The organism is Pantoea sp., assembly GCF_032114055.1.
GTDB lineage: Bacteria > Pseudomonadota > Gammaproteobacteria > Enterobacterales > Enterobacteriaceae > Pantoea.
The window spans coordinates 286687-402029 of sequence record NZ_DAMCTB010000002.1 but is presented as its reverse complement, the minus strand read 5'-3'; the positions used below and the strand labels follow the sequence as shown (position 1 = coordinate 402029).

At 58.0% G+C, this 115343-nt stretch carries 97 protein-coding genes, 2 tRNA genes, 1 riboswitch and 1 other annotated feature (2 of these 101 only partly in view); of the genes, 40 read left to right on the top strand and 59 right to left on the bottom strand.

What is annotated here, in order from left to right:
* The 17 genes from ftsA to ilvI form a co-directional block, all read right to left on the bottom strand.
* Window positions 1-723, bottom strand: the 5' portion of a protein-coding gene (gene ftsA / locus RT657_RS05995) for a cell division protein FtsA (protein ID WP_313653081.1). The gene continues 534 nt to the left of window position 1, outside the view; the window shows 723 of its 1257 coding nt (coding positions 1-723); its start codon is at window positions 721-723; the stop codon falls past the left edge of the window.
* Window positions 720-1559: a cell division protein FtsQ gene (ftsQ, locus tag RT657_RS05990; protein WP_111139410.1), complete on the bottom strand. Its 840-nt coding sequence runs from the start codon at window positions 1557-1559 to the stop codon at window positions 720-722. Before ftsQ ends, ftsA begins: the two co-directional genes overlap by 4 nt.
* A gap of 1 nt (window position 1560) precedes the next feature.
* Window positions 1561-2481, bottom strand: coding sequence for a D-alanine--D-alanine ligase (locus tag RT657_RS05985; RefSeq protein WP_313653080.1), 921 nt, complete (start codon window positions 2479-2481; stop codon window positions 1561-1563).
* Entirely contained in the window at window positions 2474-3949 is a 1476-nt protein-coding gene (murC, locus tag RT657_RS05980) for a UDP-N-acetylmuramate--L-alanine ligase (protein WP_313653078.1), read from the bottom strand. The genes RT657_RS05985 and murC overlap by 8 nt, the downstream gene beginning before the upstream one ends.
* Window positions 3950-4019: 70 nt before the next feature.
* Entirely contained in the window at window positions 4020-5078 is a 1059-nt protein-coding gene (gene murG / locus RT657_RS05975) for an undecaprenyldiphospho-muramoylpentapeptide beta-N-acetylglucosaminyltransferase (protein WP_313653077.1), read from the bottom strand.
* Complete coding sequence (gene ftsW / locus RT657_RS05970; RefSeq protein WP_313653075.1) at window positions 5075-6289, bottom strand: cell division protein FtsW; 1215 nt, start codon at window positions 6287-6289, stop codon at window positions 5075-5077. The genes murG and ftsW overlap by 4 nt, the downstream gene beginning before the upstream one ends.
* Window positions 6289-7605 carry a UDP-N-acetylmuramoyl-L-alanine--D-glutamate ligase gene (murD, locus tag RT657_RS05965; RefSeq protein WP_313653074.1) on the bottom strand — a complete coding sequence of 439 codons (1317 nt, stop codon included), beginning with the start codon at window positions 7603-7605 and terminating at the stop codon, window positions 6289-6291. The genes ftsW and murD overlap by 1 nt, the downstream gene beginning before the upstream one ends.
* Before the next feature lie 2 nt (window positions 7606-7607).
* Window positions 7608-8690, bottom strand: coding sequence for a phospho-N-acetylmuramoyl-pentapeptide-transferase (gene mraY, locus RT657_RS05960; protein WP_313653072.1), 1083 nt, complete (start codon window positions 8688-8690; stop codon window positions 7608-7610).
* Window positions 8684-10042, bottom strand: a complete 1359-nt coding sequence (gene murF / locus RT657_RS05955; RefSeq protein WP_313653071.1) for a UDP-N-acetylmuramoyl-tripeptide--D-alanyl-D-alanine ligase — start codon at window positions 10040-10042, stop codon at window positions 8684-8686. Before murF ends, mraY begins: the two co-directional genes overlap by 7 nt.
* A complete protein-coding gene (murE, locus tag RT657_RS05950; protein ID WP_313653069.1) occupies window positions 10039-11526 on the bottom strand; it encodes a UDP-N-acetylmuramoyl-L-alanyl-D-glutamate--2,6-diaminopimelate ligase in 1488 nt (495 codons plus the stop codon). The genes murF and murE overlap by 4 nt, the downstream gene beginning before the upstream one ends.
* Window positions 11513-13279, bottom strand: coding sequence for a peptidoglycan glycosyltransferase FtsI (locus RT657_RS05945; protein ID WP_313653068.1), 1767 nt, complete (start codon window positions 13277-13279; stop codon window positions 11513-11515). The genes murE and RT657_RS05945 overlap by 14 nt, the downstream gene beginning before the upstream one ends.
* Before the next feature lie 16 nt (window positions 13280-13295).
* Window positions 13296-13616: a cell division protein FtsL gene (ftsL, locus tag RT657_RS05940; protein WP_003854764.1), complete on the bottom strand. Its 321-nt coding sequence runs from the start codon at window positions 13614-13616 to the stop codon at window positions 13296-13298.
* Window positions 13613-14554, bottom strand: a complete 942-nt coding sequence (gene rsmH / locus RT657_RS05935) for a 16S rRNA (cytosine(1402)-N(4))-methyltransferase RsmH (RefSeq protein ID WP_313653067.1) — start codon at window positions 14552-14554, stop codon at window positions 13613-13615. The genes ftsL and rsmH overlap by 4 nt, the downstream gene beginning before the upstream one ends.
* 2 nt (window positions 14555-14556) lie before the next feature.
* Window positions 14557-15015 carry a division/cell wall cluster transcriptional repressor MraZ gene (gene mraZ / locus RT657_RS05930; RefSeq protein WP_111139399.1) on the bottom strand — a complete coding sequence of 153 codons (459 nt, stop codon included), beginning with the start codon at window positions 15013-15015 and terminating at the stop codon, window positions 14557-14559.
* Between the two features lie 489 nt (window positions 15016-15504).
* Entirely contained in the window at window positions 15505-16515 is a 1011-nt protein-coding gene (cra, locus tag RT657_RS05925; protein WP_313653066.1) for a catabolite repressor/activator, read from the bottom strand.
* A 194-nt stretch (window positions 16516-16709) separates the two neighbouring features.
* Window positions 16710-17201 carry an acetolactate synthase small subunit gene (ilvN, locus tag RT657_RS05920; protein WP_009092152.1) on the bottom strand — a complete coding sequence of 164 codons (492 nt, stop codon included), beginning with the start codon at window positions 17199-17201 and terminating at the stop codon, window positions 16710-16712.
* 2 nt (window positions 17202-17203) lie between these two features.
* Window positions 17204-18928 carry an acetolactate synthase 3 large subunit gene (gene ilvI / locus RT657_RS05915; protein ID WP_313653065.1) on the bottom strand — a complete coding sequence of 575 codons (1725 nt, stop codon included), beginning with the start codon at window positions 18926-18928 and terminating at the stop codon, window positions 17204-17206.
* Between the two features lie 728 nt (window positions 18929-19656).
* Here ilvI and leuL point away from each other — a divergent pair.
* The 5 genes from leuL (at window position 19657) to leuD (ending at window position 24506) form a co-directional block, all read left to right on the top strand.
* Window positions 19657-19740: a leu operon leader peptide gene (leuL, locus tag RT657_RS19575; protein WP_409520978.1), complete on the top strand. Its 84-nt coding sequence runs from the start codon at window positions 19657-19659 to the stop codon at window positions 19738-19740.
* An 89-nt stretch (window positions 19741-19829) separates the two neighbouring features.
* Window positions 19830-21392, top strand: a complete 1563-nt coding sequence (leuA, locus tag RT657_RS05910; RefSeq protein WP_313653064.1) for a 2-isopropylmalate synthase — start codon at window positions 19830-19832, stop codon at window positions 21390-21392.
* 2 nt (window positions 21393-21394) lie between these two features.
* Entirely contained in the window at window positions 21395-22486 is a 1092-nt protein-coding gene (gene leuB, locus RT657_RS05905) for a 3-isopropylmalate dehydrogenase (RefSeq protein ID WP_313653063.1), read from the top strand.
* Window positions 22487-22490: 4 nt separating this feature from the next.
* Window positions 22491-23897 (top strand): 3-isopropylmalate dehydratase large subunit, encoded by a 1407-nt coding sequence (gene leuC, locus RT657_RS05900; RefSeq protein WP_313653062.1) that lies wholly within the window; start codon window positions 22491-22493, stop codon window positions 23895-23897.
* A 3-nt stretch (window positions 23898-23900) separates the two neighbouring features.
* Window positions 23901-24506 carry a 3-isopropylmalate dehydratase small subunit gene (leuD, locus tag RT657_RS05895; RefSeq protein ID WP_313653061.1) on the top strand — a complete coding sequence of 202 codons (606 nt, stop codon included), beginning with the start codon at window positions 23901-23903 and terminating at the stop codon, window positions 24504-24506.
* Between the two features lie 347 nt (window positions 24507-24853).
* Here leuD and RT657_RS05890 read toward each other — a convergent pair whose 3' ends face one another.
* On the bottom strand, window positions 24854-26032 hold the full coding sequence (locus RT657_RS05890; protein ID WP_313653060.1) for an MFS transporter: 1179 nt from the start codon (window positions 26030-26032) through the stop codon (window positions 24854-24856).
* A gap of 252 nt (window positions 26033-26284) precedes the next feature.
* Here RT657_RS05890 and sgrR point away from each other — a divergent pair, with 252 nt between their 5' ends.
* The 4 genes from sgrR to thiQ all read left to right on the top strand — a co-directional run bounded on the left by sgrR (window position 26285) and on the right by thiQ (window position 31394).
* Window positions 26285-27952, top strand: a complete 1668-nt coding sequence (gene sgrR, locus RT657_RS05885; protein WP_313653059.1) for an HTH-type transcriptional regulator SgrR — start codon at window positions 26285-26287, stop codon at window positions 27950-27952.
* A gap of 35 nt (window positions 27953-27987) precedes the next feature.
* A riboswitch (TPP riboswitch) is annotated at window positions 27988-28090 on the top strand.
* Between the two features lie 46 nt (window positions 28091-28136).
* Complete coding sequence (gene thiB / locus RT657_RS05880) at window positions 28137-29123, top strand: thiamine ABC transporter substrate binding subunit (protein ID WP_313653058.1); 987 nt, start codon at window positions 28137-28139, stop codon at window positions 29121-29123.
* On the top strand, window positions 29099-30709 hold the full coding sequence (gene thiP / locus RT657_RS05875; RefSeq protein WP_313653057.1) for a thiamine/thiamine pyrophosphate ABC transporter permease ThiP: 1611 nt from the start codon (window positions 29099-29101) through the stop codon (window positions 30707-30709). The genes thiB and thiP overlap by 25 nt, the downstream gene beginning before the upstream one ends.
* Window positions 30693-31394: a thiamine ABC transporter ATP-binding protein ThiQ gene (gene thiQ, locus RT657_RS05870; protein ID WP_313653056.1), complete on the top strand. Its 702-nt coding sequence runs from the start codon at window positions 30693-30695 to the stop codon at window positions 31392-31394. Before thiP ends, thiQ begins: the two co-directional genes overlap by 17 nt.
* Window positions 31395-31399: 5 nt before the next feature.
* Here thiQ and RT657_RS05865 read toward each other — a convergent pair whose 3' ends face one another.
* Entirely contained in the window at window positions 31400-32164 is a 765-nt protein-coding gene (locus RT657_RS05865) for a DedA family protein (protein WP_313653055.1), read from the bottom strand.
* Between the two features lie 175 nt (window positions 32165-32339).
* Here RT657_RS05865 and polB point away from each other — a divergent pair, with 175 nt between their 5' ends.
* The 3 genes from polB to rluA all read left to right on the top strand — a co-directional run bounded on the left by polB (window position 32340) and on the right by rluA (window position 38447).
* A complete protein-coding gene (gene polB / locus RT657_RS05860) occupies window positions 32340-34694 on the top strand; it encodes a DNA polymerase II (protein WP_409520977.1) in 2355 nt (784 codons plus the stop codon).
* A 153-nt stretch (window positions 34695-34847) separates the two neighbouring features.
* The gene (gene rapA / locus RT657_RS05855; protein WP_313653054.1) at window positions 34848-37754 is read left to right on the top strand and encodes an RNA polymerase-associated protein RapA; all 2907 of its coding nucleotides are present in this window, start codon (window positions 34848-34850) and stop codon (window positions 37752-37754) included.
* A gap of 39 nt (window positions 37755-37793) precedes the next feature.
* Window positions 37794-38447, top strand: a complete 654-nt coding sequence (gene rluA, locus RT657_RS05850) for a bifunctional tRNA pseudouridine(32) synthase/23S rRNA pseudouridine(746) synthase RluA (protein WP_313653053.1) — start codon at window positions 37794-37796, stop codon at window positions 38445-38447.
* A gap of 64 nt (window positions 38448-38511) precedes the next feature.
* Here rluA and djlA read toward each other — a convergent pair whose 3' ends face one another.
* Window positions 38512-39321 carry a co-chaperone DjlA gene (gene djlA, locus RT657_RS05845; protein WP_313653051.1) on the bottom strand — a complete coding sequence of 270 codons (810 nt, stop codon included), beginning with the start codon at window positions 39319-39321 and terminating at the stop codon, window positions 38512-38514.
* A gap of 182 nt (window positions 39322-39503) precedes the next feature.
* On the opposite strand from djlA, the gene lptD reads away from it, so the two are divergent.
* The 6 genes from lptD to apaH are packed head-to-tail and all read left to right on the top strand — an operon-like array spanning window position 39504 to window position 46305.
* Complete coding sequence (gene lptD / locus RT657_RS05840; protein WP_313653050.1) at window positions 39504-41870, top strand: LPS assembly protein LptD; 2367 nt, start codon at window positions 39504-39506, stop codon at window positions 41868-41870.
* A 54-nt stretch (window positions 41871-41924) separates the two neighbouring features.
* A complete protein-coding gene (gene surA, locus RT657_RS05835) occupies window positions 41925-43220 on the top strand; it encodes a peptidylprolyl isomerase SurA (RefSeq protein WP_313653048.1) in 1296 nt (431 codons plus the stop codon).
* Window positions 43210-44199: a 4-hydroxythreonine-4-phosphate dehydrogenase PdxA gene (gene pdxA / locus RT657_RS05830; protein WP_313653047.1), complete on the top strand. Its 990-nt coding sequence runs from the start codon at window positions 43210-43212 to the stop codon at window positions 44197-44199. The genes surA and pdxA overlap by 11 nt, the downstream gene beginning before the upstream one ends.
* Window positions 44192-45013, top strand: coding sequence for a 16S rRNA (adenine(1518)-N(6)/adenine(1519)-N(6))-dimethyltransferase RsmA (gene rsmA, locus RT657_RS05825; RefSeq protein WP_111139379.1), 822 nt, complete (start codon window positions 44192-44194; stop codon window positions 45011-45013). The genes pdxA and rsmA overlap by 8 nt, the downstream gene beginning before the upstream one ends.
* Before the next feature lie 3 nt (window positions 45014-45016).
* Window positions 45017-45394 carry a Co2+/Mg2+ efflux protein ApaG gene (apaG, locus tag RT657_RS05820; protein WP_313653046.1) on the top strand — a complete coding sequence of 126 codons (378 nt, stop codon included), beginning with the start codon at window positions 45017-45019 and terminating at the stop codon, window positions 45392-45394.
* 53 nt (window positions 45395-45447) lie between these two features.
* Complete coding sequence (apaH, locus tag RT657_RS05815) at window positions 45448-46305, top strand: bis(5'-nucleosyl)-tetraphosphatase (symmetrical) ApaH (protein ID WP_313653045.1); 858 nt, start codon at window positions 45448-45450, stop codon at window positions 46303-46305.
* Window positions 46306-46338: 33 nt separating this feature from the next.
* On the opposite strand, the gene RT657_RS05810 is transcribed toward apaH, so the two are convergent.
* From RT657_RS05810 to ribF, 11 genes are all read right to left on the bottom strand, one after another.
* Window positions 46339-48222 carry a PhoX family phosphatase gene (locus RT657_RS05810; RefSeq protein ID WP_313653044.1) on the bottom strand — a complete coding sequence of 628 codons (1884 nt, stop codon included), beginning with the start codon at window positions 48220-48222 and terminating at the stop codon, window positions 46339-46341.
* 90 nt (window positions 48223-48312) lie between these two features.
* Window positions 48313-48795, bottom strand: a complete 483-nt coding sequence (gene folA, locus RT657_RS05805; RefSeq protein WP_313653043.1) for a type 3 dihydrofolate reductase — start codon at window positions 48793-48795, stop codon at window positions 48313-48315.
* Window positions 48796-49029: 234 nt separating this feature from the next.
* Window positions 49030-50163 carry a porin gene (locus RT657_RS05800; RefSeq protein WP_409520976.1) on the bottom strand — a complete coding sequence of 378 codons (1134 nt, stop codon included), beginning with the start codon at window positions 50161-50163 and terminating at the stop codon, window positions 49030-49032.
* 249 nt (window positions 50164-50412) lie between these two features.
* Entirely contained in the window at window positions 50413-53640 is a 3228-nt protein-coding gene (carB, locus tag RT657_RS05795; RefSeq protein WP_313653041.1) for a carbamoyl-phosphate synthase large subunit, read from the bottom strand.
* Window positions 53641-53654: 14 nt separating this feature from the next.
* Window positions 53655-54803, bottom strand: a complete 1149-nt coding sequence (carA, locus tag RT657_RS05790) for a glutamine-hydrolyzing carbamoyl-phosphate synthase small subunit (protein WP_313653039.1) — start codon at window positions 54801-54803, stop codon at window positions 53655-53657.
* A 468-nt stretch (window positions 54804-55271) separates the two neighbouring features.
* Window positions 55272-56084: a 4-hydroxy-tetrahydrodipicolinate reductase gene (gene dapB, locus RT657_RS05785; protein WP_313653038.1), complete on the bottom strand. Its 813-nt coding sequence runs from the start codon at window positions 56082-56084 to the stop codon at window positions 55272-55274.
* A gap of 221 nt (window positions 56085-56305) precedes the next feature.
* The gene (gene ispH, locus RT657_RS05780; protein WP_313653037.1) at window positions 56306-57259 is read right to left on the bottom strand and encodes a 4-hydroxy-3-methylbut-2-enyl diphosphate reductase; all 954 of its coding nucleotides are present in this window, start codon (window positions 57257-57259) and stop codon (window positions 56306-56308) included.
* A complete protein-coding gene (fkpB, locus tag RT657_RS05775; protein WP_313653036.1) occupies window positions 57240-57710 on the bottom strand; it encodes an FKBP-type peptidyl-prolyl cis-trans isomerase in 471 nt (156 codons plus the stop codon). The genes ispH and fkpB overlap by 20 nt, the downstream gene beginning before the upstream one ends.
* 3 nt (window positions 57711-57713) lie before the next feature.
* Window positions 57714-58220: a signal peptidase II gene (gene lspA, locus RT657_RS05770; protein ID WP_111139369.1), complete on the bottom strand. Its 507-nt coding sequence runs from the start codon at window positions 58218-58220 to the stop codon at window positions 57714-57716.
* Complete coding sequence (gene ileS / locus RT657_RS05765) at window positions 58220-61036, bottom strand: isoleucine--tRNA ligase (protein WP_313653034.1); 2817 nt, start codon at window positions 61034-61036, stop codon at window positions 58220-58222. Before ileS ends, lspA begins: the two co-directional genes overlap by 1 nt.
* Before the next feature lie 29 nt (window positions 61037-61065).
* Entirely contained in the window at window positions 61066-61995 is a 930-nt protein-coding gene (gene ribF / locus RT657_RS05760; RefSeq protein WP_313653032.1) for a bifunctional riboflavin kinase/FAD synthetase, read from the bottom strand.
* A gap of 306 nt (window positions 61996-62301) precedes the next feature.
* Between ribF and rpsT the strand changes: the two genes are divergently transcribed.
* The gene (rpsT, locus tag RT657_RS05755) at window positions 62302-62565 is read left to right on the top strand and encodes a 30S ribosomal protein S20 (protein ID WP_006117633.1); all 264 of its coding nucleotides are present in this window, start codon (window positions 62302-62304) and stop codon (window positions 62563-62565) included.
* Between the two features lie 37 nt (window positions 62566-62602).
* Here the strand turns inward: rpsT and nhaR are convergent, their stop codons facing one another.
* The 7 genes from nhaR to tal form a co-directional block, all read right to left on the bottom strand.
* Window positions 62603-63511 (bottom strand): transcriptional activator NhaR, encoded by a 909-nt coding sequence (gene nhaR, locus RT657_RS05750; protein WP_313653030.1) that lies wholly within the window; start codon window positions 63509-63511, stop codon window positions 62603-62605.
* Between the two features lie 30 nt (window positions 63512-63541).
* Window positions 63542-64720 (bottom strand): Na+/H+ antiporter NhaA, encoded by a 1179-nt coding sequence (nhaA, locus tag RT657_RS05745; RefSeq protein WP_313653029.1) that lies wholly within the window; start codon window positions 64718-64720, stop codon window positions 63542-63544.
* Between the two features lie 205 nt (window positions 64721-64925).
* A complete protein-coding gene (gene dnaJ / locus RT657_RS05740; protein ID WP_313653028.1) occupies window positions 64926-66068 on the bottom strand; it encodes a molecular chaperone DnaJ in 1143 nt (380 codons plus the stop codon).
* Between the two features lie 104 nt (window positions 66069-66172).
* On the bottom strand, window positions 66173-68083 hold the full coding sequence (dnaK, locus tag RT657_RS05735; protein WP_313653027.1) for a molecular chaperone DnaK: 1911 nt from the start codon (window positions 68081-68083) through the stop codon (window positions 66173-66175).
* A gap of 319 nt (window positions 68084-68402) precedes the next feature.
* Window positions 68403-69713 (bottom strand): MFS transporter, encoded by a 1311-nt coding sequence (locus RT657_RS05730; protein ID WP_313653026.1) that lies wholly within the window; start codon window positions 69711-69713, stop codon window positions 68403-68405.
* 106 nt (window positions 69714-69819) lie between these two features.
* A complete protein-coding gene (gene mog, locus RT657_RS05725; RefSeq protein WP_313653025.1) occupies window positions 69820-70407 on the bottom strand; it encodes a molybdopterin adenylyltransferase in 588 nt (195 codons plus the stop codon).
* Window positions 70408-70531: 124 nt separating this feature from the next.
* On the bottom strand, window positions 70532-71485 hold the full coding sequence (gene tal / locus RT657_RS05720; RefSeq protein WP_313653024.1) for a transaldolase: 954 nt from the start codon (window positions 71483-71485) through the stop codon (window positions 70532-70534).
* 209 nt (window positions 71486-71694) lie between these two features.
* On the opposite strand from tal, the gene yaaA reads away from it, so the two are divergent.
* Window positions 71695-72468 carry a peroxide stress protein YaaA gene (gene yaaA / locus RT657_RS05715; RefSeq protein ID WP_313653023.1) on the top strand — a complete coding sequence of 258 codons (774 nt, stop codon included), beginning with the start codon at window positions 71695-71697 and terminating at the stop codon, window positions 72466-72468.
* Window positions 72469-72514: 46 nt separating this feature from the next.
* On the opposite strand, the gene thrC is transcribed toward yaaA, so the two are convergent.
* The 5 genes from thrC to RT657_RS05690 form a co-directional block, all read right to left on the bottom strand.
* Window positions 72515-73798: a threonine synthase gene (gene thrC / locus RT657_RS05710; RefSeq protein ID WP_313653022.1), complete on the bottom strand. Its 1284-nt coding sequence runs from the start codon at window positions 73796-73798 to the stop codon at window positions 72515-72517.
* A 3-nt stretch (window positions 73799-73801) separates the two neighbouring features.
* The gene (thrB, locus tag RT657_RS05705; protein WP_313653021.1) at window positions 73802-74731 is read right to left on the bottom strand and encodes a homoserine kinase; all 930 of its coding nucleotides are present in this window, start codon (window positions 74729-74731) and stop codon (window positions 73802-73804) included.
* Between the two features lie 2 nt (window positions 74732-74733).
* The gene (gene thrA / locus RT657_RS05700; RefSeq protein ID WP_313653020.1) at window positions 74734-77196 is read right to left on the bottom strand and encodes a bifunctional aspartate kinase/homoserine dehydrogenase I; all 2463 of its coding nucleotides are present in this window, start codon (window positions 77194-77196) and stop codon (window positions 74734-74736) included.
* 26 nt (window positions 77197-77222) lie between these two features.
* Window positions 77223-77341 (bottom strand) — a sequence feature (Thr leader region).
* A complete protein-coding gene (gene thrL / locus RT657_RS05695; protein WP_090964490.1) occupies window positions 77280-77348 on the bottom strand; it encodes a thr operon leader peptide in 69 nt (22 codons plus the stop codon). It overlaps the preceding feature by 62 nt.
* A gap of 186 nt (window positions 77349-77534) precedes the next feature.
* Window positions 77535-78239, bottom strand: coding sequence for a tRNA/rRNA methyltransferase (locus RT657_RS05690; RefSeq protein ID WP_313653019.1), 705 nt, complete (start codon window positions 78237-78239; stop codon window positions 77535-77537).
* A 610-nt stretch (window positions 78240-78849) separates the two neighbouring features.
* Here RT657_RS05690 and arcA point away from each other — a divergent pair.
* Window positions 78850-79566 (top strand): two-component system response regulator ArcA, encoded by a 717-nt coding sequence (gene arcA / locus RT657_RS05685; protein ID WP_111141369.1) that lies wholly within the window; start codon window positions 78850-78852, stop codon window positions 79564-79566.
* A gap of 68 nt (window positions 79567-79634) precedes the next feature.
* Here arcA and creA read toward each other — a convergent pair whose 3' ends face one another.
* Window positions 79635-80108, bottom strand: a complete 474-nt coding sequence (gene creA / locus RT657_RS05680; protein WP_288473698.1) for a protein CreA — start codon at window positions 80106-80108, stop codon at window positions 79635-79637.
* Between the two features lie 190 nt (window positions 80109-80298).
* Between creA and robA the strand changes: the two genes are divergently transcribed.
* Window positions 80299-81180 carry an MDR efflux pump AcrAB transcriptional activator RobA gene (gene robA / locus RT657_RS05675; protein ID WP_313653018.1) on the top strand — a complete coding sequence of 294 codons (882 nt, stop codon included), beginning with the start codon at window positions 80299-80301 and terminating at the stop codon, window positions 81178-81180.
* A 38-nt stretch (window positions 81181-81218) separates the two neighbouring features.
* Here robA and gpmB read toward each other — a convergent pair whose 3' ends face one another.
* A complete protein-coding gene (gene gpmB, locus RT657_RS05670; RefSeq protein WP_313653017.1) occupies window positions 81219-81866 on the bottom strand; it encodes a 2,3-diphosphoglycerate-dependent phosphoglycerate mutase GpmB in 648 nt (215 codons plus the stop codon).
* Window positions 81867-82067: 201 nt separating this feature from the next.
* Here gpmB and yjjX point away from each other — a divergent pair, with 201 nt between their 5' ends.
* On the top strand, window positions 82068-82586 hold the full coding sequence (yjjX, locus tag RT657_RS05665; protein ID WP_313653016.1) for an inosine/xanthosine triphosphatase: 519 nt from the start codon (window positions 82068-82070) through the stop codon (window positions 82584-82586).
* Here yjjX and trpR read toward each other — a convergent pair whose 3' ends face one another.
* Together trpR and sltY are read right to left on the bottom strand one after the other, a co-directional pair.
* Window positions 82587-82907 carry a trp operon repressor gene (trpR, locus tag RT657_RS05660; protein WP_313653014.1) on the bottom strand — a complete coding sequence of 107 codons (321 nt, stop codon included), beginning with the start codon at window positions 82905-82907 and terminating at the stop codon, window positions 82587-82589.
* A gap of 45 nt (window positions 82908-82952) precedes the next feature.
* Entirely contained in the window at window positions 82953-84872 is a 1920-nt protein-coding gene (gene sltY, locus RT657_RS05655; protein WP_313653012.1) for a murein transglycosylase, read from the bottom strand.
* Window positions 84873-85141: 269 nt separating this feature from the next.
* On the opposite strand from sltY, the gene atzF reads away from it, so the two are divergent.
* From atzF to urtE, 8 genes are all read left to right on the top strand, one after another.
* Complete coding sequence (atzF, locus tag RT657_RS05650) at window positions 85142-86929, top strand: allophanate hydrolase (protein WP_313653011.1); 1788 nt, start codon at window positions 85142-85144, stop codon at window positions 86927-86929.
* Between the two features lie 2 nt (window positions 86930-86931).
* The gene (uca, locus tag RT657_RS05645; RefSeq protein WP_313653010.1) at window positions 86932-90561 is read left to right on the top strand and encodes an urea carboxylase; all 3630 of its coding nucleotides are present in this window, start codon (window positions 86932-86934) and stop codon (window positions 90559-90561) included.
* The gene (locus tag RT657_RS05640; RefSeq protein WP_313653009.1) at window positions 90558-91253 is read left to right on the top strand and encodes a GntR family transcriptional regulator; all 696 of its coding nucleotides are present in this window, start codon (window positions 90558-90560) and stop codon (window positions 91251-91253) included. The genes uca and RT657_RS05640 overlap by 4 nt, the downstream gene beginning before the upstream one ends.
* A gap of 27 nt (window positions 91254-91280) precedes the next feature.
* Window positions 91281-92549: an urea ABC transporter substrate-binding protein gene (gene urtA, locus RT657_RS05635; RefSeq protein WP_313653211.1), complete on the top strand. Its 1269-nt coding sequence runs from the start codon at window positions 91281-91283 to the stop codon at window positions 92547-92549.
* Window positions 92550-92626: 77 nt separating this feature from the next.
* Window positions 92627-94192: an urea ABC transporter permease subunit UrtB gene (gene urtB / locus RT657_RS05630; RefSeq protein WP_313653008.1), complete on the top strand. Its 1566-nt coding sequence runs from the start codon at window positions 92627-92629 to the stop codon at window positions 94190-94192.
* Entirely contained in the window at window positions 94192-95265 is a 1074-nt protein-coding gene (gene urtC, locus RT657_RS05625) for an urea ABC transporter permease subunit UrtC (protein ID WP_313653007.1), read from the top strand. The genes urtB and urtC overlap by 1 nt, the downstream gene beginning before the upstream one ends.
* Window positions 95262-96053, top strand: a complete 792-nt coding sequence (gene urtD, locus RT657_RS05620; protein ID WP_313653005.1) for an urea ABC transporter ATP-binding protein UrtD — start codon at window positions 95262-95264, stop codon at window positions 96051-96053. Before urtC ends, urtD begins: the two co-directional genes overlap by 4 nt.
* Window position 96054: 1 nt before the next feature.
* Window positions 96055-96753, top strand: a complete 699-nt coding sequence (urtE, locus tag RT657_RS05615; RefSeq protein ID WP_313653003.1) for an urea ABC transporter ATP-binding subunit UrtE — start codon at window positions 96055-96057, stop codon at window positions 96751-96753.
* Between the two features lie 7 nt (window positions 96754-96760).
* On the opposite strand, the gene RT657_RS05610 is transcribed toward urtE, so the two are convergent.
* From RT657_RS05610 to rbsK, 3 genes are read right to left on the bottom strand one after another with little or no spacing between them, the layout of a single operon-like run.
* Window positions 96761-97774: an aldose 1-epimerase family protein gene (locus RT657_RS05610; protein WP_313653002.1), complete on the bottom strand. Its 1014-nt coding sequence runs from the start codon at window positions 97772-97774 to the stop codon at window positions 96761-96763.
* Window positions 97771-99096 (bottom strand): L-fucose:H+ symporter permease, encoded by a 1326-nt coding sequence (gene fucP, locus RT657_RS05605; protein WP_313653000.1) that lies wholly within the window; start codon window positions 99094-99096, stop codon window positions 97771-97773. The genes RT657_RS05610 and fucP overlap by 4 nt, the downstream gene beginning before the upstream one ends.
* A 9-nt stretch (window positions 99097-99105) precedes the next feature.
* On the bottom strand, window positions 99106-100023 hold the full coding sequence (gene rbsK / locus RT657_RS05600) for a ribokinase (protein WP_313652999.1): 918 nt from the start codon (window positions 100021-100023) through the stop codon (window positions 99106-99108).
* Between the two features lie 392 nt (window positions 100024-100415).
* Here rbsK and deoR point away from each other — a divergent pair, with 392 nt between their 5' ends.
* Window positions 100416-101180 (top strand): DNA-binding transcriptional repressor DeoR, encoded by a 765-nt coding sequence (gene deoR / locus RT657_RS05595; protein ID WP_313653210.1) that lies wholly within the window; start codon window positions 100416-100418, stop codon window positions 101178-101180.
* 177 nt (window positions 101181-101357) lie between these two features.
* Window positions 101358-103025 carry an energy-dependent translational throttle protein EttA gene (gene ettA, locus RT657_RS05590; protein WP_313652998.1) on the top strand — a complete coding sequence of 556 codons (1668 nt, stop codon included), beginning with the start codon at window positions 101358-101360 and terminating at the stop codon, window positions 103023-103025.
* 31 nt (window positions 103026-103056) lie between these two features.
* On the opposite strand, the gene RT657_RS05585 is transcribed toward ettA, so the two are convergent.
* Together RT657_RS05585 and RT657_RS05580 are read right to left on the bottom strand one after the other, a co-directional pair.
* Window positions 103057-103254 (bottom strand): DUF943 family protein, encoded by a 198-nt coding sequence (locus RT657_RS05585; RefSeq protein WP_313653208.1) that lies wholly within the window; start codon window positions 103252-103254, stop codon window positions 103057-103059.
* Window positions 103255-103556: 302 nt separating this feature from the next.
* Window positions 103557-104453 carry a LysR family transcriptional regulator gene (locus tag RT657_RS05580; RefSeq protein ID WP_313652997.1) on the bottom strand — a complete coding sequence of 299 codons (897 nt, stop codon included), beginning with the start codon at window positions 104451-104453 and terminating at the stop codon, window positions 103557-103559.
* Window positions 104454-104655: 202 nt separating this feature from the next.
* Between RT657_RS05580 and RT657_RS05575 the strand changes: the two genes are divergently transcribed.
* The gene (locus tag RT657_RS05575) at window positions 104656-105657 is read left to right on the top strand and encodes a zinc-binding alcohol dehydrogenase family protein (protein WP_313652996.1); all 1002 of its coding nucleotides are present in this window, start codon (window positions 104656-104658) and stop codon (window positions 105655-105657) included.
* 45 nt (window positions 105658-105702) lie between these two features.
* On the opposite strand, the gene nadR is transcribed toward RT657_RS05575, so the two are convergent.
* The 3 genes from nadR to serB form a co-directional block, all read right to left on the bottom strand.
* Window positions 105703-106944 (bottom strand): multifunctional transcriptional regulator/nicotinamide-nucleotide adenylyltransferase/ribosylnicotinamide kinase NadR, encoded by a 1242-nt coding sequence (nadR, locus tag RT657_RS05570; protein WP_313652995.1) that lies wholly within the window; start codon window positions 106942-106944, stop codon window positions 105703-105705.
* A gap of 75 nt (window positions 106945-107019) precedes the next feature.
* A complete protein-coding gene (gene radA / locus RT657_RS05565; protein ID WP_313652994.1) occupies window positions 107020-108402 on the bottom strand; it encodes a DNA repair protein RadA in 1383 nt (460 codons plus the stop codon).
* Between the two features lie 13 nt (window positions 108403-108415).
* A complete protein-coding gene (serB, locus tag RT657_RS05560) occupies window positions 108416-109393 on the bottom strand; it encodes a phosphoserine phosphatase (protein WP_313652992.1) in 978 nt (325 codons plus the stop codon).
* 107 nt (window positions 109394-109500) lie between these two features.
* On the opposite strand from serB, the gene RT657_RS05555 reads away from it, so the two are divergent.
* The gene (locus tag RT657_RS05555; protein WP_313652991.1) at window positions 109501-110151 is read left to right on the top strand and encodes a YtjB family periplasmic protein; all 651 of its coding nucleotides are present in this window, start codon (window positions 109501-109503) and stop codon (window positions 110149-110151) included.
* A gap of 79 nt (window positions 110152-110230) precedes the next feature.
* Here the strand turns inward: RT657_RS05555 and yjjG are convergent, their stop codons facing one another.
* Genes yjjG through RT657_RS05540 form a run of 3 tightly spaced genes read right to left on the bottom strand, consistent with a single transcriptional unit; the run spans window position 110231 to window position 111752 of the window.
* The gene (yjjG, locus tag RT657_RS05550; protein WP_313652990.1) at window positions 110231-110911 is read right to left on the bottom strand and encodes a pyrimidine 5'-nucleotidase; all 681 of its coding nucleotides are present in this window, start codon (window positions 110909-110911) and stop codon (window positions 110231-110233) included.
* An 18-nt stretch (window positions 110912-110929) separates the two neighbouring features.
* Window positions 110930-111370 (bottom strand): ribosomal protein S18-alanine N-acetyltransferase, encoded by a 441-nt coding sequence (gene rimI / locus RT657_RS05545; protein WP_313652989.1) that lies wholly within the window; start codon window positions 111368-111370, stop codon window positions 110930-110932.
* Entirely contained in the window at window positions 111342-111752 is a 411-nt protein-coding gene (locus RT657_RS05540) for a DNA polymerase III subunit psi (RefSeq protein WP_313652988.1), read from the bottom strand. The genes rimI and RT657_RS05540 overlap by 29 nt, the downstream gene beginning before the upstream one ends.
* Before the next feature lie 106 nt (window positions 111753-111858).
* Here RT657_RS05540 and rsmC point away from each other — a divergent pair, with 106 nt between their 5' ends.
* The 3 genes from rsmC to RT657_RS05525 all read left to right on the top strand — a co-directional run bounded on the left by rsmC (window position 111859) and on the right by RT657_RS05525 (window position 113245).
* Window positions 111859-112890, top strand: a complete 1032-nt coding sequence (rsmC, locus tag RT657_RS05535; protein WP_313652987.1) for a 16S rRNA (guanine(1207)-N(2))-methyltransferase RsmC — start codon at window positions 111859-111861, stop codon at window positions 112888-112890.
* A 151-nt stretch (window positions 112891-113041) separates the two neighbouring features.
* Window positions 113042-113128 (top strand) — tRNA-Leu (locus RT657_RS05530).
* A gap of 30 nt (window positions 113129-113158) precedes the next feature.
* Window positions 113159-113245: transfer RNA gene (locus RT657_RS05525), tRNA-Leu, on the top strand.
* A 122-nt stretch (window positions 113246-113367) separates the two neighbouring features.
* Here RT657_RS05525 and RT657_RS05520 read toward each other — a convergent pair.
* Window positions 113368-113652, bottom strand: coding sequence for a DUF1435 domain-containing protein (locus RT657_RS05520; RefSeq protein WP_313652986.1), 285 nt, complete (start codon window positions 113650-113652; stop codon window positions 113368-113370).
* A gap of 220 nt (window positions 113653-113872) precedes the next feature.
* On the opposite strand from RT657_RS05520, the gene RT657_RS05515 reads away from it, so the two are divergent.
* Together RT657_RS05515 and fhuF are read left to right on the top strand one after the other, a co-directional pair.
* Window positions 113873-114970, top strand: coding sequence for a diguanylate cyclase (locus RT657_RS05515; RefSeq protein ID WP_313652985.1), 1098 nt, complete (start codon window positions 113873-113875; stop codon window positions 114968-114970).
* Window positions 114971-115152: 182 nt separating this feature from the next.
* On the top strand, window positions 115153-115343 hold the beginning of the coding sequence (gene fhuF, locus RT657_RS05510) for a siderophore-iron reductase FhuF (RefSeq protein ID WP_313652983.1). Its footprint extends 604 nt past the window's final position; the window shows 191 of its 795 coding nt (coding positions 1-191); it begins with the start codon at window positions 115153-115155; its stop codon lies off the right edge, out of view.

Sequence of the window (115343 nt, the reverse complement as noted above, 5' to 3'; positions counted from 1 at the left end):
GCTGGTCACAACGTTACCTGCATAAGGAATCACCTTAGTGTGCCGCAAAGCGCCGCCGGTATATACGGCAATGTCCATTGTACCGCCACCAATGTCGACAACACACACGCCCAGCTCACGTTCATCTTCAGTCAGTACGGCAAAACTGGAGGCGAGACCGGCAAAAATCAGCTGGTCCACTTTCAGTCCGCACCGCTCAACGGCTTTGACGATGTTTTTTGCCATGTCGTTGTGACAGGTGATCAGATGCACTTTCGCCTGCATACGTACACCGGACAGACCCACCGGGTTTTTGATCCCTTCCTGGTAGTCGATGGCGTACTCCTGAGGGATGACGTGCAGGATGCGATGCTCGTCACGCACACGAACCGACTTCGCGGTATGTACGACGTTCTCCACATCATCCTGAGTCACTTCCTCTTCGGAAATCGGAACCATCCCGATTTCGTTCTGACAACTGATATGTTTGCCCGATAAAGCAAGGTAGACGGAGGAGATCTGGCAGTCTGCCATCAGCTCAGCCTGGTCGATGGCGCGCTGAACGCATTTCACCACCGACTCAAGGTCATTTACGCCACCTTTATCCATACCGCGGGACGGGCAGCTGCCCACCCCAATAATGTTGACCATACCATCGGGCAGAATTTCCCCAACCAGGGCGGCAACCTTCGCAGTGCCGATTTCGAGTCCAACTACCAGTTTTCTGTCCGTTGCCTTGATCATTGTTGTTTAGCCTGTGCCTGGTTCTGTTGCTGATTACTGTCCTGTGGCTCCATCACGACCGGTGTCCAGCCCACAGAAGCACCCGAGTCGTATCGCAAATCCACGTAGCTGATACGTTTGCTCTCGTTCTGCCCCTGCTGCTGCAGCACCGGATAGAGCTCAATAAAGCGATTCAGTCGTTTCATCGTGTCGCTGCGTCCCAGCTCGATGCGGATATCATCGCTGGTGACCAGTTGCCATGAACGCCTGGCCGTCATCGACGCCACCTTCAGCGTAAACTTCCGGGCTTTCAGCACATCATCCATACTGTGATAGCCCGCCAGGACCTCTTTCTCGCTCCCTTCCGGCCCATACAACATCGGCAGTACCTCTTTGCCGACATGACTGGCGGGTACGCTGAAGGAGACCCCTTCGGCATCCACCATGTGCAAATCGTTCCAGCGCGCCACTGGCGTGTACTCGACCAGATGGATTTTCAGCTCATCCGGCCACTGCTTACGTACGCTGACCTGCTTAATCCAGGGCAGCCGCTCAATCTGCTGCTGCAGGATGTCCACGTTCTGAGACATAAAGGTGCCGGGCGGGCCCAGCGATAAAATGGCCTGGCGAATATCATCGTGCGTGGTGTAGTGCGTCTGCCCTGTCACCACCAGCTTTGACAGTGGCAGTCGGGACGCATCGTTCATCCACTTCAGCACCGCCAGTCCGCCAGCCACCATAATCCCGATAACGGTCAGCAGAAAAATAATGCCGAACAGTCGGGCTCCGTTACTGCGGCCAGTGCGAATACGCTCCTGCGGTTCACGGTTTCGAACTCTCATCGCCGCCTGTGACATATCAGTCGGCCAGCTCCAGAATGTGGGCAACCAGCTGCGGGAAAGGCATGCCCGCCTGTTTTGCCGCCATCGGCACCAGGCTGTGACTGGTCATGCCCGGCGAGGTATTTGCCTCCAGAAGCTGGAAGTTCCCTGCCCCATCGGTCATCACATCTATCCGTCCCCAGCCGCTGCATCCCAGCGCACGCCAGGCAGCCAGCACCAGCTGCTGTAATTCCGCCTCACGCTCAGCGCTTAACTCCGCCGGGCAGAGATACTGAGTATCGTCAGAAATGTATTTTGCTTCATAATCATAGAACTCGCTGGCGCTCTTTATTTCGATGGCTGGCAGGATGCGATCGCCCACAATCGCCACGGTATACTCCGCGCCGCGGAGAAACGCCTCGACCAGCACATCGTCGTCGTGCTTAAACGCCAGTTCCAGCGCAGCAGGCAGGGCGCTCAGATCGTTGACCCGGCTGATGCCCACGCTGGACCCTTCGCAGGCAGGCTTCACAAACAGCGGCAAGCCCAGCGCCGCAATCTCCACGTGACACGCGGCATCCAGCCCGGCATCACGCTGCTGACGCGTCAGCCAGACAAAGCGGCCTGAAGGTAAGCCACGCCCCTGCCACAGCAGTTTGGTGCGCAACTTGTCCATGGTCACCGCCGAGGCCATCACGCCGCTGCCGGTGTAAGGCAGTTGCAGAAACTCCAGCACGGCCTGCAGCGTGCCATCTTCTCCGCCCCGGCCATGCAGCGCGATAAAGACTTTGGTGAAGCCCTGCTCTTTCAGCGTCAGCACAGAGACGTCACGGGTGTCGATGCCATGAGCATCAATGCCCATTTCCCGCAAGCCGGCGACGACGGCCTGGCCTGAATTCAGCGAAACCTCGCGCTCTGCCGAGGTGCCGCCCATTAATACGGCAACTTTATCAGCCATGACGATCCTCCGCTGCAGGCGCCGGCTGGAGTTTACTCTCCGCCAGCTTGCGCGCCACTTTGCCGACGTTTCCGGCACCCTGAACCAGAATCAGGTCGTTACCTGACAGCAGCGGCGCCAGCATCTCCGGCAGAGCGTCATGTTCCGGGACCAGGATCGGATCGACCTTGCCACGATTACGAATCGCACGGCACAGTGAACGGCTGTCAGCGCCTGGAATGGCGGTTTCACCGGCAGAGTAAACATCCAGCATCAGCAGCACATCCACATGCGACAGCACGTTGGCAAAATCGTCGAACAGGTCGCGGGTCCGGCTGTAGCGGTGCGGCTGAAACACCATCACCAGCTTCCTGTCCGGCCAGCCTGCGCGCGCGGCTTTGATCGTCGCATCCACTTCGGTGGGATGGTGACCGTAATCATCCACCAGCATCGCGCTGCCTGGCTGACCATTGACCGGCCCGGTCGGGAACTCGCCCAGCAGATCAAAGCGACGACCGGTGCCCTGGAAACTTTCCAGCGCGGCCAGGATCGCATTATCTTCAATGCCCTCTTCGCTGGCGACAGCGACGGCGGCCGCCGCGTTCAGGGCGTTGTGACGGCCTGGCGCGTTCAGCGTAATCTTCAGCGGCGCTTTATCCTGACGGATCAGGGTGAAATGGCCCTGCGCGCCCTGCTGCTCGTAGTTCTCAATACGCAGATCCGCATCGTCGCTGAAACCGTACGTGGTGATGTGGCGCCCCACGCGCGGGATCAGGTCACGGATCACTGCATCATCCACGCACATCACTGCGCGACCGTAAAACGGCAGGTTGTGCAGGAAGTTAATAAACGTCTGCTTCAGGTTCTCGAAGTCGCCCTGATAGGTGTCCATGTGGTCCGCTTCGATATTGGTCACAATCGCCACCATCGGCTGCAGATGCAGGAACGACGCATCGCTCTCATCCGCTTCGGCAATCAGATAGCGGCTGTTACCCAGGCGGGCATGGGTGCCTGCGGCTTTCACCAGGCCGCCGTTAACGAAGGTCGGATCGAGGCCCGCTTCCGCATAAATACTGGACACCATCGCCGTGGTAGTGGTTTTGCCATGCGTGCCGGCAACGGCGATGCCGTGACGGAAGCGCATCAGCTCAGCCAGCATCTCCGCGCGGCGGATCACCGGGATACGCTGTTCGCGAGCCGCCACCAGCTCAGGGTTGTCCTGCGAAACGGCGCTGGAAACCACGACCACGCTGGCATCAGTGACGTTCTCAGGGCGATGGTTAAAATAAATGGTGGCACCCAGTCCGGTCAGATGCTGTGTCACCGGGTTAGGGGCCAGATCTGAACCGCTGATGTGGTAGCCTTCATTTGCTAACACTTCGGCAATACCGCCCATGCCCGCACCACCGATGCCGACAAAGTGAATGTGCCGGACGCGACGCATCTCGGGCACAATAGAACGCAGTTTTGCCAATTGTTGTGTATTCATCGCTCTCAATTACCTGCTCTTTCAGTTTGTACCCGCTCCGGGTACAGGTCAGACGCGCTGACCGGAATGATTACTTTGCGGCGCGAGCCACTTCCTGAGCGACACGTTCGGTCGCATCGGGGATCGCCACGTGACGGGCCTGTTCAGCCATCGTCAGCAGTGTTGCGCGATCCCAGTGGCGGAGCTGATCCGCGACGGCCTCCGCAGTAAATTGCGGCTGCTCAAAAATTCTGGCGGCGCCCGCTTTCTCCAGCGGCAGCGCATTCCAGTACTGCTGGCGATCTTTATGCTGAAACGGCACAAAAATCGCCGGTAAACCTGCGGCAGCGACCTCGCTCACGGTTAACGCACCCGAGCGACACACCACCAGGTCCGCCCAGTCATAGGCGGCCGCCATATCGTCAATAAACTCGGTCACCCGGTGCTGGGTCTGGCCGGCCTGCTGATAGGCTTTCTCCGTTTCGGGCAGCGCCCCTTTACCGGTCTGATGCCACAGGGTGATCTCATTACCCACCCGCGCCGCCACCTGCGGCAGGGTCTGGTTCAGTATCCGTGCGCCCTGACTGCCGCCAATCACCAGCACCCGCACGGGGCCATGACGATTGGCCATCCGCTGTGCAGGCAACGGCAGCGCCAGCACATCGGTACGCACCGGGTTCCCTACCACGTCAGCGGCGGGGAATGCGCCCGGGAAGGCCTGCAGCACTTTGGTGGCGATTTTCGACAGCCACTTGTTGGTCAGTCCGGCGATGCCATTCTGCTCATGCAGCACCACCGGAATTCCGCAACTCCAGGCCGCCAGACCGCCAGGGCCGGAAACGTAGCCGCCCATGCCCAGTACGACATCCGGCTGCCAGGCTTTCATGATGCGACGCGCCTGACGCCATGCGTTGAAAATGCGCAGCGGTGCCTGCAGGAGAGCTTTCAGGCCTTTGCCGCGCAATCCGCTGATGCGGATAAAGTCGATGTCGATGCCATGCTTCGGCACCAGATCGGCTTCCATACGGTCAGCCGTACCCAGCCAGCGAACCTCCCAGCCCTGCTCCATCAGATGATGGGCGACAGCCAGACCGGGAAAGACATGCCCACCGGTTCCGCCTGCCATCACCATCAATCGCTTACCGCTCATCGACCACCTCGGGTAAACGCCTGCGCTTTCGCCAGGCGCGTTTCATAATCTATGCGTAATAAAAAGACGATGGCCGTCGACATGATGATCAGACTCGACCCACCGTAACTGATCAGCGGTAACGTCAGACCTTTGGTCGGCAACATGCCCGCGGCAGCCCCGACGTTAACCAGCGCCTGGAAGCTGAACCAGACACCGATCGAACAGGCCAGAAAACCAGAGAAACGCTGATCCAGCTCCAGCGCACGGCGACCAATCGACATCGCACGAAAAGCGACGAAGAATACCATTAAAAGTGCCAATACCACACCGACGTAGCCGAGTTCTTCCCCGATGATGGCGAAAATAAAGTCGGTATGCGCTTCCGGCAGATATTCCAGCTTCTGGACGGAGTTACCCAGTCCCTGGCCCCAGAACTCTCCGCGACCAAATGCCATCAGCGACTGCGTCAGCTGATAGCCGCTGCCAAAAGGATCTTCCCACGGATTCCAGAATGAGGTCACACGGCGCATACGGTAAGGTTCTGCGATGATCAGCAGGATCACCGCAAAAATACCGGATCCGATGATGGCCATGAACTGCCACAGTTTGGCGCCCGCCAGAAACAGCATCGCCAGCGTCGTCACAAACAGCACGACGACCGTACCGAGGTCGGGCTGCGCCAGCAGTAAGACCGCCAGCACCACCATCACGCCCATCGGCTTACAGAAGCCCCAGAAGTTGTTTCGCACCTCTTCCACTTTGCGAACCAGGTAGCTGGCGAGATAGCAGAACAGAGAGAGTTTCGACAACTCGGCAGGCTGAATACGCAGCGGCCCCAGCGCAATCCAGCGCGAGGCCCCGTTAACGGAGCTACCGACCACCAGAACAATCAGCAGCATCGCCACCGTCACCATCAGCATCACATTGCTATAGCGTTGCCAGAAATCCATCGGCACCCGCAGCGTTACCAGCGCCATCCCAAAGGCCAGCGCGATATAGAACGCATCACGCTTGGCAAAATAGAACAGGTCATCATTCAGACGCTGACCGACCGGCATAGAGGCCGATGTCACCATCACAAAACCGATCACCGCCAGGCCCAGCGTCAGCCATAACAGCGTGCGGTCATAGAGCACCAGCGACGTGTCATCGCTCTCGCGTGCGCCCATAACCCAGTCTTTCAGTCGTCCGGCAAAGAATTGCGCCACTCCGGCACCGGGAATACGCATCAGCTCAGCTCCTTCGCCAGTTGCGCGAACTGCTCGCCGCGCTGCTCAAAGTTACGGAACTGGTCGAGGCTGGCGCAGGCAGGTGACAGCAGTACCATATCGCCGGCGCTGACCTGCGGCGCAATCTGCTCCATTGCCTGACGCAGCGTCTCCGTGCGCACGGCAATCTCCGGACGCAGTGCCGCCAGCGCATCCCCATCGCGACCAAAGCAGTAGAGGCGGATATGGTCGCCCTGCAGCCAGGGAATCAGTGGTGAGAAGTCGGCAGACTTTCCATCCCCGCCCATCAGCAGCCACAAGGTTCCCTCCACCTGCAGACCATTCAGTGCCGCTTCGGTACTGCCGACGTTGGTGGCTTTGGAGTCATTAACCCAGCGCACGCCCTGATGTTCATGGACCAGCTGGAAACGGTGCGCCAGGCCGCTGAACTGCGTCAGGGCAGCCAGACTGGAAGCACGAGGCAGCCCGACCGCATCGGCCAGCGCCAGCGCGGCCAGCGCATTCGCATAGTTGTGCTGCCCCACCATCTTCATTTCAGCTGTGTTCAGCACTTTCTCACCCTTTACCCGCAGCCAGATACTGCCCTGCTGCTTGTTGAGGTGATAGTCGCCGACATCGATACCAAAACTGATGCAGCGCTTATCTGCGCCACGCACCGGCATCGTCAGCGCATCATCAGCGTTTACGACACAGGTCCGGGCGTTCTCGTAGATCCGCAGCTTGGCCGCGCGATACTGCTGCATCCCCAGCGGATAACGATCCATGTGATCTTCGCTGACATTCAGCACGGTGGCTGCCGCCGCGTTAAGACTGTAGGTGGTTTCCAGCTGGAAGCTGGAGAGCTCCAGCACATAGAGCTGTGCGGGAGACTGCAGCAGACTCAGCGCGGGCAGGCCAATGTTGCCACCGACGCCCACCTGCCAGCCTGCCGCTTTTGCCATCTCACCAACCAGCGTGGTGACAGTGCTTTTGCCGTTGGAGCCGGTAATAGCGACGATCGGCGCCTGCGCCTCGCGGCAGAACAGCTCGATGTCGCCAACGATTTCGATACCGGCCTCGACCGCTTCGCTGAGAATCGGGTGCGCCAGCGCGATGCCCGGGCTGGCCACAATCAGGTCAGCGGCCAGCAGCCAGTCGGCGTTGATTCCGCCCAGATGACGTTCAACCTGCCCGGGCAGTTTATCCAGCCCCGGCGGCGAGACACGGGTATCCATCACGCGAGGCGTTACGCCCTGCGTCAAAAAGAAATCAACACAGGAGAGCCCGGTCAGGCCCAGCCCGATGATGACGACTTTTCTACCCCGATAGTCAGCCATGATTAACGCACCTTCAGCGTGGCCAGGCCAATCAGCACCAGCATTAGCGAAATAATCCAGAAGCGCACAATCACGCGCGGTTCCGGCCAGCCTTTGAGTTCATAGTGGTGATGGATCGGCGCCATGCGGAAAATACGCTGGCCGCGTAATTTGAACGATCCCACCTGCAGGATCACCGACAGCGTTTCAACCACAAACACGCCGCCCATAATCACCAGCAAAAATTCCTGACGCAGCAGCACGGCGATGGTGCCCAGTGCGCCGCCCAGCGCCAGCGAGCCCACATCACCCATAAAGACCTGAGCCGGATAGGTGTTAAACCACAGGAAGCCCAGCCCTGCCCCGACGATGGCGGTGCAGACGATCACCAGCTCACCTGCGTGACGCAGATAAGGGATGTGCAGGTACTCCGCAAACTTGACGTTACCGGTGGCCCAGGCCACCAGCGCAAAGCCTGCTGCGACAAACACGGTTGGCATGATAGCCAGACCATCCAGGCCATCGGTCAGGTTGACCGCGTTACCCGTGCCGACAATCACAAAGTAGGCCAGCAGCACATAAAACAGACCCAGCTGCGGCATGATGTCTTTGAAGAAAGGCACCACCAGCTGGGTCGCAGGCGTATCTTTGCCTGCCGCATAGAGTCCGAAGGCTACGCCCAGCGAAATCACCGACATCCAGAAATATTTCCAGCGCGCAATCAGCCCCCTGGTGTCTTTGCGCACCACTTTGCGGTAGTCATCAACAAAGCCGATGATGCCGAAGCCGATCAGCACGAACAGGACACACCAGACGTACGGATTCGAGGGATAGGCCCACATCAGCACGGAGACGGTAATGGAGGTCAGGATCATAATGCCGCCCATGGTCGGCGTGCCGCGCTTGCTGAAGTGCGACTCCGGGCCGTCATTACGGACGACCTGGCCAATCTGTAATTTCTGCAGCCAGGCGATCAGGCGCGGCCCCATCCAGAGCGAGAGAAATAATGCGGTCAGCAGGCTGACAATGGCGCGAAACGTCAGATACGAAAAGACGTTAAAGCCGGAATAAAAAGCGACCAGATGCTCGGCCAGCCAAACTAACATGTTCCTTTCTCCTTTAAGCTCTGTACTACCTGCTCCATGGCGGCACTACGTGAACCTTTTATCAAGACAGTAATTTCTGAGTGTTCGGACAACAACTGACGCAAACGTTCAGTCAGCGCCGTCTTATCGCTGAAATGTTCGCCAACTCCGCTGCTTTCGCTGATGAAATGGCTGAATTTGCCGGTAGTCAGCACACGATCGATACCAGCTTCACGCGCCGCATCCCCGACTTCGCGATGACATTTTTCTGTTTCGTCACCCAGTTCCGCCATGTCACCTGCGACCAGCACCCGATAGCCGGGCATCTCTGAGAGCACCTGCGCGGCAGCGGTCATCGACCCGACGTTGGCGTTGTAGCTGTCATCCAGCAGCAGCTGGTTCGCAGAGAGACGAACCGGGAACAGGCGGCCCGGCATCGACTGCAGGTTTCTGAGTCCCTGCTGAACAGCGCTGAGCGGAGCATCTACTGACAGCGCCAGCGCCGCCGCCGCCAGGGCGTTAGCGATGTTGTGACGTCCTGGCAGAGGCAGCACAATGTCGACCGTGCCGCGCGGCGTCTTCATCACGAAATGGGTGCCATCCTGCGCGATGCGGATGTCATGGGCAGAAAAATCACATTCTGCCGCCTGCGGCGAGAAGCGCCACACCGTTTTATCCTGCAATGTGTGCTGCCAGTTGGGCCAGTCGTTGCTCCCGGCGTTCAGGATCGCAATTCCCCGCGCCGGTAAGCCCTGGAAAATCTCCCCTTTGGCTTTGGCGACACCTTGCAGTGAACCAAAGCCTTCCAGATGGGCGGCGGCCAGGTTATTCACCAGCGCGCTTTCCGGCTTCACCAGATCGGTGGTGTAGGCGATTTCGCCCTGATGATTGGCACCCAGTTCGATCACCGCATACTGATGCGCTGCGGTCAGCCGCAGCAGTGTCATCGGCACGCCATAATCGTTGTTCAGGTTACCCGCCGTGTAGAGCGTTTCACCACACTGACGCAGAATAGCGGCTGTCATCTCTTTAACTGAGGTCTTGCCGGAGGAGCCGGTCAGCGCCACCACACGCGCGGTGGACCGCTGACGAACCCACGCGCCCAGTCTGCCAAAGGCAATACGGGTATCCGCCACCACCACCTGTGGCACAGCCACAGGTAAATGCTTACTCACCAGCAAAGCCTCTGCACCACTGGCAATCGCGTCAGCGGCAAAGTCATGAGCATCAAAACGTTCGCCGACCAGTGCGACAAACAGGCTGCCTGCGGTCACGCGGCGGGTGTCGGTGGTCACATCGTTCAGCGTCAGATCGCTGCCGTGCAGCGTGCCGCCGGTGATCTGCGCCAGCGTCTGTAATGAAACCGGGATCATGCTGCGCCTCCCAGCAGTGCCGCCACGGTGGCACGATCGGAGTAGTCGAGACGGCGATTGCCGATGATCTGATAATCTTCATGGCCTTTGCCGGCCACCAGCACGATATCATCGGGCTGCGCCTGCATAACGGTGTTCGTCACCGCCTGCGCGCGGCCCGCGACCACGCGGGCACGCCCCGGGTCCAGCAGGCCGGTCAGAATGTCGTTCACAATCGCCTGTGGATCTTCGCTACGCGGGTTGTCATCCGTAATGACCACGACATCCGCATACTGCTCTGCGATCGCGCCCATCAGCGGACGTTTACCTTTATCACGATCGCCGCCACAGCCAAACAGGCACCAGAGCCTGCCTTTGCAGTGCAGGCGGGCCGCTTCCAGCGCCTTTTCCAGCGCATCTGGTGTATGGGCATAGTCCACTACCACCGTGGGTTTTCCTGCGGCGCTGAAGACTTCCATGCGCCCGTTGACCGGCTGCAGCTGTGGCGCCACGCTGACCAGCGTGGCCAGCGGATAACCCAGCGACAGCAGCGTTGCCAGCGCCAGCATCAGGTTGCTGACGTTGAAGGCGCCCAGCAGCGGGCTGACGATCTCGCCATTGCCCCAGCTGGAGCTGAAACGGATGTGCGCACCGTTATCGTGATAAGTCACTGCCTCGGCTTTCAGCCAGCGGCCATGACAGCCCGGCTGAAGGTTGTCTTCCAGGGTGACGGCTACGGCATCGGGTAAACGCGCCAGCCAGCGGCGGCCAACCTCATCATCCGCGTTCAGGATCGCCTGGCCGACGTGGTGTTCAGAAAACAACAACCATTTGGCTGACTCGTAACCCTGCATATCGCCGTGATAATCGAGATGATCGCGGCTGAGATTGGTAAAGACCGCAGCGGCAAACGGCAGTGCCGCCACGCGATGCTGTACCAGACCGTGCGACGAGACTTCCATCGCAGTCAGGGTCGCCCCTTTTGCGGCCAGATCGTGCAGCAGATGCTGAACATCAACCGCCGAACCCGTGGTGTTTTCCGTCGCCGATAAGTGACCGACCAGTCCATTGCCGACGGTGCCCATGACCGCGCTGGTTTCACCCAGCAGCGCCGCCCACTGCGCCAGCAGCTGTGTAGTCGTGGTTTTACCGTTAGTGCCGGTGACGCCAATCAGCGTCTGCTTTTCGCCCGGCTGCTGATAAAAACGGCCTGCCAGCGCCGACAGGCGCTGAGGCAGCTGCGTCAGATAGATAACGGGCACACCGTGTATTTCGCGGATTTCGCCATCAGCCGCTTCGCCCTCGGCTTCCGCTACCACTGCCGACACGCCCTGCGCAATCGCTTGTGGAATAAAACGGCGTCCGTCGACCTGGTGGCCTGCAACAGCGACAAACAGATCGCCAGAAGCCGCCAGGCGGCTGTCCAGGGTCATGTCGCGCAAAGGGCGCGCCGGCGCGCCTGGCACCCAGGGGCCGAGTACGTCGCGCAGGTTACGATCTGTCACTTGTTTCCTCACTTCTGTTAGTCACCAGCTCGTTCTTATCATTCGTCGGTAACGCATCCGGCTCGATGTTCATGGTGCGCAGTACGCCGCCCATGATGGCACCAAACACCGGTGCGGAAACCGCACCACCGTAATACTTGCCGGCCTGGGGATCGTTGATCACCACCACCAGCGCAAATCGGGGACGACTGGCAGGCGCTACGCCTGCGGTATAAGCAATATATTTGTTAACATAGCGTCCATCCGGACCGACCTTTTTCGCCGTACCGGTTTTTATCGCAATCCGGTAGCCTTTAATGGCCGCTTTAACGCCACCGCCACCGGGCAGCGCCACGCTTTCCATCATGTGCATCACGGTCTTCACCAGTGATTCATCGAAAACGCGCTGACCTGCGACGGGGGGATCAACTTTGGTGATCGACAGCGGACGGTTGATGCCATAGCTGCCAATCGTTGCGTAGACTCGCGCTAACTGTAACGGCGTTACCATTAGCCCATAGCCGAAAGAGAAGGTGGCCCTCTCTATGTCAGACCACCGTTGTTTTTTAGGGTATAAGCCACTGCTTTCCCCGACCAGCCCCAAATTGGTCGGTTTGCCCAGCCCAAAACGCGCGTAAGTTTCTACCAGCGCTGAGGAGGGCATCGCTAACGCCAGACGTGAAACACCGACGTTACTCGACTTCTGTAAAACCCCTGTCAGGGTCAGTTCGTTGTAGCGTGCGACGTCCTTGATCTCATGACCATTGACGCGGTACGGCACGGTATTCAGGACGCTGTTCTCTTTGACCACGCCGCGCTGCAATGCCGTCATCACCACCATCGGCTTCACGGTCGAGCCAGGTTCAAAAATGTCGGTGATCGCGCGGTTGCGCATCAGATCTTTTGAGGTGTTGCTGAGGTTATTCGGGTTGTAGGCAGGGCTATTGGCCATCGCCAGCACTTCACCCGTGTTCACATCCACCAGCACCGCCGTTCCCGACTCCGCTTTGTTGAAGGCCACGGCATTGTTCAGCTCACGGTAGACCAGCGCCTGGAGGCGCTCATCGATACTGAGCGTGAGGTTGTGGGCCGCCCGGCTGTCCACGGAAGAGATATCTTCGATAACCCGGCCATAGCGATCTTTACGTACCGTTCTTTCGCCCGGCGCGCCAGTCAGCCACTTGTCAAAGCTCTTTTCGATGCCTTCAATGCCCTGGCCGTCGATATTGGTAAAGCCAATCAGATGGGAGGTCACCTGGCCGGCAGGATAGTAGCGGCGCGACTCTTCACGCAGATGAATACCCGGCAACTTGAGCTTTTTGACGTAGTCGCCGATGGCCGGATTGACCTGGCGCGCCAGATAGACAAAGCGGCCTTTGGGATTCGCATTGACGCGGGCCGCCAGTTGATCGAGCGGAATCGAGAGCGCATCGGACAGTGCCTTCCAGCGGCTGTCCAGCGTCACACCGCCCCCGGCGTGTAGCTCTTTGGGATCCGCCCAGATCGCATTCACCGGCACACTCACCGCCAGCGGACGCCCGGCGCGATCGCTGATCATCCCGCGTGAGGTCGGCACGGCCTGAACGCGCAGCGAACGCAAATCGCCCTCTTTAACCAGCTTGCCCGGATTGATGACCTGCAGCCAGGCCACCCGCGACAGCAGGCCGCCCAGCGCCAGCAGAATACAGCCGCACAGCAACGCAAAACGCCAGCTAACAAAGCTGGCCTTATCTTCCGGTTTCTTTAACTTCAGCGTTCTGCCTGTACTGCTCATTCGCTATCTGAAATCCTTATTTCTGCACCACGATATTTTCTTGTGAAGGATCAACGTGCTGCAGTTGCAGCTTCTCGGTGGCAATGCGTTCAACACGACTGTGATCGCCTAGCGCATTCTCTTCCAGAATCAGGTTGCGCCACTCAATGTCCAGTGCGTCACGTTCCAGCACCAGTTGCTCACGCTGCGCAGTGAGCAGACGTGTTTTGTGGGTGGTGGTCACCACCAGCACAGCCGACACCACTACTGCGATTAGCAACAGCACCGGAATCTTGCCCTTTCGCAGCAGATCCCCGCCAATCACGGCAGGCAGACTGTGACGCTCGTTACCGATCATGCGTCGGTTTTCTCCGCGATACGTAATACCGAGCTACGGGCGCGTGGGTTTTCGGCCACTTCCGCATCACCCGGCGACATCTTGCCCAGCAGTTTCAGTTCGCGGCCGCCCAGGGCGCGCAGCTGATGTTCGGTCATCGGCAATCCGGCAGGCACCTGTGGCCCGCGACTCTGGTCGCGCATAAAGCGTTTAACCAGCCGATCTTCCAGCGAATGGAAGCTGATGACAGAGAGACGGCCCTGGGGAGCCAGTACCTCAACCGCACCTTTGAGGGCGATATCAATCTCTTCCAGTTCGCTGTTTATCCAGATACGAATGGCCTGGAAACTGCGCGTGGCCGGGTGCTTAAACTTATCTTTCACCGGTGTGGCAACGGCAATGACTTCAGCCAGTTCGCGGGTGCGGGTCATCGGCTGTTCACGATTGCGTTCAACAATGGCCCGGGCGATGCGCTTAGCAAATCGCTCTTCACCGTAGGTCTTCAGGACGAAAGCAATGTCAGCCTCTTCCGCATTCAGCAACCACTCTGCAGCGGAGTGGCCGCGCGTTGGGTCCATGCGCATATCCAGCGGTCCGTCGCGCATAAACGAAAAGCCGCGCTCCGCGTCATCCAGCTGCGGCGATGAGACGCCCAGATCCAGCAGGATGCCGTCAATTTTTCCAGCCAGATCACGTTCAGCAACATACTCTGCGAGGGCGGAAAAAGGACCATGAATAATGGAAAAGCGCGGGTCAGTGATGTCGGCGGCGGCAGCAATTGCCTGCGGATCCCGATCGATAGCGATCAGTCTGCCCTTCTCTCCCAGTTGGGAAAGAATCAGGCGTGAATGACCACCGCGACCAAAGGTGCCGTCAATGTAAATACCGTCTTCCCTGATATTGAGGCCGTTAACCGCCTCATCCAACAGTACGGTGGTATGTTTGAAATTTTCCTGCATAGCTATAGCGACAAGTCCTGCAACCGCTCAGATAAAGGCTCCTGAGCCGACTGTTCTGCGTCAATATCGTCCCTGACTTGTTGATACCAGGTCTGTTCATCCCACAGCTCAAACTTGTTGAACTGTCCAACCAGCATCACTTCTTTGGTTAATTTTGCATGCTGCCGAAGCGTATTCGCCAACAGCAGGCGGCCCGCGCTGTCCATCTGACATTCACTGGCATGGCCCAGCAGCAAACGCTGCACACGACGCTCAAGTGGATTCATACTGGAAAGGCGTGCCAGCTTTTTTTCAATGATTTCCCATTCGGGCAGGGTATAAAGCAACAGGCATGGCTGGTGAAGGTCGATGGTACAGACCATCTGCCCCTGAGATTCCCCGATCAGCAAATCGCGATAGCGCGTGGGTACGGCAAGCCGCCCTTTGCTGTCGAGATTGACTAACGTTGCTCCGCGGAACATGCCAGTCTCTCCTCCTGGTCACCCGTTTACACCACTTTATCCCACTTTTTACCACGAAACGAGTTTAAGGATCCGGGGAAATCATTGTCAAGCCGGAGCGGTAGCTGAATATCACTCTTTACAGAGCGCAAAATTAATCTCTGGCGACGATATAATCGAATGAAAAAGAAAAGTAAAAAAATAAGCTAATGAATAATTGAATAAAAAAAATGCCCCGTAAAAAAACGCTTAAAAATGAAACAATGTGACCGACTTAATATTTATCACGGCCTGGCAGAGAGCAGCGGCATTTTAGGGGATTTCCGAAAGGAAGTCTGGTGGCTTCAGGTTCTGTGGGGATGAGAAGTGTGCAGAAGTTGTAAGCAAATAATAAAATCTGCTCTTTCTGCTTTGTCAGATTTGATGAGAAGAATTTACGCTTTTTTACGTCGACCTGTTTATTTAATCAGTTAAATAAAACGGGCGGGTAGGCTAATACCCGCCAGACATTCATTTCACTCTTCGGCTTAATTGTCCGCGACGGTATAAATTACGGCGAATGCGGGTTAAACCTGGTTTGGGTTTTCTGGGCTCATCCAGCGACGCTAAAACTAATTCCAGCACGCGCTCTGCCACATCCCGATGTCGCTGCCCGACAGCCAGCACCGGACACTCAAGAAAATCGAGCAGTTCGTGGTCACCAAACGTAGCAATGGCCAGTTCGGTTGGCAGACGCCCGTCTCGTTTCAGCGTCACATCCATCACCCCCTGCAGCAAACCAAAGGAGGTGGTAAACAGCGCCTCCGGCATCGGGTGGTCTTCAAGATAACGTTCGAACAGCGCCGCAGCGGCTGTCCGCTCGAAACTGTTGCAGTAGATGTAGTCGATGGGACGGGGATCGTCTTTCCAGGCGTCGCGAAAGCCCATTTCACGCAGGAAACTTACGGACAGCTCAGGTAATGCCCCCAGGAAGAGCACATTTTTAACATCCAGCTGACGCAATTCAGCCGCCAGCGTCTGTGCATCGTCCTGATCGGCACCGACGACGCTGGTAAAGTGTTCACGATCCAGCGCCCGGTCTAAGGCGATGATCGGCAGCGAATGGTTAATCCAGCGCTGATAAAAGGGATGCTCTGGCGGTAACGAGGTTGAGACGATAATCGCATCGACCTGCCGCTGTAGCAGATGCTCAATGCAGCGCATCTCGTTATCGGGCTGATCTTCCGAGCAGGCGATCAGCAACTGGTAGCCCCGCTGACGCGCCTGGCGCTCCAGATAGTTCGCAATACGGGTATAGCTGGTGTTTTCCAGATCGGGAATCACTAATCCAATCGACCGCGTGCGCCCGGCGCGCAATCCGGCGGCCACCGCATTGGGGTGATAATTGTGCTCACGTACCACCGCCATCACTTTCTCAACAGTTTTATCGCTGACGCGATACTGCCGCGCTTTACCATTGATCACATAACTGGCCGTAGTGCGCGATACGCCTGCTAAACGCGCGATTTCATCCAGCTTCACGATAATCCCACCCTCAACTCCGCGTTGCGGCAAAATAGCCGCAGTTACGCTATGGATAACCTATGACTCTCATCTAACAGCAGAAAAGTGCGCGGAGCAACCGCTTTTCTGATTGTAATCCGCCTGGCGCATAAAAAATAAAAAAACCCGGCATTTCGCCGGGTTAGGTCAGGATTGATGATGACGCTGCGTGATTAACGCATAATGCGGTCGCCGCGGGAAACCCCTACTATTCCGGAGCGTGCCACCTCAACAATTTCGGCGACTTCACGCACGGAGTTCAGGAAGGCGTCCAGTTTGTCGCTGGTGCCTGCCAGCTGAACCGTGTACAGCGTCGGCGTCACGTCGATAATCTGACCGCGGAAGATCTCAGCATTGCGCTTTACCTCCTCCCGGCCATAACCGCTGGCCTGAATCTTCACCAGCATGATTTCGCGCTCAACGTAGGCGCCCTGCCCCAGTTCAGTAACGCGCAGGACATCGACCAGCTTGTGCAGCTGCTTCTCGATCTGCTCCAGCACCTTCTGGTCGCCGACAGTCTGAATTGTCATCCGCGACAGAGTCGGATCGTCAGTTGGTGCCACGGTCAGGCTTTCGATATTGTAGCCGCGCTGCGAAAACAGGCCGACGACACGGGATAATGCGCCGGATTCATTCTCCAGCAGAACTGATAAAATACGACGCATAATTATGTCCTCTCCGTTTTGCTTAACCACATCTCATCCATGCTGCCACCGCGAATCTGCATCGGGTAGACGTGCTCGCTACCATCAACGGTGATATCCACAAAGACCAGACGCCCCTTCGCCAGGGTCTCCAGCGCCAGCGTCAGCTTCTCTTCCAGCTCCGCCGGATGTTCGATGGCGATGCCAACGTGACCGTAGGCTTCTGCCAGGCGGACGAAATCAGGCAGCGACTCCATATAAGACTGGGAGTGACGTCCCGAGTAGATCATATCCTGCCACTGCTTCACCATGCCCAGCACCCGGTTATTCAGGTTCAGGACCAGCACTGGCAGATCGTACTGCAGCGCGGTCGACAGCTCCTGAATATTCATCTGGATACTGCCGTCGCCTGTTACGCAGATGACCGTCTCTTCCGGCAGCGCCATCTTCACGCCAAGGGCGGCAGGCAGGCCGAAGCCCATCGTGCCGAGACCGCCGGAGTTGATCCAGCGACGCGGCTTATCGAAAGGATAATAGAGCGCAGCAAACATCTGGTGCTGACCAACATCCGACGTCACATAGGCGTCGCCTCGGGTCAGACGGCTGATGGTTTCGATCACGGCCTGCGGTTTGATTTTGTCGCTGGTGCGATCAAACTCCAGGCAGTGACGGCTGCGCCAGCCTTCAATCGCCTGCCACCAGTCGTGCAGACTCTCGCTGCCCGTTGGGCTGTCGCTCTGCGCCTGTAACTCCAGCATCTGCTGCAGCACCTGTTTCGCATCGCCGACAATCGGAATATCGGCCGCCACCGTCTTGGAGATAGAGGTCGGGTCAATGTCGATGTGCATTATCGTCGCGTTGGGGCAATATTTCGCCAGATTGTTGGTGGTGCGGTCATCGAAGCGAACGCCAACGCCAAAAATCAGATCGGCATTGTGCATCGTCATATTGGCTTCGTAGGTGCCGTGCATGCCCAGCATGCCAACGCACTGACGGTGGGTGCCCGGAAACGCGCCCAGCCCCATCAGCGAGGTTGTGACCGGCACATTCAGGCTTTCAGCCAGCTGCAGCAGCTCCGCTTCACAGCCTGCGGTGATGGCGCCTCCACCGGCATAAATCACCGGCTTCTTCGCGGCCAGCAGGGTGGTCAGGGCGCGTTTGATCTGCCCTTTATGCCCCTGGATGGTCGGGTTGTAAGAGCGCATGCTGACCGTTTCCGGCCAGTGATAAGGCAGCTTATTGGCCGGGTTCAGAATATCTTTTGGCAGGTCGATGACCACAGGGCCAGGGCGTCCGCTGGCAGCCAGCCAGAACGCCTTTTTCAGCACGCCGGGGATCTCTTCGGTGCTTTTTACCAGGAAGCTGTGCTTCACCACCGGGCGGGAGATGCCGACCATGTCGCACTCCTGAAAGGCGTCATAGCCAATCAGTGACGAAGGAACCTGGCCCGACAGAATAACCAGCGGGATCGAGTCCATGTAAGCGGTGGCAATACCGGTAATCGCATTGGTGGCGCCGGGGCCGGATGTGACCAGTACCACTCCAACCTCGCCGGTTGCGCGCGCAAGGCCATCCGCCATGTGCACCGCACCCTGCTCGTGACGCACCAGAATGTGATCGATACCGCCGACGGTTTGCAGCGCATCATAGATATCCAGCACTGCGCCACCGGGATAACCGAATACCTGCTTAACGCCCTGATCGATTAACGAACGGACGACCATTTCGGCTCCTGACAACATCTCCATCTTCTGCCTCCAGGCTGCAGAACCTGACGCTGCTGATATGCCCGCCGGGCATATCGCACCGCGCCGGTGCCTGCTTTGCCAATCTAAAACGTATGTTTATTCACGACAGCGACCCAGCGGTCGCGGTCCGGTTACAGAGAAATCTGCTGCGTTCATTGTTCTGAGAGTAGGTCGATTACCATAACCGCACTTAACCGGGCAGGCAAACCACAAACCGGCGTAAATTAAAAGGCGGGGGTGTAAAGGCTCTGCCCGAAAAGAATTGGCTGCGCGGATTAAACTAATTTCGCCGCAGAACCGCAGCGGAAAATGCTGAATAAGAAATTATTTTCAGCGTGATATAAGAAATAACAAAAACTTATTACGCCGGTCTCCAGTCCACAATCGCCTGACACTTTTCTTTTCTGGCGTAATTAACCACTAAATCAGTCAGTCACATGCGATTATGCTAATAAAGGGGTGATAAATCCTGTGCGCAGCAGGAGCCCGTCATGATAAAAAACAATACATTTCAAACAGATAAATTCATAAAGGAGATAAATAAGTTGGCCACGACGAGGCAGTGACCACTGTTGCTGTTATCGCGTTGTTTAATCCGCTGCCTGGCCGTTAAATAACAGAATATCTTCCTTCAGCGCCATAGAGAATAACCCTGCATTGATGGTTGACATCCCCCGGTGATTCCAGTACCAATATGTGCAGCACAAAATTTTATAAGGTTTGAATCCATGTTTCTTTTTGCTCGCCTTCTCGGTCTACTACTAAACGCACACAGCTTGCGCGGTAGACTTGTGGGCGGAATCAAACACTGATTCAAACCTGCTGAAAGTTAAAAACCCGCGCCTGTCGCGGGTTTTTTTATGCTCGTTGCCAGGCCAGAAAACGCATAAGGATGATTACGATGAGTCAGCAAGTCATTATTTTCGATACCACTCTGCGCGACGGTGAGCAGGCCTTACAGGCCAGCCTGAGTGTGAAAGAAAAATTGCAGATCGCGTTAGCGCTGGAGCGCATGGGCGTGGATGTAATGGAAGTGGGTTTCCCGGTTTCCTCACCTGGCGACTTTGAGTCCGTACAGACCATTGCACGCACCATTAAAAACAGCCGAGTCTGCGGTCTGGCACGCTGCGTGGAGAAAGATATTGATGCCGCGTACGAGTCGCTGCGCGTGGCCGAAGCGTTCCGCATTCATACCTTTATCGCTACCTCACCGATGCACATCGCGACCAAACTGCGCAGCACCCTGCCTGACGTGATTGAGCGCGCGGTGCATATGGTAAAGCGTGCGCGTAACTACACCAGCGATGTAGAGTTCTCCTGCGAAGATGGCGGCCGTACCCCAATTGATGACCTGTGCCGGATGGTCGAAGCCACGATTAATGCCGGTGCCACCACCATCAATATCCCTGACACCGTCGGCTACACTCTGCCGGGCGAATATGCCCATATCATCAGTGAACTGATGAACCGCGTGCCAAACATCGACAAAGCGATCATCTCTGTGCATACCCATGACGATCTGGGTATGGCGACCGGCAACGCCCTGGCAGCGGTTCAGGCTGGCGCACGTCAGGTTGAGGGAACGATGAACGGCCTGGGCGAACGTGCCGGTAACTGTGCGCTGGAAGAGGTGATTATGGCGATTAAAACCCGCCAGCAGATCATGAACGTCCACACCAATATCCATCATCAGGAAATCTATCGCACCAGCCAGATGGTCAGCCAGATCTGCAACATGCCGATCCCGGCCAATAAAGCGGTAGTCGGTTCCAACGCCTTTGCTCACTCCTCCGGCATCCATCAGGATGGCGTGCTGAAGAACCGCGAAAACTACGAGATCCTGACGCCGGAGTCGATCGGCTTACACAAAATTCAGCTGAACCTGACGTCTCGTTCCGGTCGTGCGGCGGTAAAACATCGTATGGAAGAGATGGGCTATGCCGAGCAGGATTACAACCTGGATACCCTGTATGACGCCTTCCTGAAGCTGGCCGACAAAAAAGGTCAGGTCTTCGACTACGACCTGGAGGCGCTGGCTTTTATCAACAAACAGAACGAAGAGCCGGAGCATTTTCAGCTGCACGAATTCAACGTCCAGACTGGCTCCGGCATTACCGCCACCGCCTCCGTCAATCTGGGCTGCGGTGATGAGGCCAAAGCCGATGCGGCAACCGGTAACGGTCCGGTGGATGCGGTCTATCAGGCGATTAACCGGATTACGCAGTTTGACGCCGAGCTGGTTGACTACAAACTGACCGCTAAAGGCCATGGCGAAAACGCGCTGGGCCAGGTCGATATCGTGGTCGCCTATAACGGCCGCAAGTTCCACGGCGTCGGTCTGGCGACGGATATCGTCGAGTCCTCCGCCAAAGCGATGGTCAACGCCCTGAACAACATCTGGCGTGCGCGTCAGGTTGAACAAGAATTGCAGCGCAAATTTAAAGATCAGAAGGAAACCGTATAACCATGTCCAGCTCCTCTCATATCGCAGTTTTACCCGGTGACGGCATCGGCCCGGAAGTGATGGCACAGGCGATGAAAGTGCTGGAGGCGATCCGTCAGCGCTTTGATATGCAGATCACCACTCAGGAATATGCGGTCGGCGGCATCGCTATCGACCAGTATGGCGAACCCCTGCCACCAGCAACCGTGGCTGGCTGCGAACAGGCCGACGCGATCCTGTTCGGTTCCGTTGGTGGCCCGAAATGGGAACACCTGCCACCGGCTTCACAGCCCGAGCGCGGCGCCCTGCTGCCGCTGCGTAAGCACTTTAAGCTGTTCAGTAACCTGCGTCCGGCGGCGCTTTACAGCGGACTGGAGGCATTTTGCCCGCTGCGCAGCGACATCGCCGCCAAAGGCTTCGATATTCTGTGCGTACGTGAACTGACGGGCGGCATCTACTTCGGTCAGCCGAAAGGACGCGAAGGCAGCGGCCCGGAAGAGCGTGCTTTCGATACTGAGGTTTATCACCGGTTTGAGATCGAGCGCATTGCCCGCATCGCCTTCGAATCAGCACGCAAGCGTCGCAACAAGGTCACGTCAGTTGATAAAGCAAACGTGCTGCAGACCTCGGTCATGTGGCGCGAGATCGTCAACGAGGTAGCTAAAGATTACCCGGACGTGCAGCTTAGCCACATCTATATCGACAACGCCACCATGCAGTTGATCAAGGATCCTTCCCAGTTTGATGTGCTGCTCTGCTCCAACCTGTTTGGTGACATCCTCTCTGACGAATGCGCCATGATCACCGGCTCGATGGGGATGCTGCCCTCGGCCAGCCTGAACGAAGCGGGCTTCGGCCTGTTTGAACCGGCGGGAGGTTCCGCGCCGGATATCGCAGGACAGAATATTGCTAACCCGGTCGCTCAGATCCTGTCGCTGTCGCTGCTGCTGCGTTACAGCCTGAATGCCGATGCGGCTGCCGACAGTATCGAACGCGCCATCAGCCGTGCGCTGGAACAGGGCTACCGCACCAAAGATTTAGCCGGTGATGGCCCAGCGGTCAGCACAGATGAGATGGGCAGCATCATTGCCCGCTTTATCGCCGAGGAAAAATAAAACAATGAAAACCTTATACCAGAAGTTATTTGATGCACATGTCGTTCACGAAGCGCCGGATGAAACGCCGTTACTCTATATCGATCGCCACCTGATCCATGAAGTGACTTCGCCGCAGGCTTTCGATGGATTGCGCGCACATGGGCGTAAAGTCCGTCAGCCGGGCAAAACCTTTGCCACTATGGATCACAACGTCTCGACGCAGACTAAAGATATCAATGCCTCCGGCGAGATGGCGCGTATTCAGATGCAGGAGCTGATGAAGAACTGCGCGGAGTTTGGCGTCCAGCTGTATGACCTGAACCACCCTTTCCAGGGCATCGTCCACGTTATCGGCCCTGAGCAGGGCATGACGCTGCCCGGCATGACCATCGTCTGCGGCGACTCGCACACCGCGACGCACGGCGCCTTTGGCTCGCTGGCTTTTGGTATCGGCACCTCTGAAGTCGAGCATGTGTTTGCCACTCAGACCCTGAAGCAGGGTCGGGCTAAAACCATGAAGATCGAAGTGCTGGGCCAGGCCTCCACCGGCATTACCGCAAAAGATATCGTGCTGGCGATCATCGGCAAAACCGGCAGTGCCGGCGGCACCGGCTATGTCGTTGAATTCTGTGGCCCGGCGATCCAGGCGCTGAGCATGGAAGGCCGTATGACACTGTGCAACATGGCGATTGAAATGGGCGCGAAAGCGGGCCTGGTTGCACCGGATGAGACGACCTTCAGCTACCTGAAAGGTCGCCAGTTCTCGCCGCAGGGTGAGAAATGGGAACAGGCCGTGGAATACTGGCGCACCCTGAAGTCTGACGAGGGCGCGCAGTATGATGCGGTAGTCACGCTGCAGGCGGAAGAGATTGCGCCGCAGGTGACCTGGGGCACCAACCCGGGCCAGGTGATCGCGGTGGATCAGCTGATCCCGAATCCGGCCTCGTTTGCCGATCCGGTTGAGCGCGCCTCTGCAGAAAAAGCGCTGGCCTATATGAACCTGCAGCCGGGCATCCGACTGACCGACGTCGCCATCGATAAAGTGTTCATCGGCTCCTGCACCAACTCCCGTATTGAAGATCTGCGCGCAGCGGCGGCGATTGCCAAAGGCCGCAAGGTCGCGCCGGGTGTGATTGCGATGGTGGTACCAGGTTCCGGTCCGGTGAAGGCGCAGGCTGAAGCGGAAGGTCTGGATAAAATCTTCCTGGAAGCGGGCTTTGAATGGCGTCTGCCAGGCTGTTCAATGTGTCTGGCGATGAACAACGACCGTCTGAATCCGGGCGAACGTTGTGCATCCACCAGCAACCGTAATTTTGAAGGCCGCCAGGGCCGTGGTGGCCGGACGCACCTGGTCAGCCCGGCGATGGCCGCGGCAGCTGCCGTGACCGGCCACTTTGCCGACATTCGTGAACTGACGACAGGAGCTTAAGTCATGGCGAAAAAATTTACTCAGCACACCGGCATTGTCGCGCCGCTGGATGCCGCGAACGTGGATACCGACGCAATCATCCCTAAACAGTTTTTGCAGAAGGTCACCCGTACCGGCTTTGGCCAGCACCTGTTCCATGACTGGCGTTTTGAAGATGACGCCGGCACAGTACCCACGCCCGGCTTCGTACTGAACAAGCCTGAATTCAAAGGCACCAGCATCCTGCTGGCGCGCGAGAACTTTGGCTGCGGATCCTCACGCGAGCATGCTCCCTGGGCACTGACCGATTTCGGTTTTCACGTCGTCATCGCGCCGAGCTTTGCGGATATTTTTTACGGCAACAGCTTCAACAACCAGCTGCTGCCGGTAAAATTAAGCGAAGAGCAGGTGGATGAGCTGTTCAGACTGGTTGCGGCTCAGCCAGGCATCCGCTTCACCGTTGATCTGGAAGCGCAGACGGTTACCGCAGGCGATAACGTTTATCCGTTTGAGCTGGACAGCTTCCGCCGCCACTGCATGATTAACGGCCTCGACAGCATCGGCCTGACGCTGCAGCATGAAGCGTCTATTTCGCAGTATGAGCAGAATCAGCCCGCTTTCCTGCGCTGATTGCGTCAGAACAGGGCGGCATCCCGTCGCCTGAGGTTGCTGGCAACCCCGGTTCTGGCCCGCGATGAGATCGGGCCTGCGAAGGCAACACGGTCAGATCGGAAAGTTGCTTAAACCTTCCCTGGCCGCTCGGCCCGCGCGATTACGCACCTCATCCCTGAGGTGCGCCCGTTACCGGGCCAACGCTCTGCGTTGTTCAAAAACGCTCCCGGCGTTTTTGTCCATGGCGCGGGACGATTTCCTCCTCTGCCCGTATTTCTTTCGTGTAAAGCGTGTTGTTGCGGTCAGACTCACGCGAATCAGAGTTTGTCAGAAATCCAGGAGCGACATCCTGTCGCCCTTCTTCTTTATACGTCGCGCACCCGCGCCGACATCACCAGCGCCACCACCGCCAGCCCGAACGCCAGCCAGTAAACCGCCTCATGGCCCAGCCGCTCGCTGAGCGTGCCCTGAATGACGCCCGCCAGGATCATGCCGGTCGAGATTGAGTTGGTGAACAGTGTGGTCGCAGCGCCAGGCCGCCCCGGCATCAGATCCTGGAACCATAACATCCCGATACCCGCAATAATCCCGACAAACACGGCGTTAAACAGCTGCAGCACCATCAGCGATGCACGGGAGTTAAACAGCACCAGCCCCAGATAAAACAGCACGCCTGCCGCTACCGCGATGAGCATTAACCGCCGCTTACCGATACGCCGCGCGTAATGTCCCGCCAGCAGCATGACCGGGATCTCCAGCCCGGCCGCCGTACCCATCAGCAGACCGGCCAGCTTCTCCGGCAGGCCCAGCGTGGTGCTGATATAGAGCGGCATATCGATGATATACATGGTGTTGCAGGTCCACATGACCACCGAGGCGATGAACAGCAGGCGCACGTCCCGGTCGCGCCAGCCGCTGACTGGCAGCCCGCCGCTCTGCATCAGCGGCTGGCTGCGCGGCACCGACGGCAGGGTAAACCAGACCAGCAGGATGCAGAGCAGAAACAGCGCGGCCGCCACGATAAATAGCGTGACAAAACCGTAGTTCAGCGCGAGGGCAAAGGAGAGCGGCGGGCCGATCACCCACGCCAGCGAGAGCTGCGCGCGCATTACCGAACTGAACATCACCGCTTCGCGCGCTGACTGGTCGGCATACTCCCGCGCCAGCGCAAACAACTGAGGCATAGAGACACTGGCCAGCGCCGACAGCAGTACGCCAAGGGTGAGCAGCGTCAGATAGTGTCGGGTAAAGGCGAACAGCAGCGCATTGGCCAGCGCCATCAGGCAGCAGAAGAGAATAATATGACGACGGTCGCCTACGCTGTCAGAGCGCTTTGCCACCAGCATACTCACCACGATCCCGGCCACCGCATTGATAGTAAAAAACAGGCCAACCCAGAAGGGCCGCGCCTGCACCTCACGCGTCAGAAACAGGCTGAGGGTCGGCGCCTGCAATGCACCGGCCACGCCCAGCATAAAAGAGGCGACCATAAAGGCGAGATAAACCGGATTGATGCGGCGCTGCCGCGTTAACAGCGATTTCATAGCGAAATCCCTTTCAGGACAAACAGGGGAAAAAAGAAGGGTAGACGATACCGCGCAACATGAAAAAAGCCAGCAGAGATCCTCTGCTGGCGGTGAAAATGCACCCTACTCAGAAAAGCACGTCGCTAAAGCGCGGCGTGAGGGTCGAACGCCATTCCCTGCGGAATGCCTCCCGCTCTTCCCATTGCACAAAGTCTGCTCTTAAAATAGGGCAGGAAAAACAGAGCGCTTTTCAGCAGGAGTTCCTCTTTTATGTCCTCATCACGACTGAAGCAGCAGTTCATCCGCCTGTGGCAGAGCTGTCAGGGGCAGACGCAGGCGATCACCCTCAGCGAACTGGCCGATCGGCTGCACTGCTCACGCCGCCACATGCGCAACCTGCTCAACCGGATGCAGGCCGCGGGCTGGCTGATCTGGCAGGCTGAGGCCGGACGTGGCAAGCGTTCACAGCTCACCTTCTGCTACACCGGACTGGCTTTACAGCAGCAGCGCGCCGAGGACCTGCTGGATCAGGATCGCATCGATCAGCTGGTTCAGCTGGTCGGGGACAAAAATCAGGTGCGCCAGATGATCGGTGCGCATCTGGGCCGCAGTTTCCGCCAGGGCAAACATATCCTGCGGGTGCTCTACTATCGTCCGCTGCTCAATCTGCTGCCCGGCTCACCGCTGCGACGCTCGGAAACCCATATTGCCCGCCAGATCTTCAACGGTCTGACGCGGATAAATGAGGAAAACGGGGAAGCCGAACCGGACATTGCGCATCACTGGCAGCAGACCTCCCCGCTTCACTGGCGCTTCTTTCTGCGTCCGGCCATTCGTTTCCATCACGGCAGAGAGCTGGAAATGGAGGACGTGCTAGCCACGCTGGCACGCCAGCGGCCTCACCCGCTCTTCGCCCACATTGCAGAGATTGCCTCGCCTGCCCCCTGGACGCTCGATATCCACTTAAGCCAGCCCGACGCGTGGCTGCCCTGGCTGCTGGGCAGCGTGAGCGCGATGATCCTGCCACGCGAATGGCCCACCCTGCCCGATTTTGCCCGCCAGCCGGTGGGCACCGGCCCCTACCGGGTGATCCGCAATCAGGCGAGCCAGCTGAAGATTGAAGCCTTTGATGACTACTTTGGTTTTCGCGCTCTGATCGACGATGTCTCTATCTGGGTGCTGCCCGACATCAGCGATGAGCTGGTCTATGCCGGTGTCCGTCTGCAGGGCGAGAGCGAGAGCAGCGATGAAGTTCAGGAGGAGAGCCGTCTGGAGGAGGGATGCTACTACCTGCTGTTCGACCAGCGTTCCGCACAGGGGCGCAACGCGGCGATCCGGCGCTGGGTGAGCTATCTGTTTAACCCCATCGCCCTGCTTAACCACGCAGGCGTCGGATATCAGCGTTACTGGTTCCCGGCCTATGGCCTGCTGCCGCGCTGGCACCACCGCCGCGACCTGACGCCGGTCGAAAAGCCGCCAGGCCTGACCCACCTGACGCTGACCTGGTACAGCCAGCACGTTGAGCATGAGGGTATCGCCAATGCCCTGCGGCCGCTGCTGGCTCAGCATGGCGTGACGCTGGTGACCCGCGAGATCGACTACGAAAGCTGGTATCAGGGCGAGGCGGAAAGTGACCTCTGGCTCGGCAGTGTGAATTTCACCCTGCCACTGAACTGGTCGCTGTTTGCACAGCTCTATGAGATCCCGCTGCTGCACCACTGTCTGCCCGTCGACTGGCACGGGGAAGCCGCGCGCTGGCGCGAGAACACGCTGCCGCTGGCCGAATGGAGCAAACAGTTAGTTGAAGAGGCAGGCCTGCATCCGCTGTTCCACCACTGGCTGCTGCTCGAAGGTCAGCGCAGTATGCGCGGCGTCCGGATGAATACGCTGGGCTGGTTCGATTTTAAATCAGCCTGGTTCGCGCCACCGGCGCTGTAATGCTTTCGCCACGCCGCTGAAATGACTAGAATGTGGCGTTCTCAACGGGGTGCCGCCTGCCACCAGCAAGCAGCTGAGAGAGACCCGTCGAACCTGATTCGGTTAATACCGACGTAGGGATTTGAGAGGCCTCCATACTCAGATCCTTTGCGACTCATCCCCTATCCTCCTGAAGGAGCGCAAAGTGTTAAACAAAGTTCTGCCGGTCCTGCTGTTACTCTCCGCCCCCGTTCTGGCGGCTAAGCCGGTGCTCACGGTCTATACCTACGACTCCTTTTCTGCTGACTGGGGCCCCGGCCCGGCGGTAAAAAAAGCCTTTGAAGCCCGGTGCAACTGCGCGCTGAAATTTGTCACGCTGGAAGATGGCGTCTCGCTGCTGAACCGCGTGCGAATGGAAGGCAAAAACAGCAAGGCGGATGTGGTGCTGGGGCTGGATAACAACCTGGTGCAGGCGGCGCAGAAAACCGGCCTGTTCGCCAGAAGTCAGGTCGACACCACACAATTAACCCTGCCTGGCGGCTGGCATGACACGACCTTTATCCCCTTTGACTATGGCTACTTCGCTTTCGTCTATGACAAGACCCGGCTGAAAAATCCGCCGAAAAGCCTGAAAGAGCTGGTCGACAGCCCGCAGAAATGGCGGGTGATCTATGAAGATCCCCGCACCAGCACCCCCGGTTTAGGGCTGCTGCTCTGGATGCAGAAAGTCTATGGTGATCAGGCACCGCAGGCGTGGCAGAAGCTGGCGCAGAAAACCGTGACGGTGACTAAAGGCTGGAGTGAAGCCTATGGCCTGTTTCTCAAGGGGGAAAGCGATCTGGTACTGAGCTACACCACATCACCGGCTTACCACATTATCGAAGAGAAGAAAGAGAACTATGCGGCCGCCCCGTTTGCCGAAGGGCACTATCTGCAGGTCGAGGTTGCCGCACAGTTAGCCAGCAGCAAGCAGCCCGAACTGGCGCAGCAGTTCATGAAATTTATGGTTTCTTCCGACTTCCAGCGCACCATTCCGACCGGCAACTGGATGTACCCGGTGATCGCCACCCCGCTGCCCGCCGGTTTTAACGCCCTGACGGTGCCTGCCACCGCACTGCAGTTCTCGCCGGAAGAGGTCGCCAGCCAGCGCGCCGGCTGGATTAGCCAGTGGCAACGCGCAGTCAGTCGCTGATGCCACGCTGGCTGCTGCCCGGATCGTTCGCCACGCTGCTGTTAACCCTGGTGGCGTTTCTGGCCTTCGGCGCACTCTGGCACGCCGCACCGGAAACCGACCTGCGCAGCGTGCTGCAGGATGATTACCTGCGCCATGTCATCGCGTTCTCATTCGGTCAGGCACTGCTCTCCGCGCTGCTGTCGCTGCTGCCCGCCCTGCCGCTGGCGCGGGCGCTCTATCGCCGCCGCTTTCCGGGCCGTCCGCTGCTGCTGCGCCTGTGCGCCATGACCCTGGTGCTGCCGGTGCTGGTGGCGATATTTGGCCTGCTGACGGTTTACGGGCGCACCGGCTGGCTGGCCCAGCTCTGCCAGTGGGCCGGGATCGGCTATCACTTCTCACCTTATGGGCTGTCGGGCATTCTGCTGGCGCACGTCTTCTTTAACCTGCCGCTGGCGACGCGTCTGCTGCTGCAGGCGCTGGAGCAGATCCCGGCAGAGCAGCGTCAGCTGGCGGCCCAGCTCGACCTGCGCGGCTGGCATCACTTTCGTCTGCTGGAGTGGCCGTGGCTGCGGCGCCAGCTGCTGCCAGCCGGGGCGCTGATCTTTATGCTCTGTTTTGCCAGTTTTGCCACCGTACTGTCGCTGGGTGGCGGTCCGCAGGCGACCACCATCGAACTGGCGATTTTCCAGGCACTGAGTTATGACTACGATCCTGGCCGCGCCGCCCTGCTGGCGATGATCCAGCTCGGCTGCTGTCTGATGCTGGTGCTGCTCAGTCAGCGCTTCACCAAAGCGATCCCTGCCGGAAGCAGCCAGCTCAGCGGCTGGCGCGATCCGCAGGATTCGCGCGCGGCACAGCTGATCGATGCGCTGCTGATCCTGCTGGCGCTGCTCCTGCTGCTGCCCCCGCTGGCTGCGGTGATCGTCGAGGGTCTGCACGGCGGCCTGCGGGGTGCGCTGGCGCAGCCTGCCCTCTGGCAGGCGACCTTCACCTCGCTGCGAATCGCCACGGGCGCGGGGCTGCTCTGTGTGGTGCTGACCATGATGCTGCTGTGGAGCAGCCGCGAGCTGCGGCTGCGTCAGCGCCCAATGGCCGCACAGCTGATCGACACCAGCGGCATGCTGATCCTGGCGATGCCCGGCATCGTCCTCGCCACCGGCTTTTTCCTGCTGTTCAACGCCACAACTGGCCTGCCCGACTCGGCAGAGGGGCTGGTGATCTTTACCAATGCGCTGATCGCCATTCCCTATGCCATGAAAGTGCTGGAAAACCCGATGCGGGATGTGGCGGAGCGCTATGGCAGACTCTGCGATTCCCTGGCTATCCGCGGCTGGAACCGGCTGCGGCTGATTGAACTGCGGGCGCTGAAGCGTCCGCTTGCGCAGGCGCTGGCTTTTGCCTGCGTCCTGTCGGTGGGCGATTTTGGCGTGGTCGCGCTGTTTGGCAGTGCCGACTTCCGCACGCTGCCGTTCTACCTTTATCAGCAGATAGGCGCCTATCGCGGCGCGGATGGTGCAGTCACCGCCCTGCTGCTGCTGCTGCTCTGCCTGTTGCTGTTCACGCTAATGGAAAAATTGCCAGGTCGCCATGCTGACACTCGATAATCTTACCTACCTTTATCAGCATCTGCCGATGCGCTTCAGCCTTCATGCCGCACGCGGCGAGCGCATTGCCATTCTCGGGCCCAGCGGCGCGGGTAAAAGTACCCTGTTGAGCCTGATCGCCGGCTTCCTGCCGGTGAACCAGGGCTCCCTGGTCATCGCAGGCCAGGATCATACGCACAGCGTCCCGGCCAGACGACCGGTGTCGATGCTGTTTCAGGAAAATAACCTCTTTCCGCACCTCAGCGTGGAACAGAATATGGGGCTGGGGCTGCATCCGGGATTAAAGCTTACGGCACAGCAGCGTCAGGAACTGGTCACGCTGGCTGCGCAGGTGGGCCTGAGCGATCTGCTGACGCGTCTGCCGGGTGAGCTGTCGGGCGGACAGCGACAGCGCGTCGCACTGGCTCGCTGCCTGCTGCGGGATCGGCCGGTGCTGCTGCTGGATGAGCCTTTCTCTGCGCTGGATCCGGCATTGCGCGGAGAGATGCTGCAGCTGGTGCGTTCAGTGTGCGACGCGCGCGGGATCACCCTGCTGATGGTGTCGCACAGTCTGGAAGATGCAGAGCAGATTGCGGCGCGCAGCGTGGTGATTGTGGATGGCCGGGTTTACTGGGATGGCGAAACCCGACAGTTGCTGTCGGGCGAGACGCGGGAAGCCGATGTCCTCGGTATCCCGCGTCGTTAAGCAGGTCAGGCGATAAAGACCTGCCACAGCAGGTGGCGGAAAATCGGCATCATTGGATGGAACTGAATGCCGATGAACGCTGCAACAGCGACCACCAGCCCCAGCGGGCCTGCCCAGCGCAGACGCTCCGGCGGCAGCCAGGCCGTCGCCCAGTCGCGATTTTTGCCGCTGCGCCACCAGCGCCAGCATAGCCAGCCGCCGAGCCAGATCAGCAGTGCCGCCCCCAGCAGCAGCCACTTGAAGCTGCCGCCCTGCGCGGCCTTTGGCACATCAATTGCCACGCCCGCCAGAATGCCGGGCAGCAGATAGAGCGGCGGCCAGAGGATGCAGCCGATGATGTTCGGCGGCAGGAACTTACGTACCGGCAGCTCCAGCATGCCGGCTGCCAGCGGGATCAGCGGTCGCGTCGGCCCCACAAAGCGCCCGACCAGAATGGTAAACATGCTGTGCTGATGCAGAGCATGCTCCGTTTTATCCAGCAGCCCCCTGTACTTCTGCAGATATTTCCAGCGATGCAGCGGGCCCTGAAATTTCCAGCCGATACCGTAGGAAACCCAGTCACCAATCAGGCAGCCTGCAAAGCCCGCAGCCCAGGCCGGATAGAGGCCAAGCTCGCCGCTGCCGACCAGCGCGCCCAGGCTGGCCATCATCACCGTGCCTGGCAGCAACAGCCCGACCAGCGCCAGCGACTCCAGAAACGTCACCAGCGCCACGGCAAACAGCGCCCATTCCAGGGACTGCGTAATGAGTTGTTGGATCCAGGCTTCCATAATCATCCTTAGTAAAAGCAGAAGGCTGGATTGTCCTGAGCCAGCCACACAGCGTCAAGGCAAGAATTGTAGGGCAATGTTGACAAAAGCCAGCCGCGGGAACTGTATAAATATCCATGGTATACTTAACGGGTTTTCTCATCCCTGAAATGCTGAGTCCGGAGAACTGCTGATGATGCCCCGCGCAGGTTTTGTGCTCACCCGCCACTGGCGCGACAGCCCGCATGGCACGGAAATTGTCCTCTGGCTCGCCACCGATGCGGGCCCGCAGCGCGTGGTGCTGCCGGTGCAGGAGTCCGTGGCCTTTATTCCTGAGGCGTTTCAGGCGCAGGTCCGCGCGTTACTCCAGGATGAACGTCAGTTTCGGATTCAGTCGCTGGCGCTGAAAGATTTCCGCCGCCGCCCGGTTTTCGGCCTCTACTGTCCGCAGAACCGGCAGCTTCAGCGCATCGAAAAACAGCTGCGCGAACAGGGTATTCCGGTCTATGAGGCAGACATCCGCCCGCCGGATCGCTATCTGATGGAACGTTTCATCACCGCACCCGTCTGGTTTGATGGCGAGCAGCAGGGTGACAGCGTGGTAAATGCGCGGCTCAAGCCACATCCCGACTATCGCCCGCCGCTGAAATGGGTGTCGCTGGATATCGAAACCACCCAGCACGGCGAGCTGTACTGCATCGGGCTGGAAGGCTGTGGTCAGCGTCAGGTCTTTATGCTCGGCCCGGCCAACGGCGACGCCAGCGCCATCGATTTCGACCTGATCTATCTCGACAGCCGTCCTCAGCTGATTGAGGCGCTGAACCAGTGGTTTGCAGAGCACGATCCGGATGTCCTGATTGGCTGGAACGTGGTGCAGTTTGACCTGCGCGTGCTGCAGAAACATGCCGATCGCTACGGCATTCCGCTGCGTCTGGGGCGCCAGCAGGCCGTGCTGGAGTGGCGTGAGCATGGCTTTAAGCCGGGTGTTTTCTTCGCCCAGGCCAGCGGTCGCCTGATTATCGACGGCATTGAGGCTCTTAAATCAGCGTTCTGGGATTTTCCCTCATTCAGCCTGGAGTCGGTGTCACAGCAGCTGCTGGGTGAAGGGAAAGCGATCGATAATCCCTGGCATCGCATGGAGGAGATTAACTGGCGCTTTGCCAACGATAAACCGGCCCTGGCGCGTTATAACCTGAAAGATTGCGAGCTGGTTACGCGCATCTTTCACAAAACGGCAATTATGCCGTTCCTGCTGGAGCGCGCGGCGGTCAACGGCCTGGCGGTGGACCGCCACGGCGGATCGGTAGCGGCCTTCAGTCATCTCTATATTCCCCGCATGCACCGCGCCGGGTTTGTCGCGCCCAACAGGGGAGAGGTTGCGCCGGAAGCGAGTCCGGGCGGATATGTAATGGATTCGCGCCCGGGCCTGTATGACTCGGTGCTGGTGCTGGACTATAAGAGCCTCTATCCCTCTATTATCCGCACCTTCCTGATCGACCCGGTCGGGCTGGTGGAAGGCCTGGCCCATCCCGATGATGCCGATTCAGTGGCGGGATTCCGTGAAGCGCGCTTCTCGCGGCAGACCCACTGCCTGCCGGCGATGGTTGAGCAGATCTGGCTGGGCCGTGAAGCGGCGAAAAAGCAGAACAACCAGCCGCTGTCGCAGGCGCTGAAAATCATCATGAACGCCTTTTACGGCGTGCTGGGCACCAGCGCCTGTCGCTTCTTCGATCCGCGCCTCGCCTCCTCAATTACGCTGCGCGGTCACGCCATCATGCAGCAGACCCGCGCGCTGATTGAGGCGGAAGGCTACGATGTCATCTACGGTGACACTGACTCCACCTTTGTCTGGCTGAAGTCGGCTCACGGCGAAGCAGCCGCAGCGGCGATTGGGCAGCAGCTGGTGCAGAAAGTGAACGCCTGGTGGCGCGACCATCTGCAGCAGACCCTGGGGCTGACCAGCGCGCTGGAGCTGGAGTATGAAAGCCACTTCTGCCGCTTTCTGATGCCGACGATTCGGGGGGCCGAACAGGGCAGCAAAAAACGCTACGCGGGCCTGATCCGTGACGCAGGCGGTGAGCGCATGATTTTCAAGGGGCTGGAGTCAGTGCGGACCGACTGGACGCCGCTGGCCAAAACCTTTCAGCAGCAGCTCTATCACCGCATCTTCCACCGGGAACCCTGGCAGGATTACATCCGGGAAACCGTAGCGCAGCTGCTGGCGGGAGAACTCGACGATCAGCTGATCTATAAAAAACGTCTGCGGCGTCCGCTAAAAGAGTATGAACGAAACGTGCCGCCTCACGTCCGCGCAGCGCGGCTGGCCGACGAGCAGAATCGCAAATTAAACCGCCCGCTACAGTATCAGAACGGTGGCCGGATCCGTTACGTCATGGCGACGGCCGGGCCCGAGCCACTGGAGGCGCGCAGCACACCACTGGACTATGATCACTACGTAACCCGGCAACTTCAGCCCGTGGCTGAGGGGATCCTGCCCTTTGTTGACGGAGACTTTGCTACACTGATTACCGGGCAGCTGGGTCTTTTTTGACAGGTGACGAACGCCCTGCCATCCAGTACCATAGCGCCCTTCCTGAAACTCACCGCTCTTAAGTACGCTCCAGACCCCGCTGTCTGGCGGTAACGCTATTGTCTGAGTTTTGGGAAACACCTCTAAAAACGTTAAAATTCGAGCAAAAAATATATGGTTTTTACATTAGGTCAGCGCTGGATTAGTGATACGGAAAGTGAACTGGGACTGGGCACCGTGGTGGCGATTGATACCCGCATGATCACCCTGCTGTTCCCGGCCACGGGGGAAAACCGCCTCTACGCCCGCAACGATTCGCCAGTTACCCGCGTCATCTTTAACCCGGGTGACACCATCACCAGCCACGAAGGCTGGCAGATGCGCGTCGATGATGTCCGCAACGAAAATGACCTGATGACCTACATCGGTACCCGTCTGGATACCGAAGAGAGCAACGTGATGCTGCGCGAAGTGATGCTCGACAGCAAGCTGGTGTTCAGCAAACCCCAGGATCGCCTGTTTGCCGGCCAGCTCGACCGGATGGATCGCTTTGCCCTGCGCTTCCGCGCCCGTAAATATCAGAGTGAGCAGTACCGCCTGCCGATCAGCGGCTTACGCGGTATGCGCACCAACCTGATCCCTCACCAGCTGCATATTGCTCATGATGTGGGCCGCCGCCATGCGCCGCGCGTGCTGCTGGCCGATGAAGTGGGTCTGGGAAAAACCATTGAAGCCGGCATGATCATCCAGCAGCAGTTACTGGCTGGCCGGGCCGAGCGTGTCCTGATTGTGGTGCCTGAAACGCTGCAGCACCAGTGGCTGGTCGAGATGCTGCGTCGCTTCAACCTGCGCTTTGCGCTGTTTGATGATGACCGCTACACCGAAGCGCAGCACGACAGCGATAACCCGTTTGAAACCGAGCAGCTGATTATCTGCTCGCTCGACTTTGTGCGCCGTAACCGTCAGCGTCTTGAGAAACTGGCTGATGCCGAATGGGATCTGCTGGTGGTCGATGAAGCGCACCATCTCGCCTGGTCAGCAGGCGAGCCGAGCCGTGAATATCAGGTCATCGAACAGCTGGCAGAGAAAATCGCCGGCGTTCTCCTGCTCACCGCGACGCCGGAGCAGCTGGGTATGGAGAGTCACTTCGCCCGTCTGCGTCTGCTTGACCCGGATCGCTTCCACGATTTTGACGCCTTCGTTGAAGAGCAGCAGCATTTCCGCCCGATTGCCGACGCCGTGACGGCGCTGCTGGCAGACAAAGCGATCTCTCAGGAGGAGATGAACCGGATTAACGACCTGGTCGGCGAACAGGATATCGAGCCGCTGCTGCAGGTCGCTAACAGCGATCGCGATGGCAAACAGGAAGCGCGCCAGGAGCTTATCTCGATGCTGATGGATCGTCATGGCACCAGCCGCGTTCTGTTCCGTAACACCCGAAACGGGGTTAAAGGCTTCCCGAAACGCGAGCTGCACCAGATCCGTCTGCCCCTGCCCGCGCAGTATCAGACCGCGATTAAAGTTTCCGGCATCATGGGCGCGCGCAAAAGCGCCGAAGAGCGGGCGCGTGACCTGCTCTACCCGGAACAGATTTATCAGGAATTTGAAGGCGACAGCGGCACCTGGTGGAACTTCGATCCGCGCGTCGAGTGGCTGATGGGCTATCTCACCAGCAACCGCAAAGAGAAAGTGCTGGTGATCTGCGCCAAAGCCGCCACGGCACTGCAGCTGGAGCAGGTACTGCGCGAACGTGAAGGCATCCGGGCCGCCGTATTCCACGAAGGTCTGTCGATCATTGAACGTGACCGTGCTGCTGCCTGGTTCGCCTCTGAAGAGAATGGCGCGCAGGTGCTGTTGTGCTCCGAGATCGGCTCTGAAGGGCGCAACTTCCAGTTCGCCAGCCGTCTGGTGATGTTTGACCTGCCGTTCAACCCCGACCTGCTGGAGCAGCGTATCGGCCGTCTGGATCGTATCGGTCAGGCGCACGATATTCAGATTCTGGTGCCGTGGCTGGAGCAGACCGCTCAGGCGGTGCTGCTGCGCTGGTATCACGAAGGGCTGGATGCGTTTGAGCATACCTGCCCGACCGGCCGCACCATTTATGACAGCGTCCATTCGCAACTGATCGGTTATCTTGCCGCGCCGGAAAACAGCGAAGGCTTTGATACGTTTATCAGCGAATGTCGCAAACAGCATGACGCGCTGAAAGCACAGCTGGAACAGGGCCGCGATCGTCTGCTGGAGCTGAACTCCAACGGCGGTGAAGCCGCGCAGCTGCTGGCAAATGCCATCAGCGAGCAGGATAACGACACCGCACTGGTCAACTTCGCACTGAACCTGTTTGATATCGTCGGTATTAATCAGGAAGATCGCAGCGATAACCTGATCGTCCTGACGCCCTCTGACCACATGCTGGTACCGGATTTCCCTGGTCTTCCGGAAGATGGCTGCACCATCACCTTTAATCGCGATCAGGCACTGTCACGCGAGGATACTCAGTTCATTACCTGGGAACATCCGCTGATCCGCAACGGTCTGGATCTGATTCTGTCGGGGGATACCGGCAGCAGCGCACTGTCGCTGCTGAAGAACAAGGCGCTGCCGGTGGGTACGCTGCTGGTCGAACTGATCTATGTCGTGGAGGCGCAGGCGCCGAAGCACCTGCAACTGACGCGTTTCCTGCCACCGACGCCAATCCGTCTGCTGATGGATACCAAAGGCACAAACCTGGCGGGCAAAGTCGAGTTCGAGAGCTTCAACCGTCAGCTCAACGCGGTTAACCGTCATACCGCCAGCAAACTGGTCAATGCGGTACAGCAGGATGTGCATGCGATTCTGACTCAGGGTGAAGCGTGCGTCGTCAGCGAAGCCCGTGCATTGATTGACGCGGCCCGTGCTGAAGCGAACGAGAAGCTGGGTGCAGAACTCTCGCGTCTTAACGCGCTGAAAGCCGTCAACCCGAACATCCGTGAAGATGAGATCGAGGCGCTGGAAAGCAACCGCGAACAGGTGATGGAAAGTCTCGATCAGGCTAACTGGCGTCTCGATGCGCTGCGCCTGATTGTCGTGACTCACCAGTAAGCTCAGGGGCCGTCTGGCCCCTCTTTTTTGGAAAGCCCCATGGAACCTTACAATCCGCCGCGTGAACCCTGGCTGCACATTCTTTATCAGGATGCGCATATCATGGTCGTTAATAAACCCAGCGGCCTGCTCTCGGTACCCGGCCGGTTACCTGAAAACAAAGACAGCGTGATGACGCGGATTCAGCGTGATTTCCCGCAGGCGGAGTCGGTTCATCGGCTGGATATGGCGACCAGCGGCGTGCTGGTCGTCGCGCTGACCAAAGATGCCGAGCGTGAACTGAAACGCCAGTTCCGCGAACGTGAGCCCGCTAAAACCTATGTGGCCTGCATCTGGGGACATCCGGAAAAGGAAGAGGGTGTGGTTGATCTGCCGCTGATCTGCGACTGGCCGAACCGTCCGAAGCAGATGGTCTGTTTTGAGAACGGTAAAGCTGCGCAGACGGAGTATCAGGTGCTGGAATACCGTGACGATAACAGCGCGCGGGTGGCGCTGAAGCCGATTACCGGCCGCTCACACCAGCTGCGGGTCCACATGCTGGCGCTGGGTCATCCGATTCTGGGTGATAACTTCTATGCCCATCCGGACGCCAGAGCAATGGCCTCGCGCCTGCTGCTGCATGCAGAGTCGCTGACCATCACGCATCCGGTGTTTGGTAATGCGATGACGTTCCGTCAGCCCGCCGACTTCTGAGAAGCCCATCCTGCCAGCGCCTGCATAGCCTCCTCTGTAACAGAAGAGGTCATGCAGCCGGAAATTACTTGAAGCCTTTCTCTTTACGAATCAGATCGTACGCCGCCTGAATCTCCTGCGCTTTCTGCTTCGCCATCTCCATCATCTCAGGCGGCAGGCCTTTCGCTACCAGCTTGTCAGGATGATGCTCACTCATCAGCTTACGATAGGCGCGCTTAATCGTGGTGGCGTCATCACCCGGCTTCACGCCCAGCACGCTGCAGGCGTCGTCCAGCGTCGGTCCGCGTTGCGCCTGCTGGAAACCGCCCGACCCGTGCTGGCCGCCGCCAAACTGCTGACCGCCCTCCATCATGCGCAGAAACTGATCGAACTGCACGCGTGAGATACCCAGCTCCTCGGCGATCACATAAAGCACCTGGCGTTCGTTGGGGTGCAGCGACCCGTCGGCAAAAGCGGCCTGAATCTGAATCTCCAGAAACATCCGGATCAGATCGAAGCGGCCAAAGCAGGCGCTGCGCAGTTCACGCAGTTTACTGCGTAACGGGTAATCCGCCTGTTTGCCTTCGCGGAAGGCGCGCTGGGCAGCCGTGCGCGATTCACCGTGCAGCTGCATCCGCTCCATTAACAGCGACGCAATCTGAATATCGGCTTCGGTAACGCGCCCTTTTGACTTGGTCAGATGGCCCATCACCTGAAAGGTGGTGCTGAAAAACAGCGTCTGCCGGGTCTGATTGTTTGAGAAGTAAGCCCTGCCTTGCGCACCGCGTACTTTGTCAATCAGATGGCCAATGATCAAACCGATCACAATACCCCAAAAGCCTGCGCCGGAAAGTAATCCCACTGCCAGACCCACAACTTTTCCCCAGTAGCGCATAAACTCCTCAATTCGCCATGCTTGCGGCTGAAAATTGCATTATCATACCTGTCATTTACCTCAGCGCCTAACAGCAACGCTGACAGACCAGGATTAACACTGGCGCAACGCCGGGCAGTAAGTTAGTCTCTGACCCGATTGTCGGCATGATGCCAGTTTTCATGGAATTCTCGATACCGCGTATGAAAAAACATATACCTACCCTGCTGGCCACACTGATCGGCGCAGCCATTAGCCAGCAAGCCTTTGCCGACGATTTGATGTCGCAGTGTATGTTAGGCGTGCCGAGTTACAACCGCCCGCTGGTCAATGGCGATGCGAATCAGCTGCCTGTTACCATCAATTCTGACGCCGCCAAAGGGAACTATCCCGACGATGCGGTGTTTACCGGCAACGTAAATATTGAGCAGGGTAACAGCCGCATGCAGGCCGATGAAGTTCAGCTTCATCAGCGTCAGCAGAATGACCAGACAGCCCCGGTTCGCACCGTCGATGCGCTGGGTAATGTGCACTACGATGACAACCAGGTCATCCTGAAAGGTCCGAAAGCCTGGTCAAACCTCAACACCAAAGATACCAACGTCTGGAACGGTCAGTATCAGATGGTGGATCGTCAGGGACGCGGCACGGCCGATCAGATGAAGCTGCGCGGCGACAACCGCTACACCATCCTGGAAAACGGCACCTTTACCTCCTGTCTGCCGGGCTCAAACAGCTGGAGTGTGGTGGGATCTGAAGTGATTCAGGATCGCGAGGAAGAAGTAGCTGAGATCTGGAATGCCCGCTTTAAGATCGGTTCCGTGCCGGTGTTTTACAGCCCCTATCTGCAGTTACCGATTGGCGATCGTCGTCGCTCCGGCTTTCTGATTCCGAATGCAAAATATGGCAGCAACAATGGCTTTGAGTTCATGCTGCCCTATTACTGGAACATCGCGCCGCAGGCCGATGCCACCATTACGCCGCACTACATCAGCAAGCGCGGCATGAAGTTTGAGAATGAATTCCGTTATCTGACTGAACTGGGCGCAGGTCTGATGGAGTTCGACTACCTGGGCTCAGACAAGCAGTACGACAAAGACAAAGCGTTGCGCGGCATCGCCGAAGATGACAGTTCTGATCGCTGGTTATTCTACTGGCGTCATGCCGGCGTCTATGACAAAAACTGGCGTTTCAATGCGGACTACACCAAGGTCAGCGATAGCTACTACTTCAACGATCTCGACTCGAAGTACTACAGCTCGACCGATAACTACGCCACGCAAAAATTCAGTATTGGTTATGCAGATACTAACTGGGACGCCACGCTTTCCACCAAAGATTTCCAGGTATTTGGTAACACCAGTAATAGCAACGTCTACCGCGCCATGCCGCAGCTGGACGTCAATCTCTATCAGAATGACATCGGTCCGTTTGATGGCCGGATCTATGCGCAGGCGGTAAAATTTACCAACGTCAGCGATCGCTATCCTGAAGCGACCCGTTTACATATTGAGCCGACCCTGAATCTGCCGCTGTCAAACGGCTGGGCCAGCCTGGATACGGAAGCAAAATTACTGGCGACGCACTATCAGCAGGATGATGTTGAGTATTACAACAACAACATCGACACCGATCGCAACAACCAGCTTAAAGAGTCCGTTAACCGTACGCTGCCGCAGTTTAAGGTCGATGGCCGGATGGTCTTTGACCGTGAGATGAACTCGGCGGTGGGTTATACCCAGACGCTGGAGCCACGGGTGCAGTACCTCTATATCCCGTATCGCAATCAGAGCAACATCTATCCGTACGACTCCACGCTGCTGCAAACTGACTACACCGGCCTGTTCCGCGATCGTACTTACAGCGGCCTGGATCGCATTGCTTCTGCGAATGAAGTGGCGACCGGCGTCACCTCCCGTATTTATGATACCGATCTGGTTGAACGTTTTAACGTTTCTGTGGGTCAAATCTACTCGTTTACCCCTTCTCGTACTGGTGTGAATCAAACCAGCAAAGAAGATGATACCGGCAGCCTGATCTGGGCTGGCGATACATACTGGAAAATCAGCGATCGCTGGGGCGTCCGGGGTGGTCTGCAGTATGACACCAAACTCGACAACGTCTCTCAGGGCAATACCGTCCTGGAATACCGTCGCGATGCCGACCGCATGGTGCAGCTGAACTACCGTTACAGCAGCCCGGAATATGTCGCGGCTGCGCTGAACGATAGCAACCTGGTTAACAACCGTGTCTACAAAAACGGAATTTCACAGGTGGGCACCACGGCCAGCTGGCCGATTGCCGATGCATGGTCTGTGGTAGGCGCTTACTACTACGATACCCGGAACACGCGTCCGGCATCGCAGCTGGTTGGCCTGCAATACAGCTCATGCTGTTATGCGATCCGGGTCGGTTACGAACGCAAAATTAACGGTTGGGAAAACAACGACAGTAAATATGACAACCAAATCTCATTCAACATTGAGCTGCGTGGTCTGAGTCCTAACTACGGCTTAGGTACCAACGATATGCTGCGTCAGGGCATTATCCCTTACCAGCCCGCTTTCTGATGTTGTGATGTTTGACAGGCAATCCCGCAGTGCGGAACCAACAATGGATAAAGTATGAAGAACTGGAGAATGCTGATTCTTGGTGTGGCACTGAGTGCCAACACCGCGTTCGCGGCACCACAAGTCGTTGATAAAGTTGCTGCCGTAGTCAATAACGGCGTGGTTCTTGAGAGTGACGTGGACGGCATGATGAGCACGGTTAAATCTCAGGCCCGGCAGGCAAATCAGCAGCTGCCCGATGATAAAACGTTGCGCCATCAGATTCTGGAACGTCAGATCATGGACAACATCATCCTGCAGATGGGCGAGAAAGCGGGCGTTCAGATCAGCGACGAGCAGCTGGACCAGGCTATTCAGAACATTGCAGCCCAGAACCGTATGAGCCTCGATCAGCTGCGCAGCCGTCTGGCTTATGACGGCATGAACTACAGCGTCTATCGTGCGCAGATCCGCAAAGAGATGACGATTGCCGAAGTCCGCAACAACGAAGTGCGTCGCCGCGTCACCATTCTGCCGCAGGAAGTGGATACGCTGGCTGCTCAGATTGGCTCTCAGAACAGCCAGGGCACCGAGCTGAACGTCAGCCATATTCTGCTGCCGCTGCCGGAAAACCCAACGCAACAGCAGGTTGATGAGCAGGAAACGCTGGCGAAACAGCTGGTTGGCGAACTGAAAAATGGCGCTGACTTTGGCAAGATGGCTGTCACCTACTCTGCCGACTCCCAGGCGCTGAAAGGCGGCAACATGGGCTGGGGCAAAATTGAAGAGTTGCCGACCCTGTTTGCTCAGGCGCTGGCAACGGCTAAAAAAGGCGATATTGTCGGGCCGATCCGTTCCGGTGTGGGTTTTCACATCCTGAAAGTGAACGACCTGCGTGGCGAGAGCAAAAATGTCTCCGTTACCGAAGTGCATTCACGTCATATCCTGCTGAAGCCATCCCCGATCCTCACTGACAGCCAGGCGCGCGCGCAGCTGGAGCAGATCGCTGCCGACATCCGCAGCGGAAAAACCACCTTTGCCGCCGCGGCCAAACAGTACTCTGACGATCCGGGCTCAGCAAACCAGGGCGGCGATCTCGGCTGGACCTCACCGGAAGTGTTTGATCCGGCGTTCCGCGACGCGCTGCTGCGTCTGCAGAAAGGCCAGCTCAGTCAGCCTGTTCACTCCTCTTTCGGCTGGCATCTGATTCAGCTGCTGGATACCCGTCAGGTGGATAAGACCGATGCGGCCCAGAAAGAGCGCGCATACCGCATGCTGTTCAACCGTAAGTTTGCAGAAGAAGCGCAGACCTGGATGCAGGAACAGCGTGCCAGCGCCTACGTGAAGATTCTGGATGGCAATGCGCAGTAATCGTGTGGTGATCACGCCCGGCGAACCCGCCGGGATTGGTCCCGATCTCACCGTTCAGCTGGCTCAGCAGGCGTGGCCGGTTGAGCTGGTGGTGTGCGCCTCACCGGACCTGCTCCGGCAGCGTGCGGCGCAGCTCGGTCTGCCACTGACCCTGCGCCCTTATCAGCCTGGCGTGGACGCTGAGCCACAGCAGGCGGGGTCGCTGACGATTCTGCCCGTTGAAACCGCCGAACCGGTGACGCCAGGCGAACTCTGCGTTGCCAACAGTGACTATGTGCTGGCCACGCTGACGCGCGCCTGTGACGGCTGCCTGTCCGGTGAATTTGCGGCGCTGATCACCGGTCCGGTGCATAAAGGCGTGATCAACGATGCCGGTATCGCCTTTACCGGCCATACCGAGTTTTTCGCCGACCGCGCAGGCGGTCATCGCGTAGTGATGATGCTGGCGACCGAAGCGCTGCGTGTCGCGCTGGCGACGACCCACCTGCCGCTGAAGGATGTCGCCGCGGCGGTAACGCGCGATTGCCTGCATGAGGTGATCACGATTCTGCATCGCGATCTGCAGCAGAAGTTTGCGATTGCCGAGCCACACATCTATGTCTGCGGTCTTAACCCCCACGCGGGTGAAGGTGGCCATCTGGGTCGCGAAGAGATCGAGACGATTACACCGGCACTGGATGAACTGCGTCAGCAGGGCATCAGACTGACCGGCCCGCTGCCTGCCGATACGCTGTTCCAGCCTAAGTATCTGCAACATGCCGATGCGGTTCTGGCGATGTATCACGACCAGGGCCTGCCGGTACTTAAATTTCAGGGGTTTGGCCGGGCGGTAAATATTACCCTGGGCCTGCCCTTTATCCGGACTTCCGTGGATCACGGCACCGCGCTTGAACTCGCCGGGCTGGGTCAGGCGGAACCGGGCAGCTTCATCACGGCGCTTAACCTCGCCATCACTATGATCAAGAGCAGTAATGAATAATCGCGTCCATCAGGGGCACTACGCCCGTAAACGTTTCGGGCAGAACTTCCTGAACGATCAGTACATTATCGACAGCATTGTCTCCGCTATTCATCCTCAGCGCGATGAAGCGCTGGTCGAAATCGGTCCCGGCCTGGGTGCCCTGACCGAGCCGGTAGGCGAACGCCTTGATAGCTTAACGGTGGTCGAGCTGGACCGCGATCTCGCCGCGCGTCTGCAGACCCATCCATTCCTTGGCCCGAAACTGACCATCTTCCAGCAGGATGCCATGACCTTCGACTTCGCCGCCCTGGCGCAGGAGCGAGGCCAGCCGCTGCGGGTATTTGGTAACCTGCCGTACAACATTTCGACCCCGCTGATGTTCCATCTTTTCAGCTATACTGGTTCGATCAAAGATATGCACTTCATGCTGCAGAAAGAGGTGGTTAACCGTCTGGTTGCCGGTCCGGGCAGTAAAGCCTATGGCCGCCTGACGGTGATGGCGCAATATTACTGCCAGGTGATCCCGGTGCTGGAAGTACCGCCGCACGCCTTTACTCCGCCACCGAAAGTGGACTCTGCGGTGGTGCGCCTGGTGCCTTTTGCCGAGCCGCCTCATCCGGTCAGCGACGTGCGTATTTTGAGCCGCATTACGACCGAAGCCTTTGGTCAGCGCCGCAAAACATTGCGAAACAGTCTGAACCACATGGTCACGGCGGGTGCGCTGGAAGAGTTGTCCATCGATCCCGGCCTGCGCGCTGAAAACGTTTCGGTTGCGCAATACTGTCAGCTGGCCAACTGGCTGGCAAATCATCAGGGAAAATCGCAGGAGTAAGTCATGAGTGAAACGGCCCGCGTCTCCGTCCATGTGCAGAGCCAGTACGTCGCCTCTCAGTCCTCGCCGGATGAGGATCGCTACGTCTTCGCCTATACCATCACGATACGCAATCTGGGTCGTTCCGCTGTGCAACTGCTGGGGCGCTACTGGCTGATTACCAACGGTAATGGCCGCGAAACAGAAGTCCAGGGCGAAGGCGTGGTGGGGGAACAGCCCCATATCGCCCCGGGCAATGAGTTTCAGTATACCAGCGGTGCCGTGATTGAAACCCCGATGGGCACCATGCAGGGACACTATGTGATGATCGACGAACAGGGCGAAACCTTTCACGTCGATATCCCGGTGTTCCGCCTCGCCGTTCAGACCCACATTCACTGATTCACACGCTTTTTGCCCGCTGAGCCGGGCACCTTCCCGATGGATAAAACGTTATGAGCACATACCTGATTGGCGACGTTCATGGTTGCTACGATGAATTACGGGCATTGCTGCAACAGGTCGATTTCAACCCTGAGCAGGATACCCTGTGGCTGACCGGCGACCTGGTGGCGCGCGGGCCCGGCTCGCTGGAGGTTCTGCGCTACGTCAAATCGCTGGGCGATGCGGTGCGTCTGGTACTGGGTAATCACGACCTGCATCTGCTGGCGGTCTACGCGGGCATCAGCCGCAACAAGCCCAAAGATCGTCTGACGCCGCTGCTGGAAGCGGAGGATGCGGACGAGCTGATCAACTGGCTGCGTCGTCAGCCCCTGCTGCAGGTGGATGAAGAGAAGAAGCTGGTGATGGGCCACGCCGGCGTCACACCGCAGTGGGATATCGAGACCGCGAAAAAGTGCGCGCGTGAGGTCGAAGCGGTGCTTGCCAGCGACAGCTATCCGCTGTTTCTGGATGCCATGTATGGCGACATGCCGAACAACTGGAGTGAAGACCTGACCGGCCTGGCCCGTCTGCGCTTCACCACCAATGCCCTGACCCGCATGCGTTACTGCTTCCCGAATGGTCAGCTGGATATGATCTGCAAAGATGCGCCGGAGTCGGCACTTCCACCGCTGAAGCCCTGGTTTACCATTGAAGGGCCGGTTGCACGCGATTACACCATTATCTTTGGTCACTGGGCCTCGCTGGAAGGCAAAGGCACGCCTGAAGGGATAATCGGTCTGGACACCGGCTGCTGCTGGGGCGGTACGCTGACCCTGCTGCACTGGGAAACGCAGCGCTACGTCGTGCAGCCCTCTAACCGCGAAAAAGCGCTGGATGGCAGCGACAGCCTGGCCCCGCCTGCGCTGTAACGATAATGCTGGCCGTCAGGCCAGCATGTTGTCTCAGGCCCCGATAACACCGCCATCTTCGCGGGTGATCATGATCACCGATGAGCGCGGACGCGGGCTGTTGTGCGGGAAATGGGAGTCTCCCTCTTCGCCGGGATGCTGCACATTAACGAACAGCGTTCTGTAATCGGGCGTGAAGGTAATGCCGGTCAGTTCGCACGATTTCGGGCCGACCATAAAGCGGCGGATCTCGCCGCTGTCAGGATCGCCCACCAGCATCTGATTATTGCCCTGCCCCTGATAATCCTCTTTATTGCTGTATTTGCCATCGGTCAGGATCCATAAGCGTCCTGCGGCATCAAAGCCCAGACCATCCGGGCTGTTGAAGGTATTCTCTGCGGTGATGTTGGGCGTGCCGCGATAGATCCCCTCAGGATGAGCGATCGGATTGCCGCACAGCGCATAAATATCCCACTCAAACGACAGTGCGGTGGCATCGCCCTTCTCATCCCAGCGGATAATCTGGCCGTAGATATTTTTTGGCCGCGGATTAGCCGCATTGATCGGCATCCCTTCGTTGCCGCGCTTGTTGTTGTTGGTCAGTGTGCAGTAGGCGCGGCCATCATGCGGATTCACAGCGATCCATTCCGGCCGATCCATACGGGTGGCGTTAACCACATCGGCCGCCGCGCGCGCGTTGATCAGGACGTCAGCCTGACTGCTGAAGCCCCGTTCTGCGGTAAGCCCGTTTTCGCCCCACTTCAGCGCCAGCCAGCGCCCGGTGCCTTTTAATGGCGTGCCCTGCGCGTCGCCATTGAACTGCGCCACATAGAGCGTGCCCTTGTCCAGCAGCCCATGACTGGCTTTCGCATCATCCGGGGTAACCCGGTCGTCAGAGACATATTTATAGATATACTCGCCGCGCTCATCATCCCCCATGTACACCACCAGCTGACCGGTTTTAGCCACCGTGACCGCCGCGTTCTCATGTTTAAAGCGGCCCAGCGCGGTACGTTTGACCGGCACAGAGTGGGGATCAAAGGGATCGATTTCCACTATCCAGCCGTGGCGGTTAAATTCGTTGGGGTTCTTTGCGACATCAAAGCGGGGATCGAAGTCGGCCCAGTTCCGCTCTGGCTCGGCGGCATTCAGGGTATAGCGTTTCTGCTGCGGCGTTGGCGTGAAGTCCGCCTGCCGGGTGCCAAAATAGGTGTCGTAGTTCTCTTCGCAGGTCAGATAGGTGCCCCAGGGCGTTTTGCCGTTGGCGCAGTTACCGAAGGTGCCGAGGACGTTCATGCCCTGCGGATCCGCTGCGGTCTGCAGCGCCTTGTCTCCCGCGGCGGGACCGGAAAAGCGCATCGGGGTGTTAGCAGTAATGCGGCGGTTGTAGTCAGACGGACGCACTACCTGCCAGCGGTTATCCTCGCCCCGCTTCACTTCCACCACCGAAATACCGTGCGCCGCCTGTGACTTTTTCACATCTTCCAGGCTGGTTGCTTTACTGCCACCGTGGGCAAACAGCGTTGGCTCGTTAACATACTCATTGTTAATTGCCATCAGCCCGCGATGCTCGTCGATGGCAAAGAAGCTCATTCCATCATTGTTGTCACCAAACTGCTTTTCCTGATCCGCCGCGCTGTTGTTGCCGTGCGGATCAAACGCGGCAGCGCCGTTTACCAGCGGATCGCCCCAGGAGATCAGCACCTCGGCGCGGTAGCCGGGCGCCACCACCACCTCGTCGGCGGTCGAGGCGGCAATGGCCTGAAAGCCGAGCAGCGCGCTGCCTGCCGGTGTCTCTGCGGCCCGCGCGCCGGATGAGAGCGTCAGACCACCACTGAGAAAGCCGGTCAGCCCGAGAGCACCGGAACCGGCAAGAAACTTACGGCGCAGTGGATCAGGCAGGCGGTCAGTGCTTAATGCGGATAATTCGTTTTTCATTGGTGATTGCTTCCTTTGTCACGATCCCAGAAAAGAAGCAATGCTAATGAATAATGATGACAGCCAGGTTACAGCCTGACGGAGGCGGGATTAGCGACGGCGGTCGAGGATCTCAAAGCAGTAGCTGTGGGAGTTCTGCGCGTCAGCGTCGTGAAACTCGCTGAACGTGGATTGCCACTCATCCGGCTCGTAATCCGGGAACTGAGTATCCCCTTCGACTTCTGCGTCGATATGGGTCAGGTAGAGACGATCGGCTCGCTTCAGCATCTGCTCGTAGACGCGGCCCCCGCCAATCACCATAATCTCTTCTGCATCACCGGCAGCCTGAAGCGCCTCATCCAGCGATGTGACCCAGGTGACCCCTTCTGCGCTGCCGGGCTGGCTGCTGACCACGATATTCAGGCGGCCAGGCAGAGGACGGCCAATCGATTCAAAGGTCAGTCGGCCCATAATCACCGGTTTCTTCAGCGTATTGCGCTTGAACCACGCCAGATCTGCAGGCAGGTCCCACGGCATGGCGTTCTCCATTCCAATAATGCGATCTGCTGCTAATGCCGCGATAAGACTAATCATGTTAACCACTCACTGAAAAAAATTGGCGCCATGATACGTAAAGGTGAAAGTTTCGTCGATAGGGGGATCGGTCTATTTGCGTAAAGCTTTTTATGATGCCGTTTTTCATGGCCTGTGCAGCGTTTTTCACCGCCTAATCGCGTTAGTTTGCTGCAGCTCGCCAGCAAACGGCCTCCGTCTGGCACAAACAGGGGACGCAAAAGAAAACGGCTCCCGCAGGAGCCGTCAGGATGATCAGAAGTCGTAGCGCAGACGCATCAGGTTCATGTCGCCCAGGTTATCACTGCTGGAGGTAAAGACATGTTCGTAATCGACACGGAAGCCGTAATTGAGGAACAGCGTCACACCCAGACCGTTGTCGATGCGCTGGTAGTCACGGCCGTTCGCGTACTCGATGCGATCGCCCATCACATAAGGCTGAACCGCTTTCAGGCCATACTGCGCGACCGGAATTTTGTAGCCAGCGAAATATTCCAGGCCCCACGCATCGCCCGCAAAGTAGTCATGCACATCTTTGCGTCTGGTGGTCATGAAGTTCTGATACCAGCCACCGCCAGCGGAGAGCGTCCAGTGACCCGGGGTCCAGCTCAGCGCGGTGCCTAAGATGTTCTGATCGTAGGTTTTACTGTCCCCGCTGTTCGGGTTACGCATCGCCGCGCGGGTGTAGTTCCACGCGGTGCCCCAGCTCAGATCGTTGGTGATGTGGTAATCCACACCCAGCGAGCCGCCGCCTTTACGCTTGTAGCGCAGGCCGTTACCCGGCAGGAACTCATTGTCATCGAACAGGTATGAAGCGAAGAGATCCACATCGCCGACGCTGTTTTTATATTTTAGCTGCTTGCGTGAACGGTAAGAGCCGTCATAGTCGCCGTTGATCCCGTTACCCGGTGCCTGGCCGATCATGTCGTAATCCCAGATATCGGTCTTGGCGCCCACGGTATCGTAGTAAACACTGTTCTGCTGACCAAAGGTCAGCTGACCCCAGGTTTTACTTTTCAGGCCGGTGTAAAGCTGGCGGCGGGTAGTGTTATTGGCCCCGTCGGCATAGTGGCCATCCCAGCTGAACAGAGCCGGGACGTTAACGCCCAGCTCGTAGTAGCTGATCCAGCTGACATCATCGAACAGGTAGTAGTCCGCGCCAAAGCGGAAACGGGTGCCGCCGTCAAAACCGTCGCGCTTATAGGATTTGTCATTCACGCCGGTCTGATGGTTGACCTGAGCACGAATGCTGCCGCCAAACGCAAAGTTAAGCCGGCTGAGCGGATCGCCCGCCTGCGGATCCTGCTTCAGCAGGGTGATTTCCGCCTGGCTGGCGAAAGGAAGAACAGCCATCAGTGCAGCCACTGCACTCAGAGAAAAAGTACGCATTTTCATTTTTTTATTCGTGTCCTGATACGCTCTGGTGATGAGCGGCAGGCATAGTACTGGCGAGAAATGCGTTCAGGAAGCGTTTCGTTTTATAGATTTGTGCGAACCGCCCCATTTCGCACCTATAGCTAAAAAGATAAGTCAAATCAGTAACTTTAACGCAAACTCTTTGCTTTTTCCGGACCTGATTTTAAGATTATCGCCAGAAACAAGGCGAAAAAAACGGCCCCCGCAGGAGCCGTTTTTACATTACATTGCCTTTATCTGGGCATGCATCTCCTGAACGGAGATAACCTGCTCCGTCGGGTCCGCATTCAGCGCCATCGCGGTGGCAAAGCCGCCGTTCAGCGTGGTGTCGTAATGGACTTTGTACTGCAACGCGCTGCGACGGATAAGCTTCGAATCTTCAATCGCCTGGCGGCCTGCCGTGGTATTGACGATGTAGCTGTATTCGCCATTCTTCAGGCGATCCTGGATGTGCGGACGGCCCTCGTGCACTTTGTTGACCAGACGCGGGTTGATGCCCGCTTCGCCCAGCACGACCGCCGTACCGTGTGTCGCATCCAGCTCAAAACCAAACTTCTGCAGCTTAGCGGCCAGGTCAACGATCCGCTTCTTGTCGCCTTCGCGCACCGACAGCAGCGCGCGGCCCGACTTCTTCATGTTGCTCTGCGCACCCAGCATCGCTTTGGAGAAAGCCTCGGCGAAGGTGCGGCCTACGCCCATGACTTCACCGGTCGAACGCATTTCCGGGCCAAGAATCGGGTCAACGCCCTGGAACTTGTTAAACGGCAGTACGACTTCTTTGACGGAGTAGTACGGCGGAATCACCTCTTCGGTGACGCCCTGCGCGGCCAGGGTTTTACCGGCCATCACGCGTGCTGCCACTTTCGCCAGCGGTACACCGGTCGCTTTAGAGACGAACGGTACGGTACGCGCTGCGCGTGGGTTCACTTCGATCAGATAGACTTCGTTCTCTTTCACCGCAAACTGCACGTTCATCAGACCGCGCACGTTCAGCTCAAATGCCAGTCTTTCAACCTGCTGACGCATCACATTCTGAATCTCCTGACTCAGGGTGTAGGCCGGCAGTGAACAGGCGGAGTCACCCGAGTGCACGCCCGCCTGCTCGATGTGTTCCATGATGCCGCCAATCAGCACCCGCTCACCGTCGCAGATCGCATCCACGTCCACTTCGACTGCATCATCCAGGAAGCGATCCAGCAGAACCGGCGCATCGTTGGATACCGACACCGCGGTCTGGAAATAGCGCTTGAGGTCGAGCTCGTCGTAGACGATCTCCATAGCACGGCCGCCCAGCACATAAGAAGGACGCACCACCAGCGGATAGCCCAGGCCAGCAGCTTTCTCAACGGCCTGCTCCAGTGTGGTAACAGTGGCGTTAGCTGGCTGCTTCAGGCTCAGACGATCGACCGCCTGCTGGAAACGCTCACGGTCTTCCGCGCGGTCAATCGAATCCGGGCTGGTGCCGATGACCGGTACACCTGCCGCTTCCAGCGCACGCGCCAGTTTCAGCGGCGTCTGACCGCCATACTGAACGATCACGCCTTTTGGCTGCTCGATGCGCACAATTTCCAGCACATCTTCCAGCGTGACCGGCTCGAAGTAGAGGCGATCGGAGGTGTCGTAATCGGTCGAAACCGTTTCCGGGTTACAGTTGACCATAATGGTCTGATAGCCATCTTCACGCAACGCCAGGGCGGCGTGAACGCAGCAGTAGTCAAATTCGATACCCTGGCCGATACGGTTCGGTCCGCCGCCCAGAATCATGATCTTTTCGCGATCCGGGCTTGGATTGGCCTCGCACTCCTCTTCATACGTGGAGTACATGTAGGCGGTGTCCGTTGCGAACTCGGCGGCGCAGGTGTCCACGCGCTTGTAGACCGGGTGCAGGTTAAACTGCTGACGCAGCTTGCGGATTTCGCTTTCAGCCACACCGGCCAGCGTGGCCAGACGCGCATCGGCAAAGCCTTTGCGCTTCAGCACGCGCAGGAAGGTCGCATCCAGGCTGTTAACACCTTCACGCGCCACCTGCTCTTCCAGCCGCACCAGCTCTTCGATCTGCACCAGGAACCAGCGGTCGATGTTGGTCAGATTAAAGACGCCATCCACTGACATGCCGGCACGGAACGCATCCGCGATGTACCAGATGCGGTCGGAACCGGCGTCTTTCAGCTCGCGGCGGATGCGGGTTAAGGCGTCCGGATCGTCCAGGTGAACTTTCGGGTCGAAGCCGTTCGCGCCGACTTCCAGGCCGCGCAGCGCTTTCTGCATGGATTCCTGGAACGTGCGGCCAATCGCCATCACTTCACCAACCGACTTCATCTGGGTGGTCAGGCGGTCGTTAGCACCGGCAAATTTTTCAAAGTTGAAACGGGGGATCTTGGTGACGACATAGTCGATGGAGGGTTCGAACGACGCCGGGGTTAATACACCGGTGATATCGTTCATCAGCTCATCGAGGGTGTAACCCACTGCCAGTTTGGCCGCCACTTTCGCAATCGGGAAGCCGGTCGCTTTTGATGCCAGCGCCGAGGAGCGTGAAACACGCGGGTTCATCTCAATGACAATCAGACGGCCATCTTTCGGATTCACCGAGAACTGGACGTTGGAGCCGCCGGTTTCCACACCGATTTCACGCAGTACCGCCAGCGAGGCGTTACGCATGATCTGATACTCTTTGTCGGTCAGCGTCTGCGCAGGCGCGACCGTGATGGAGTCACCGGTGTGGATCCCCATGGCGTCGAAGTTTTCAATGGAGCAGACGATGATGCAGTTGTCGTTTTTGTCACGCACCACTTCCATCTCATACTCTTTCCAGCCAATCAGCGACTCATCAATCAGCAGCTCATTGGTCGGAGAGAGGTCGAGGCCGCGTTCGCAGATCTCTTCGAACTCTTCACGGTTATAGGCGATGCCGCCACCGGTGCCGCCCATGGTAAAGGAGGGGCGGATAATGCAGGGGAAGCCGACATCGTCGGCCACGGCCAGCGCCTCTTCCATGCTGTGCGCAATGCCGGAGCGCGCGGTGTCCAGACCGATGCTCTTCATCGCCACGTCGAAACGGCGACGATCTTCCGCTTTGTCGATCGCATCAGCGGTCGCACCAATCATGGTGACGCCAAACTCTTCCAGCACGCCGTGACGTTCCAGCTCCAGCGCACAGTTCAACGCGGTCTGACCGCCCATGGTCGGCAGAACGGCATCCGGGCGCTCTTTTTCGATGATCTTGCGCACCACTTCCCAGTTGATCGGCTCGATATAGGTTGCATCGGCCATTTCCGGGTCAGTCATGATGGTTGCCGGGTTAGAGTTCACCAGAATGACGCGGTAACCCTCTTCACGCAGCGCCTTACACGCCTGCGCACCGGAATAGTCGAATTCGCAGGCCTGTCCGATCACAATCGGACCGGCCCCAAGAATCAGGATGGATTTCAGGTCTGTACGTTTTGGCATGAATTAGCTCCTGATTACTTCGCTTGCAGACGGAATGCGTCAATCAATTCGATAAAGTGGTCAAACAGCGGCGCTGCGTCACCCGGTCCCGGGCTGGCTTCCGGGTGTCCCTGGAAGCTGAAGGCAGGCTTGTCAGTGCGGTGAATGCCCTGCACGGTCTTATCGAACAACGAAATGTGGGTCACACGCAGATTCGCGGGCAGATCATTCTCATCAACCGCAAAACCGTGGTTCTGCGCGGTGATCATCACGCGGTTGCTGTCGAGATCTTTGACCGGATGGTTGCCGCCGTGATGGCCAAGCTTCATCTTCACGGTTTTGGCCCCGCTGGCCAGCGCCAGCAGCTGATGACCCAGGCAGATACCAAACACCGGAATCTCTGTTTTCAGGAACGACTGAATGGCGCTGACCGCGTAGTCACACGGCTCCGGGTCGCCCGGACCGTTAGAGAGGAAAATGCCATCCGGGTTCAGCTTCAGCACCTCTTCCGCAGGCGTCTGTGCCGGTACGACCGTCAGACGACAGCCGCGATCGACCAGCATGCGCAGGATGTTGCGCTTAGCACCGTAATCGTATGCCACAACATGGTAAGGCAGCGCCTCTGCCGATGACTGCTCTGGCAGACCTGCTTTCAGCGTCCAGCTGCCCTGCTGCCAGCTGTAAGTCTCGGTGGTGCAGACCTCTTTCGCCAGATCCATCCCTTTCAGGCCGGGGAACGCCTGGGCTTTCTGCAGCGCCAGTGCCGCATCCGGCGCGTCGCCAGCGATGATGCAACCGTTCTGCGCCCCTTTCTCACGCAGCAGACGTGTCAGCTTGCGGGTATCGATATCGGCAATGGCCACGATGTTATTGCGCTGCAGCCAGGCGGATAAGCCCTCTTCGCTCCGGAAGTTGCTGGCAATCAGCGGCAGGTCACGGATGACCAGGCCCTGCGCATGAATCTGGCTGGATTCTTCATCGGCGGCGTTGGCACCGACATTACCGATATGGGGATAAGTGAGAGTAACGATTTGGCGGGAATAGGAAGGATCAGTGAGGATTTCTTGATAACCGGTCATTGAGGTATTGAAAACGACTTCCCCCACTGCCGACCCCGTTGCCCCGATGGCCCGACCGTGGAATTGGGTTCCGTCTTCCAGAACCAGGATTGCTGACTTAATCAAAACATCCTCCAGGGAATAAACAGTCATAATATCTGCATATTAATTCAAAATAGCCGGTTGAATCAATGCAAAAACCGCCTGAATTGTCGATTTTTGGCAAATTGCGCGCATTCTAATGATCCCCCTGGTCATTGTCTACCCTGACGCCACTTTTTTTCATGTTTATCCGCCTTATGAGGAAAATACGCAATATAAAGGGCAAAAAGAGGAGGAAACTCATTGGAATAATCGTTTGCTATGCCGAAAAAACGCGAATCCGGCGAGGGCGGGCCTGTTTTTTTGACCAAATGGTCAAAATTAGCATCTGCGCAGATTGAAAAGAGGCGTAAAGTGAGAAAAAAAGGAATTACAGAAAGAAAAAGGATGATAAGACATATAAACAATAAAATTAAGGGCGATAAAAATATCGCCCTTCTCAATCAATGAATTAACGATTGAAATAACCACATCACGATGGTTCACAACACATCAATCTGACAAATTAAGCACATCCCGCATATCAAAAAGACCGGTTTTCTTTTCGTTCAGCCATACAGCTGACTTAATGGCACCTTTTGCAAAGGTCATGCGGCTTGAAGCCTTATGGGTTATCTCTACCCGCTCGCCAATATCGGCAAACATCGCGGTATGTTCACCGACGATATCGCCCGCACGCACGGTGGCAAAGCCGATAGTCTGCGGCTGGCGCTCGCCGGTATGGCCTTCGCGGGCATAGACCGCATGCTCATCCAGCTTCCACGCCATCGCATCGGCGATCGCTTCACCCATCGCCAGCGCGGTGCCTGACGGCGCATCCACTTTATGACGATGATGCGCTTCGACAATCTCAATATCCGCATACTCACCCATGACTTTTGCGGCCTGCTCAAGCAGCTTCAGCACCAGGTTAACCCCGACGCTGAAGTTCGCGGCGAACACGATGGCGATCTCTTCAGAAGCCGCACGAATCGCGGCTTTGCCAGCTTCATCAAAACCGGTGGTGCCAATGACCATCGCTTTGCCATGCTCACGGCAAATCGCCATATACTCCAGCGTCCCTTCCGGGCGGGTAAAGTCGATCAACACATCAAAGTCGTTGATCACCGCGCGTAAATCGTCGGCGATCAGGATACCGTTCCTGCCAATACCGGCGACTTCCCCGGCGTCACTGCCGGTCAGTGATGAACCGGGGCGGACCAGAGCCGCCCCCAGCGCCACGCCTTCTGCCTGCTGCGTCGCCTCGATCAGATTACGGCCCATACGGCCCGGCGCACCCACCACAGCAATGCGGATAGTATTCATATTTATTCATTCCTAAGACAAAACTATGCATCCAAAGCGTCATCAGGTTAACGATGCGTTAACCGTCACGCCACTATTAATCCGTGATAATAAGAATTTTATGCCAGCCGCTGCTGATTATCAGTAAAAGCAATCACCGCAGCACATTCCGGCCCGATGCCCGGGCTGAAAAAACAAAAAAGGCCGAACAGAGTCGGCCTTTTATCAGATTTTTCGCGGGCTTACTGGACGTTACGCACCTCGACGCGCAGCTCTTTAGGCACTTCAAAGACAATGTTCTCTTCGCGGCCAATCAGCTCAATCGCGGTTTCGCCGCCCAGCTCACGCAGCCGCTGGATGACCTGCTGCACAAGAATATCCGGCGCGGACGCGCCCGCCGTGACACCGATGCAGCCGACGCCTTTTACCCACTCTTCCTGAATATCATCCGCAGAGTCGATCAGCTTCGCCAGTTTACCGGCACGCTGCGCCAGCTCCGCCAGACGGTTAGAGTTAGAGGAGTTCTTTGACCCCACCACCAGCACCACGTCGGCATCCTGCGCCAGTGTCCGCACCGCTTCCTGACGGTTAGTGGTGGCGTAGCAGATATCATCTTTGCGCGGCCCGATGATCGCCGGAAAACGCTGACGCAGGGCATCGATAATGTCTGAGGTATCATCCACCGACAGCGTCGTCTGCGTCATGAAGCTCAGATTATTTTCATCTTTAACGGTCAGCCTGAAGACATCTTCCGGTGACTCCACCAGATACATGCCGCCGTTGGGGTTATTGTACTGCCCCATGGTGCCTTCAACTTCCGGATGACCCGCGTGGCCAATCAGGATCGCCTCAACGCCTTTACGGCTGGCGCGGGCCACTTCCATGTGTACCTTCGTCACCAGCGGACAGGTGGCGTCGAACAGCATCGTCAGGTTGCGTGCTTTCGCTTCCGCACGCACCGCCTGAGACACGCCGTGCGCAGAAAAGATCAGGATCGCCTCATCCGGTACTTCGCTGATCTCTTCAATAAAGATGGCGCCCCGCTCGCGCAGGCTGTTCACCACGTAGCGGTTGTGTACCACTTCGTGACGAACATAGATCGGCGCACCATACATCTCCAGCGCGCGTTCAACAATGCTGATGGCGCGATCGACGCCGGCGCAGAAACCGCGCGGGTTAGCTAACAGGATTTGCATCGTTGGCCTCCAGGACCGGATCGATTTCCAGCACCTCTACATCAAACTGAATACGATGGCCTGCCAGCGGATGGTTGAAGTCCACGGTAATGGAATCACCGGAGACTTCGCGGATCACGCCGGGCATTTCGCTGCCACCCATGCCGCTGAACAGCATGATGGCACCCACTTCCGGTTCTCCCGCGTCGATAAAGTCACGACGCGAGAAATACTGGATCAGGTCAGGACTGACGCCACCAAACGCCTCTTCCGGCGCCAGGGTGAACTGTTTTGTCTCACCCGCTTTCAGTCCCAGCAGTGCCTGCTCAAGTGCCGCAGAGAGGCTGCCATCACCGAGACGGAACAGCGCGGGCTTACCGTTTGCACGGGTCGATTCCGCCGTCGAGCCATCTTCCAGCTTCAGCGTAAAATGCACCAACACCGCGCTTTCGCGCTGTACGCACTCAGTCATTACTTACCCTTTCTGTTTAGCCTGTTTGCTGTTGGGGCTTAAAAACCCCTCCAGCACCACCAGTGCCGCACCAATACAGATGCCGCAGTCGGCGATATTAAATGTAGCGAAGTGCCAGTTACCGACGTAGAAATCGATAAAGTCGACCACAAAGCCATGATAGGAACGATCAAACAGATTGCCTATCGCGCCGCCGATGATCAGGGCATACGCGATGTTGGCGATCTTCTGGCTGGCACGATTGCGGTACATCATCACCATCAGTGAGACCACAATGGCCAGCGCAATACCGGCAAAGAACCAGCGCTGCCAGCCGCCCTTGTCCGCCAGAAAGCTGAACGCCGCGCCGTAGTTGTGCGCGTAGAACAGGTTCAGGAACGGAATCAGCGGCTGGGTTTCATGCAGCATCATGTTGTTCATCACCCACTGCTTACTGGCGAAGTCGACAACAATCACCACCAGCACCAGCCAGAGCCAGCGCAATCCGGTTGATAAAATAGGTTTACGCATCAGGCAAATTCACGCTGTTCACCGTCACCGGCTACGTTAGTATAACAACGACCACACACCTCAGCGTGCTCAGGATTCTGGCCGACGTCAGTAGTGTAATGCCAGCAGCGCTGACATTTCTCGCCTTCCGCCTTGTGCAGAGCGATTTTCAGACCTTTCAGCCCTTCACTCTGCTGCGCTTCATCGCTGGCCAGCGCGTAATCCGCCACCTGTGCGCCCGAGGTCAGCAGCACAAAGCGCAGTTCATTGCCCAGCGCCTGCAGCTTAGCGGCCAGCTCCGGATCGGCATACAGCGTGACGGTCGCTTCCAGCGCGCCACCGATACGTTTATCTGCACGCGCCTGCTCGATCACCTTATTCACTTCGCCGCGCACTTTCAGCAGCTCAGCCCAGTAGGCGTCATTCAGCGCTTCGTTTTCGGCCAGGCCGAACAGACCCTGATACCACTCTTCCGTGAAGACATACTTCGCACGCTCGCCCGGCAGGTAGCCCCAGATCTCATCCGCCGTAAAGGACATGATCGGTGCCATCCAGCGAACCAGCGCTTCAACGATATGCCACAGCGCGGTCTGGCAGCTGCGACGCGCCAGGCCTTCGCCTTTCGCGGTGTACTGACGATCCTTGATGATGTCCAGATAGAAGCTGCCCATCTCGATAGAGCAGAACTGCATCAGACGCTGGATCACTTCATGGAAGTCATAGTTTTCGTAGGAGGCGACGATGTCGGCCTGCGCCGCCTGCGCACGGCCTACTGCCCAGCGATCCACCACCACCATCTCTTCCGGTTTCACCCGATCGGTGGCCGGATTGAAGCCGCTGAGGTTCGCCAGCAGGAAACGTGCGGTGTTGCGGATACGACGGTAGGCGTCGGCAGAACGCTTGAGGATCTCGTCTGACACTGCCATCTCGCCAGAGTAGTCGGTTGAGGCGACCCACAGACGCAGAATATCGGCACCCAGCTTGTTCATCACATCCTGCGGCGACACCGTGTTGCCGATCGATTTCGACATCTTGCGGCCCTGTCCATCGACGGTGAAACCGTGCGTCAGAACCTGGCGGTAAGGCGCCTTGCCCTTCATCGCCGTCGAGATCATCAGTGAGGACATAAACCAGCCGCGATGCTGGTCGGAGCCCTCCAGATAGAGATCCGGCGAATGGCCGTCAAACTCAGGGCGCGCATCAACCACCGAGTAGCTGGTTGAACCGGAGTCAAACCAGACATCCAGAGTATCCGGCACTTTCACATAGTGATCGGCGTCATCGCCCATCAGCTCACGCGGGTCAAGATCCCACCAGGCCTGAATTCCGTCCTGCTCGACGCGCTGCGCGACTTTCTCCATCAGCGCCAGGGTGTCCGGATGCAGCTCTTCGCTCTCTTTATGCACGAACAGCGCCATCGGCACGCCCCAGGTACGCTGGCGGGAGATGCACCAGTCGGGACGGTTCGCGACCATCGATTCGATACGCGCCTGGCCCCAGTCCGGGATCCACTGCACGCCTTTGATCTCTTTCAGTGACTGCGCGCGCAGACCTTTCTGATCCATGCTGATGAACCACTGCGGGGTCGCACGGAAGATGATCGGTGTTTTATGGCGCCAGCAGTGCGGGTAGCTGTGCAGCAGTTTCTCAACGTGCAGCAGCGCGCCCTTCTCTTTCAGCAGCTCAACGATCATGTCGTTGGCTTTAAAGACGTTCACGCCATCCAGCGTCGGGAAGGTGCCTGGCAGATAGGTGCCATCCGGACCGACCGGGTTGGCGGTTTCGATGCCATATTTCTGACCGATGACATAGTCATCCGGACCGTGGCCTGGCGCGGTGTGCACCGCACCGGTACCGGCATCCAGCGTGACGTGTTCGCCCAGCACCACCAGCGACGCGATTGCCAGGAACGGATGCTGGAATTTCTGCAGCTCCAGCGCCGCGCCTTTGCATTCGCCCAGCACCTGCCATTCGCTGACACCGGCGCGCTTCATGACGCTGTCCACCAGCTCTTTCGCCAGGATCAGGGCACGGCCCTCGATCTGGATCAGCTGATACTCAAATTCAGGGTGCAGGGAGATCGCGCGGTTAGCTGGCAGCGTCCACGGCGTGGTGGTCCAGATCACCAGCGAAATCGGGCCACTGACCTCCGTCACACCAAACGCCTGACGTACTGCATCGCTATCCAGGGCGTTGAACATCACGTCAATCGACGGTGACGTTTTGTCGTAATATTCGACTTCGGCTTCGGCTAAGGCTGAACGGCAGTCCAGGCACCAGTGCACCGGCTTCGCGCCTTTGTGCAGATGACCATTGCCGATGATTTTGCCCAGCGCGCGAATGATGTTGGCTTCGGTGCCGAAATCCATGGTCAGGTAAGGACGATCCCAGTCGCCCAGCACGCCCAGACGAATAAAGTCCGCTTTCTGGCCTTCCACCTGTTCGGCGGCATATTTGCGGCACGCTTCGCGGAATTCGGCTGCAGTGACCTTTTCGCCTGGCTTGCCGATCATCTGCTCCACTTTGTGCTCGATAGGCAGACCATGACAGTCCCAGCCCGGCACATAGGGCGCGTCATAACCCGCCATGCCTTTCGACTTAACGATAATGTCTTTCAGAATCTTGTTAACAGAGTGACCAATATGAATGCTGCCGTTCGCATAGGGAGGGCCATCATGCAGGATAAAGGTTTTTTTCCCTTTTTTGGCTTCGCGGATGACGCTGTAGAGGTTGTCGGCATACCAGCGTTGCAACATTCCCGGTTCGCGTTTGGCCAGATCGCCACGCATCGGGAATCCCGTTTCCGGCAAATTCAGGGTAGATTTATAGTCACTCATCAGATTCTCGATTCCGTTTTTCGCTCAGGTTAAAGCAGCCCGAAATAACGTCGGGCCGTTACCACATCGTCTGCAATTTGTTCTTTCAACGCCTCCAGTGAGGCAAAGCGCTGCTCGTTTCGTATTTTCTGTTTCAGCACCACATCAATGTGACGACCATAAAGATCCATATTGATGTCAAGCAGGTGAACTTCAAGCTGCTGGCGCAAACCTTTTACCGTCGGGCGGGTGCCGATGTTGGCGACGCCCGGCAGCGGCTCGGGCGTGAGGCCCCGCACTTCGACCGCGTAGACCCCTTTCACCGGCGAAACGCTGCGGCGAAGAGGCAGGTTTGCCGTCGGAAAGCCCAGCGTACGTCCCAGGGCGTCGCCGTGCACCACGCGGCCTGAAATTGTGAAAGGATGACCCAGCAGCGACTGCGCCAGCACCAGATCGTCTGCGGCCAGCGCCTGACGGACGGCGGTGCTGCTGATGCGCTTACCGCCGTCGCAGAAGGTTTCCGTGCTGACAACCTCAAAGCCATACTCCGCACCCGCTTTCTGCAGCAGCGGGAAATCGCCCTGGCGACCCGCGCCAAAGCGAAAGTCATCGCCTACCGCAAGGTACTTAACGTTCAGCTTTTCCACTAACAGGTCACTGATGAAACGCTGGGCGGACAACGCCGCAAAGCGACGGTCAAACCGCACGCACAGCACATTATCGACGCCCGCTTCCGCCATGTAGCGCAGTTTGTCGCGCAGACGGGTCAGGCGAGCCGGGGCTCTGTCACCAGCGAACAGCTCCAGCGGCTGTGGCTCAAAAACCATCACCACCACCGGCAGATTCAGCCTGCGTCCCTCTTCACACAGCCGGGATATCAGCGCCTGATGCCCACGGTGAACGCCATCGAAATTACCAATGGTCAGAACGCAGCCGCGATGCTGCTCGTTAAGATTATGAATACCGCGGATAAACTTCATGGCTGGCCCAAACCGGTGGAAATCGGCGGATTATACCCTTGAAAGTGACTCAGGTTAACCCGTCAGCACGCCTTTCATGCTTTACAGGCTGCATTTCCTGTTACAGAGGCGCATGTTAAGAATTTTGTCGCTAAATACTGTATTCAGGGAGGGGAAGCTGGTAGAATCTTGCGCCATCAAATACGTAACCGAGTGCTGCTCACCGAGCGACGCTTATTTGCACAAATCCATTGACAAAATTGGGTTAGAAGGGCATAGTCCTCGGCCTTTGATTTGTCTCTATAGAACACATTTGGGAGTTGGACCTTGGCTAATATCAAATCAGCTAAGAAACGCGCCGTAACATCTGAGAAACGCCGTAAGCATAACGCTAGCCGCCGCTCTATGATGCGTACCTTCGTTAAGAAAGTATACGCGGCGATCGCTTCAGGCGACAAAGCTGCTGCGCAGAACGCATTCAATGAAATGCAACCAATCGTGGATCGTCAGGCTGCTAAAGGTCTGATCCACAAAAACAAAGCTGCACGTTATAAAGCAAACCTGACTGCACAGATCAACAAACTGGCTTAATCGCCGTTGTTTATCGCTTTGTTGAAAGAACCGGCGCTTATGCCGGTTTTTTTTCGTCCCGATTCTGGCGGGGAAAAAGCGCACTGAAGTCTGCACGGCAGATCCGCTGTACCGCCGGGTGCTGAATCATTCGTTCCGCAAAGATAATGTGATACTCCTCTGATACGGCACTGAGCTGTCCGACTTTATAAATTCCCTCCCGCTGACCGATATCCAGCAAAGGCGCAACAAAAATGGCTTTCTGTCGGGCGCCAAACGCTTTCATCAATGCCGCATCATCAAACTCCCCCAGGATCTCCACCTGCAGTCCCTGCGTGCTGATCCAGTTAAGGATCTTGCGTCCCAGCATGGAGCGACGGCCCGGGATCAGCAGCGGGCGCGATGCCAGGCAGGCCGGGAAAGCGGGGCCGGAGAGCGGCTCGGTTGACCAGAAGCTGACGGGGCACTCTCCCAGCCGGACCGAAAACAGCCCCTCCTGGCGGGTCGAATCGATGGCGCAGTCAGAGATAATCATATCCAGCTTGTGCTGACTGAGCTGCTCCAGCAGCATTTCATGGGTCGATTCAAAGCAGCGCAGATGGATTTTCTCCTCTGCGACCACCGCCGTCTCCAGCACCTTGCTGACCAGCTGCTTTGAGAGCGCATCCGCCACGCCCACATCCAGCAGCAGATGCGACTCTTTGCGATAGTTAACAATGTCCAGCATTTCCTGACCCAGCATAAACATGCGATCTGCATAGCGGAAAACAAGCTGACCCAGCTCGGTCGGCACCAGCCCCCGGCCCTGACGCCGGAACAGCTTGCCCTGCAGGCGCTCCTCCAGCGTCTTGATCTGCCCGGTAATGGTCTGCGGCGTCAGCGAAAGCACCTCTGCGGCCCCCGCTATCGAGCCTGCACGACAGGCGTGCCAGAAGTAGTAGAGGTGGTTGTAGTTGATATGATTCATCGAAAAAAGGAGGCTTTCGCCTCCTCTCCATTAACGCAGTTTGACCCGCAACAGGATATATCCGATCACAGCAGAGAGCAGAGAGCCGGTAAGGATTCCCAGTTTAGAGAAGGTCACCAGCTGCTCATGGGCTGCGTCAAAGGCCAGTGAGCTAATGAATATCGACATCGTAAAGCCGATGCCGCACAGCACCCCAATCGCCATGATGTCACGCAGGGTTGTGCCATCCGGCAGAACGGCCAGGCGGAGCCGGACGGCCAGCCAGCAGAACAGCGTAATGCCCAGCGGCTTACCGATTAACAGACCAAGGATGATGCCTGACGGTTCAGGCGAGAAAATGTCACCCATCGTAATGCCCGCCAGGGAGATACCGGCATTAGCAAAGGCAAACAGCGGCAGGATCAGCCAGTTTACCCACGGCATCAGACCGTGCGCCAGATGCTCCGCAGGCGAGTGTCCCTCTCTTTTCTCCAGCGGCACAAAGAAGCCCACGATAACGCCCGCCAGCGTGGCGTGAACGCCCGACTTCAGCACGGCGGTCCAGAGCACAATTCCCACCAGGATGTAGATCGAGATCTTACGGACGTTAAAGTAGTTCAGCAGCGCCAGCACCACGATCGCCCCAGCCGCCACACCCAGAGAGAGAACCGAGAGGCCACTGGTGTAGAACAGGGCGATAATCACAATCGCCCCCAGGTCATCGATAATCGCCAGCGCCATCAGGAACACTTTCAACGCCGCAGGAACACGGCTGCCCAGCAGGGCCAGCACCCCCAGCGCAAAAGCGATATCGGTCGCCGTGGGAATCGCCCAGCCGTTGCGGGCAATCTCATCACCATGGTTGAAGCCGAGAAAGATCAGAGCGGGCAGCGCCATGCCCCCCAGGGCGGCGATAACCGGAAAAATCGCCTTATCGCGGCTTGCCAGTTCACCCACCATCAGCTCGCGTTTGACTTCCAGGCCAATCAGCAGGAAGAACAGCGCCATCATTGCATCGTTAATCCACAACAACAGATTTTTGCTGATATTAAGCGCGCCAAAGCGGATCTGGACGGGTTCATTGAGAAACGCCTGATAGCTCCCGGCGGTCTCCGCAGTGTTGGCCATAATCATAGCCGCCACGGCTGCCAGGATTAATACCATGCCATTGCTGGCGTCACTCTCAATGAAGCTTTTTAAAAGATTTTTGAGTCTGCGAGGCTTATTCAACGTTTATCTTCCTGATCAGCGATAGAAAGAATATGAGTGTAACGGCTCCTATAGCTCGTTAAAAGCAGCTTATACCACGCTGTTAGTTCGGTTTAACTGAGTCGGGAAAAGCGGGTCTGAAACGAGGCGAGGTTTAAAAACAGGTAGACAGGGCCCGAAGAAGCAAAAAAAACGGAGCCAGAGGCTCCGTTTTATCCGTCACCGCTTAGCGGGTCAGATCGTCAAAGAACTTCTTCACGCCGTCGAAAAAGCTTTTTGAGCGCGGGCTGTTATGTTCACCGCTCGGGCCGCCAAAACTCTCTTCCAGTTCACGCAACAGCGTTTTCTGTTTCTCATTCAGGCTGACCGGGGTTTCCACCACCACACGGCATAACAGGTCGCCGACCGCGCCACCGCGGACCGACTTCACGCCACGTCCGCGCATGCGGAACAGCTTACCGGTCTGGGTTTCTGCCGGTACTTTCAGCTTCACGCGACCATCCAGCGTGGGCACTTCGATCTCTCCGCCCAGCGCCGCCATCGCAAAATTGATCGGCACTTCACAGTAGAGGTTGTTCTCTTCACGTTCGAAGATAGGGTGCTTCTTCACGGAAACCTGGACGTAGAGATCGCCAGCCGGTGCGCCCTGCTCCCCCGCTTCGCCTTCACCACTCAGACGAATGCGATCGCCGTTATCCACCCCTGCCGGAATTTTCACTGACAGCGTCTTCGACTTCTCAACGCGGCCATGGCCATGACAGGCGTTGCACGGATCTTTAATCACCGAGCCGCGGCCGTGACAGGTCGGACAGGCCTGCTGAACGGTAAAGAAGCCCTGACGCATCTGCACCTGGCCTGCACCGTGACAGGTTGAACAGGTTTGTGGTTTGGTACCCGCTTTTGCCCCGCTGCCGTGGCAGACGTCACACTCTTCCAGCGTAGGAATGCGGATCTCTTTGGTCACGCCGCGTACCGCTTCTTCCAGCGACAGCTCCATGTTGTAGCGTAAATCAGCGCCACGGGCGGCGCGCTGACGGCGTCCACCACCAAAGATGTCACCGAATACGTCGCCAAAGATATCGCTGAAGTCTGCACCGCCGCCGCCAAAGCCGCCGCCGAATCCACCGCCACCCATGCCGCCCTGTTCAAAGGCTGCATGACCATACTGATCGTAGGCCGCGCGCTTCTGCGCATCGGTCAGGATTTCATAGGCTTCCTTGGCCTCTTTGAATTTAGCTTCGGCCTCTTTATCACCGGGATTACGATCCGGGTGATATTTCATCGCCAGGCGTTTGTAAGCCTTTTTGATTTCACGCTCGTCCGCGGATTTGGCGACGCCTAAAATCTCGTAGTAATCACTCTTCGCCATGTTTATTTAGCCCTTAACATGATCGCACGGGCGTGGAGAGATCTCCTACGCCCGTGCTGGTTTCAACGGCTGTCAGGCCAGCCGTCGCGCCCGGTCAGGGGCAATTATTTCTTGTTGTCTTTCACTTCTTCGAATTCAGCATCGACAACGTCATCGTCTTTCTTCGCTGACGCATCGCCGGCATCCGCCGCACCTGCCTGAGACTGCTGTGCTGCTTCCATCAGCTTGCCAGAAACTTCCATCAGCGCCTGCATCTTCGCGTCGATTTCCGCTTTATCTTCGCCTTTCAGCGCCGTTTCCAGCGCGGCCAGTGCAGCGTCGATTGGCGCTTTGTCATCAGCAGACAGTTTGTCGCCTGCTTCTTCCAGCTGCTTACGGGTGCTGTGGGCAATCTGGTCGCCCTGGTTGCGCGTCTGTACCAGCTCTTCGAACTTACGGTCAGATTCCGCATTCGCTTCTGCATCACGCACCATTTTTTCGATCTCTTCATCGTTCAGACCTGAAGAGGCTTTGATGGTGATTTTCTGCTCTTTACCGCTGTTCTTATCTTTCGCTGACACGTGCAGGATACCGTCCGCATCGATGTCGAAGGTCACTTCGATCTGCGGCATACCGCGCGGCGCAGCCTGAATACCGTCGAGGTTGAACTGGCCCAGTGACTTGTTGTCATTGGCGCGCTTACGCTCACCCTGCAGCACGTGAATGGTCACGGCTGACTGGTTGTCTTCTGCTGTTGAGAAGACCTGGCTGTGCTTGGTCGGGATGGTAGTGTTCTTGCTGATCAGCGAAGTCATCACGCCACCCATGGTTTCGATACCCAGTGACAGCGGGGTAACGTCCAGCAGCAGTACGTCTTTCACGTCACCGCCCAGTACACCACCCTGAACGGCCGCACCGACTGCAACCGCTTCGTCCGGGTTCACGTCTTTACGTGGCTCTTTGCCGAAGAACTCGGTCACTTTCGCCTGAACCAGTGGCATACGGGTCTGACCACCGACCAGGATAACGTCGTTGATGTCTGAAACAGACAGACCCGCATCCTGCAGCGCAACTTTCAGTGGCGCGATTGAGCGTGCAACCAGATCTTCAACCAGTGACTCCAGTTTAGAGCGGGTCACTTTGATGTTCAGGTGCTTAGGACCGGTCGCATCTGCCGTGATGTAAGGCAGGTTAACGTCGGTCTGCTGCGCAGAAGAGAGTTCGATTTTCGCTTTCTCTGCCGCTTCTTTCAGACGCTGCATCGCCAGTGGATCGTTGTGCAGATCGATACCCTGGTCTTTCTTGAATTCTGCAACCAGATAGTTGATCAGGCGGCTGTCGAAGTCTTCACCACCCAGGTGGGTGTCACCGTTGGTCGCCAGAACTTCAAAGGTTTTTTCGCCGTCAACTTCGTCGATCTCGATGATGGAGATATCGAAAGTACCGCCACCCAGGTCATAGACCGCGATGGTGCGGTTGCCCTGGCCTTTATCCAGACCGTACGCCAGCGCAGCCGCCGTCGGTTCGTTAATGATACGTTTGACTTCCAGACCTGCGATACGGCCGGCATCTTTAGTCGCCTGACGCTGCGCATCGTTGAAGTAGGCCGGAACGGTAATGACCGCTTCAGTTACTGGCTCACCGAGGTAATCTTCGGCGGTCTTTTTCATTTTTTTCAGCACTTCAGCCGAGATCTGCGGCGGTGCCATTTTCTGACCTTTCACTTCCAGCCAGGCGTCACCGTTGTCGGCGCTGGCGATTTTGTAAGGCATGATTTTAATGTCACGCTGTACTTCTTCGTCCTGGAAGCGACGACCGATCAGACGCTTAATTGCGAACAGGGTATTCTGCGGGTTAGTCACTGCCTGACGTTTAGCCGGTTGACCGACCAGAATTTCGCCATCCTGTGTGTACGCAATGATTGAAGGCGTGGTGCGATCGCCCTCGGCATTTTCCAGCACGCGTGCTTTGGTGCCATCCATGATCGCAACACAAGAGTTGGTTGTACCCAGGTCAATACCAATAATCTTACCCATCTAAACATCTCCCACTTAAATTCGTTGCCAAGTTTGGGTTGTGAACCTTTTATGTGGGCAGGTTGTTTGCATTCAACCTGCCAGCACATGCTTTTTTTCCAGCGTTCACAACGCTCGATGAGAAGTAAATGGGGCCGCTTCGATGCGCATCAAGGGTTAAACTAAAAAAAATTTTTATTGGTGGTGCTGCCAGGCTAAACACCACAGTGCCAAGCTGAACGCGAGAGCAGAACCATCGCCACGCTGACATGCTGTCAACGCAACAGGCCCGCTCCCGGAACAGCGTATTCGCATGACACAGAGCCAGGTTCGGCGTTGCTCAGGAGAGGGGCTTAACTTCCTGCACCCGCCCGCGTTCGTCGCTGATATCGCGCCGCAGCCAGATCCCGGTGACTAACCCCACCAGCGCCAGCGCCATCACATACCAGCACGGTGCCATGGCCGAGACGCCCATCAGCAGCGAGACACAGACAGGTGTCAGCCCGCCGAAGATGGCATAGGCGACATTGTAGGAAAACGAGAGCCCGGTGAAACGCACCTCTGCCGGAAAGGCACGCACCATCACGAACGGCACGACGCCGACGACACCAACGCTGAGCCCCGCCAGCCCATAGAGCAGGAAAAGCTGTTGCGGATAGAAGGCGGTCAGGTGATAAAACTGCCAGCTGCATATCGCCAGCAGCAGGCTGCCGACACCCAGGGTGCGGCTGGCGCCAAAGCGGTCGGCAGCCAGTCCGGCAAGGATACAGCCCACGCAGAGCATCAGGGTGGCGATGCTGTTAGCCTGCAGAGTCAGCGCGGGCGCAATGCCCTGCTGCTTCTGCAGCCAGACGGGTGACATCAGGATCACCACCACGATGCAGGCGGAGAGCAGCCAGGTGAGCAGCATGGAGATAACAACCGACTTTTTATGCTCCGCCAGCACTGTTTTCAGCGGCAGTGTTTCTGCCAGCGCTTTACGCTGCTGCATCTCCACAAAGACCGGCGTTTCATGCAGCCAGCGGCGCAGGTACATTGCGACCAGCCCAAACAGCCCGCCTAAAAAGAACGGGATGCGCCAGCCGCCATCGTGAATCGCCTGCTGGGACATCGAACTATTGATCAGCGTCGCCACCAGCGAGCCCAGTAAAATGCCGATGGTCAGCCCGGCGGTCAGCGTGCCACAGGCGATGCCGATGCGCTTATAAGGCACATGCTCGGCGACAAACACCCAGGCCCCCGGCACTTCACCGCCGATCGCCGCCCCCTGCAGCATCCGCATCAGCAGCATCAGCAGTGGTGCCGCAATCCCGATGGTCTGCCAGGTAGGTAATGCGCCCATCATCAGGGTCGGCAGCGCCATCAGCAGAATGCTCAGACTGAACATCTTTTTGCGGCCGAGCTTGTCGCCGAAATGCGCCATCACGATACCGCCCAGCGGACGGGCCAGATAGCCCGCAGCAAAAATGGCAAACGTCTGTACCTGGCGCAGCCATTCCGGGATATCTGCAGGAAAGAAAAGCTCGCCGATAACGGTGGCGAAGAAGACAAAAATGATGAAGTCGTAAAATTCGAGGGCGCCACCCAGGGCGGCCAGCGCCAGCGTACGGTAATCTTTGCCGGACAGGCGCTGAACAGGAGTTGGATTCATAATATTCCAGAGGCAAAAGCGACAAGGTTGTAACGATATAATTACTATACCGTCAATCTTTTGCCACACCAGCAAGGCTATAGCTTATGCCTGAAATGGGGAATATTTAGTTATTTATCTCACGGATGGCGCTTTTAGGGCGAAATGCTGCTACTACTTCCGGATAGGTTTCGACATAGGGCCCTTCCAGTAGCTGTAAACAATAGGGTACAGAGGCAAAAATCCCGTGTACTTTGACGTTGCCCTGCGCATCCTTAAGCCCCTCCAGCGTCTCTTTAATCGACTTCGGCTGGCCCGGCAGATTCAGGATCAGCGACTGTTTGCGGATCACGCCCACCTGGCGCGACAGAATCGCAGTCGGCACAAACTGCAGGCTGATCTGGCGCATCTGCTCACCAAATCCCGGCATCTCGCGGTCGGCAATCGCCAGAGTCGCGTCAGGCGTGACATCACGGCGGGCCGGACCGGTGCCGCCAGTGGTCAGCACCAGATGGCAGAAGCGTTCATCGACCAGTTCACAAATCGCCTGTTCAATCATCACCTGCTCATCGGGCACCAGGCGGGACTCAACCTCAAACGGCGTGCTGATAGCGCTGCTGAGCCAGCTCTCCAGCGCGGGGATCCCCTGATCCTGATAGATGCCGTTGGCGGCGCGATCGGAGACCGAGATCAGGCCAATGCGTAATGTATTCATGATGGTTTTCGCTGTGCTTTACCGCGGTGCGGTGGAGTAAAAGGGGACTGGCAGAGAGGATAATACAAAGTGAAAGGGTCGCAAAAGGGAAACCGTGACAGCCTGCGCCGTCACGGTCAGCAGATTACAGCAGTTCTGCCAGCATCTTCTCAAGTTTGCCCTGGTCGATGGCAAAGTTGCGGATACCTTCAGCCAGCTTCGCGACGGCCATCGGATCCTGGTTGTGCTGCCACAGGAACTCAGATTCGGTCATGCGGGCCGGACGCGCTTTCACTTCGCCGCTGTAGCTCAGTTTACGTTCCACCGTGCCTTCGCTTTCTGCCAGCTCTTTCAGCAATGCAGGAGAGATGGTCAGACGGTCGCAGCCTGCCAGTTCGATGATTTCGCCCACGTTACGGAAGCTGGCGCCCATGACCACGGTTTCATAGCCGTGCTGCTTGTAGTAGTTGTAGATTTCAGAGACGGAAATCACGCCGGGATCTTCGTGCGCGGCATACTCTTTTTTGTCGGTGTTCGCTTTGTACCAGTCCAGGATACGGCCAACAAACGGCGAAATCAGGAACACGCCCGCTTCGGCACAGGCACGCGCCTGGGCAAAGGAGAACAGCAGCGTCAGGTTACAGTTGATGCCCTCTTTTTCCAGCTGCTCTGCCGCGCGGATACCCTGCCAGGTAGAGGCCAGTTTGATCAGGATGCGGTCATTGCTGATACCGGCATCATTGTAGAGCTTGATCAGGCTACGGGCTTTGGCAATGCTGCCTTCTGTATCGTAAGAGAGACGTGCATCGACTTCTGTCGAGATGCGGCCCGGCACCAGTTTAAGAATTTCCAGACCAATGTTTACGGCCAGCTTGTCAGAAACCAGCTGCAGCTGCTCTTCTTTGTTGCTGCTCTGCTCACGCGCCCAGCCGATCGCTTCATCGATCAGTTTACGGTATTCAGGGATTTGTGCGGCGTTGAGGATCAGAGAAGGGTTGGTGGTGGCATCCTGAGGCTGGTACAGCTTCATGGCTGCGATATCACCGGTGTCTGCAACGACAGTGGTGAGCTGACGCAGGGAGGTAAGTTTGTCCGTCATGTTCTTTTCTCTTAGTTAACTGTCAGTGTGAAAAAAGGCTGTGGCGATAATATCACGCAGCAACGGTGGCGCAAGGTCAGGGAATGCCGTTTACGATAGCGCGGACAAATAGGTGTGATTCGTCATTCTTCACCGCTTTTTTGCTACACTGCCAGCCCAGATAAGCAGCCAATCTCCTGTTAAACCAGCTATTAATCGAGGAAACGACTATGTTGATGGTGATCTCTCCGGCCAAGACGCTGGATTATGAAAGCCCGCTGGCGACGACGCGCTACACCCAGCCTGCGCTGTTAGAAAAATCACAACAGCTGATTGAGATTGCCCGCGATCTGTCCCCTGCCAGCATCGCCTCGTTAATGAGCATCAGCGACAAACTGGCGCACCTGAATGCCGAGCGGTTTAACAGCTGGCAGCCCGACTTCACGCCTCAGAACGCCCGTCAGGCAATTCTGGCGTTCAAAGGCGATGTCTACACCGGCCTGCAGGCGGAAACCTTCAGCGATCGCGATTTCGATTTTGCTCAGCAGCATCTGCGCATGCTGTCTGGCCTCTATGGCGTGCTGCGTCCGCTCGATTTAATGCAGCCTTATCGTCTGGAGATGGGGATTCGCCTGACAAACCCGGCCGGCAAAGATCTCTATACCTTCTGGGGCGATCTCATTACCGAAACGCTGAACGCCGCACTGGCGGAACAGGGCGACGAGGTACTGATCAATCTCGCTTCAGATGAATATTTCAGGGCGGTTAAACCGAAGAAACTGCAGGCGCAGATGATTAAGCCTGTGTTCCTCGACGAGAAGAATGGCAGCTACAAAGTCATCAGTTTCTATGCCAAAAAGGCGCGCGGATTAATGAGTCGCTTTGTGATTCAGCAGCAGCTGACGAAGCCGGAGCAGCTTAAAGCGTTTGATCTGGAAGGGTATCGTTTTGATGCCGCCAGCAGCAGCGACAGCGAACTGGTGTTTAAGCGCGCGGAGCAGTAACGCCGCGCGCCTGGGCTTCCCCTCACCGGGGAAGCCTTTTGTACGATTACTTCAGCAGGAACGCCCGCAGCGCGGCGAAATCCGCCTTCATCTGATGCGACAGCAGCGGCAGATCGGCGCGCTCCGCTAACTCCGGCGGCAGCGTCAGCGTCTGCTCCAGGATCGCTTCCACGCTCTCGCGGAACTTGGCCGGATGGGCCGTTCCCAGGAACAGACCATACTCCCCTTCCTGCAGCTGATCGCGCAGCAGGCGCCAGGCGATGGCGGCGTGCGGTTCGGACACATAACCAATCTCAGCCAGTTCACGCATGGCGGCGCGCGTAGTTTCATCAGAAACGGCACCACAGGCCAGATCGGTCAGGCGCCAGGTTTTACGGCGGAACAGCTCTTCCACACGCGGCCAGTTGTTTGGCTGGCTGACATCCATCGCATTCGACAGCGTAGAGATCGTCTGGTTAGGCTGCCATTCACCGTTGCCCAGGAAGCGCGGCACCGTATCATTGGCGTTGGTGGCCGCGATAAAGCGTTTAATCGGCAGGCCCAGCGATTTCGCCAGCAGACCAGCCGTCAGATCGCCAAAGTTGCCGCTTGGCACAGAGACCACCAGCTGATTACGTTTTTCCTGCGGCAGCTGGGCAACCGCTTCAAAGTAGTAGCAGATCTGCGCCAGCAGGCGGCTGATGTTGATTGAGTTCGCCGAGTTCAGGCCAATCGCCTGCTTCAGATCTTCATCATCAAATGCCTGTTTCACCAGCGCCTGGCAGGCATCAAAATCGCCGTCGATTGCGATGGTTTCGATATTGCCGCCCAGGGTGCAGAAGAGTTTCTCCTGCAGCGGACTGATTTTGCACTGCGGATAGAGAATGACGACACGCACGTTTTCCATGCCATAGAAGGCGTGCGCTACGGCGGCACCGGTATCGCCGGAGGTAGCGGTCAGAATCGTGATCTGTTCATCGGCGCCAGAGACGTAAGAGAGCATCTGCGCCATAAAGCGGCCGCCGAAATCCTTAAACGCCAGCGTCGGGCCGTGGAACAGCTCCAGACAGGCGATATCCTCGCTGACCGCTTTGACCGGTGCCGGAAAGGCAAACGCAGCTTTCACGCGCTCATGCAGCTGCTGGGCCGGGATCTCGTCACCAATAAACGCCGAGAGGATTTTGCTGCTGCGGCTGACAAAATCCATCTCCAGCATCGCGTCGATGTCGGTCAGTTCAAACTCGGGCAGTTCCAGCGGAAAGAACAGACCCTGCTGTGAGCCCAGACCCTGTTTCACCGCCTGGGCGAAGCTGACCTGCTCGTTGTGATCCTTAAGATTGTAGAGTTTCATGCGTTATCCCAATTGTCGTGCGCCAGCCGTGTCAAGACGGCAGATATGGACGAAGCCTTCATCGTTCTGCAGATAGTGCTGGCTCAGCCAGTCAGCCATCCGCTGTGCCGTTTCCATCTGATTGCAAACGGCGAAAAGTGTCGGACCGGAACCTGAAATCCCGCACGCCAGCGCGCCGGTATCTTTAGCGGCCTGGCGCGCCGCGGCAAAGCCGGGCAGCAGCCGGGTGCGATAGGGTTCGGCAATCACATCCTGCATCAGTTTAGCGGCCAGCGCAGGCTGACGCGTATGGCAGGCGTGAATGAAGCCCGCCAGCAGGCGGCCATGCTTAATGCAATCCTCTTTGCGGTACTGCGCAGGTAAAATGGCGCGCGCTTCGGCAGTCGAGACTTTGATGCCTGGATAAGCCATCACCCACAGCCAGTCGTCGAAGCCCGGCACCGCCTGGCTGATAATGTCATTCTCTTCCAGCATCAGCTGAATGCCACCCAGGAAGCACGGCGCGACGTTATCATAATGCACACTGCCGGAGATTCGTCCTTCCAGCTCGCCCATCAGCGTCAGCAGGACGCTGTCGCTGAGCGGCTTGCCGCAGAATTCATTCATCGCCATTAAACCGGCCACCACCGAGCAGGCGCTGGAGCCCAGCCCCGAGCCGATAGGCATGTTCTTTTCCAGCGTCATCGCTACCGGGATCTCTTTGCCCACCGCTTCGCAGAAACGCTGCCAGCACTGATAGACGATATTCTCGCGGGGATCGGCGGGCAGCTTACTGACAAAACGGCCAGCGTTGGTCAGTGAAAACCGATCGGCCGCTTCAACGGAAACGCAGTCACCCAGCAGGGAGCCATCAACCGGCGAAACCGCCGCGCCCAGCACATCGAAGCCGACGCTGACGTTACCAATCGAGGCCGGTGCGTAAATTTTTACCATGATTAAACTCCCAACTTCCATGACAGCGTACGCAGCAGGTCGGCAAAGACACCGGCCGCTGTGACATCATTTCCTGCACCATATCCGCGCAGTACCAGCGGAATCGGTTGATAGTAGCGGCTGTAAAACGCCAGCGCGTTCTCGCCGTTTTTCACTTTATAAAGCGGATCGTTGCCGTCAACGGCCTCGATCTTCACTTTGCAGATACCGCCCTCTTCGATCGCGCCCACATAACGCAGGACCTTACCGGTCTCCTGCGCCTGCGCCACCCGGCTGGCAAACACGTTATCCAGTTCGGGCAGGCGCTGCATAAACTGCTCAACATCCTGAATGTCGATCAGGCTGGCGGGCAGCAGCGGCTCGATTTCAATGTCACTCAGCTCCAGTTGATGACCCGCTTCACGCGCCAGAATCAGCAGCTTGCGCGCTACATCGGTTCCGGCGAGATCGTCACGGGGGTCAGGCTCGGTGAAGCCCATTTCACGCGCCATCTGAGTCGCCTGCGACAGCGACATCCCTTCGTCCAGCTTACCAAAGATAAAGGAGAGCGAACCGGAGAGAATACCGGAGAAGCGCAGCAGCTCGTCGCCAGCGTTCATCAGGTTCTGCAGGTTCTCAATCACCGGCAGCCCGGCCCCCACATTGGTGTCATAGAGGAATTTACGCCGTGATTTAGCGGCGGCGGCGCGCATCTGCTGGTAGTAATGCCAGGATGAGGTATTAGCCTTTTTGTTCGGCGTTACCACATGGAAGCCTTCACTGAGAAAATCGGCGTACTGATCGGCGACCGCCTGGCTGGAGGTACAGTCCACAATCACCGGATTGAGCAGATGGTACTCTTTCACCAGACGCGCCATGCGACCCAGATTAAAGGGTTCTCTGGCCTCGGCTAATGCCGCCTGCCAGTTGCTCAGATCGATGCCGTGGACGTTCGTTAGCAGCGCACGCGAGTTGGCGATACCACAGACCCGCAGATCGATATGCTTCTGCTTCAGCCACGCCTGCTGGCGATGCAACTGATCCAGCAGTGCGCCACCCACGCCGCCCACACCGACCACGAACACCTCGATCACCTGATCGGTGGCAAACAGCATCTGATGCACCACGCGAACGCCGGTGATCACCTCATCATTGTTGACCACGACGGAGATAGAGCGTTCGGAGGAGCCCTGGGCAATCGCTACGATGTTGATATTGGCGCGTGCCAGCGCCGAGAAGAATTTAGCTGAGATGCCGCGCAGGGTGCGCATGCCATCGCCCACCACCGAAATCACTGCCAGGTTTTCGATAATATCCAGCGGGTCCAGCAGGCCATCTTTCAGCTCCAGATGGAACTCCTCCTCCAGCACCTGACGCGCCCGTGCCAGCTCGCTCTGCGGCACACAGAAACTGATGCTGTATTCGGAGGAGGATTGCGTGATCAGCACGACAGAGATACCGGTGCGGGACATCGCCGCAAAGACTCTGGCCGCCATGCCCACCATCCCTTTCATACCCGGACCGGAGACATTGACCATCGCCATGTTGTTCAGGTTAGTGATGCCTTTCACCGGAAGCTCATCCTGGCCACCCTCTGCGCCGATTAAGGTACCGGGTGCCTGCGGATTGGCGGTATTTTTGATCAGACAGGGGATCTGGAACTGCGCAATTGGCGCAATGGTGCGGGGATGTAAGACTTTCGCACCGAAATAGGAGAGCTCCATGGCCTCCTGATAGGACATCGACTTCAGCAGGCGCGCATCCGGCACCTGACGCGGATCGCAGGTGTAGACACCATCCACATCCGTCCAGATTTCACAGCAGTCAGCGCGGAGACAGGCAGCCAGCACGGCTGCAGAGTAGTCAGAGCCATTACGGCCCAGCACGACCAGTTCACCGCGTTCGTTACCGGCCGTAAAACCCGCCATCAGAATCATGTTCTGCGACGGAATCTGGCTTGCCTCAATGCGACGGGTCGATTCAGCAATATCAACGGTAGACTCAAGATAGTGGCCCACCGCCAGCAGTTTTTCTACCGGGTCGATCACGCTGACGCCATGGCCGCGTGCCTGCAGCAGAGCTTCCATGATGGCAATCGAGAGCTTTTCACCGCGACAGATAATCGCCGCGTTCACACTGTCCGGGCACTGTCCCAGCAGACTGATGCCGTGCAGCACCTGCCTGAGCTGGGCAAATTCCAAATCGACGCGGGTTTTCAGCTGATCGTATTCAAAGCCAGGCTGCGCCTCAGCCAGGCCCTGCAGCAGCTCGCTGAAAATGCGTTCAGCGTCGCTGATATTCGGCAAGGCATCCTGACCACTGATGGTTTTTTCAATCATCGCCACCAGATGGTTAGTGATCTTTGCTGGCGCAGAGAGCACGGTTGCAACCTGTCCTTGTTGCGCATTACTTTCCAGAATGTCAGCGACGCGAAGAAACCGCTCCGCATTCGCTACCGAGGTCCCGCCGAATTTCAGCACTCGCATGATATTCACTCTCCTGAATTTAAGCCGAAAAAAAAGCCCGCACTGTTCAGGTGCGGGCTTTTTTTCTGTTTTTCCTGTATGCGTCAGCCCGCACCGTTACCTGGGGTAATGGTGGTGGTAATAATTGTGGTGTTCAGGCTGATTTTACGCATTAAGATTTATTTTCTGTCTGTCTTTTCTGTCCGTCTGGCTCCAGAAGTAAAGCAAAGCGCACATTAAGTCAACCCGATTTGTCCGCCGGACAGATCTTCACCACTGCGCACAGCCTCCGGTGAAAGCCGGAAACGGTGTTTGATCGTTTGCCATCACGAAATCAGGTACGATCTGGTGCTATAAAATCAGCTTTTTGCCGAGGATTTATCTGCCAGCTTTTTTTCAATATCGTGCAGCAGACGATGCAGCATCGCACTGTCGCGCTGTTCCAGCAGCCCTGCCCGCTGATCGATCCAGTCAGACAGTTTTTCATCGTCACTGACCCCGAGTTGTGCCAGTAACTGGTGGAAACGCTGACGCAGCGCCTGCAGCTGCTGTCCGTCGGCGGCTTCGACGGCCGGTGCCTCGACCTGATTGAGTTTCGACAGCTGATAGCAGTAGACCATCACCGCCTGACCAAGATTGAGTGACGGATAGTCATTCGCCATCGGGATGCCGGTCAGCAGATCGACCTGCTCCAGCTCCTCATTGGTCAGCCCGCTGTCTTCGCGGCCAAACACCAGCGCCATGCTGTTTACCCACTGCCGTTTCTCCTGCAGCTGCGTTTCAACCTGTTCCGGTGTGGCGTAGTAGCGAAACTTTGCCCGGCTGCGCGCCGTGGTAGCGACTGAAAAGTCGATATCCGCTAATGCGTCGGCCAGGGTGGCAAAGGTCTGCACATTATCAAGGATCTCACCCGCACCGTGGGCGACCCGGCGCGCAGCGGGATCCTGCCAGGCGTCACTGGCCACGATACGTAGCTGGGTGAATCCCATTGTTTTCATGGCACGCGCCGCAGCGCCGATATTTTCTGGCCGCGCAGGCGAGACGAGAATCAGGGGAAAAAGCATATTTATTCCATTGGTCCATTTACATAACGCCATATTAACATGGCTGTTAATGATTCAGCGGCCAGAAGCTAATAAGAAAACAGAGTGTTAACGATGTTAAAAATCTTTAAAAAATCGCAGCCGGAATCGTTTTATCACTGAAGCGGCGATTATTAAAGAAAACATTATTAATTCATTAAAGTTCAACAGGATGGAATGTCATTACATTCGGGTTTCATTTTGGCGTACACGCGCAGAAAATGTAATGAAAATGATGCTTTTTGTGAGCTAAACAGGCAATATGAGAGAAGTTTTTCACAAAAGTGTTAACGTGCTACAATTGCATTTGATATAAGTCAACGAAGCGTTTTTTTTATGCTTATCGGTTGTAGTTGGTGCTGTTAGGTTGCTGTTAATACAGTTAGGATATGCGCCATTATCATTAACGCCCGGGGCATGCAATTTTCATCCTGACTGGCTGAGCTAATACTGTTGTTGACGCTGATAGATGGTTTATCAAAAGATGATTTCGTACAACGGTTCTGCGCGGCCCGCTGCTCTCGATGATGGAGAACGCCATACCGCTGTACGCCCTGTTTTCAATTTGTTGGCAAATTTTAGGTAGCTAAACATGCAGACCCCGCACATTCTTATCGTTGAAGACGAACTGGTCACGCGTAATACCCTCAAAAGTATCTTTGAGGCGGAAGGTTATGTGGTGTATGAGGCGACAGACGGTGCTGAAATGCATCAGGTGCTGACCGACAATGACGTTAACCTGGTGATTATGGATATCAACCTGCCGGGTAAAAACGGCCTGTTGCTGGCCCGTGAACTGCGTGAGCAGGCTAACGTCGCACTGATGTTCCTGACCGGCCGTGACAACGAAGTCGATAAAATTCTTGGTCTGGAAATTGGCGCTGATGACTATATCACCAAACCGTTTAACCCGCGTGAGCTGACGATTCGTGCCCGCAACCTGCTGTCGCGTACCATGAATCTGGCGATGCCGGGTGAAGAGCGTCGCCAGGTTGAAAGTTACAAATTCAACGGCTGGGAGCTGGATATCAACAGCCGCTCACTGATCAACCCGAACGGTGAGCACTACAAGCTGCCGCGCAGTGAGTTTCGCGCCATGCTGCACTTCTGCGAAAATCCGGGCAAGATCCAGACCCGCGCCGATCTGCTGAAGAAAATGACCGGCCGCGATCTTAAGCCGCACGACCGCACCGTCGATGTGACAATCCGCCGTATCCGTAAGCATTTCGAATCGACGCCGGATACGCCAGAGATCATCGCCACCATTCATGGTGAAGGTTATCGCTTCTGCGGCGACCTGCAGGAGTAATCGGCCGTCAGAGGCCACCAGTAAAAAACGCCCCTGCGGGCGTTTTTTTTAACCTGAAAATGACCGGTTTAGTGCCACGGCATAATTGGCACGGCGCTGAGCGCATTTTTCGGTGAGCCATCGACGACCTTATCGGAGTAGGTCAGATAGACCAGCGCGTTACGCTTCTGGTCGAAAAAGCGCACAACCTGCAGCTTTTTGAAAATCAGCGAGGTGCGCTGGCGGAAGACCACCTCACCCTGCGCTTTGCCCTGCGCAATCTTCTCACTCAGCTCGACCGGTCCAATCTGCTGACAGGAAATCGCGGCATCAGACGTATCTTCTGCCAGCCCCAGCCCGCCTTTGATTCCGCCTGTTTTTGCCCGGCTGATATAGCAGGTTACATTTTTCACGTCCGGATCATCGAAAGCTTCGACAACAATCTTATGGTCAGGGCCGAAAATCTTGAACACGGTATCGACCGACCCGATCTGCTCGGCAAACAGCGGGCTGGAAAAGCTCAGCGTAGTGAGCGCAGCTAATATAAGACGCGATATTGTCATGGAGTTACCATTGCAAATGGAATAGATGAAAATGTAATGTACTGTTAATCGATATAATGACCAAACCAAAACGGGTTTAACCCGCTATGTTTTAGCACAACCTTCCCCGGAAAACGGCCCACGTCTTTTGAGCAACGAGTGCTAATTTTCGAGTGCGTTTAGCTGCCCCACCAGAGTATGAGGATGTTTTATGGACCAAGCCGGTATCATTCGCGATTTGCTTGTCTGGCTGGAGAGCCATCTTGATCAACCCCTTTCACTGGACAACGTTGCCCAGAAAGCGGGTTACTCCAAGTGGCATCTGCAGAGGATGTTCAAAGACGTGACCGGACACGCCATCGGTGCCTATATCCGTGCCCGTCGTCTGTCAAAAGCTGCCGTGGCGCTGCGCCTGACCAGCCGCCCGATCCTGGATATTGCGCTTCAGTATCGCTTTGATTCGCAACAGACTTTTACTCGCGCCTTCAAAAAGCAGTTTGCTCAGACCCCGGCCTGGTATCGTCGCGCGTCTGACTGGAACTCATTCGGTATCCGCCCTCCTATCCGTCTGGATAATGAGGTGCAGCCGGAATGGTCGTTTGTCACGCTGCCGGAAACGGTGCTGGTGGGCCAGACCCAGAGCTACACCTGTACGCTGGAGCAGATTTCCAGCTACCGCGATGAGATGCGTATCCATTTCTGGAAGCAGTTCCTGCTGGAAACCGACACGGTGCCGCCGGTGCTGTATGGCCTGCATCAGGTACGTGCCAGCCAGGAGAAAGATGACGAGCAGGAGATTCTCTACACCACGGCCGTGCCGGCAGACAACGCATCCAGCCTCTTCTCCGGCCACAATGTGATTCTGGAAGCCGGGGATTATGTGCAGTTCAGCTACAGCGGCCCCCGCGCCAGCCTGCAGGAGTTTATCCTGTTACTCTACGGCACCTGCATGCCAACGCTGGGGCTGACCCGCCGTCAGGGGCAGGACATCGAACGCTTTTATACTCACGGCGGTAAAAAGCGCGCCGAGCCACCGACGGAGATCCGCTGTGACTATCTGATCCCTATCCGCCGCCAGGCGGCCGACAGCTAAGATCGGGGTTGCCGTTGTCATGACGGCAGCCTGCAGGATCAGCGTTGCAGCTCGTCGAGTGAAGGGGCATCGAGATGAGAAATATCTCCCGCCATTTCCACAATCCAGCCCTCTGCCAGCCAGGCGCTCTGCTGGTAATCCACGCGTGACAGTGAGCAGTTACGCAGGCGCAGGCGACGTTCTGCATAGGCGGGCAGCCCCAGAATTGTACTGACCAGCGATCCCAGCGCCATACCGTGACTGACCAGCAGCGGACGGCTGCCGGCAGGCAGATCAAGGCAGGCATTGAGCGCGCCGTGCATGCGCGTCGCCATCTCTGTCATCGACTCGCCTTCCGGAATGCGACCGCCTTCTGTACCGTTGACCAGCGTGGCACGCCACTGCTCCTCTTCAGCGGTCAGACCATCCAGCGGACGTTTCTCCAGTACCCCCATATTCAGCTCGCGTAGCCGCGCATCCAGCGTCACGGCGCAGCCACAGGCATCCGCAATAATCTCTGCGGTGCGGCGCGTCCGCCCCAGATCGCTGGCGATCACATGGGTAATCCCCAGCTGTTTTACGCGCTCACCCACCTGCCGGGCTTGCTGCTCACCTTTTTCCGTCAAAGGACTGTCAGACTGGCCCTGAATGCGGCGTTCCGCGTTCCATACCGTTTCACCGTGACGAACAAGATAGACCTGTAGCATGTTAGTTTCCGTTATACTGCGACAAAATCGCGTCAGAGCCTGCCCCGGCAGGCGTCATTGTTGCAGTCAGTCCATGCAGACAGTGCGCAACAGCCCGGCGTACAGCAGGTACGTGAGGAGCGTGAACACTGCCAGAGCCCGGACTGACAGATAAAATGGCCTGCGGGTCAGGCGCTTAATCACCTGAGGGTTCAATCAATTATGTACCATGTTGTCGCAGCCACAACCAACCCAGCGAAGATTCACGCGATTGCGCAGGCATTCAGCGACGTTTTCGGCGAAGGATCCTGCCATATCGAAGGGGTCGAGGTCGAGAGTGGCGTTGCCGCACAGCCGTTAACCCATCTCGAAACGCGAACCGGCGCACGCCAGCGCGTAATGAATGCCCGACAGGTTCGCCCTGAAGCGGCGTTCTGGGTCGCGATTGAGGCGGGGATTGAAGAGGATTGTGCGTTTGCCTGGATGGTGGTGGAAAATCAGAAGCAGCGCGGCGAATCGCGTTCCGCCAGTTTCACCCTGCCACCGGTCGTGCTGGCGGGTTTGCGTGAAGGTCGTGAACTGGGCGAGGAGATGGCACGCTTAACCGGCATCGAAAATATTAAACACAAGGGCGGCGCGATAGGCGCATTTACGCAGGGTCTGCTCAGCCGCTCCAGCGTCTATCATCAGGCACTGATTCTGGCGCTCTGCCCGTTCGTCCATCCGCTCTATCAGCAGTAATCAGGCGCGGCCAAGACGCGCTTCCAGCCAGCGTTTCAGCTCTGGCGGCGCCTCTTTCAGGCTGTTAGATCCCCGGGTAATGGTCGCGATGCCGACGCCGAGCTCATTTTTCAGCTCGCGCTGGCTCATTTCGCCATTCATTAGCTCTTCAATAATCCGCAGACGGGTTCCGAACGCTTCGCGCTCGTCGGGTGTCATCATCAGCTGCAGCAGAGGCAGCGCATGGCCATCCGCAAAAGCCTGCTGCATCAGCAGGACAACGCGCTGCCAGCTATCTTCTGTCGGATGCGCATTGGCAGAGGGGGAATCAGAATGGGTCATGGAGAGGCTTCCGTACTCACTAAAGAGTACGGAAGCTTAGCACAGCTAGTAACGGCGATTCCACTCAGCATCTGACAGGATGTTGTCCGGCTTGCCCATGAAGTGACGATAGTAGGCGTCATAGGCCAGCACGTTCTTCACATAGCCGCGCGTTTCTGAGAAGGGGATTGTCTCAATAAAGGCCACGGCATCCAGATTGCCGGCACTGGTTTTCTGCCAGCTACGCACCCTGCCCGGCCCGGCATTGTACGCCGCGGAGGCAAAGATCCGGTTCTGGCTGAACTGCTGATAGACATACTCCAGATACTGGGTGCCGATCTGGATATTGGTTTCCGGATCGAGCAGCTGGCTGACGTTGCTGTAGCCCGGCATGTTATACATCTTCACGGTGTGCGCCGCGGTAGCGGGCATGATCTGCATCAGACCGCTGGCGCCGACCGGCGAACGGGCTTTGGGATTCCAGGCGCTCTCCTGACGCGAGATCGCCATCGCATAGCTTGGCGGGATCTGCTTCACTTCAGTATTGCGCTCATAGACGCTCTGCCACGCCAGCGGGAAACGCTCCTTCAGGCTGTCCCACATTTTGGCCGTGATGGTCGCCTGCACGCTGAGATCCCACCAGTCCTGTTCGTTCGCATAGCGCGCCAGCATCTGCTGCTGGATGTGCGTGCGGCTGCCAATCAGATTGCTCCACTCGCTGCGTGCCAGGTTATCCAGTCCCCAGTACATCAGCTCACGAACGCGAGCCAGTTCGGGGCCCTGCACCGTGGCACTGTCTGGCTTCGGCGCTTCATCCACCTGCAGCGGATACTCCACGCCCAGACGCTGGGCGGCCACCATCGGATAGAAGCCACGCGCCTGCATCAGTTTGCGCAGGATCTCTTCCGCTTCCTCTTTGCGCCCTTTTTCAGACAGCAGGTCAGCCTGCCAGTATTGCCACTCATCTTTCTCTTTGGCTTCCAGCGGCAGGCGGGCGATCCACGTGTTCAGGCCACGCCGGTCAAGCTGTGTGAGCGCCAGCCGAATCCGGCGTTCCAGCAACGCGGTCGACTCGCTGTTCATCACCACCGCATCACGCCAGCGCGCCTGCTCAGAGGTGAGATCGCTGCCCATCATGCGCCAGACAACAATCTCCTTCAGCGCCTGCTCATCTTCCGGCCCCATCTTCTGCGCCCGGACCAGAATCGGAATCAGGCTGCGGGCATTTTCCATGTCCTGCCGCGCCACGCGGCTAAAGGCGTAAATCGTCGCCTGGCGGGTGAAGTCGGTCGGCCCGACGCTGCTGGCGAAAGTACTGACCGTCAGCGGATCCTGCTGCAGCGCCTGCACCGCGTCAGACATGGTCTGATAATCGGCCGGCAGCATTTTCGCCAGATAGCTTACCAGGCTGTCATTGCCCGCTTTCATCGCCAGCCGGATGCGCTCCAGGATGGTAATCGGTGAGAGCTGACCTGCGGACTGCCAGACCGAGAAGAGCTTATCGCAGTCCGAAGGCAGCGCCGTGCCGCGCAGCCAGATCTGCTTCGCGCCGTCAAACGCGGCCTGCTGCTGCCCAGTGGCCCATTTTGCGTAATACCAGTTGCAGCGCGCCTGCACTGGCTTAGGTTCGGTGGGGCTGAAGTTCAGCACACCCTGCCAGTCCTGGCGGTAAGCCAGCACGTTGATAAAGCGGGTACTGAGCGATCGCGCAGGCGGCAGCGTCGGATACTGACGAATAAAGTTCTGTACAGCCAGCGCGGTCTCCTGGTCGAGATCCTGCGCCAGCAGGCGATACTGCAGATAAGGATACAGCGGATAATCCTGCAGCGTCGGCAGAAGCTGCTCCACAGTGGCCATCTGGTTGCTGTCCCAGGCCTGTTTAATTTGTTGATAACGTTGCCGTTGTTGATCAAGCGAATCGGCCCATGCGCTGCTGGCCGTGCCGGCCAGGCAGATCCCTATCATCCAGTTACGCCACTTCACCACGTAAATCTCCTCTGTTGCTGGGCCCGGCGAGTTGCCAGACAGTCTTCATGCTAACCAGGCCATCGGACTCTTGCCATGTTCTTCACAAAATTTACGCACCGGGCGTCCTTGCGCACCGTCATCGCTCAGCCTGCGCGCTGCCATTGTGCAAATTATCATCAGTAAATCTTATCGCAGACGCTATTAACCCATTGAATCAGCGCGTTAAAAAACTGGCATACCCTTTGCTCTGTTGAATGCCATCTTGTATACCAGCCGGAATTCTTGTTATGACATCAACGATTGGCCTGACGCTTCACGCCTGGCAGCAGCGCATTCAGCAGGCGCCACAACAGACTGGCGCTCTGCTTCACGCACACCTGGCGGAGATCGATCCAAAGGATAACGCCTGGATCACCCTGGCAACACCGGCGCAGTTAACGGCACAGATCACGCCCCTGCTGGCACACTATCAGCGCGATCCCGCAGCACTGCCGCTGTTTGGTATTCCGTTCGCGGTTAAAGACAATATTGATGTGGCGGGCTGGCCCACCAGCGCCGCCTGTCCTGCTTTTACCTATACCGCGCAGGAGGATGCCGTAGCCGTTGCCCGGCTGAAAGCTGCCGGTGCGGTGGTCATTGGCAAAACCAACCTCGATCAGTTCGCGACCGGCCTGGTGGGCACCCGTTCGCCTTACGGGGCGGTCTGCAATACTTTCGATGCTGACTATGTCAGCGGCGGCTCCAGTTCTGGCTCGGCGTCGGTGCTGGCTCGGGGACTGGTCGCCTTTTCACTCGGCACTGATACAGCCGGATCGGGTCGCGTTCCGGCCGGCTTTAACAACATTGTCGGCCTGAAACCGACTAAAGGCTGGTTCTCTGCGCGCGGCGTGGTGCCCGCCTGTCGGCTTAACGACACGATCTCGATCTTTGCGCTGACAACCGAAGATGCCTTTAACGTCGCCACGCGCATGGGCGGGTATGACAGCGGGGATGCCTATTCGCGGATCAACCCGCGCACCGCACCGGCCCGCCTGCCCGCCCGTCCTCACTTTGCGATTCCGGCCGATCCGGCATTTTTTGATGATGCTGCCGCCGAAGCCGCCTGGGATCGGGCGCTGGAGGCCCTGCAGGCGGGCGGCGCGACGCTGCATCCCATCGACTTCACCCCGTTCCGCCAGCTGGCTGAACAGCTCTATTACGGCCCCTGGGTCGCCGAACGCACGGCGGCGGTGGGCGACATGCTCGACCAGATGGAGCCGGTCGTGCAGAGCATCATCGCCAGCGGGCTGAAATACAGCGCGGTGGAGGCGTATAAAGCGGAGTATCTGCGTGCCGATCTGACGCGCCAGATCCAGCAGGCCCTGGCCCCCTTTGACGCGCTGGTGGTGCCGACCTCGCCGACCATTCATACCCTGGAAGAGATGCAGCAGGAGCCCGTCCACTACAACTCGCAGTTTGGCACCTATACCAACTTTACCAACCTTGCCGATCTTTGCGCGCTGGCACTGCCTGCGCCATTCCGTAACGACGACCTGCCCGCCGGCATCACGCTGATCGCGCCTGCCTGGCACGATCGGGCGCTGGCTGAGTTTGGCCTGCGCTGGCAGCAGCAACTGGCGCTGCCGCTGGGTGCCACCGGTCAGCCCTTCCCGACCGGACGCGCCACGCTGCCCGTCTCAGACGATCACGTCCGGCTGGCGGTGGTGGGTGCCCACCTCACCGGCATGCCGCTCAATTTCCAGCTCACCGAACGCCAGGCGGTGTGGGTCGAAGAGACGCAGACCGCGCCCCATTACCGCCTGTTTGCCCTGCTGGAGGGGGCGATCAAAAAACCAGGCCTGATGCGTGATGAACAGGGCGCCGCGATCGCCGTGGAGCTGTGGGACATCCCGCTGGCGCGCTTCGGCGAGTTTGTGGCAGAGATCCCGGCGCCGCTGGGGATTGGCAGCCTGACGCTGGCCGATGGCCGTGTCGTCAAAGGCTTTATCTGCGAAGGGGCGGCACTGAACGGCGCACTGGAAATTACTGAAACCGGCGGCTGGCGCAACTGGCTGGCATCACAGGGGAGTCACTGATCATGTTCACCACCGTACTGATTGCCAACCGCGGCGAGATTGCCTGTCGCGCCATCCGCACCCTGAAGCGCCTCGGCGTGAAAAGCGTCGCGGTCTACTCTGACGCCGACCGCAACGCGCAGCACGTCAGGCAGGCGGATCTGGCTATCGCCCTGGGCGGCGACAAAGCCAGCGACAGCTATCTGCGCATCGACAAAATTCTGGCGGCGGCGCAGCAGAGTGGCGCGCAGGCGATCTGGCCAGGCTACGGTTTTCTCTCCGAAAGCCAGCCGTTTGCCGAAGCCTGCGAAGCGGCAGGCATCGCCTTTGTCGGCCCCACCGCGCAGCAGATTGGCGAGTTCGGACGCAAGCACCGCGCGCGCGAACTGGCTGCCCGTGCGGGTTTACCGATGACGCCGGGCACGCCGCTGCTGGACTCCCTTGAGGCGGCGCTGCAGGCCGCCGATGAGATTGGCTATCCGGTGATGCTGAAAAGCACTGCAGGCGGTGGCGGCATTGGCCTGACACGCTGCGCCGATGCGCAGGCGCTGGCCAGCGCCTGGGAGAGCGTACGCCGCCTCGGCGAGCAGTTCTTCAGTGATGCCGGGGTATTTCTGGAACGCTGTATCGATCGCGCCCGTCACATCGAGGTGCAGATTTTTGGTGATGGCAACGGCACCGTGGTGGCACTGGGCGAACGCGACTGCTCGCTGCAGCGCCGTAATCAGAAGGTGGTGGAGGAGACGCCTGCGCCGGGCCTGTCGCCCGCCACGCGGGACGCCCTGCTGGCGTCGGCGGTGCGGCTCGGTGAGCTGGTGAACTACCGCAGCGCGGGCACCGTGGAGTATATCTACGATGTCAGCCAGCAGACCTTTTACTTTCTTGAGGTCAATACCCGCCTGCAGGTGGAACATCCGGTCACGGAGTGCGTCACCGGACTGGACCTGGTGGCGTGCATGCTGCAGGTGGCAGCGGGCGATACAGTTGACTGGGCACGTCTGCAGCAGGCGCCGCAGGGGGTGGCGATTGAAGTTCGCCTCTACGCTGAAGATCCCCTGAAAAACTTTCACCCCAGCCCCGGCCTGTTAACAGGCGTCGTCTTTCCTGAGGGCGTGCGTATCGACAGCGGTGTCGAAACCGGCAGCGAGGTCTCCAGCTTCTACGATCCGATGATCGCCAAGCTGATTGTGCACGCCGACAGCCGCGCGTCGGCACTGGAAAAACTGCAGCAGGCGCTGGACGCCACCCAGCTGCACGGCATCGCCACCAACCTGGATTACCTGCGGCAGATCACCGCCAGCGATACGTTTCGCAGCGGCAGCGTCTGGACACGCTATCTCGACAGCGTGGTGCCCGCCGCTCCGGTGGTGGAAGTCCTGCAGCCTGGCACCTTTAGTTCAGTTCAGGATTATCCCGGCCGCCTCGGCTACTGGGACATCGGTGTGCCGCCTTCCGGCCCGATGGATGATTTCGCCTTCCGGCTGGCTAACCGCATCGTCGGGAATCATGCGTCGGCGGCGGGCCTGGAGTTTACGCTGCAGGGGCCGACCCTGCGCTTCCACTGCGATGCCACGCTGGCGCTGACCGGCGCGGACTGCGACGCCCGGCTTGATGGCGAGCCGGTGAGCTACTGGCAGCCGCTGAAGGTAAAAGCGGGACAGACCCTGGCGCTGGGCCGCGCCCGGCAGGGCTGTCGCAGCTATCTGGCGGTGCGCAACGGCTTCGACGTGCCGGTCTATCTGGGCAGCCGCAGCACCTTCTCGCTGGGCCAGTTTGGCGGGCACGCCGGGCGCACCCTGCGGGTGGCCGATATGCTGCCGATCTCCCGGCCTGAACAGGCGGCCTGCACCACCCCTGCTCCGGTCAGCGCGCCGCAGCCGCTCGATGCGGCGCTGATCCCGCACTACGGCAGCGAATGGCGTATCGGCGTTCTCTACGGCCCGCACGGCGCGCCGGACTTCTTCACCCAGGCGGCGATTGATGAGTTCTTTGCCAGCGACTGGCAGGTGCACTACAACTCCAACCGCCTCGGCGTGCGGCTGGTCGGCCCGAAACCCACCTGGACCCGAGCCAACGGCGGTGAAGCGGGCCTGCACCCCTCTAACGTACACGACTGCGAATATGCCATCGGCGCGGTCAACTTTACCGGCGACTTTCCGGTGATCCTGACGCATGACGGCCCGAGCCTCGGCGGCTTTGTCTGTCCGGTAACCATCGCCAGCGCGGAGCTGTGGAAGGTCGGCCAGGTCAAACCTGGCGATACCATCCGCTTCCACCCGATGACCGCAGACGATGCGCTGGCGCGGGAAAAAGCGCAGAAGCATCTGATCGACACCCTGCGCCCGGAGCATCCGCCCGCCTTTGCCGTGCCGTCGCTGGCCGAAAACGCCCACGGCTCCGCCACGATACTGGCCGCGCGGGACGCAACCGGCAGCACACCGACCGTGATCTACCGCCAGGCGGGTGACAAATATGTGCTGATTGAGTATGGCGATAACGTGCTGGATCTGGCGCTGCGCCTGCGCGTGCACCTGCTGATGAATGCCCTGAAGGCGCAGGCTGAACCGGGCATTGAGGAGCTGTCGCCAGGTGTGCGGTCGCTGCAGGTGCGCTACGACAGCCTGGTCATCAGCCAGGCGAAGCTGATGTCGCTGCTGCTGGCGCTGGAGGCCACACTGGGTGATGTCAGCACCCTTAAAGTGCCGTCGCGCGTGGTGTGGATGCCGATGGCGTTTGAAGACAGCGCCACGCTGGGCGCCGTCAGCCGCTATCAGGAGACGGTGCGCGCCAGTGCGCCCTGGCTGCCAAACAACGTCGATTTTATTCAGCGCATTAATGGCCTGAGCAGCCGTGAACAGGTGCGCGACACCCTGTTTGGCGCCAGCTATCTGGTGCTGGGGCTGGGTGACGTCTACCTTGGTGCGCCCTGCGCCGTGCCGATCGACCCGCGTCATCGTCTGCTGAGTTCCAAATACAGCCCGGCACGCACCTTTACCGCCGAAGGCACCGTCGGCATCGGCGGCATGTACATGTGTATCTACGGCATGGACTCGCCTGGCGGCTATCAGCTGGTGGGTCGTACGCTGCCGATCTGGAACACCTTCCTGAAAAACCCGCAGTTCGCGGCCAATGCACCGTGGCTGCTGCGCTTCTTCGACCAGGTGCGCTTCTATCCGGTGAGCGAAAGCGAGCTGAATCAGCTGCGCGAAGATTTCCGGGAGGGTCGCGCCAGCCTGCGGATTGAAGAAACCGAGTTTGATTTCGCTGCCCATCAGCAGTTCCTCGCCGATCACGCCGCTGAGATCGCCGCGTTTCGCCAGCGTCAGGCCGCCGCCTTTGAACAGGAAGTGCAGCACTGGGCGCAGGAAGAGGAGAACGTCCCGCCCGTGCAGGAGGGTGCCACCGGCGTCAGTGACGAGGATCAACGCGGCCTGGCCGTGCAGGCTGATCTCAATGGCAACATCTGGAAAGTGCTGGTGCAGCCGGGCGAGGCGGTCAGCGCTGGTCAGACGCTGATCATCGTGGAGGCGATGAAGATGGAGCTGGCGATCGTCGCGCCTCAGGCGGGCCGCGTGACGCGGATCCGCTGTCAGGCGGGGCGGCCGGTCACGCCCGGCGACACCCTGTTATGGCTTGATCCGGGGGCAGAATGAGCGCACATCCCCCGAAAGCGCGCCCTGAAGCGCTGGCCGAGCGGGTCTATCAGTCCCTGAAGGCCGATATTTTTGCCTTTCGCCTGATGCCGGGCGATCGCTTCAGCGAGAGTGAGATTGCCGCACGCATGGCGGTCAGCCGCACTCCGGTGCGGCAGGCGCTGTTCCGGCTGGAGCGTGAAGGCTTTGTGGACGTCTGGTTCCGCAGCGGCTGGCAGATCAAAACCTTCGATTTCGCCTGGTTCGAATCGCTCTATGACCTGCGCACTGTACTGGAGTGCGAGGCGGTAAAACGCCTCTGCGCCCTGCCCGCGCCGCAGTGTGCCGCACTGCTCGACGAACTCAGCCAGTTCTGGTGTGCGTCAGCCCCGCTCGCTGACGGACTGGTGGTATCGCAGCATGATGAGGCGTTTCATATCACGCTGGTCACCGCCGCCGGTAATCCGGAAATGGCGCGCATTCACACCGAACTCACGGAGAAGATCCGCATCATCCGTCGCCTCGACTTTACCCGCGACGACCGTATCTGCGCCACGTATCAGGAACATGCACAGATTTTACAGGCCATTTTTCAGCAGCAGAGTGCCAGGGCACAACAGATCCTGACCGATCACATCGCCGTCAGTAAGGCGGAAGTGCGGAAGATCACGCTGCACCGCCTCCAGCAGGCCCGGCTCCAGCTCACCGACTAATACCACTACCACTCAGGGGTTCAGATGATGAAAAGACGTTCATTGATCAAGGCTTTTGCGCTCTCCGCCACCGTTGTCAGTCTGGGTTTTACCTGGAGTGCGCAGGCTGCGGACACCATCAAAGTGGGGATCATGCATTCGCTCTCCGGCACCATGGCGATTTCTGAAACGCCGCTGAAAGAGGTGGCGCTGATGACGATCGATGAGATCAACGCCAAAGGGGGCGTGCTGGGGAAAAAGCTGGAGCCGGTGGTGGTCGATCCCGCCTCCAACTGGCCACTGTTTGCCGAGAAAGCGCGTCAGCTGCTGACGCAGGACAAGGCGGCGGTGGTGTTTGGCTGCTGGACCTCGGTTTCACGTAAGTCGGTGCTGCCGGTGTTTGAAGAGCTGAACGGCCTGCTTTTCTACCCGGTGCAGTATGAGGGGGAAGAGATGTCGCCCAACGTCTTCTATACCGGTGCCGCGCCGAATCAGCAGGCGATCCCGGCCGTGGAGTATCTGATGAGTGAAGATGGCGGCAGTGCAAAACGCTTCTTCCTGCTGGGCACCGACTACGTCTATCCGCGTACCACCAATAAGATCCTGCGCGCCTTTCTGCACAGCAAAGGCGTGGCAGACAGCGATATCAAAGAGGTCTATACGCCTTTCGGTTACAGCGATTACCAGACCATTGTCTCGGACATTAAAAAGTTTGCGGCGGGCGGCAAAACGGCCGTGGTTTCCACTATCAATGGCGACTCCAACGTCCCCTTCTACAAGGAGCTGGCGAACCAGGGGATCAAGGCCACAGACATTCCGGTAGTCGCTTTCTCGGTGGGCGAAGAGGAGCTGCGTGGCATCGACACCAAACCCCTGGTGGGTCAGTTAGCGGCCTGGAACTACTTCGAGTCGGTCGATAATCCGGTCAATGCGAAATTCGTCGCCGATTACCGCGCTTACGCCAAAGCACACAACCTGCCGAACGCCGCCACCGTCGTCACCAACGATCCGATGGAGGCCACCTATGTAGGTATCCATCTGTGGGCGCAGGCGGTGGAAAAAGCGGGCACTACGGACGTCGACAAAGTGCGGGCGGCCATGGCCGGTCAGACCTTTAAGGCCCCGGATGGCTTTACCCTGACCATGGATCAGACCAATCACCACCTGCATAAGCCGGTCATGATCGGTGAAGTGGAAGAGAACGGCCAGTTCAGCGTGGTATGGCAGACCGATCAGCCGGTCCGTGCGCAGCCGTGGAGCCCGTACATCGCCGGTAACGACAAAAAGCCCGATCACCCGGTGAAGACTGCGCAGTAATCGTGCGCGGCGGATAACCCAGCCGCGTCACCCGCTGTGACGCGGCCGCGATGCTCACCCCTGATGAGGCTCTCTTTATGAATCTATGTCGCTGCTTCCTCAGCCTGCTGCTGCTGATGCCGCTGATGGCCAGCGCCGGACCGGCTGCGGACTTCGCGGCCGCCAGCCGCAGCCAGCAGGCCGCGTTGCTGCAGCAGTGGGCCGCGGCGCCCGACAGTCAGCGCCTGCCGCTGCTGGCGGCGCTGCATGCCGAAACCGTGGTTACCGACCAGAACAGGCAGCCGTTCAGCCAGCAGGGTGCGACGCTGCAGCCGCTGGATGCGGTGGCGCAGCCTGTCGGCAGCCTGAAAAAGCTGTTTATGAACAACCGGCTGCGGGTGCTGGTCAACAATGCGCTGGCCGCCCACCAGCTGGTCAGCCCGGATGCCGCCCTGCGCCTGCATGCGGCGCAGCAGTTGCAAAACGAGGGGGTGGCGGACCAGCTGCCCCTGCTGGAACAGCGTCTGGCCGCCGAGCCGGACAGCCGGGTTCACGCCGCGTTAGCGCTGGCGCTGGCGAATCTGCAGCTGGCCGATCGCGAGCCGATGGTGCGTCTGCGGGCGGTGCAGCAGCTGGCAGAGTCCGGCGATCCCAATACTCAGGCCAGCCTGCAGCGCCTGACCCAGGCCGCCAATGAGCCGGACCCCACGGTGCGGGCGGCGGCAGCGCAGAGCCTGCAACAGATTCAGAAGCGGCTGATGTGGGGCGATCTGCTGGGCCAGGCCTTCAGCGGCCTGTCGCTCGGTTCGATTCTGCTGCTGGCTGCGCTGGGCCTGGCGATCACCTACGGTCTGCTTGGGGTGATTAACATGGCGCACGGTGAAATGCTGATGCTCGGCGCGTATGCAACCTGGTGGGTGCAGGGCCTGTTTCAGCAGTTCGCGCCGCACTATTTAGCCTGGTATCCGCTGCTGGCGCTGCCGGTCGCCTTTCTGGTTACCGCCGCCATCGGCATGGCACTGGAGCGCACGGTAATCCGTCATCTCTATGGCCGTCCGCTGGAGACGCTGCTTGCCACCTGGGGGATCAGCCTGATGCTGATTCAGCTGGTCCGGGTGCTGTTCGGGGCGCAGAACCTGGAGGTGGCCAATCCGGCGTGGCTCTCGGGCGGCCTGACGCTGCTGCCCAATCTGGTGCTGCCGTGGAACCGTATCGCGGTGATCCTGTTTGTGGTGTTTGTGCTGGCGCTGACCTGGCTGCTGCTGAACCGCACACGTCTGGGCATGAACGTGCGTGCCGTGACCCAGAACCGTGCGATGGCCGAGTGCTGCGGCGTGCCGACGGGTCGCGTTGATATGCTGGCGTTTGGCCTCGGCTCCGGTATCGCCGGGCTGGGTGGTGTGGCGCTGTCGCAGCTCGGCAATGTCGGGCCGGAGCTGGGCCAGGGCTACATCATCGACTCGTTTCTGGTGGTGGTACTGGGTGGTGTCGGTCAGCTGGCGGGCAGCGTGGTCGCAGCGTTCAGCCTGGGCATTCTTAACAAAGTGCTGGAGCCGCAGATGGGTGCCGTGCTGGGCAAGATCCTGATTCTGATGCTGATCGTGCTGTTTATTCAGAAACGCCCGCAGGGCCTGTTTGCGGTTAAAGGAAGGGTGACTGACTGATGACGCAACCCATGACGCTTCGCGTGGCGCGCACCGCGCCGCGCCTGACACTCAGCCTCGGCCTGGTGGTTGTGCTGGCGCTGCTGCTGATGCCGTTTCTGGCGCTGCTGCCCGCCACGCATCCGCTGGCCCTCTCGACCTATACCCTGACGCTGGTCGGCAAAATCCTCTGCTATGCGGTGGTCGCGGTGGCGCTGGATCTGGTGTGGGGATATGCCGGTCTGCTGTCGCTGGGGCACGGCCTGTTTTTCGCACTGGGCGGCTATGCCATGGGCATGTACCTGATGCGCCAGGCCGCAGGCGAGGGTTTACCCGCCTTTATGTCCTTTCTCTCCTGGCATGAGCTGCCCTGGTTCTGGGCCGGCACCCAATATTTCGCCTGGGCGCTCTGTCTGAGCATGCTGGTGCCGGGCCTGCTGGCCTGGCTGTTTGGCTTCTTCGCTTTCCGTTCAAAAATCAAAGGCGTCTACTTCTCCATCATCACCCAGGCGCTGACCTACGCCGGTATGCTGCTGTTCTTCCGCAATGAAACCGGTTTTGGCGGTAACAACGGGTTTACCGGCTTCACCACCCTGCTCGGCTTTTCCGTCACGGCGACAGGCACCCGTATCGGGCTGTTCGTGGCAACGGTGCTGCTGCTGCTGCTGAGCCTGGCGATCGGCTTTGCGCTGGCGCGCAGCAAGTTTGGCCGGGTGCTGACTGCGGTACGGGACGCGGAGAACCGCCTGATGTTCTGCGGATACGATCCGCGTGGCTTTAAGCTGTTTGTCTGGACGCTCTCCGCCGTACTGTGCGGCCTGGCCGGGGCGCTCTATGTGCCGCAGGTCGGCATTATTAATCCGGGTGAAATGTCACCCGCCAACTCGATAGAAGCCGCCATCTGGGTGGCGCTGGGCGGACGCGGCACGCTGATTGGCCCGCTGCTGGGCGCAGCGATTGTCAACGGCGCACGCAGCTTCTTCACCGTTGCTTTCCCGGAGTACTGGCTGTTCTTTCTGGGTCTGATGTTCATTCTGGTGACGCTGTTTCTGCCCTGTGGCGTCATTGGCCTGCTGCGCCGGAGAAAACCATGAGTGATGCCCTGTTTACCCAGCCCCAGCGGGCGGATCGTCACCGTCTGCAGCGCGATCCGGTGCTGCAGCTGGAGAAGATCAACGTCTCATTCGAGGGCTTTCGTGCGCTCACCGATCTGTCGCTGCAGATCGGCGTCGGCGAACTCCGCTGCGTGATCGGCCCCAACGGCGCGGGCAAAACCACGCTGATGGATGTGATCACCGGCAAAACCCGTCCCGATTCGGGCCGGGTGATCTATGACCAGGGCAGCGATCTGACCCGCCTTTCGCCGGTGGAGATCGCCCGCGCCGGTATTGGCCGTAAGTTTCAGAAGCCCACGGTGTTTGAGGCGTTAACGGTCGCTGAGAATCTGGAGATCGCGCTCAAAACCGATAAATCGGTCTGGGCCAGCCTGCGCGCCCGTCTTAACAGCGAACAGCGCGATCGCATTGATGAGGTGCTGAAGCTGCTGCGACTGGGCGGTGAACGTCAGCGCCGGGCGGGGCTGCTGTCGCACGGCCAGAAGCAGTTTCTGGAGATCGGCATGCTGCTGGTGCAGGAGCCGCATCTGCTGCTGCTGGATGAGCCTGCGGCGGGCATGACCGACGCTGAAACGGACTACACCGCCGAGCTGTTCCGCAGCCTGGCGGGCAGGCACTCACTGATGGTGGTGGAACACGACATGGGCTTTGTGGAGACCATCGCCGACCATGTCACGGTGCTGCATCAGGGGCAGGTGCTGGCAGAGGGATCGTTGCGCGACGTGCAGGCCAACGAGCAGGTTATCGACGTTTATCTGGGGCGCTGAGATGTTACAGGTTACTGAACTGAATCAATATTATGGCGGCAGTCATATCCTGCGCGGCCTGTCGTTTGAGGTAAGGATTGGTGAGATTACCTGCCTGCTGGGACGCAACGGCGTGGGGAAAACCACGCTGCTGAAGTGCCTGATGGGGCTGATCCCGGCAAAGTCCGGGGATATCCACTGGCAGCAGCAGCGGATCAATGGCCGTAAACCGCATCAGCGGGTGCAGGCGGGCATCGCGTATGTGCCACAGGGGCGCGACATTTTTCCGCGTCTGACGGTGGAGGAGAACCTGCTGATGGGGCTCTCCCGTTTTCCGGCGGCGCAGGCGCGCGAGGTGCCGGAGGAGATCTATCAGCTCTTTCCGGTACTGCTGGCGATGAAGTCACGTCGCGGCGGCGATCTTTCGGGTGGTCAGCAGCAGCAGCTGGCGATCGGGCGGGCGCTGGCCTGTCGCCCTCAGCTGCTGATCCTGGATGAACCCACAGAGGGGATCCAGCCCTCCGTGATCAAAGAGATCGGTGCCGTGATCCGCCAGCTGGCGCAGCGCGGGGATATGGCGATCCTGCTGGTGGAGCAGTTTTATGATTTCGCCGCCGAGCTGGCGGACAGCTACCTGGTGATGTCACGCGGGGAAATTGTGCAGCGTGGCCGCGGCGACACCATGGAAGCAGAGGGTGTGCGCGGCCTCGTAGGGATTTAACTGGCGATCAGAGCAGGCCCGTTTCGACGGAAAAGTGGCGCTGTTCGCCCGGTTTCAGGGTGATCAGCGTACCTGCCTGCTGCGCTGCCAGAAAGCCTTCCGGCCGGCAGGTGGCGGGCAGAATATAGGCCGCCACCTGCTGGTCGGGATTATGCAGCAGCCAGCGGGTGGCGTGCGGGAACTGCGCGGTGGAGAAGCGCGTCATCAGCGCATAGCCCTGCGGCGCGTGCAGCTCAAACTGCACCTCATCGCCATACTGCGGCAGATCGTCCGCGAAAAAGACGATCTCCGGATCGCAGAGCTGCGGCTGATCAAGCTGCTGCAGGGCCAGCGGATCGCGCGCCAGCCGATCCGTGTAGTCGCGCCAGGCGGGCGTCGGTCGCAGATGGGCCGGGATCGACTGCCGCAGCTGAAAGGCGCTATCGGGAATCGACTGCCGGAAACGCCCCTGATCGATCCACGCGCTGTTGATATGACACATGTACTGCAACGGCATCGGCGCACCGGCCAGATTGGTGACCGTCATGTCGATCGTCAGTCGCGGGCGATCGGCCTGAAGACGCACGGCCGGTGCAGCCAGGTAGTGATGACCAAAGCCTTTAACATAGTCATACTCCCCTTCCAGTGACAGCGTCTGCTCCTCCAGTACCAGCCAGGCGCTGTCCATGCGGGCGCAGGCCATCTCGCCGTGCAGCGGATGATCGTCCTCTGGCGCGGGACAGCCGTTAGCCAGCAATCCCGAGTGAAATGCAAAACAGCCATAGGTATCGATGATCGAACGGGCCGGCAGCGGCTGCCTGAAACTGTGGCCCATCGTCAGGTTATGGTCGTCGAACTGTACCTCCCAGATCATCTGTCCGAGAAACGGCAGCACGGTTACGCTGCCGCGACGGTTATGGAGGCGCACCGCCTCAATGCCTGACGGATAGCGAAACAGCTCAACCCGGAATGCCTCGCTCTCCAGCAGCGTCGACGGCGTGGAGTGAAACTGGTCACGCGCCAGGGGTAAACGGGTTTTCATGGCAACTCCTCCACCAGACGCCCGCGCGCAACCGGCTGCTTTTTATGACGCAGCTCGCCATAAAAATAGAAGCCGACCCAGGCGAAGCAGAGCAGCGAAACGCCAAATGCCAGCTGCATCGATCCCAGGGAGTCAGAAACCAGCCCCTGCAGCGCCGGAACGAAGGCGGCGCCGACAATCGCCATCACGATAAACGCGCCCGCGACCTCGGTATATTTGTTGTCCACCGTCGCCAGCGTGCCGGCATAGATGGTGGCCCAGCAGGGGCCAAACAGCACGCTGACAAACACGGCGGCGTACACGGCGGTGAAGTCCGGCACCAGCATCACATAGGCCAGCGTCAGTACGCCCAGCACGGAGTAGGCGATCAGCACCTTCTCGGCCCGGAAGCGGGTCATCAGGAAATTCGCCACGAACTTGCCGATAAAGAAGCAGATGAAGCTGTAGATCATAAAGTTAGAGGCGTGACGCTCATTGGCTGCGCCCAGCGTCAGCGCCAGACGAATCGTAAATGACCAGACCGCCACCTGCATGCCAACATAGAGGAACTGGGTTACGATCCCCCGTTTAAAGTGGCGATTGGTGGCCAGATAGCGGAAGGTCTCACCCAGTGACGGGCGCGATGTCGCATGGCTTTCCGGCTTGCAGTGCGGATAGCGGGTAAACATAAACAGCAGCATCACGACCACCAGCACCATTACCAGAAATTTGTAGGGCTCCAGCGTGTGTTCCAGCATGGTCAGCCGGAAGGCATGCACCTGCTCCGCCGTCATGCCCGCCATCTGGCTCTCCAGGCTCTCTCCGTCCTGAAACACCAGATATTTACCCAGCACAATCCCCATCAGCGCCCCAATCGGATAGAAAGTCTGGCTGACGTTGAGGCGCAGCGTGGCGTGGTCACGGTGACCAATCATCGAGCTGTAGGTATTGGCCGCGGTTTCCAGAAAACTCAGGCCAATGGCGATGGCAAAAATCGCCGCCAGGAACATGGTGTAGGTTGCCATGTGCGATGCGGGATAAAAGGCAATACAGCCCGCGATGTAGAGTGCCAGACCGATCATGATTGCCATCTTGTAGCTGGTTCTGCGAATCACCAGTGAGGCCGGGATCGCAATCAGAAAATAGCCGCCATAGAAGGCGCTCTGCACCAGTGCGCTGGCGAAGTCGCTGAGGGCAAAGACGCTTTTAAACTGGGTGATCAGAATATCGTTGAGACTCGCCGCACAGCCCCATAGCGGGAAGAGGCATGACAGCAGAATGAACTGAAACAGCGGCGTTTTATTCAGATAGCCATCAGATTGCTGAACTATTTTCTGTTGCATAGCAGAACCTCAGTTACGGTTAAGAAAACGCTGGAAAGCCGCTGCGTCGGGGTATGCACGCTGGGTGCCGCGCCCGGTGACGCTGCAGGCCGCATAAGCAGACGCCTGCGTCATGGCGGCGGCCACATCGCCGGTTTCGGTCAGCAGATAAGCAAAGCAGCCGATAAAGGCATCGCCCGCGCCGCTGGTGTCTACCGCCTGAACCGGTGTGGCCGCTACACGATGTACCCGATCGCCACTCATCCAGACCGATCCCCGGCTGCCCAGGGTAATAATCAGATTTTTGAGGCCGCGCTTCAGCAGCGACTGGCCGGCAAGCATCACCTCTTCATCGCTGCTGACCGGCAGACCGGTAAGGATCTCCAGCTCGGTTTCATTGGGCATAAAGAAGTCACATTTGCAGGCATAGTCGATGTCCAGCGCGGCGACGGCCGGAGCCGGATTAAGGATCACCCGGATCTGATGCTGGCGGGCAAAGTCGATGGCGTAGTAGACCGTTTCCAGCGGGATCTCCAGCTGCAGGATGATCAGTTCGCAGGCTTTCAGGGCTTCTGCCGCCTCGTCAATATCCGCTGGTTTCAGCTGCTGGTTGGCGCCTTTGATAATCAGAATGCGGTTCTGCGACTGGTCATCGACAAAAATCGGCGCCACGCCGCTGGAGGTGCCCGCGGCGGTGGTCACAAAGCGCGTATCGACCCCCTGCTGTTGCAGATTTGCCACGGTGTTGGGCGCGAAGAGATCGTCGCCGACCTTGCTGACCATCATTACGCGGCCCCCCATTTTTGCCGCCGCGACCGCCTGGTTTGCGCCTTTGCCGCCGCAGCCGATGGCAAAGTCGGGGGCTTCAAGGGTTTCGCCCGCTTTCGGCAGACTGTTGGTATAAGTAATCAGATCGACCATGTTTGAGCCGATCACCGCGATTGTCATAACGGTTTCTCCCGGGTGTAATGCCAGACTTAATGTTAATAAATTAACAATAGCCTTTCTTAAAGGTTAAATATGTGACAATAACCACATCCTGAAGCGGCAGATAACCGCCTCGGGCGGCGATAGCCGGGAAGCAAAGTGTTATTATTGTAACAAGACAACATCACTAACCACTCGGGGGATGCCCTTCTCCCCCGCCCGCCTGCGGCGATGCTGGGATACGGCGCTGACCGCGCAGCGGAGGTTTGCGGCCCATACGGATTGCGGGTAAGATTGATTGCCAGCCTGGCGGATGAGACGCAACTCATTAAAATCTGTGAGGTTTGTCGCGTATTGATGCCGGTTCCGGCGTCCTTGTTCCGCACTGCAGGATAGGTAACAGAGAGATGACCATGGAAACCCGGCGCGACGAACGCATCCACAAGCTGACGCAGGCGCTGAAACGCACCGATAAACTGCATCTGAAAGATGCGGCTCAGCTGCTGGGCGTCTCAGAGATGACGGTGCGTCGCGACTTATCCGAACCGGCTTCCAGCATCGTTCTGCTGGGCGGCTACATCGTCAGCGATCCAAAAAGCCACGCCAGCCACTATTTTGTCAGCGATCAGCATGGGCAGAATGCCGCCCGGAAACAGCGGCTGGCCCAGGCTGCGGCGAGCCTGATCACGGAAAACGATACGGTCTTTTTTGACTGCGGCACCACCCTGCCCTACATCGTGGATGCGATCCCCGATACCCTGGCGTTTACCGCCATCTGCTGCGCCATGAACACCTTTCTGACGCTGAAAGAGAAACCGGCCTGCAACGTGATCCTGAGCGGCGGTGAGTTCCACGCTGACAATGCCCTGTTTACGCCGATTGGCGTGCACACCATCCTGGACGATCTCTGTCCGACGCTGGCCTTTATCTCTGCCGCAGGCATCGACAAAGATCAGGGGGCAACCTGCTACAACACCAATGAGCTGATGATGAAGCATCACGCCATGCTGCGCGCCCGGAAGTCAGTGCTGGTGGCCGACAGCAGCAAATATGGCAAGGTACTGCCCGCCCGTATCGCCGAACTGCAGCGCTTTGATCTGCTGGTCAGCGACAGCGCGCCCGATCAGGCATTGCAACACTGGCTGACCCAGCAGGCGATACCGCTGCGCCTGCCCTGATCCCCGCCGCTGCCGCCTGTCTGCCAGGTGGTGATGAAATCAGACGCTGACGCGCTGCGCCGTCCGTCATTCCCCCGCCGGGTAATATTCGCCGCCCCCCGGCTGGGATTAGACGGTGAAAAAGGCTAAACTTCGACATCATTCCAACGACCAACAGACCCAGAGGCTCAAACCAACGTGGCTCAATTCGTCTATAGCATGCATCGCGTCGGCAAAGTGGTTCCGCCGAAGCGTCATATCCTGAAAAACATCTCGCTCAGCTTCTTCCCTGGCGCAAAAATCGGCGTCCTCGGTCTGAACGGCGCGGGTAAATCTACCCTGCTGCGCATCATGGCCGGCATCGATAAAGATATCGAAGGGGAAGCGCGTCCACAGCCAGGCATCAAGATTGGCTACCTGCCGCAGGAGCCGCAGCTGAACCTTGAACACACCGTGCGTGAGTCGGTTGAAGAGGCGATGTCCGAAGTGGTTGGCGCCCTGAAGCGCCTGGACGAAGTCTACGCCCTGTACGCCGAAGAGGATGCAGATTTCGACAAGCTGGCCGCTGAACAGGGTCGTCTGGAGGAGATTATCCAGGCGCACGACGGTCACAACCTGAATACGCAGCTGGAACGTGCAGCCGATGCGCTGCGCCTGCCAGACTGGGAGGCGAAAATCGCGAACCTGTCCGGTGGTGAACGCCGCCGTGTCGCCCTCTGCCGCCTGCTGCTGGAAAAACCAGACATGCTGCTGCTGGATGAACCGACCAACCACCTGGACGCCGAATCTGTCGCCTGGCTGGAGCGCTTCCTGCATGACTTCGAAGGCACCGTCGTGGCGATTACGCACGACCGTTACTTCCTGGACAACGTGGCGGGCTGGATTCTGGAGCTGGACCGCGGCGAGGGCATTCCGTGGGAAGGTAACTACTCCTCCTGGCTGGAGCAGAAAGATGCGCGTCTGGCACAGGAAGCTTCTACCGAAGCCGCTCGTCGTAAGTCGATCGAGAAAGAGCTGGAGTGGGTGCGTCAGGGTACCAAAGGCCGTCAGTCTAAAGGCAAAGCCCGTCTGGCACGCTTTGAAGAGCTGAACAACACGGACTACCAGAAGCGTAATGAAACCAACGAACTCTTCATTCCGCCAGGTGCCCGTCTGGGTGACAAAGTGCTGGAAGTCAGCAACCTGCGTAAATCGTACGGCGATCGTGTGCTGATTGATGACCTCTCCTTCTCCGTGCCGAAGGGTGCGATTGTCGGGATCATCGGTCCGAACGGCGCAGGTAAATCGACGCTGTTCCGTATGATGTCCGGTCAGGAACAGCCCGATTCCGGCAGCATCGTGCTGGGCGAAACCGTGAAGCTGGCCTCCGTCGATCAGTTCCGTGACAGCATGGATAACGCCAAAACCGTATGGGAAGAGGTTTCCGGCGGTCAGGACATCATGCGTATCGGTAACACCGAGATGCCAAGCCGCGCCTATGTCGGCCGCTTTAACTTTAAAGGCGTCGATCAGGGTAAACGCGTCGGCGAACTGTCGGGCGGTGAACGCGGTCGTCTGCACCTGGCGAAACTGCTGCAGGTTGGCGGCAACATGCTGCTGCTCGATGAGCCCACCAACGACCTGGACATCGAAACCCTGCGCGCGCTGGAAAACGCCCTGCTGGAGTTCCCGGGCTGTGCCATGGTGATCTCGCATGACCGCTGGTTCCTGGACCGTATCGCCACCCATATTCTGGATTATCAGGACGAAGGCAAAATCGAATTCTTCGAAGGTAACTTTACCGAATATGAAGAGTACAAGAAGCGTACCCTCGGCGCAGACGCGCTGGAGCCGAAGCGCATCAAGTACAAGCGTATGACGAAGTAAGCGCTTTAAGGGCGGCAGCGATGCCGCCCTTTTATGGCTGTTGTTGCTGTAAAATGGCGGGATGCTGCTGTTTGCGGGAAGTAAGGTAAGCCTGGCCAGATTGGTCCTTTACTATTGCCCCATTTTCTTTCATGCGATAGGTTGCATCATCCGTCGTAAAAGAAAGCCCTAAATTTCTGCCGTAACTGACAGTAAAAACTTTATCCTTTTCTATACAATTTCCCGGCACAGGGCGAAGGGAAACTGTAATGCAGCCATCTTTATACACTCCTTGTATTAATATCCGTTGTCTTCTTCACAAAGAAAAGCAGCCGACAAAAATCCGGATTATCTATCTTTGGATTCTCAGACTCTTTTTTCAGACAATCCATTTCTCAATAAATTTTAGATTCATGCATTATTTAACGTTTAATCGCCTATAAAATTTTCCTTATCTGAGCATGATAAGAACGGATAGCATATTTACTGCAACATCATTTTCTGCGACCAGGATCAAAGTTAAAGGAGAGGGTCAGACCTTTTATTTAATGCTCAGCGATAAAACGCCCTGAATACCTCTGACTGCAGCGCAAACTCAATAAAGCGCGCCAGCGCAGGTGACTGCAGTTTGCGGCCCGGATAGACCAGCCACAGCTCATTGCCTTCGACCTCCCATTCCGGCAACACCGGCACCAGCCGGGGGTCGGCCATCGGCCCGTCGGTCAGGAAATGCGGCAGCAGCGTAATGCCCGCATCGCCCAGCGCCGATTCGCGCGCGTAGAGCAGATTATCCGTAAGATGGCCTGCCGGCAGCAGCCAGCGATAGAACTCTTCATCGCGCTGCAGCACCCATTCATTCCAGGCACGGTGCGCAATACAGCGATGGGCCGACAGCTGCTGGGGATGGACCAGCGGGGGATGCTGGCCGAGATAGTGCTGTGAAGCGACCAGCCGTCGCGGGCAGTTGCCTATCCGGCGGCCAATCAGCGACGACTCCTGCGGCTGACCGGTGCGCAGCGCCACATCAAACCCCTCCTGCACCAGGTCGCGCATCTCATCCGATATCGACACATCCAGCGTCACATCAGGATAAAGGCGTAAAAACGCCGCGTTACAGCGCGCCAGCAGCGTGGCGCCGATACCCGCCGGGCTGGTGATACGCAGGCGGCCGCTGGGGTTGTCACGCAGGCTGGCAATCGCCTGATCGGCGCGTTCACTGGCCTGCATCATCTCCTGGCAGTGCAGCAGATAACGCTCACCGGCAAAGGTCAGATTGAGCTGACGAGTGGTGCGGTTCAGCAGCCGGATCCCCAGCCGCTGCTCCAGCTGGCTGATGCGCTGGCTGACGCTCGATTTCGGCAGATCGGCCCGTTCCGCCGCAGCGGTAAAGCTGCCGCACTCCGCGACCAGCGCGAACAGCGCCATATCCTGCCACTGCCGAAATGCCATTGTTCACCTCAGACGAACACTCTATGAAAGATTGTCCATCTTATCACCGCTAAATCCAGGTTCTACACTTAAAGCCGGTTCTGAAAGATTCGCCATTCTGTGACGTGAAGCATGGCGCAGCCCGGCAAAGGGTTCGCCGCGCCAGGGTCAGAATGGCAAAGACACGTTCCAGGCTGAAAGCCTGATTAAACAGGAAAATGCTATGTCTATTCGCGCTATCGCAGTTAATCCGGAAAGTCCTGAAAACTTCACAGAGATTTTCCCTGAATCCCTGACGCCCGGTGAGTATGACCTGCGTGTCGAAGTGAAAGCGGCGTCGGTCAATCCGGTCGATACAAAAGTACACAAAGGGGCGATGAAAAATGGCCTTGAGCAGCCGCGGATCCTCGGCTGGGACGCCAGCGGCGTGGTGCTGGAAGTCGGCAGCAAAGTCAGCAACTTTAAGCCTGGCGACGAAGTCTTCTATGCCGGTGATCTGACCCGTCCAGGCAGCAACAGCACCGAGCAGCTGGTGGATTCACGTATTACCGGTCATAAACCGGAAAGCCTGGACTGGGCTCAGTCGGCAGCGATCCCGCTGACCGCCCTCACCGCCTGGGAAGGATTGTTTGAGCGACTGAACCTGGAGAACGCCACGGCCGACCAGACGCTGCTGATCGTCGGCGGCGCGGGCGGTGTCGGATCGCTGGCGATCCCGCTGGCAAAACTGCGCAGCAAGGTGCAGATCATCGCGACCGCCTCACGTGAAGATTCCGCGCAGTGGTGCCGCGATCGCGGTGCCGATCGGGTGATCAACTACAAAGATATGATTGGCGAGCTGGAGAAACAGGGGATTAAGCAGGTTGATTATATCTTCTGCCTGAATGATACCGACGGTCACTGGGAAACCATGGCAAAACTGATCGCCCCTCAGGGCCATATCTGCACCATCGTCGAAAACGAACATCCGCTGTCGATGGATCAGCTGAAGCTGAAAAGCGCCGCGCTGCACTTCGAGCTGATGTATACCCGCAGCATGTTCAACACGCCGGACATGGCGCGCCAGGGTGAGATTCTGGATGCGGTGTCGGCGCTGCTGGATGAGGGAAAACTGCAGACAACGCTGAGCGAGACGCTGCACGGCCTGAGCGTGGAGACGCTGAAAGCCGCCCACCAGCGGGTGCTGGAAGGCCACATGCGCGGTAAAGTGGTAATGGTCTATTAACGTCCCGATCCGGCTGCCAGGTGGCAGACCGGATCACCGCAGGCGTTACGGCTGGGCGTTTTTCTCGCCCAGCATCGCCTTCACCAGCTCAATGCAGCGCAGGAAGCGGGTATCATAGTCATCTTCCTGGACGTGCAGAAAATCGATGTTATTTTCCCGCAGCATCGTCACCAGCATCGACTGAAACTCCCGACGATCCACCGAACTGCCCAGACTGCGCAACCCATCGGCAACCCAGGGCACGTTGTTTTCCAGCAGAATCACCAGATCAAAGCGATATTCATCGATCAGCGCCTGCACAAAGGGATGTTCACGCCCCTCATACTTCAGGCAGAACGCCTGCGTAGTCACGAAATCGGTGTCGATAAACGCCACTTTGTTGGCATATTTAACGGCAAAATCGATGTACTGCGCCTGCCCCAGTGCGATCTTGTCGTAATCCGAATATTGCAGCGCCATCTCGTCGCCGCCCAGATGGGAGAAGACGTAGTCGCGGCCATACTCCCAGGCGCTGGTGGTATTGAAGATATTGGCGAGCTTATTGACCAGTGTCGATTTGCCGCTGGATTCGCCACCGAGGATCGCCACGGTGCGGACAAAGAACGGTTTTACTTCGGTGGGAATGTAGTCCCAGAAGCGGAACGGATCCTGACGGATCTGCGCGCCGCTGATGCTCATAAAGGATCGGCTGGGATCGACCAGCACGGTCTGAATCCCCAGATGCTGCTGATACATCTCGGCATCGGGCGCTTCACTGGTGTAGATACAGTCCGCCAGTATCCCCTGTTCGCTGAGGAATGCACTGACGCCCCGGCTCCAGACATCCCAGCCGTGCGGATAGGGTTCAATCCCCTCTTCATTAAAAGCGTGGATGCGGATATTTTTCTGATACTTGAAGGTCTGCAGCAGCCAGCGCAGACGATCGCTGACCGTCGGCTGCTGGGACATTGCGCTGTTCTCAAACAGTTCACGGTCGCGCGGCTCGTCGTAGCCCATGATGATATGCAGCTCATCCACCTGGCTGCAGGCGCGCTGGATCAGATAGATATGGCCGGTGTGCAACGGATAGAACTTACCGAATATCACCCCTATCCGTTTATCGCGGCGCGGAAACTCCAGGCCCAGAAAGCGGTGCAGCGCCTCCAGCTTCTGGGCGCTGGGGCTTTTGATTTTGGCATTGAGCAACTGGCTCAGATAGCCTTTCGTCATGCCGCTGGCATCAGCGACCTGTTGCAGCGTGTGACCCTGCTGGCGGATGGCCGTTCTCAGATATTCAAACGACGACATGTCGTGCCTCCTGCATCGGTGCGGTTAAGGTGGGAGCGGCCTGTCACGCATTCAGAATGCCAGGCCGCAGGCGCGTTACAGTTCGTCCAGAATGGCCAGCGCATCGGCCAGCTTCTTCACACTAAATACCTGCATTCCGGCAATCGGTTTTTTCGGCGCATTACCGGCAGGCACAATCGCGCGTCTGAAGCCGTGCTTCGCCGCCTCAGAGATACGTTCCTGACCGCTGGGCACCGGGCGGATTTCACCGGCCAGCCCGACTTCGCCGAAGATCACCAGATCCTGCGGCAGCGGACGGTCGCGCAGACTCGACACCATCGACAGCATCAGCGCCAGGTCCGCACCGGTTTCGGTGACTTTGACGCCGCCGACGACGTTGACGAACACATCCTGGTCCGCCATCTGCAGCCCACCGTGACGATGCAGCACCGCCAGCAGAATCGCCAGACGGTTCTGTTCCAGCCCCACTGCCACGCGGCGCGGATTGCCCATCATCGAGTGATCAACCAGCGCCTGAATCTCCACCAGCAGCGGTCGCGTCCCCTCCCACAGTACCATTACGGAGCTGCCGGAGGTAATCTCTTCGCCGCGCGACAGAAAGATCGCTGACGGGTTGCTGACTTCGCGCATGCCCTGCTCCGTCATGGCAAATACGCCCAGCTCGTTGACCGCACCGAAACGGTTTTTATGACTGCGCAGGGTGCGGAAGCGGGAATCGGCATCGCCATCCAGCAGAACCGAACAGTCGATGCAGTGCTCCAGCACTTTCGGACCCGCCAGCGAGCCATCTTTGGTGACATGGCCGACCATGATGATGGCGACACCGCGCGTTTTGGCAAAGCGCGTCAGATAGGCGGCGGTTTCACGCACCTGGGCGACGCTGCCGGGTGACGACTGGATCTCTGCCATGTGCATCACCTGGATCGAGTCAATCACCATCAGTTGCGGCTGCTCCTGCTCGGCGATCAGGCAGATCTGTTCAATGCTGGTTTCCGACAGCATATTCACATTTTCGGTGGGCAATCCCAGACGATGGGCGCGCATCGCCACCTGCTGCAGTGACTCTTCACCGGTCACGTAGAGGGTTTTCATCCCCTCTGACAACCGGCACATCACCTGCAGCAGCAGCGTCGATTTACCGGCGCCGGGGCTGCCGCCAATCAGGATGGCGCTGCCCGGTACTACGCCGCCGCCCAGCACCCGGTCAAACTCTTTAAAGGTGGTTGAGAAACGCGGCAGCGCCTCCAGGCTGATTTCAGAGAGTTTCTGAACCCGGCTGGTGCCGGCGCTGCCGGCGTAACCGCTCAGGCGCTCATTGCGCGCAGCCGCGGGCGAGGCGGCGATGCGCACCTCGGTGATGGTGTTCCAGGCGTGACAGGCGCTGCATTGCCCCTGCCAGCGTGGGTAATCTGCGCCACATTCGTTACAGACAAATGCGCGTTTTGCCGCTTTGGCCAAATCAATACCTCAGTTAACGCTCTTCGTGGATCAGGCTGCCGGTCAGGATGCAGAACACCCCCATGAGATCGGCATGACGAATGGTGACCGCAGTCTGCTCATTCACCTTAGGTTTAGCATGAAACGCAATGCCCAGTGCTGCGGCTTTGATCATCAGCAGGTCATTGGCACCATCGCCGATCGCCACTGTCTGTTCCGGCGCAATGTTAAAACGCTGCGCCAGCTTCTTCAGGGTATCGGCTTTGTATTGTGCGTCGACAATCGGCCCCAGCACCTTGCCGGTCAGTCTGCCGTCGCGAATCTCAAGCTCATTAGCCGCCACCGCAGACAGATGCAGCCTGTCACGCAGATATTCGGCGTAGTAGGTAAAGCCGCCGGAGGCGATGGCAACCTGCCAGCCCAGCGCCTGTAGTTTCTGCGTCAGCGTCGTCAGCCCCGGCATCAGCGGCAGGTTATCACGCACCTGCTTCAGGATATTGGCGTCTGCGCCCTGCAGGGTTGCGACGCGCTGGCGCAGGCTGGCGGCGAAGTCGAGTTCCCCGCGCATTGCGCGCTCCGTGACGTCCGCCACCTGCTCGCCGCAGCCCGCCAGTTTTGCGATCTCGTCGATGCATTCGATCTGAATGGCGGTGGAGTCCATATCCATTACCAGCAGGCCCGGCGCTTTGAGCCACGGGATTTTACCCAGCGGCGCCACGTCCAGCCCGGCATCGTGCGCCAGCTTGCTGGCAAACGGCGTCAGCGATCCCGCCAGGCGAATCACCTGATACTCATCGACATTCCAGGCGCTGACGATCACCATCGCGGCACCCAGCTGATGCTGATAATCAGTCAGGCGCTGCTTATCCAGCCCGCGGCCATACAGCAGCCAGCCGGTGCGGCCAGCGCGATAATCCAGCGGCATCACTTCATCACCGCTAAGAGAAAGGGGCAAACCCGGCCAGAGAGAGACATCGGCGGGAAGATCGCACCAGGTTAAACGATTTGGCATCACAGCTCCTGTAGGGACAACAAAACCACGCAAGAGGCTACCTTGTCTGCGCCGCTTCTGGCAACATAATCTCCAGGCTTTCTGTTGTGATATGACCCGGATGATTAATGGCTAAAACCGCACTGAAATTTCGCTTGCATCGAACCGTGATCGTGCTCATCTCGATGGCGCTGCTGGTCGTCCTGATGCAGGGCGCTTCCTGGTTCAGTCTGGGTCATCAGACGGCACGCTCTGAGCAGGTTGAGGAGCTGGCGCATACCCTCACCAGTCAGGTGGCATTCAGCCTTAAGCCGTTGATGGACAACAGTGAAAACAACCGTAATCAGATCGAGGCGATTCTGAACCAGATGACGGCAAACAGCCGTATTCTGGATGCGTCAGTCTACGACGGCGACGGCAGCCTGGTGGCCCACAGCGGCGAAAATATCAACGTCCGCGATCGGCTGGCGCTCGACGGTCAGCGTGCGGGCAGCTATTTCAATCATCAGATCGTGCAGCCGCTGGCCGGAGACGAGGGTCCGCTGGGCTTTCTGCGCGTAACGCTCGACACCCATGTGCTGGTCACTGATTCACATCAGGTCGATAACACCACCAATATTCTGCGCCTGATGATGCTGCTGGCGCTGGCCATCGGCATTATCCTCTCCCGTACTCTGCTGCGTCATCGCCGGACCCGCTGGCAGCAGTCGCCGTTTCTGCTGACCGCCAGCACGCCGGTGAAAGAGGATCGTGACGACGACGACGAGAAGAAAGCGTAGCGCGCTGGCACTGCGATCATGATAAACAAAAAGGCCCGCATAGCGGGCCTTTTTGATCGCAAGGTGCGTGCGTCGCCGGTCAGCCGATCAGCAACGCTCCCAGCTCCGCCAGCGATTTCACCTGCCAGGTCGGTTTAATCTGTTCCGGCAGCGGCCGGGTGCCATGATCGAGCCAGCAGGTTTTCAGCCCCGCATTCATGCCACCCAGAATGTCCGATTCCGGGGTATCACCTACCATCAGCACCCGCTGGCGATCCGGATTACCCATCTGTTCCAGCGCATAATCAAAAATCGCTGCCGCCGGTTTGGGCACCCCGACCTGCTCAGAGATCACCAGCGCCGAAAAGTAATCGCGGAAACCGGTGCGCTCCAGACGGATCTGCTGCAGCGCGGTGAAACCGTTGGTGATGATGCCCATCTTCACCCGCCCATGCAGCTGGTTCATCAGGCTGACTGCGCCCGGCAACGGTGTGCAGATCTCGCCCATTGCACTGAGGAAACCGCTGTTGAGGATCTCAGGGGCGACGCTGAGCTTTTCGCTCCAGTGATTAAAACGCTGCGTCTGCAACTGTAACGCCGAAATCGTGCCGTTCTGATAATCGACCCAGAGCGGCTTGTTTATTGCCTGATAGTCGTTGTAGTCCTGGTCGGTGAACTGCACATCGTAACCCGCGAACAGGCGCTGCAGACCGGCGAACGCGTCGAAATGAAAAAGGGTATCGTCTGCATCAAACAGGATGCAATCCCAGTGTTCTGACATGAAAACTCCTCTATGCGGCTACAGCGTCAGCGCCATCAGAATGGCATCTTCACGGCCGCTGGCAGTGGGATAATAGTTGGGACGACGACTGACCTGATTGAAGCCAAGCTGCTCATAGAGCGCGATAGCGGGCAGATTTGAGGCCCGCACTTCCAGCCACAGCGTCAGCACATTGCGTTCGATCAACGCCGCAATCAGATGCTGCAATAGCTGGCGGCCTAATCCCCGACGCTGAAACGCAGGATCGACCGCAATATTGAACAGAGAGGCTTCGTCGAGGACCACCTGGGTAATGGCGAACGCGGCCATTTTGTCGCCGACGTCAAGTCGCAGATTGAGGAAACGTTCGCCCTGATTGCTGGCGAAGGTCTGCTCACGCCAGGGAAATGCGTGGCTGCGGCACTCAATGGCAAAGGCTTCCGCCAGATCGTCAGGGGTGAGGAAAGAGATGGCTGTCATGGTTACACATCTGTTGCCAGAGCGCGCGTCTGGCGACGCCGCTGCTGATCAGTTCATTAAAAGAGGCACTGCTCAGTGCCACGCCATTGAAGGTCTGTTCGCTCTCAACACCCAGCAGCCAGCCCGCGCAGTTCAGCGTTTCCGGCAGCATCTGCAGCTGATCCGGCGTGACGGTCATCACCTCAGCAGGCTGCAGATGGAGGGCATGCAGCACGTCGCGCATCAGCGGCTCTTCCAGACCGGGCGGCACCTCAGCGACAATGATTAACTTCGTGTCCGGGGCCAGCGTGACGGCAATTTCGCCCTGAAGCACGCGCGGGCGGCGCAGTTGATACTGCGTAATTCCCATTTGCTGTAAAAGCCAGTCGCGCCTGGACGTCATGGTGTTACCTGTTCTGCTGCCTGATTGCGACGCTATGCTAGCAAACCCATCGAACATGCGCCAACAAAGCACTATAATCCCCGCTCAGATCTTACAGGAGCCCCACATGTCTGCTTTTTCCCCGGCCAGCGAAGTTATTCTGCGCCACAGTGATGAATTTACCGCCCGCCATGTCTTATTTGCTGGCGATCTGCAGGATGACCTGCCCGCTCAGCTGGAAACCGCCTCGTCGCGTGTGCATACCCAGCAGTATCATCACTGGCAAAACCTCAGCCGTCGTATGGGCGAGCAGGCGCGTTACGGCATGGTGGCGCAGGCGGAAGATGTGCAGGGGTGCGATACGCTGATCTACTTCTGGACGAAGAATAAGCCGGAAGTACAGTTCCAGCTGCAGAACCTGCTGTCACTGCTGCCGGTAGGCTGCGACGTATTCGTGGTCGGTGAAAACCGCAGCGGCGTGCGCAGTGCCGAAGGTATGGCGGCGTCATGGGTGAAACTGGAGAAAATCGACAGCGCCCGTCGCTGTGGGCTCTACCATGGTCGCCTCGACAAACAGCCTGAGTTTGATGCCAGCAGCTTTGGTCATCAGTATCAGCTGGATGATCTGACGATTCACACCCTGCCTGGCGTCTTCAGCCGTGACGGTCTGGACAGCGGCAGTGCCCTGCTGCTCTCGACCTTTGCCCCGCACACCAAAGGTAAAGTGCTGGATATGGGCTGTGGCGCGGGCGTGATGGCCGCTTCGCTGTCTGCCGTTTCACCGAAAGTCCGTCTGTGGCTGTGCGACGTGCACGCGGCAGCGATTGAAGCGAGTAAAGCGACGCTGGCGGCCAACGGCATTGAGGGCGAGGTTTTTGCCAGCAACGTCTTCTCTGATGTCACCGGCCGTTTCGACATGATTATTTCTAACCCGCCTTTCCATGAAGGGACGCAGACCAGCCTCGATGCGGCGCAGGCGCTGATCCGGGGTGCGGTGAAACATCTGAACACCGGCGGTGAGCTGCGTATCGTGGCCAACACCTTCCTGCCCTACCCTCAGGTGCTGGATGAAACCTTTGGCAGCCACGAAGTCATTGCCCAGACCGGTCGCTTCAAAGTTTATCGTGCCGTCTATGGTCGTGGCGCGAAGGCGCGCTAAGCGCTTTTTTCGCCATTAATCGCACTGCCGGGCTGAAAACGTTGCTTTTTGCAGCGATCGTTTCAGCCCGATGAAATAGTTGTTGACGCAAAGAGTAAAATCTCTAGAATGCGCCTCCGTGGTTGTAACATTCTCAGGGTGTTACGGGTATGCGAAGGTGGCGGAATTGGTAGACGCGCTAGCTTCAGGTGTTAGTGTCTTAACGGACGTGAGGGTTCAAGTCCCTCTCTTCGCACCAAAATCACAGATTTCATATCGCGAGCACTGCGCGAAGGTGGCGGAATTGGTAGACGCGCTAGCTTCAGGTGTTAGTGTCTTAACGGACGTGAGGGTTCAAGTCCCTCTCTTCGCACCAGCGTTGTCATCCTCAGGTCGTTTCCGGCCGTGCTTCTCTTCCTCAGCTATTCCCTTTTACCTTTTCACCCCGCTTAGTTTTTATTGAATTGCCCTGTTTCGTTTTTCAACGCCTCTGCTGCGCTAGTTCAGCTGAAAGTTTACAGAAACCGCCGCCAGTCCGCCCGCTAACGCCAGACACGACGGCAGCAGCAGGTAATGGCGCAGACGATGGTTAAACAGCATGACGACGGTCAGCAGCAATGCTACGGTCATCACCATCCGCCACTGGCTGAAGCTGGGTTCCCATAAGGCGAACAGCGGCAGCGCGATGCAGGGCAGCAGAACGCCCCAGGCACTGTCCAGTTTTTTCCCCAGCATCCAGCTGACACCCCACAGGCCGCAGGCCGCAACAATCGCTATTCCCATGACAGAAATCCCAAATGATAAGCATTCCCATTATCATATAGCAGTTTTGCCCATGCTGCAGCGTGTTTTTGTCAGTGCCGGCACCAAAGATGACAGACCAGTTGGAAAATGCTAGATTGCGGCCGATAAGACTTTTAATAACAGCAATAATTATCTGACTGGCAGAAGCTATTCTGCCGGCTTGCGCTTTGGTATTTCAGGGTCGCCGCGAGTATTTACAATGAAATTACAATCTTATGAAGAGCTTAAACAGAGCAAATACCGGCTGTCGGTCATGCTTTTTCTTTTTCTTAATCTCGCCATTTCACTTTTTTTTCTTCTGCCAATAATTAACGTTGAAAAGCGTGATACCACCCTGCCGCTCGTCTGTATCATGGCCTTCAGCGGTATCATATTAATAACCTATTTAATCTGGCCTAAAGCAAGACTTCCCCTGTTAAATCCCGTGGCGCTGCTGCTCGGCATGCTCTGGGCCTGGCACATTAATTATCGCTTTCATCAGATATTTTATTTTGATGGGGGCTTTCTTATTATCAGCTTAATCAGTCTGTTATTTATCAGTGCGATCGCTCTCAGCGATTATCTGGCGGCTTTCTGGCTGCATGTGACACCACCGGTACTGACCGTGGTACTGCTCGATAATGCGCAACATCTGCCGCTGATTATGCTGACCATTGCCCTGCCGCTCATAGGCTTTTCGCTTCAGCATTTCATGCGCCGACGCGCCGACAATTTTACGCTGCGCCTGATGCATCAGCTTTATGAAGAGAAAGAGAGCTTCAGTGACCTCAGCATGCTCGACCCGCTGACCGGGCTCTATAACCGCCGTGGCCTGAAGAACCGGCTCGATAATATTCTGAAAAACCACGCGGGCAGTCATTATGTGCTGCTGCTGGATATCGACCACTTCAAAGCCTATAACGATAACTATGGCCATGCGATGGGCGACCAGGCGCTGGCGCGCGTCTCTGTCGCCATTCGCGATGCGGTGCGTTCACGTGATGTCGTCACCCGCTATGGCGGCGAAGAGTTTCTGGTGCTGATGACCAACGTGAACAGCTCAATTGCTCTGAAACTGGCTGAACGCATTCGCCAGTATGTGGTGGATTTAGAAATTCCTCACCTTTTCAACGAAACCGTTTCAACCCACGTCACCATCAGCGCCGGGATCGCGCCTATTTATGATGACGAGTTCGATCAAGCCGTCGCCAATGCTGACAGTGCCCTCTATGTGGCCAAAAATCAGGGGCGGAACACGATCCTTGCCTGGGAAGATCTGCCACGGAAACCGCAACAGACCGCCAGCGAACCAACCTGAATAATCACATGTCTGTCCGTTATCAGGAGATTCTGCCGTGACAGGCCCTGCCCTGTCCGCGCTGATCTCCCCCGTTATCGCCTGCGCATCCCCCTGCCAGCTGAAGATTTTTTGCACGACTTGTAGAGTTAATCAATAACGATTATCATTTGCTTTCTTATCTACACATTTCGCGAGTCGTCATGGCAACCGCTTCAGTTCAGGAACAGCGTTTCAACGCTCAGTTGATGATCTTCCGGCAGAACGACCGCCCGCTGGCGGAAAGCCTGCATGAGCAACTGCAACAGCAGCGCAGCTATCTGCTTGAATCAACGAAGTTCAGTCAGCCTGCCCCCCATGACTCGCAGACACTCGCTGCATGGTCACAGGCCGC

Excerpts from the sequence above, each read along its gene's own strand:
- thrB (WP_313653021.1), bottom strand. The coding sequence starts at position 74,731 with ATGGTAAAAATTTACGCACCGGCCTCGATTGGTAACGTCAGCGTCGGC.
- dnaJ (WP_313653028.1), bottom strand. The coding sequence starts at position 66,068 with ATGGCGAAGAGTGATTACTACGAGATTTTAGGCGTCGCCAAATCCGCG.
- rbsK (WP_313652999.1), bottom strand. The coding sequence starts at position 100,023 with ATGACAATCGCGGTGATCGGCTCAAACATGGTCGATCTGATTACTTAT.
- ftsQ (WP_111139410.1), bottom strand. The coding sequence starts at position 1,559 with ATGTCACAGGCGGCGATGAGAGTTCGAAACCGTGAACCGCAGGAGCGT.
- fucP (WP_313653000.1), bottom strand. The coding sequence starts at position 99,096 with ATGCAACAGAAAATAGTTCAGCAATCTGATGGCTATCTGAATAAAACG.
- ftsL (WP_003854764.1), bottom strand. The coding sequence starts at position 13,616 with ATGATCGGTAACGAGCGTCACAGTCTGCCTGCCGTGATTGGCGGGGAT.
- RT657_RS05810 (WP_313653044.1), bottom strand. The coding sequence starts at position 48,222 with ATGAAAAACGAATTATCCGCATTAAGCACTGACCGCCTGCCTGATCCA.
- murD (WP_313653074.1), bottom strand. The coding sequence starts at position 7,605 with ATGGCTGACTATCGGGGTAGAAAAGTCGTCATCATCGGGCTGGGCCTG.
- murC (WP_313653078.1), bottom strand. The coding sequence starts at position 3,949 with ATGAATACACAACAATTGGCAAAACTGCGTTCTATTGTGCCCGAGATG.
- pdxA (WP_313653047.1), top strand. The coding sequence starts at position 43,210 with ATGCGCAGTAATCGTGTGGTGATCACGCCCGGCGAACCCGCCGGGATT.
- rsmC (WP_313652987.1), top strand. The coding sequence starts at position 111,859 with ATGTCTGCTTTTTCCCCGGCCAGCGAAGTTATTCTGCGCCACAGTGAT.
- RT657_RS05890 (WP_313653060.1), bottom strand. The coding sequence starts at position 26,032 with ATGAAATCGCTGTTAACGCGGCAGCGCCGCATCAATCCGGTTTATCTC.
- RT657_RS05575 (WP_313652996.1), top strand. The coding sequence starts at position 104,656 with ATGTCTATTCGCGCTATCGCAGTTAATCCGGAAAGTCCTGAAAACTTC.
- RT657_RS05580 (WP_313652997.1), bottom strand. The coding sequence starts at position 104,453 with ATGGCATTTCGGCAGTGGCAGGATATGGCGCTGTTCGCGCTGGTCGCG.
- deoR (WP_313653210.1), top strand. The coding sequence starts at position 100,416 with ATGGAAACCCGGCGCGACGAACGCATCCACAAGCTGACGCAGGCGCTG.
- nadR (WP_313652995.1), bottom strand. The coding sequence starts at position 106,944 with ATGTCGTCGTTTGAATATCTGAGAACGGCCATCCGCCAGCAGGGTCAC.
- thrA (WP_313653020.1), bottom strand. The coding sequence starts at position 77,196 with ATGCGAGTGCTGAAATTCGGCGGGACCTCGGTAGCGAATGCGGAGCGG.
- fkpB (WP_313653036.1), bottom strand. The coding sequence starts at position 57,710 with ATGACTGAGTGCGTACAGCGCGAAAGCGCGGTGTTGGTGCATTTTACG.
- leuD (WP_313653061.1), top strand. The coding sequence starts at position 23,901 with ATGGCGAAAAAATTTACTCAGCACACCGGCATTGTCGCGCCGCTGGAT.
- apaG (WP_313653046.1), top strand. The coding sequence starts at position 45,017 with ATGAGTGAAACGGCCCGCGTCTCCGTCCATGTGCAGAGCCAGTACGTC.
- nhaR (WP_313653030.1), bottom strand. The coding sequence starts at position 63,511 with ATGAATCATATCAACTACAACCACCTCTACTACTTCTGGCACGCCTGT.
- RT657_RS05610 (WP_313653002.1), bottom strand. The coding sequence starts at position 97,774 with ATGAAAACCCGTTTACCCCTGGCGCGTGACCAGTTTCACTCCACGCCG.
- RT657_RS05690 (WP_313653019.1), bottom strand. The coding sequence starts at position 78,239 with ATGCTTTTTCCCCTGATTCTCGTCTCGCCTGCGCGGCCAGAAAATATC.
- dapB (WP_313653038.1), bottom strand. The coding sequence starts at position 56,084 with ATGAATACTATCCGCATTGCTGTGGTGGGTGCGCCGGGCCGTATGGGC.
- mraY (WP_313653072.1), bottom strand. The coding sequence starts at position 8,690 with ATGTTAGTTTGGCTGGCCGAGCATCTGGTCGCTTTTTATTCCGGCTTT.
- yjjG (WP_313652990.1), bottom strand. The coding sequence starts at position 110,911 with ATGTCAGAACACTGGGATTGCATCCTGTTTGATGCAGACGATACCCTT.
- atzF (WP_313653011.1), top strand. The coding sequence starts at position 85,142 with ATGACATCAACGATTGGCCTGACGCTTCACGCCTGGCAGCAGCGCATT.
- rapA (WP_313653054.1), top strand. The coding sequence starts at position 34,848 with ATGGTTTTTACATTAGGTCAGCGCTGGATTAGTGATACGGAAAGTGAA.
- ileS (WP_313653034.1), bottom strand. The coding sequence starts at position 61,036 with ATGAGTGACTATAAATCTACCCTGAATTTGCCGGAAACGGGATTCCCG.
- RT657_RS05540 (WP_313652988.1), bottom strand. The coding sequence starts at position 111,752 with ATGACGTCCAGGCGCGACTGGCTTTTACAGCAAATGGGAATTACGCAG.
- carB (WP_313653041.1), bottom strand. The coding sequence starts at position 53,640 with ATGCCAAAACGTACAGACCTGAAATCCATCCTGATTCTTGGGGCCGGT.
- arcA (WP_111141369.1), top strand. The coding sequence starts at position 78,850 with ATGCAGACCCCGCACATTCTTATCGTTGAAGACGAACTGGTCACGCGT.
- thiQ (WP_313653056.1), top strand. The coding sequence starts at position 30,693 with ATGCTGACACTCGATAATCTTACCTACCTTTATCAGCATCTGCCGATG.
- RT657_RS05515 (WP_313652985.1), top strand. The coding sequence starts at position 113,873 with ATGAAATTACAATCTTATGAAGAGCTTAAACAGAGCAAATACCGGCTG.
- apaH (WP_313653045.1), top strand. The coding sequence starts at position 45,448 with ATGAGCACATACCTGATTGGCGACGTTCATGGTTGCTACGATGAATTA.
- yjjX (WP_313653016.1), top strand. The coding sequence starts at position 82,068 with ATGTACCATGTTGTCGCAGCCACAACCAACCCAGCGAAGATTCACGCG.
- leuL (WP_409520978.1), top strand. The coding sequence starts at position 19,657 with ATGTTTCTTTTTGCTCGCCTTCTCGGTCTACTACTAAACGCACACAGC.
- creA (WP_288473698.1), bottom strand. The coding sequence starts at position 80,108 with ATGACAATATCGCGTCTTATATTAGCTGCGCTCACTACGCTGAGCTTT.
- leuB (WP_313653063.1), top strand. The coding sequence starts at position 21,395 with ATGTCCAGCTCCTCTCATATCGCAGTTTTACCCGGTGACGGCATCGGC.
- RT657_RS05800 (WP_409520976.1), bottom strand. The coding sequence starts at position 50,163 with ATGCGTACTTTTTCTCTGAGTGCAGTGGCTGCACTGATGGCTGTTCTT.
- mog (WP_313653025.1), bottom strand. The coding sequence starts at position 70,407 with ATGAATACATTACGCATTGGCCTGATCTCGGTCTCCGATCGCGCCGCC.
- trpR (WP_313653014.1), bottom strand. The coding sequence starts at position 82,907 with ATGACCCATTCTGATTCCCCCTCTGCCAATGCGCATCCGACAGAAGAT.
- serB (WP_313652992.1), bottom strand. The coding sequence starts at position 109,393 with ATGCCAAATCGTTTAACCTGGTGCGATCTTCCCGCCGATGTCTCTCTC.
- urtC (WP_313653007.1), top strand. The coding sequence starts at position 94,192 with ATGACGCAACCCATGACGCTTCGCGTGGCGCGCACCGCGCCGCGCCTG.
- lspA (WP_111139369.1), bottom strand. The coding sequence starts at position 58,220 with ATGCGTAAACCTATTTTATCAACCGGATTGCGCTGGCTCTGGCTGGTG.
- urtA (WP_313653211.1), top strand. The coding sequence starts at position 91,281 with ATGAAAAGACGTTCATTGATCAAGGCTTTTGCGCTCTCCGCCACCGTT.
- ilvN (WP_009092152.1), bottom strand. The coding sequence starts at position 17,201 with ATGCGTCGTATTTTATCAGTTCTGCTGGAGAATGAATCCGGCGCATTA.
- robA (WP_313653018.1), top strand. The coding sequence starts at position 80,299 with ATGGACCAAGCCGGTATCATTCGCGATTTGCTTGTCTGGCTGGAGAGC.
- RT657_RS05945 (WP_313653068.1), bottom strand. The coding sequence starts at position 13,279 with ATGAGCAGTACAGGCAGAACGCTGAAGTTAAAGAAACCGGAAGATAAG.
- rimI (WP_313652989.1), bottom strand. The coding sequence starts at position 111,370 with ATGACAGCCATCTCTTTCCTCACCCCTGACGATCTGGCGGAAGCCTTT.
- ilvI (WP_313653065.1), bottom strand. The coding sequence starts at position 18,928 with ATGGAGATGTTGTCAGGAGCCGAAATGGTCGTCCGTTCGTTAATCGAT.
- uca (WP_313653010.1), top strand. The coding sequence starts at position 86,932 with ATGTTCACCACCGTACTGATTGCCAACCGCGGCGAGATTGCCTGTCGC.
- lptD (WP_313653050.1), top strand. The coding sequence starts at position 39,504 with ATGAAAAAACATATACCTACCCTGCTGGCCACACTGATCGGCGCAGCC.
- leuA (WP_313653064.1), top strand. The coding sequence starts at position 19,830 with ATGAGTCAGCAAGTCATTATTTTCGATACCACTCTGCGCGACGGTGAG.
- RT657_RS05985 (WP_313653080.1), bottom strand. The coding sequence starts at position 2,481 with ATGGCTGATAAAGTTGCCGTATTAATGGGCGGCACCTCGGCAGAGCGC.
- ribF (WP_313653032.1), bottom strand. The coding sequence starts at position 61,995 with ATGAAGTTTATCCGCGGTATTCATAATCTTAACGAGCAGCATCGCGGC.
- surA (WP_313653048.1), top strand. The coding sequence starts at position 41,925 with ATGAAGAACTGGAGAATGCTGATTCTTGGTGTGGCACTGAGTGCCAAC.
- urtE (WP_313653003.1), top strand. The coding sequence starts at position 96,055 with ATGTTACAGGTTACTGAACTGAATCAATATTATGGCGGCAGTCATATC.
- mraZ (WP_111139399.1), bottom strand. The coding sequence starts at position 15,015 with ATGTTCCGCGGAGCAACGTTAGTCAATCTCGACAGCAAAGGGCGGCTT.
- RT657_RS05730 (WP_313653026.1), bottom strand. The coding sequence starts at position 69,713 with ATGAATCCAACTCCTGTTCAGCGCCTGTCCGGCAAAGATTACCGTACG.
- rluA (WP_313653053.1), top strand. The coding sequence starts at position 37,794 with ATGGAACCTTACAATCCGCCGCGTGAACCCTGGCTGCACATTCTTTAT.
- urtB (WP_313653008.1), top strand. The coding sequence starts at position 92,627 with ATGAATCTATGTCGCTGCTTCCTCAGCCTGCTGCTGCTGATGCCGCTG.
- sgrR (WP_313653059.1), top strand. The coding sequence starts at position 26,285 with ATGTCCTCATCACGACTGAAGCAGCAGTTCATCCGCCTGTGGCAGAGC.
- rsmA (WP_111139379.1), top strand. The coding sequence starts at position 44,192 with ATGAATAATCGCGTCCATCAGGGGCACTACGCCCGTAAACGTTTCGGG.
- RT657_RS05555 (WP_313652991.1), top strand. The coding sequence starts at position 109,501 with ATGGCTAAAACCGCACTGAAATTTCGCTTGCATCGAACCGTGATCGTG.
- yaaA (WP_313653023.1), top strand. The coding sequence starts at position 71,695 with ATGTTGATGGTGATCTCTCCGGCCAAGACGCTGGATTATGAAAGCCCG.
- dnaK (WP_313653027.1), bottom strand. The coding sequence starts at position 68,083 with ATGGGTAAGATTATTGGTATTGACCTGGGTACAACCAACTCTTGTGTT.
- folA (WP_313653043.1), bottom strand. The coding sequence starts at position 48,795 with ATGATTAGTCTTATCGCGGCATTAGCAGCAGATCGCATTATTGGAATG.
- RT657_RS05865 (WP_313653055.1), bottom strand. The coding sequence starts at position 32,164 with ATGGAAGCCTGGATCCAACAACTCATTACGCAGTCCCTGGAATGGGCG.
- djlA (WP_313653051.1), bottom strand. The coding sequence starts at position 39,321 with ATGCGCTACTGGGGAAAAGTTGTGGGTCTGGCAGTGGGATTACTTTCC.
- gpmB (WP_313653017.1), bottom strand. The coding sequence starts at position 81,866 with ATGCTACAGGTCTATCTTGTTCGTCACGGTGAAACGGTATGGAACGCG.
- RT657_RS05640 (WP_313653009.1), top strand. The coding sequence starts at position 90,558 with ATGAGCGCACATCCCCCGAAAGCGCGCCCTGAAGCGCTGGCCGAGCGG.
- murF (WP_313653071.1), bottom strand. The coding sequence starts at position 10,042 with ATGATCCCGGTTTCATTACAGACGCTGGCGCAGATCACCGGCGGCACG.
- leuC (WP_313653062.1), top strand. The coding sequence starts at position 22,491 with ATGAAAACCTTATACCAGAAGTTATTTGATGCACATGTCGTTCACGAA.
- ftsW (WP_313653075.1), bottom strand. The coding sequence starts at position 6,289 with ATGCGTATTCCCGGTGCCGGAGTGGCGCAATTCTTTGCCGGACGACTG.
- thrC (WP_313653022.1), bottom strand. The coding sequence starts at position 73,798 with ATGAAACTCTACAATCTTAAGGATCACAACGAGCAGGTCAGCTTCGCC.
- ispH (WP_313653037.1), bottom strand. The coding sequence starts at position 57,259 with ATGCAAATCCTGTTAGCTAACCCGCGCGGTTTCTGCGCCGGCGTCGAT.
- polB (WP_409520977.1), top strand. The coding sequence starts at position 32,340 with ATGCCCCGCGCAGGTTTTGTGCTCACCCGCCACTGGCGCGACAGCCCG.
- rsmH (WP_313653067.1), bottom strand. The coding sequence starts at position 14,554 with ATGCAGGAAAATTTCAAACATACCACCGTACTGTTGGATGAGGCGGTT.
- urtD (WP_313653005.1), top strand. The coding sequence starts at position 95,262 with ATGAGTGATGCCCTGTTTACCCAGCCCCAGCGGGCGGATCGTCACCGT.
- tal (WP_313653024.1), bottom strand. The coding sequence starts at position 71,485 with ATGACGGACAAACTTACCTCCCTGCGTCAGCTCACCACTGTCGTTGCA.
- murG (WP_313653077.1), bottom strand. The coding sequence starts at position 5,078 with ATGAGCGGTAAGCGATTGATGGTGATGGCAGGCGGAACCGGTGGGCAT.
- RT657_RS05520 (WP_313652986.1), bottom strand. The coding sequence starts at position 113,652 with ATGGGAATAGCGATTGTTGCGGCCTGCGGCCTGTGGGGTGTCAGCTGG.